The following is a 115343-nucleotide window of genomic DNA, read 5'->3' as shown; positions in this document are numbered from 1 at the left end:
GCGGGCCGACAGCGGCGAGGGGTGCGCGCTCTCGACGACCGGCACCGTGCCGAGCCAGGGCTTCAGGTTGCGCGCCTTCGCGCCCCACAGGATCGCCACGAGCGGACCGCCCCGGGCCACCAGCGCGCGGATCGCCGCCTCCGTGACCTCCTCCCAGCCCTTGCCCGCGTGCGAGTCGGACGAGCCGGGTCGGCAGGTGAGCGTCCTGTTGAGCAACATGACCCCCTGGTCGGCCCACGGCCGCAGGTCACCGTTCGACGGGAGCGGGGCACCGAGGTCGTCCTGCAGCTCCTTGTAGATGTTGGCCAGCGAGCGCGGGACGGGCCGCACGTCCGGCTGGACGGAGAAGGACAGGCCCATGGCGTGCCCCGGCGTCGGATAGGGGTCCTGGCCCACGATGAGCACGCGCACGTCCGCGAGCGGCCGCTTGAACGCGGCGAGCACGTTCTCCCCCGCGGGAACGTACGTGCGCCCCGCGGCGACCTCCGAACGCAGGAAGTCGCCCATGGCGTGGATGCGTGGCTCGACGTCCGCCAGCGCTTCGGCCCAGTCGGGTGCGACGACCTGCGACAACGGAGGCGGGCCCGAGGCGGCGGCAGCGTCGACAGGGGGCGTCGGGTTCACGGTGGTCTCCACGTCCAGGAGGTTACCGGCACCCTCCGACACTGCCAGTTTGTGCTGCCCGTCACACGTCCGAACCAGCGAGTCCCACCCAGCACGCGCGAGAATGAGCCCTGTGAGCGCCACGACGACCCCAGACCCGGAAGGCCACACCCCCGACCTCCCCGCAGCCGCCCCCGTCCGCTGGGAGCGGTACATCGCCATGGGCGACTCCTTCTCGGAGGGCCTGTGGGACCCGTACCCCGACGCCCCTGACATCCAGCGCGGCTGGGCCGACAACCTCGCGGCAGTGCTCTCGACCCGCCGCATCGCGGCCGGACAGCTGCCGCTCGAGTACGCGAACCTCGCGATCCGCGGCCGCAAGCTGCGCCCGATCATCGCCGAGCAGCTGGACGTCACCATCGAGGCCCAGCCGGACCTCGTCTCGCTGGTGGGGGGCGGCAACGACATCCTGCGCGCCTCGGCCGACATCGACGCGATCTCTGCCGCGCTGGAGGACGCCGTCGTCGCGCTCCGGGCCACCGGCGCCGACGTCCTGATGGGCACCGGGTTCAAGGCCGGCGCGGCCCTGAGCTGGACCAACGGCCGGGTGGGCGCCTTCAACGCGAACCTCTGGACCATCGCCAACCGGCACGGGGCACACGTCCTGGACCTGTGGGGCATGCGGTCGCTGGGCGACCTCCGCCTCTGGTCCGACGACCGCATCCATCTCACCCCCGAGGGGCACCAGCGGGTGGCGAACGCGGCACTGGTCGCACTCGGCCTCGAGCCGGACGACGCAGCCTACGACGCCCCGCTCGACGCCGCCCCGTCGGCGGCCTTCCGCGAGACGGCGCGAGCCAACGCGGCCTGGATGCGCCAGCACGTCGGGCCGTGGGTCAAGCGCCGCCTGACGGGTACCTCCAGCGGCGACGGAAGGACCGCGAAGTGGCCGACGCCGCAGCCCTGGCCGCGCGCGTGATCGCACGTCCGGCCGTAAACTTCGGCGGGTGAATCTCAGAGGCTCTCCGGTGCACGCACCGGAGAGCCTCCGCCGTTCCAGGTCGCCCCGCTCGGCAGGTAACTTAACATTCTAGATAGTACAGTTGCTGCCATGACGATGAGCCCGACCCTGGGTGCACGCACGACGCCGCTCAGCCCTCGCCGACGCTGGACGCTCCTGGTGACCGTCGGCACCGGCCTGCTGCTGATCACCCTGGACAACTCGATCCTGTACACGGCGCTGCCGACCCTCACCCGTGAGCTCGACGCGAGCTGGACCGAGAGCCTCTGGATCATCAACGCGTACCCGCTGGTGATGACCGGTCTCCTGCTGGGCACCGGGACCCTGGGTGACCGGTTCGGCCACCGGCTGATGTTCCTGAGCGGCCTGGTCGTGTTCGGGCTCGCCTCCTTGATGGCGGCCACGGCGCCGACGCCGGAGGTACTGATCGCCGCGCGCGGCCTGCTGGCCGTCGGCGCCGCGGCGATGATGCCGGCCACGCTGGCCCTGATCCGGGTGGCCTTCGTCAACGAGCGCGAGCGCAACATCGCGATCAGCGTGTGGGGCAGTCTCTCGGTGGTCGGCGGTGCGCTCGGACCGATCGTCGGCGGCGCGCTGCTGGAGCACTTCGCGTGGGGCTCGATCTTCCTGGTCAACGTGCCGGTGGTCCTCCTCGCCCTGATCGTCGGGGTCGCCGTCGCACCGGAGAACGAGCCGCACCCCGGCACCAGGTGGGACTTCGTCTCCTCGGTGCAAGCACTGATCACGCTGGTCGGGCTCGTGGTGCTGATCAAGGAGGTCGTCAAGATCGACCGCTCCGGAACCGTTCTGCTCAGCGCGGCCCTCGCGACCATCCTCGGGTGGTGGTTCTTCGTCCGGCGGCAGCGCCGTCTGCCGTTCCCGCTGCTGGACCTGTCGATCTTTCGCAACGCGGCCTTCGCCTCCGGCGTGCTGGCCGCGGCGTTCGCCATGTTCGCGATGGGCGGCCTGCAGCTGGCGACCACCCAGCGGTTCCAGCTCGTGGTGGGCTTCACCCCTCTCGAGTCGGGGCTGCTGGTGGCCGCCGTCGCGATCGGTTCCCTGCCGTCGTCGATCCTGGGCGGCGCCTTCCTGCACGTCGTGGGCCTGCGGGTCCTGATCGGCGGCGGCCTTGGTGTGGGCGCCGTCGGCGTGGCCTGGACCCTCGTCGGCGTCCAGCACGGGATGGGCTGGCTCCTCGGCGGCCTGTTCGTCACGGGCCTGGGGCTGGGAGCGGCGATGTCCGTGGCCTCGACCGCGATCATCGGGAACGTACCCGCCCGCCGGGCGGGCATGGCCTCGTCCGTGGAGGAGGTCTCGTACGAGTTCGGCAGCCTCGCGGCGGTGGCGCTGCTCGGTTCGCTGCTGACCACGGTCTACACGCTGACCGTCCGCCTGCCCGACGGCGCCCCCGCCGAGGCGAGCCGGTCCCTGACCGACGCCCTGACCGCACCCGGGAGCGGGCCCGAGGTCCTCGACGCCGCGTTCACCGCGTTCGGCAACAGCTACTCGGCCGTCATGGTGGTGTGTGCCGGGGTCCTCGCGGTCGGCGCTATCGTCACGACCGTGCTGCTCCGTGCCTACGGTCCCGGGTCAGCGTCCTCCGCCTACGGCTCCGGCCACTGACACCACCCCGATCGAGACACGCCCCCACGGAGGCCCCGTGCGACCGAGCAACCGCGACCGCATCCTCGACGCCGCCGTCCGCGTCATCCAGCGCGAGGGTGTCACCGCCGTCACCTTCGACTCCGTGGCAGCCGAGGCGGAGCTGACGCGCGGCGGGATCATGTACCACTTCCGGTCGCGCGAAGAGCTGCTGGCGGCCATCCACCAGCATCTCGCCGACCGGTGGGAGGCCTCCCTCCTGGCCGACGCCGGCAAGCCCCTCGACGAGCTCACCGCCGACGAGCGGCTGTCCGCCTACATCCGCGTGAACGCCCGGTCCGCGACCCGCGCCGAGCTGCAGCTCATGCTCGAGGCCGCCACGCACCCCGCGTGGGCCGCGCCGTGGAGCGGTGTCCTGGAGCGCTGGGCGCCCGTCCCAGCCGACGACGGGACCGACGCCGCGTCCATGGCCCGGCTCGTCACCAGGCTCGCCGCCGACGGGCTGTGGATGTTCGAGGCGCTGGCCTACCGGGACCTGCCCGAGGCGCAACGCCGCGCGGTCGCGGAGCACCTGGTGCGGGCGATTGCCGGTCCTGGCGCCTGACACCGGCCCAGCGTGCTCATGGTAGAGCAGATACCGTGCTATCGGTAGAGTAGAACTCGTGCTAACGGTAGACTGGAATGATGGTGGACTACCAGCGTCGCATCATCGATGCCGTTCTCGACGAACTTCAGCCGCACCTCAGGGCGCTGTCGATCCACGGCCCGAAAGGCGTCGGCAAGACAGCAACCGCCTTGCAGCGTGCAGCATCGGTCGTCGATCTCAGTCTCCCGCAGCAGCGCGAGCTCATCACCGCTGATTCGACCCTCTTGACGAGCCTCCCCGGTCCGGTACTCGTCGACGAGTGGCAACGGCTGCCTGAGGTCTGGGACGACGTTCGACGGGCGGTTGACGCGGGATCCGGCCCTGGCCACTTCATCCTCGCCGGCAGCTCAGCTCCGCGAGGGTCCACGATCCACTCCGGCGCAGGACGGATCGTGCCGATGCGCATGCGTCCCCTGAGCCTCGCTGAACGGGACATCGAGACCCAGACCATCAGCCTCGCCGCACTGCTCGGCGGGAACCAGGACGTCGCAGGAACAACGACCTTCCGGCTGGGCGGATACGTCGAAGAGATAGTCGCCTCGGGATTCCCTGCGATCCGCTCCCTGGAAGGACGAGTACGCCGGGTCGAGCTGGACGCCTACCTCCAGAACGTCGTCCAGCGCGAGTTCCCGGAGCAGGGCTACCCCGTGCGGAAGCCGGAGGTCCTCCGCGCCTGGCTTGCCGCCTATGCCGCAGCCACATCGTCGACGACCACCTACTCGAAGATCCTGGATGCGGCGACGGCCGGCCTGTCGAACAAGCCGGCGAAGGAAACCACCATCGCCTACCGCGATGCCCTCTCGTCACTGTGGCTGCTCGACGCCGTTCCGCCATGGATCCCGAGTCACAACCACCTTGACCGCCTGGCACAGCTGCCAAAGCACCAGCTTGCCGATCCCGCACTGGCAGCACGGCTCCTGGGGCTCGACGCCCCCGCACTACTACGTGCGGAACAGGGCAGTACCCGGCTCACAGAAGGCACGATCCTCGGCGCACTGTTCGAGCACCTGGCCGCACTCAGCATCCATACCTACGCCGAGGCCGCGGAGGCCCGCCTCCACCATCTGCGCACACGGAACGGCAATCATGAGGTGGACCTGGTGGTCGTGCGGCCCGACGGTCGAGTGCTGGCCATCGAGGTCAAGCTGGCAGACCGGGTCGAGGACGTCGACGTCAAGCACATCCACTGGCTTCGTGACCGGATCGGAGACGACCTGATCGACGCGCTCGTCGTCTACGCCGGCGAGTACGCCTACCGCCGCCGGGACGGCGTCGCCGTCGTCCCTCTCGCGCTCCTGGGGCCATGACCAGAGCAGATCGGCGGGTTTCCGCCGGGTCAACACCGGACGAGAAGGCGGGGAGGCCCGGAATCCTTGGGATTCCGGGCCTTCTGGAGCCGCCTGTCGGGTTCGAACCGACGACCTTCCGCTTACAAGGCGGGAGCTCTACCAGCTGAGCTAAGGCGGCGGGCGGGGACCAGCCTAACCGCTCCGGGCACCGAAATCCGAGTCAGCGGAGAAGGTCATTCCGAGGTAGGCACCTCGCCGGTGATCGCCGCGGCCAGCGCACCCGGATCGACCCAGCCACCGAACCGTTCGCCGTCGATCAGGACGGTGGGCGTGCTGAGCTGGCCGTCCGTGGTGAGCGACTCGTCGGTGCCCGCCGCTTCCGTCGCCGCCCCGACCCATTCCCCGAAGGTCTCGACCGCCTCACCGTCGGTGATGCCTGCCGCCACGTCCGCCGGTACACCTGCCTGCTCGGCGACCTCAGCGATCTGGTCGTCGGACAGACCAGGGGTGTTCGTCTCCGGCTGGCTCGCGAACATCGCCTCGTGGAAATCCGCGAACTGGCCGGGCGCCCGGTCCGCGACCCAGGCAGCCGCCGAAGCCGCGCGCGTCGAGTACTCGGTGCCCTGGGACGCCCGGTTCAGGATCGATACGGGGTGCACCACCAGCGTGACATCTCCGGCCTCGCGCAGCTCCGCGATGTCGGCACCGTTCAGTGCCTCGAACTCGCCGCAGTGGGAGCACATGTAGTCCACGTAGACGTCCAGTGTCGGGGCGCCGTCGTTGGTGGTACCCGCAGCGCCGTCGGACCCGACCGGGATCCCCGTGTCCTCGACCACACCGGCGGGGAAGTTCTCGACCTTCTCCATGGGCGTCCTCTGCCCTCCGGAGATGATCAGCACGACCGCGATCACCAGGCCGACGACGGCGAGCCCGAGCACCCCGAGCACGATCATGCGACTGCGCTTCTCACCGGCCTGCTGCTTCTTCTGGAGCGCCAGCGCCTCGGCGCGCGCGGCGTCACGACGCTGCGCCTTGGTCGTGTTCGTCGACATGAAGGACCCTCCGGGATGCGGGAAGAGCAGAAGCAGAGCGTCGGACGGCGGCTGCACGGCGGGGCCCCGGGCCGTAGCCCGGGACCCCGCCGTCCACAACCTGTGGACTACTGAGCTGCCGAATTACTCGGACGGCTCCGCAGAGGGCTCCGCGGACGGCTCCTCCGAAGCAGGCGCCTCACCGGTGATCGCCTCGGTCAGCGCGCCGGGGTTCTGCCAGGTCTCGAACCGCTCACCGTCGATCACCACGGTCGGCGTCCCGAAGCCGCCCTGAGCGTTCCGGAGGTCCGGGTCGTCGCCCGCGACCTCCGAGGAGGCCGAGACCCACTCCTCGTAGGTCTCGTGCGCCGTACCGTCGGAGATGCCCGCGGCCACGTCGGCCGGCACGCCGGCCTGCTCGGCGACCTGGGCGATCTGCTCGTCGGAGAGACCCGGGGTCTGCTCCTCCGGCTGGCTCGCGAACATCGCGTCGTGGAACGCGGAGAACTGCTCCGGCGCCCGGTCGGCGACCCATGCCGCGGCCGCCGCGGCACGTGTCGAGTACTCGGTGCCCTGCGACGCGCGGTCCAGGATCGAGACCGGGTGCACCACGAGCGTGAGGTCACCGGCCTCGCGCATCTCGGCGATGCTCGCGCCGTTCAGCGCCTCGAACTGACCGCAGACAGGGCACATGTAGTCCACGTACACGTCGAGCGTCTTCGCGCCCTCGTTCGTGGTGCCCGCGGTGCCTTCGGCACCCACCGGGATCCCGGTGTCCTGGACCACTCCGGCCGGGATGTTGTCGACCTTCTCCATGGGCGTCTTCTGCCCCTCGAGGAAGATCAGCACCACGGCCACGACCAGGACGGCGAGTCCGAGTCCGAGCGCGCTCAGCACGATCAGGCGGCTGCGCTTCTCGCGCGCCTGCTGCTTCTTCTGGAGTGCAAGGGCCTCGGCACGGGCGGCGTCTCGACGCTGCGCCTTGGTCTGGTTCGTCGACATCGGGGTCCTTCGAGATGCGGGCCAATGGGGCGAGGCGCCGCTGGCGCCCAGTCAAGACTACTAGCGCTCACTGGGAGACGGCTGGACGTTTCGTTACGATCCAGACACCCAACCTGTGGATCACCACACGACGTCGGGGCGGTCTCCCAAGGGCCACCACAGCACGTCCGCCACGCCGTCGAACAACGGCTGCGCGGCGAGCACCCCGAGCGCCAGCACGACCAGGACGAGGACGAGCTTCGCGACCCAGCCGGGAGCGATCCGGCGCAGCACCGGCCCGGCCCCGACCCGTGTCCCGTACGACGCCGGCCCGAACCACGCGACGACCACCGTCACGAGCATCGCCACGCCGAGCACGAGGCTGTCGACGATGGGCTCGTTCATGCCACCCACCGACCGCGCCTCGACGGTCGGGACGGGCGCGATGATCACGTTGCCCGGCGCGAACACGATGAGCCCGAGCAGTGCCACGACGACCCCGGCGCAGAGGGCGACCGCGGCGGCGGGCAGCACGCCGAACACGGCGCGCACGAGGTGCCAGGGCGACAGGAGGGTCGCCACGAGCGCGTCGGCCCGGCTGGGGCCGCGCCGCGCACGGCGGTTGCGGAACTCGTCGACGGCGATACCCGCCAGCCGCGAGACGATCATGAGGGCCACGAGCACGACGACGGCGATCCCCGGCCGGGTGGTGGCGAGCGCCACGAGCGCCAGGGCCGCGGCCAGGAACAGCCCCCGGTAGCCGGCGACGTGCGCGGGGTTCGGCCGGTCCAGGGCGAAGGCCGGATCGACGGACTGCGGAGCGGGGTGTACCGCGCCGACCGCCCGACCGGTGACCGATCGGCCTCGGGGCGCGACGGGCGAGACGGCCAGGTCTGTCACGCCACCGAGGAGGCCGGGGCGCGACGCCTCCGCGACGGCGGCGGCTCCCGCCGCGGCGCCGACGCCGGCTCCGCCCGCCGCCTCGGACACCGGGTGCGGCAGGAGGCCCTGTGGCATGACCCGCGTCGAGCCGAGGTCGGCCGGCATCGAGGCGGTCGGGGCGTCGGATGCGTCGGCGGAGGCGAGCTCCGCCGTCGTCGACCCGGCGACGCCGTCGGTGCCCGTCGTCGCGGCGATGAACGCCTCCGACTCGGCCTTGAGCGCCCGCGCGACCTCGTCCGGCCCCCATCTCTCGACGGGCACGGCCCGTAGCGCGGCGCCTAGTGCCCGGGCCGTGCGCTTCGGCAGACCGTCGAGGTCGGCCTGGCCCTGCCGCGAGCGCCGCAGCACCAGCTCGGTGGGCCGGACGCCGAACGGCGCGCGGCCGGTGCCGGAGAACGCGAGCACGGCGGCCCAGGACCACCAGTCGGTGTCCGGGCCGGGCTCGGCGCCGTCGAGCAGCTCGGGGGCGAGGTAGCCGGGGGTGCCCATGACGAACCCGGTGCGGGTGGCGCGCGCGTCGCCCGGACCCTGGGCGAGGCCGAAGTCGATCAGCACCGGCCCGGTCCTGGCGATGAGCACGTTCGACGGCGTGAGGTCCCGGTGCACGACGCCGGTGCCGTGCACCGCCTCGAGCGCGTCGGCGAGCTGGTCGGCCAGCTCGAAGAGGTCACGGGGGTCCAGGGGACCGCGCTCGTCGATCTCCTCCTCGAGCGTCGGCCCCTCGACGAGCTCGGTGACGATGAACGCCTCGGGCCCTTCGAGCTCGGCGTCGAGCACCCGGGCCACCGCGGGGTGCCGCAGGCCCTGCAGCGCTGCCGCCTCGCGGCGCAGCCGCTCGCGGGCGGACGGGTCGTCGAGGTGGCGGTGCAGCATCTTGAGCGCGACGGGGTGCCCACCGTCGTCCTCCGCGCGGTAGACGGCGCCCATGGCGCCGGCACCGATCTCGCGCACGACCGTGTACCCGCCGAGCTTCGAGCCGGCAGCAGGGCCGGCATCGTTCGAGGGCGCTGTCGAGGCTTCCACCTCCTTCATGAGGCACACGGTAGCCGTCGCGCGCTGGCGACGCCCGCCTATCTCCCGCGCGCGACCGGCGAGTGAACTGCCTGGTCGTTACCCTGAGCAGGCAAGAGGCGCCGCTACTCTTGGCACTGGACAGCGAGACTCTTCTACAACCAAGGAGCAGTACATTGCCGGGTAAAGACGGGTACGATCTGGTCGTCGTCGCGAACCGGCTGCCGGTTGACTTCTCGGTCGGCCCCGAGGGCGATCTCACCTGGCAGAGGTCCCCTGGCGGCCTGGTCACGGCACTGGAGCCGGTGATGCAGGAGGCCGACGGCGCCTGGGTGGGCTGGTCGGGCGCTCCCGACCTGGCCCACGAGCCGTTCGAGGCGGACGGCATGCTGCTGGTGCCGGTCACGCTCAATGCGATCGAGATCGAGCGCTACTACGAGGGCTTCTCGAACGCGACCCTCTGGCCGCTCTACCACGACGTCATCGCGCCGCCCGACTACCACCGCCAGTGGTGGGACGCGTACCGCCGGGTCAACCAGCGCTTCGCCGACGCCGCTGCCGAGCAGGCCGCCGAGGGTGGCGTCGTCTGGGTGCACGACTACCAGCTCCAGCTCGTCCCGCGCATGCTGCGCGACCTGCGCCCCGACCTCCGCATCGGGTTCTTCGACCACATCCCGTTCCCGCCCGTCGAGCTGTTCGCGCAGCTCCCGTGGCGCCGGCAGATCATCGACGGCCTGCTCGGGGCGGACCTCGTCGGCTTCCAGCGCAACGGTGACGCCGCGAACTTCGTCCGGTCCGCGCGCCGCCTGACGGGCTACACCACACGCGGCCCGGTCATCACGATCCCCGACGCCGACGGGCGCCCCGGCCGGCACGTCCGCGCTTCGTCGTTCCCCATCTCCATCGACTCCCACCGGTTCGACACCCTCGCCCGCACGCCCGAGGTGCAGGCCCGGGCCAAGGAGATCAAGGCGGACCTGGGCAACCCGGAGACCCTGATGCTGGGGGTCGACCGGCTCGACTACACCAAGGGCATCCGGCACCGCATCAAGGCGTACGGCGAGCTGCTCGACGACGGCCGGCTCGACGTCGAGCACGCCACCCTCGTGCAGGTGGCGAGCCCGAGCCGTGAGAACGTCGGTGCGTACCAGGAGCTCCGTGAGCACGTCGAGGTACTCGTCGGTCGGATCAACGGCGAGTACGGCGAGCTGGGCCACTCCGCCATCCACTACCTGCACCACTCGTACCCCCCGGAGGAGATGGCAGCCCTCTACCTGGCGGCCGACGTGCTGCTGGTGACCTCGCTGCGGGACGGCATGAACCTGGTGGCCAAGGAGTACATCGCCGCACGCTCCGACGAGCGCGGCGCGCTGGTGCTGAGCGAGTTCACCGGCGCAGCCGACGAGCTCTCCCCCGGACCCCTGCTGGTCAACCCGCACGACATCGACGGCATGAAGGACATCATCGTCGCCGCCGCGACCATGGACCCCAAGGAGCAGCGCCGCCGCATGCGGCGCCTGCGCCGCAAGGTCCTGGCCGACGACGTCGCCAAGTGGTCGGAGACCTTCCTCGGGGTGCTCACAGCCGTGCCCTCCCGGCCGCTCACCGTGGACCCGCGCGCCGCGGAACCCCGCCACCACAATCTCCGTGACGCACTGACGGCGTTCACCACGGTGCCGGACGGGGTGCCCGCACGCGGCCGGCTCGCCCGCATGGGCAACGGGAACGGACGGCGCAAGAAGCCGACCACCGGCTGGCTGCTCGCGTGCGACTTCGACGGGACGCTCGCGCCCCTGGTCGACGACCCGAAGTCGTCCACCATGACGCGCGCCGCACGCGCTGCCGTCGAGCAGCTGCACGCGCTCGCACAGGAGGCGCCGGTGCGCCTCGCGTTCATCTCCGGGCGGGACCTGTCCGACCTCGCGGAGCGGACCGTCGCCCCCGACGGCACGTTCCTCGTCGGCAGCCACGGCGCGGAGGCCGGGCGAGCCACCACCACGGGCGTCGAGCAGGTGCCGTTTCACCTGACCACCGTCCAGTCCGGCCAGCTCGACGCGCTCGTCGCGGGGTTCGAGTCGGCGGTCTCGGGCCGCGAGGGGGCATGGGTGCAGGTCAAGCCCGCCGCCGCCGTCGTGCACACCCGCCTGGCGAGTGTGGACGACGCCGCCGCCATCACGGTGGCCGCCGACGAGGTGGCCGCCAACCTGGGGCTGCCGGCCATGCACGGCAAGGACGTCGTCGAGGTGTCGGTGGTGCCGACCAGCAAGGGTGAGGCGCTGCGCCGGCTGCGGGGCACCGTCGCGGCCGAGCTGGGCGTGGAGAAGGTACGCGTCCTGTACGCCGGCGACGACACGACGGACGAGCACGCCTTCGGCGCTCTCGAGTCCGGCGACCTGTCGATCAAGGTGGGCACGGGCGACACCCTCGCCTCCCACCGCGTGCCCGACCCGGACGCGCTGGCCGCGGTCCTCGCCGGGCTCGCCCGCACCCTGCGGAGCAACGACTGAGCCGGAAGCGAACCGCAGGCTCAGGCGTCAGGCAGGCGAGGGCTGACCCGATCGTGACCTGGTCGATACCGCGGCCTTGACGAACCGGGGTACGATCGCGCTGCAACAGTGTCACCGCCGACACGTGAGTGGAAGCAACGGCACCCGACCACAACGGATCGTCCGGCACGTACCTGCCGGTGGAGGGATGTACTAGTCATGGCTACGGTCACTTTCGATCACGCGACTCGCGTCTACCCGGGCACTGAGCGCCCGGCCGTCGACCAGCTGAACCTGGAGATCGAGGACGGCGAGTTCCTCGTCCTCGTCGGCCCGTCCGGCTGCGGTAAGTCCACGTCGCTGCGCATGCTCGCCGGCCTCGAGGACGTCAACGGTGGGCACATCTTCATCGGTGACCGCGACGTCACCGACGTGCAGCCCAAGGACCGCGACATCGCGATGGTCTTCCAGAACTATGCCCTGTACCCCCACATGTCGGTGGCGGACAACATGGGCTTCGCCCTGAAGATCGCGGGCACGCCCAAGGCGGAGATCCGCCAGCGCGTCGAGGAAGCAGCGAAGATCCTCGACCTCACCGAGTACCTCGACCGCAAGCCGAAGGCCCTCTCGGGTGGTCAGCGTCAGCGTGTCGCCATGGGCCGTGCCATCGTGCGTCAGCCCCAGGTGTTCCTCATGGACGAGCCGCTGTCGAACCTTGACGCCAAGCTCCGTGTCCAGACCCGTACGCAGATCGCGTCGCTGCAGCGTCGCCTGGGCGTCACCACGGTCTACGTGACCCACGACCAGACCGAGGCGCTCACCATGGGTGACCGCATCGCCGTGCTGAACCACGGTGTGCTCCAGCAGGTCGGCACGCCGCGCGAGATGTACGACCGGCCGAACAACGTGTTCGTCGCCGGCTTCATCGGCTCCCCCGCCATGAACATCGGCACGTTCGATGTCAAGGAGGGCGTCGTCAAGGTCGGTTCGGCCGACGTCCCGCTCGAGCGTTCCATCGCGAGCGGCATGACGGACGCCGACAGCGGCAAGGTGACCCTGGGCTTCCGGCCCGAGGCGCTCGACGTCGTCCCGGTCGGCACGCCCGGCTCGTTCGACGTCGAGGTCAACCTCGTCGAGGAGCTCGGCTCGGACGCGTTCGTCTACGGCACGCTCAAGGGCGACACGGACCTGAACCTCACCGCCGGTGAGACCAACCAGCTCATCGTGCGCATCGACCCGCGGTCCGTGCCGGACAAGGGCGACGTCATCGCCGTCTCCATCCAGGCCGGCCACTCGCACGTGTTCTCCGCGACCACGGGTGAGCGCCTCGGCTGATCCCTTCGACTGATCCCCCGGCTCGCCGGGAGAACGGTTACCTCCTCGGGGTGTGTTGCTGTGCGTGGACAATGTCCATGCACAGCAACACACCCCGCAGGCCTTTCATCACTCCGCCCCGCGGAGATCCTCGGCCGCTCCCCTGCCCTGCGCGGACGGGCGGCCGACACAGCGCAGAATGGTGCCCATGACCCAGCAGAAACTCCAGATCACCGCGGTCGCACCTGACCCGGCCCTGCTGGACCTCCCGTGGGACGTACCGCTGGCCGAGTGGCCCGACGAGGTCCTGGCCGCGCTGCCCCAGGGCATCTCGCGGCACGTGGTCCGCTTCGTCAACCACGGTGGCCGCGTGATCGCGATCAAGGAGATCGGCGAGACCGTCGCCTACCGCGAGTACGAGCTCCTGCGCCAGCTGCACCGCATCGAGGTGCCCTCGGTGGTCCCGGTAGGAGTCATCACCGGCCGTCGGGCGCCCGACGGCGAGCGGCTCGAAGCCGTGCTCGTCACCGAGCACCTGCAGTTCTCCCTGCCGTACCGCGCGCTGTTCAGCCAGGACCTGCGTCCCGACACCGCGACCCGCCTCATCGACGCCCTCGCCGTGCTCCTGGTGCGCCTTCACCTCGTGGGCTTCTACTGGGGCGACGTCTCGCTGTCCAACACCCTGTTCCGGCGTGACGCCGAGACGTTCGCGGCCTACCTCGTCGACGCCGAGACCGGTGATATCCATCGCACACTGACCAACGGCCAGCGCAACTACGACGTCGACCTGGCGCGCACCAACATCATCGGCGAGCTCATGGACCTCTCGGCGGGCGAGCTGCTCGACGAGGACGTCGACGAGGTGGCCATCGGTGACGCCCTCGTGGAGCGCTACAACGAGCTGTGGGACGCCCTCACCGGCTCCGAGGCGTTCGACTCCGACGACCGCTGGCGGGTCGCCGCCCGGATCGAGCGGCTCAACGACCTCGGCTTCGACGTGGGCGAGCTGGAGATCACGACCGACATCGACGGCACCAGGGTGCGCATCCAACCCAAGGTGGTCGACGCCGGGCACCACTCCCGTCGGCTGCTGCGGCTCACCGGTCTGGACGTGCAGGAGAACCAGGCCCGTCGCATGCTCAACGACCTCGACAGCTACCGCGCGGCGATGGACCGGCAGAACGACCAGGAACAGATCGTCGCGCACGCCTGGGTACGCCAGGTGTTCCGTCCCACGATCGACGCCGTGCCCCGCGAGCTACGCCGCAAGCTGGAGCCGGCGCAGCTGTTCCACGAGATCCTCGACCACCGCTGGTTCATCTCGCAGCAGGCGCAGCGGGACATCCCGATGCCGGAGGCCGCCGCGTCCTACGTGGAGAACGTGCTGCGGCACCGCCCCGACGAGGACGCCGTGCTCGGCCTCGCACCGGGCGAGGCCGAGCCGGAGTACTAGGCGGCCGGGGTCGAGCGCTGCTTGGCGACCTCGTACAGGGTGATCCCTGCCGCGACCGCCGCGTTCAGCGACTCGGTGGAGGTGGCGATCGGGATCGACACGATCGCGTCGCACGTCTCGCGCACCAGGCGGGACAGACCCTTGCCCTCCGAGCCGACGACCAGCACGAGCGGGTCGGTGGCGTACGCGAGCTCGCCCACCTGCATGTCGCCCCCGGCATCGAGCCCGACGACGAAGCAGCCGGTCTTCTTCAGCTCGGCGAGCTCGCGGGCCAGGTTCGTCGCACGCGCCACGGGGACACGGGCTGCCGCGCCCGCCGAGACCTTCCAGGCCGACGCCGTCACGCCCGCGGCGCGGCGCTCGGGCACCAGCACACCGTGCGCGCCGAACGCGCCGGCGGACCGGAGCACCGCGCCGAGGTTGCGCGGGTCGGTGATGTTGTCGAGCGCCACGATCAGCGGCGGCTCGCCGGCCTCGGCCGCGGCGTCGAGCAGGTCCTCGGCGTCCTTGTAGTCGTACGGCGGCACCTTCATGGCGACGCCCTGGTGCACCGCACCCTCGGTGATCTTGTCGAGGTCGAGCCGTGAGGCCTCGAACATCGGGAGGCTGCGCGTGTGCGCGATCTCCAGGATCTCCTGGGTGCGGTCGTCCGAATCCAGGTGCGTGGCAAGGTAGATGCCCTCGGCGGGCATCTCGGCGCGGAGCGCCTCCAGCACCGCGTTACGGCCGGTGACGACCTCAGTCGCCCCGGCGGTCTTACGGCTCGCGCCGCGACCACCCGGCCGCCGTCCGGCCGCCGCGCGCTTCTCCGCCGCCAGCTTGCGCTCATGCGCCGGATGGTAGGTCCGGTCCTCCGCCTTGGGCGTCGGGCCCTTGCCCTGCAGCGCCTTGCGGCTGTGTCCGCCGGTGCCTACCTGGGCGCCCTTCTTGGAGCCTGCCTTGCGTACCGCACCGGCGCGCTTCGAGTTTCCTGCCATGGTGTGTCTCGTCTCTCAGCCGGTGGTCGAGCTTGTCGCGACCACCGCGGGTTCGGTCGAGGTGGTCTCGACAAGCTCGACCACCAGGGAAAAGATCAGGAGAGCGCCCAGCGGGCGCCGTCGGCGGAGTCCTGGACCTCGATGCCGGCGGCCGCGAGGCGGTCCCGGATCGCGTCCGACGTGGCCCAGTCCTTCGCGGCACGCGCCTCGGCACGAGCCTTGAGCTCCGCCGTGACGAGCCCGTCGAGCGCCGCCGCGTACCGGTCGTCGGTCGACGTCGCCCACTGCGGGTCCGCCGGGTCGAGCCCCAGCACATCGAGCATCGCACGCAATGTCACCAGCTCGGTACGCACGGCGGCGTCATCCCCGGAGGCGAGGGCGGTGTTCCCCGCCCTCAGGTGCTCGTGCACGACGGCGAGCGCCTGCGGCACGTTGAGGTCGTCGTCCATGGCGTTCGCGAACGCCTCGGGGACCTCGGCCTTGGCGACCTCCTCCGCCGGGACGTCGCCGACCCGCTCCGACGCGCGCGCCACGAAGCCCGACAGGCGCTCCCAGGTGGTGCGTGCCTCGTCGAGGGTGTCGGGCGCCCACTCGAGCATCGACCGGTACTGCACGGCCGCCAGCGCGTAGCGCACCACGGGCGCGGGCGCCTCGTTCAGCAGCTCGCTGACGAGCAGACCGTTACCCAGGGACTTCGACATCTTCACGCCCGACTGCGTGACCCACGCGACATGCATCCAGCGCTGCGCGAACCCGTAGCCCGCGGCCCGCGACTGCGCCTGCTCGTTCTCGTGGTGCGGGAACCGCAGGTCGAGGCCGCCGCCGTGGATGTCGAACGTCTCACCGAGATAGCGGCGAGCCATCGCGGAGCACTCCAGGTGCCAGCCGGGCCGACCGCGCCCGTACGGCGTGTCCCACGCAGCCGACTCGGGCTCGCCCGGCTTGGGTGCCTTCCACAGCGCGAAGTCGTGCGGGTTCTTCTTGGCGTCGCTCGCCGAGCCGGTGGCCGCCTCCGTACCCTCCTCGGGGCTGAGGTCCTCGACCTTCTGCCGCGTGAGCTCCCCGTAGGCGGGCCACGAGTGGACGTCGAACCAGACGTTGCCCTCGCCGGTGCTGTAGGCGTGCCCCTTCTGGACCAGGCGCTCCATGAGCGCGACCATCTCGGGCACGCTGCCGGTGGCACGCGGCTCGTAGGTGGGCGGGAGGACTCCGAGCGCGTCGTACGCCTGGGTGAACACCCGCTCGTACAGGGCGGCGTGCGCCCACCACTCACGGCCGGCGGCGGCGGACTTCGCCAGCACCTTGTCGTCGATGTCGGTGACGTTCCGGATCAGCGTGACCTTCAGGCCCCGCCGGGTCAGCCAGCGCCGGAGCACGTCGAACGCGACGGCCGGGCGGAGGTGGCCCACGTGCGGAGGTGCCTGCACCGTGGCACCACACAGGTAGATGCCGACCTCGCCCGGTGTGATGGGGTCGAAGTCGCGCACCTCGCGCGTGGCGGTGTCAAACAGGCGAATGGTCACCTGTCAAGGGTACCGGCGCTTCCGGTTCCCGCTTCGACAATTGTCCTGGCTCGCTCGAGCGTCTGCCGCATCCCCCAACCGTTGGCCCGACTGCGGTGCCAGCCCGCCGGTGCCCAGTACACGCGGGCCATTCCGCGGTGCTCGAGCTCGAACGACTCGGTGACGTCCGTACCGCCGTCCGCGGGGACCAGCCGGTAGCGCCAGTTGTTCAGGCGCTTGCCGCCCAGGTACACCGTGAAGCCGAAGTCACGGCCGGGCTCGCAGTGGGTCACCTTGCACTGTCTCGGGGCTCAGCTCACCCACCCGGGTGACGTCGCTGACCAGGTCCCGGACCACGTCCGGAGGGGCGTACATGTGCACCGTCACCGCTGCTCGCACGGGGGCAGGCTACTGCCTCGGCGTCAGTAGCCCGTCGGCTCCCCGGTTCTACTCGGCGGTGGCCTCCCCCGCGCTCCGCTCGGACGGCTCCTGCGCGAGCAGGCGGGCGACGTGCCGGTGCCCGCGCACCTCGTAGCCGACCACGGAGACCGCCGGGGCGAGCATCACCAGGAGCAGCGCCCAGGCCATGCCGGCTCCTGCCGCCGCGGCGGCGACGGAAGCAACGAGGACCACCACGGTGACGACGACGACGAGCAGGTGCAACCGGTCGAACGACCGGGTCAGGAACCAGAACAGCAGGTAGTCCGCCAGGACGAACACGAGCACCGGCACCGCCACGGCCAGGACGGTGCCGACGGCGCCGACATGAGAGTGCCCCTCCAGGTAGTACGCCGCCACGTGCAGGCCAGCGCCCACCCCGGCGAGGGCCGCGAACACCACGATGCTCCCGTACCCCCAGACGAACGACCGCTCGCGATGCCTGTGCAGCATCTCGGCGTGCGGCGTGAGGTAGTACGTCCACCACAGCCCGAACGTCAGGGCGGTGCCCGCGAACGCGACGAGGGCGGCGTCGAGCGTCCAGCCTGAGTCGTGGACGACGGCGGACAGCGTCGCGACGGTACCGATCACACCCTCGCCGAGCGTGATGATGGCCAGCAGCCCGTACCGCTCGGCCATGTGGTGGGCGTGCCACGGGGTGCTCCGCTGGCCGGGCCCCTCGGTACGGAACCGTTCCGCGAGCCACGGGCCGAGCATCTCTGCGGACCCGAGCAGCGCCCCGGCCACGAAGAAGACGGGCACGCTTACCGGTGCGACCGCAAGGATCACCCAGCCGACCTGGGTGACGAGGAGCGTCCGGGCGTACGCCAGGCAGGTGGCCCGGTACTCCGGCGCCTGCCTGGCGGCACGGAGCCACTGCACGAGCATGGCCAGGCGCATCACGACGTACCCGGCGACCATGACCTCGTTGTCGACGCGCTCGCCCTCCACCACCGACCCGAACATCTCCGGCAGACCGAGCGCGAGCACCACCACGCCGATCATCTGGACCATCGTGGTGACGCGGTAGAACCAGTCGTCGGTGTCGAACGCCGAGGCGAACCACGAGAAGTTGATCCAGGCCCAGCAGATGGCGAACATCGAGAACGCGAAGCCGATCACGCCCGCGGCCGCGTGGCCCTCGGCGATCAGGTGGGCACCCTGCTCTCCCGCCACGCCGAACCCGACGACGAATGCCAGGTCGAACAGCAGCTCCAGCGGTGTCGCGGTGCGGACCGGCTCGTGCGGGTCGCGTCCCGTCATCGGGCGGGTGCGGTGGTGTGTGACGGGCATGGCCCAGTTCTACCCGAAGTTCTTGCGCTCGCCCCGGTACGTCGGCACCGTCTCGACGATCGTGTCGCCCCGCACGAGGTGCACCCGGTCGAACCGCTCCATCATCTCGCCCGCCTTGGCGTGCCGGAGCCAGACCCGGTCCCCGGTGCGCAGCCTGCCGTCCGGCGCCGGCCCGCGGGCCACCCGCAGCGGCGTCTGGACCTCCCCGGCACCCTCGGGGCCGCTCAGCGCATAGCCGGGCGTGAAGAGCCGGGGCAGCCGTGCGGCACCCGCCTTGCCCGACGCCGCGTACCCGCCCGCGAAGGCGGTCACCCAGCCGGGCGCGGGCTCGCGCACGACGTCGAGCCCGAAGAACGACGCCGGACGAGCCTGGAACGAGCGGTAGCCGTCGAACAGGCCGGGCGTGTACAGGCCGGAGCCCGCGGTGACCTCGGTGACGCCCGGTGCGCCACCGCTCACCTCGATCGACCCGGTGCCACCCGCGTTGACGAGCTCCACCTCCTGCCCGACGGCGGCCCGCACCGCGGCGAGGATCCGCACCCGGCGCTCGTTCACCTCGCGCATCGACAGCCGCTTGACCAGCCGGACGGCAGGGCTGGTGTCCGGCAGGCCCGCCACCTGGGCCTCGTAGAACATGAGGCCGCGCACCGCCAGGCCTCTCGCCTGGGCCACCGTCGCGAGGGCGGCGACATCACCGGGCTCGCGCAGCGGCGAGCGCCGCACCCCGAGGTGGGCGGTCAGCGCACCGGCGCCGACCCGCAGCGAGCAGTCGACGTCCAGGCAGACCCGGATCGGACCCGCCGCACCGTCGGGCGCAGGTCCGGCGGCGTCCGCGATCAGGCCGAGATGGACGACGTCGTCGACCATCAGGGTGATCTCCTCGCGGGCCGTCGCGTCGGCCGCCAGGCTGGCGAGGGCCGCCCTGTCCACCGTCGGATAGCCGACCAGCACATCCCGCACACCCTCGCTGACCAGCCACAACGCTTCGCGCAGCGAGTACGCCATGACGCCGGCGAACCCGTGCCCGACGGCGCGGGCGACGAGCGAGCGGACACGCACCGACTTCGACGCGACGCGCACCGGCACGCCGTCGGCGCGCTTGAGGAGGTCGCGCGCATTGGCGTCGAACACGTCAAGGTCCACGACGGCGAGGGGCGCGGGCAGGCCGGACGTGGCGGCGGACAGCCGCGCGACGGTGTCTGCTGCGGAGCTCATGACCGCACGCTACTCCTCCGGCCCTCTGCGTGGCTCGGCCCGTGCCGACCGTCCGGGTCCTCGATCCAGCACCCGGGCAGGCGCCGGACCAGGCCCTGGTTCGCCGCGCGGGGCCGTGGGATAGTGCTCCGGTGATCTGGACGAACTGGGCACGCAACGTCAGCGTGACGCCCGTGCGGCAGGAACAGCCGGCCTCGGCGGACGAGCTGTCCGACGCCGTGCGCCGCGCCGTCAAGGAGGGCCACACCGTCCGCGTGGTCGGCGGCGGGCACTCGTTCATGCCGGCGGCCGCCACCGAGGGCGTGCAGCTCAGCCTGGATCGCCTGAACGCCCTGCACCGGGTGGAGCGCGACCCCGACACCGGGCACGCGCTGGTGACGGTGGGCGCCGGCATGCGCCTGCACCAGCTCAACCAGATCCTCGCCGAGCGCGGGCTCGCCATGCAGAACCTCGGCGACATCGACCGGCAGTCGATCGCCGGCGCGATCTCCACGGGCACGCACGGCACCGGCGCCCGGTTCGGCGGCCTCGCCACCCGCGTGCGCGCGCTGACCGTGGTGGGTCCTGACGGCGACGTCACGCACGCGACGCCGACCGAGCACCACGACCTGTTCGAGGCGTCCCGGCTCGGCCTGGGCGCCACGGGGGTGCTGAGCACCGTGACGATCGAGGCGGTGCCCGCCTTCGACCTGCATGCCGTCGAGGAGCCCTGGGCGCTGGACCGCGTGCTGGAAGGACTCCACGACCTGGTCGCGGACCACGACCACTTCGAGTTCTACTGGTTCCCCACCACGCGCCGGGCGCTCACACTGCGCAACACGCGCGTCGACGCCGGGACGAGCGCCGGTTCCGGTCTCGTGCACCGCGCCCGCAAGGCCGCCGGGGCCGCACGCTCCTTCCTCGACGAGGAGGTGCTGTCCAACGGCCTCTTCGAGGCGGTGAACCGGGTGGCGACGGTGCTGCCCGCGGCGACCCCGACCCTCAACGCCGTGGCGGCCCGCGCACTGAGCGCCCGCCGGTACACGGCGCCGTCGCACGAGGTGTTCTGCACCAACCGCCGGGTGCGGTTCCGGGAGATGGAGTACGCGGTGCCCCGCGACGCCGTCGTCGGTGTGCTGGGCGAGCTCGACGCGTGGCAGCGGTCCACCGGTGAGAACGTCCCGTTCCCTGTCGAGGTGCGCTTCGCCCCCGCCGACGACGTCTGGCTGTCCACCGCGTACGGCCGCGAGACCGCGTACGTCGCGGTGCACCAGTACTGGCGCCTGCCGTACGCGCGGTACTTCGACGCCGCCGAGCGGATCTTCACCGCGGTGGGCGGGCGGCCCCACTGGGGCAAGCTGCACACCCGCGACGCCGAGTACCTCGCCGGCCAGTACCAGCGGCTCGGGGACTTCCGCCGGGCGCGCGCGGCCGCGGACCCGGAGGGCGTGTTCGCGAACCCCTACACGCGGCGGGTCTTCGGCTGACCGTGCGGCCGGCCCGGCTCGACCGGCGCCGTCACGACTCCATCTGGTCGAACACGGCTTGTGCGAGATCCGCGAAGCCCGCCCGCGCGGCCTCGTCGTCCTGGTCCACCATCCAGGCGAGCTCGATGCCGTCGATGCGGAGTGCCGTCATGCGGGCCAGCAGGCCGATCTCGGTGCGGTACTTGACCCCCGCGACATCCGCCAGTCGCTGAAGGTACTCCCGCGTCATGGCGATGCTCTGCTTGAGGTGCGCCTGCGCGACCTCGCGCAGCACGGGCGTGCGCGCACCCGAGACCGCGAACTCGAAGGTCAGCAGCCGCATGTGCTGGTGCTGCTTGAGCCCGCCCAGCATCGCCTCGATGGCGGCCTCCGCCAGGTCCCCCCGCTCCGGCCCGGCGTCGAGCGCCGCCAGCACCTGCTCCGACGCGCGCATCGCGATGGCGCGGCCCATGGCGCGCAGCATCGCGTCCTTGTCGTCGAAGCAGTAGTGCACGGTGCCCAGCGAGATGCCGGCCTCCTGCGCCACGCGACGCACGGTCACCGCCTCGACGCCCTCACGCATGGCCACGCTCAGGCCTGCCTCGACGATCTCCGCGCGCCGTTCGTCGAGCGGTTTGCGCTTGTTCATGCCGTGCTCCCGACGTCGGGCACGACGAGCGCCGTAGCGATCGCCGCGACGCCCTCACCGCGTCCCGTGAGACCGAGCGCATCAGTGGTGGTCGCGGTGAGGGACACGGGCGCGCCGGCGGCGGCGGACAGAACCGCCTGAGCCTCGTCGCGCCGGGTGCCGACCCGCGGATGGTTACCGATCACCTGAACTGCCACATTACCGATCATGTACCCGGCAGCCCGGACGCGCCTCGCGGCTTCCGCGAGCAGGGTGGTCCCAGAGGCCCCTGCCCACTCGGGACGGCCGGTGCCGAAGTGCGATCCGAGGTCACCCAGGGTCGCCGCCGAGAACAGCGCGTCCGCCGCGGCGTGCGCCGCGACATCGGCGTCGGAGTGGCCCGCGAGGCCCCGCTCCCCCGGCCAGTGCAGGCCGCCGAGCCACATCTCGCGGTCCGAGCCGTCCGGCGCGAACGCGTGCACGTCGACCCCGATGCCGGTGCGCGGCAGGGGGTACGCGACCGGAGCCGGTCGTACGGTCTCCGGTGTGCTGGACGGATCGGTCATGCGTGGGTCTCCTGCAGCACGAGGGACGCGAGCCACAGGTCGCGTTCGGTGGTGATCTTGAAGGCAGCCGCGTCCCCGGCGACGATGTGAACCGGTTCGCCGAGGGCTTCGACAAGACCTGCGTCGTCGGTGGCCGCCAGGTGCTCCGCGGCGGCCCGCTCAGCACCCGTGCGGTGTGCGCGCACGAGCAGCTCACGGGCGAAGCCCTGCGGCGTCTGGACGGCTCGGAGCATCGAGCGGTCGGGTGTGCCGGTGACCAGCTCGGCGTCGCCGTCGGGGCGCACCTGCTTCACCGTGTCGGTGACGGGCAGCCCGGGCACAACGGCGCCGTGGCCGCTGCGGACAGCGCCCACGACCCGCTGGACGAGCTCGGGCGGGACCAGGGGTCGTGCGGCATCGTGCACCAGCACGACGTCGTCCCGTGGATCCGCGAGAGCGAGACCGGCCGCGACCGACGCCTGCCTGGTGGGCCCGCCGTCGGTCACCCGGACGGGGATCGGCACGTGCGGGTCCTCGGCCAGGAGGTCGGCCATGATGCCGACCAGGCCGTCAGGCGCGGTCACGACGAGTGAGTCCACGACGCCCGACGCCGCGAGGCGTCGTGCGGCGTGCAGCACGAGTGGAAAACCGTCCAGCTCCACCAGAGCCTTCGGCAGGTCGCGCCCTAGTCGGGATCCCGAACCGGCGGCCGTCAGGATTGCAAGGGTCGTCATCTCGTCCGGGTCCCCACAGGATCGTGATTGAAGCGAAGGATCCCTGTGGGGCGCGAGCACCGGGTACTGACTGGTACGTCAGACGGATCCTGTGGGTAAGTCAGGAAGCGAGGACCTCGTCGAGGATCGCTTCCGCCTTCTCTTCTTCCGTGTGCTCGGCCAGCGCAAGCTCGGACACGAGGATCTGGCGAGCCTTGGCGAGCATTCTCTTCTCGCCCGCGGAGAGACCGCGGTCGGCGTCCCGGCGGGACAGGTCGCGAACGACCTCGGCCACCTTGATGACATCGCCGGACGCAAGCTTCTCGAGGTTCGCCTTGTACCGGCGCGACCAGTTGGTGGGCTCTTCGGTGTACGGCGCACGCAGCACCTCGAACACGCGGTCGAGACCCTCCTGGCCAACGACGTCGCGCACACCGACCAGGTCGACGTTCTCCGCCGGGACCTCGATGGTGAGGTCGCCCTGGGCGACCTTGAGCTTGAGGTACATCTTTTCTTCGCCGCGAATCTTGCGGACCTTGATCTCTTCGATCAGCGCCGCGCCATGGTGCGGGTAGACAACCGTCTCGCCTACTGTGAACGTCATCTGCAGATGTCCCCTTTCCCTGAAACCAGGTTACCACGGCGTGATCTGCAGAACTTGCGCCCTTGGGGTTGCCGGTGTATCACTCGGAACGACGTTTGTGCAGGTCAAAGCGTTGCTGGAGGGGTAGTTCGAGGCGGTCACCACCCAATGCTCCGCTATCGGATCGTTCCGGAGCCGTGACCCTTACCACGCCCTGACCGGGCATTTCGCCTCTGGTCGCGATGCGCGGGCATACCCCGAGGACCACTAGGATATTGCGGGGATCCGCCCCCGCCCGAACCAGACGAACATCAGGGAGTTCACCGTGTCCCGTCGCGCCACCGCCGTCCGAGGCGCCCGCACCATCGCCCTCGCCGCGGTCTCAGCTACGGGGGCTCTCCTCCTGGCCGCCTGCTCGCCGACCACCACGACGCTGAACTACGACCCGTCCGACGGTGTCGGCGTCTCGGTGCTGGGTGAGGAGAACAGGAACCTGCGCGGCATCAACCTCATGGTCGTGTCGGCCGCTGAGGGCGAGGCCGGGAACCTGCTGGGCGCGCTCGCCAACGAGACCGCCGAGGACGCGTCGTTCACGCTGGAGGCGCCCGGCGCCTCCCCTGTCACCGTTGACGTCCCCGCCGGTGGCACCGTCTACCTGGGCACGGAGTCCGGCGAGGCCGTCGAGCTCGACGCCGTGGGCGCCGCACCCGGCAACTACGTCGCCGCGACGCTCACCGTCGGCAGCGACTCCAAGGAGTTCCAGCTGCCGGTGTTCGACGGCACGCTGCCGGAGTACGCCGATTACGTGCCGGCCGGCGAGACGTCGCCCTCCGCCTCGCCGTCGGCCTCCGCGACGGAGTGAGCTGAGCGGTCCCCGCGGCGGTGACGCCCCGGGGCAACGCCTCGCAGCAACGACGAAGCCGGTGGGTCCGGCGTGGTTCCCCACGCCGGACCCACCGGCTTCTGCCGTCCGGTCAGCCGACCGTCGTCAGCCGACCATCACCCGAAGCGGCCCGAGACGTAGTCCTCGGTGGCCTTCACGGCGGGCGAGGAGAAGATCGTCGCGGTGTCGTTCATCTCGATCAGGCGGCCCGGCTTGCCGGTACCCGCGATGTTGAAGAACGCCGTCCTGTCGCTCACCCGAGCGGCCTGCTGCATGTTGTGCGTGACGATGACGATCGTGAAGTCCTTCTTCAGCTCCTGGATGAGGTCCTCGATCGCCAGGGTGGAGATCGGGTCCAGGGCCGAGCAGGGCTCGTCCATGAGGACCACCTGCGGCTTGACCGCGATGGTGCGGGCAATGCACAGGCGCTGCTGCTGACCTCCCGAGAGACCAGAACCCGGCTTCTCCAAGCGGTCCTTGACCTCGTTCCAGAGGTTGGCACCACGCAGAGAGCTCTCGACAAGGTCGTCCTGGTCAGGCTTCGACATCTTGCGGTTGTTCAGCTTGACGCCCGCCAGCACGTTGTCCCTGATGGACATCGTGGGGAACGGGTTGGGCCGCTGAAAGACCATGCCGATGTTCCGGCGCACCGCCACCGGGTCGATGTCGTCCCCGTACAGGTCGACGCCCTCGAGCTCGACAGATCCCTCTACGCGCGCGCCCGGCGTGACCTCGTGCATGCGGTTCAAGGTCCGCAGGAACGTCGTCTTACCGCAGCCGGACGGACCGATGAAGGCAGTTACGGACTTGGGGTCGATCGTCATCGAGACACCCTCCACGGCGAGGAAGTCGCCGTAGTAGATGTTCATGTCGTTCACGTCGATGCGTTGTGCCATCGGTCTACTTCTTCCTTCGTGGTGAGCTGCGGCTGATGCGGGGGTCTGCGCGTCAGCGCAGCTTGGGGGCGAACCATCGGTTCACGAGGCGCCCGGTGATGTTGAGGAGCATGACGATCACGATCAGCACCAGCGCCGCACCCCAGGCATTCTGGTATGAGATGTCCGCGACACACTGCAGATCGCCCTCCTGGCAGGAGGCCAGGCCCTGGCTGTACTGCCGGTAGATGAAGACCGGCAACGTCATCATGCGCCCGTCGAAGGCGTTGAAGTTGATCGACTCGGTCACACCGACGGCGACCAGGAGCGGCGCGGTCTCGCCGATGACACGTGCGATGGCCAGCAGGATGCCCGTCGTGATGCCGGCCACCGAGGTGCGCAGCACCACCTTGACGATCGTCAGCCACTTCGGCACGCCGAGCGCGTAGGACGCCTCCCGCAGCTCGTTCGGGACGAGCTTGAGCATCTCCTCGCAGGACCGGACGACCACCGGGATCATCAGCACCGAGAGCGCGATGGAACCCATGATGCCCAGGCGTGTCCCGGGATCCAGGAAGATGGTCATGAACGCGACCACGAACAGACCCGCGACGATCGACGGGATCCCGGTCATGACGTCGACGAAGAAGGTCACCGACCGTGCGAGCGGCCCCCGCCCGTACTCGACGAGGTAGATCGCGGTCAGCAGCCCGATGGGCACCGAGATCAGCGTGGCCCAGCCGGTGATGATCAGTGTGCCCAGGATGGCGTGGTAAATGCCGCCGGACGGGTCCCCACCGTAGATCCCGCGCATCGAGTACGACAGGAACTCGGGGCTCAGCCGTCCGACACCGTTGACCAGCACCGTCCACAGCAGCGAGACGAGCGGGATCATCGCCAGGGCAAAGGCACCCCAGATCAGGACGGACATCGTTCGGTCCGTCGTCTTGCGACGCGGGTCGGCCGTGGTGAGGAGAGCACGGGTGTGCGCGGTCGCGTCGGTTGTCTCGACACTCATCAGTTGGCCCCCGAGAAGTCCTTGCGGCGCGCGACGATCGCGCGGGCGGTCATGTTCACGGCCATCGTGATCAGGAACAGGGCAAGGCCTGTGGCGATCAGCGCGTTGACGCCCAGACCGCTCGCCTCGGCGAAGTCCAGCGCGATGAATGCGGCGATCGTGTTGTGCCGGGCGGCGGCCAAGATCTCCAGCGAGTACACGAGGAATCCAGGACTGATGATCATGAGCACTGCCATCGTCTCGCCGAGCGCGCGGCCGAGGCCGAGCATCGCGGCCGACATCACGCCGGATCGGCCGAACGGCAGCACGGCGACGCGGATCACTTCCCAGCGGGTGGCGCCCAGGGCGAGGGCAGCCTCCTCGTGGAGCTTCGGCGTCTGCAGGAAGACCTCCCTCGACACGGCCGTGATGATCGGCAGGATCATCACCGCGAGCACCACCGACACGGTGGCGAGCACCTTGCCGGTCGCCGAGACCTGACCGGCGAACAGGGGGAACCAGCCGAGGTTCTCACCCAGCCAGAACCAGAACGGCTTGAGCACCGGTGCGAGGACCAGGAACCCCCACAGGCCGTAGACGACCGACGGGATGGCCGCCAGCAGGTCCACCAGATAACCGAGCACCTGGGCCAGGCGGGGCGGCGCGTAGTGCGAGATGAACAGCCCGATGCCCATCGCGACGGGCATCGCCAGCGCCAGCGCCAGCAGGGCCGCGAGCAGGGTGCCGAAGATCAGCGGCCCGACGAACTCCAGCAGTGAGGTGCCCTCGGGAATGCGCCCGACCGCATCGGACAGCTCGTCCTCGGATGCGGTCAGCGCGGGCCAGGCACGGATCAGCAGGAAGAGCGCCACTGCGGCAAGGGTTGCCAGGATGAAAGCACCGGCGCCGGTCGCGATCCACCGGAAGACCCGGTTGAATCCGCGTTCGGTCGTGCCCCGCCGCCGGCGGCGTGCGGGTGCCCGCTCAGCATGGTCCCCGGGCCGGGCCGGTCGCTGCGGGCTGTCGGTCGTCGTCACGCGATGTCCTCGCTGCTCGTTGTCACGTGTCACATCTTCGTTCATTCACGACCGCGCCGGTGGACGCCGGTCCGCCCCTGAGGGGCGGACCGAGCGCCCACCGGCATCGGTGCATGCTCAGACGTTCGGCCTGACTCAGCCGGCCGCCGAGATCGACTCGACAGCGGTCATGTACTCGGTGCGGAGCTCCTCGGCCACGGGGGCGGAGCCGGCGGACTCGGTGCCCTGCGCCTGGCCCTCGTCGCTCAGGATGTAGCTGTACAGGCCCTTGACGAGGTCGGCCGTCTCCTGGTCCTCGTAGGTGGCGCAGGCGATGTGGTACGAGACCAGGACGATCGGGTAGGTGCCCGGGATGTCGCGAGCGAGCTCGTACGCCCACACCGAGTCGGCGGTGCCCTCGACACGCGGCGACTCCGACACGACGGCGGCGGCAGCCTCGGGGCTGTACTCGACGAACTCGTCGCCGACGCCCACGGCCACCGTGCCCAGCTCACCGATCTGCGACGCGTCCGCGTAGCCGATCGTGCCCTCGCCGGCGGTCACGGTGCTGACCACGCCGGACGTGCCCTGCGCCGACTCCTGGCCATCGATCGGCCAGACGTCCTCGACCTCGAAGTCCCAGACGTCCGGGACCACCGTGCTCATGTACTCGACGAAGTTCTCCGTGGTGCCCGACGGGTCGGACCGGTGCACGACCGTGATGTCCAGGTCGGGCAGGTCGACACCCTCGTTGTGGGCGGCGATCGCCTCGTCGTTCCACTTGGTGATGTCGCCCTTGAAGACCCCTGCGATGGTCTCCGGGTCCATGTTGACCGAGTCGATGCCCTCGAGGTTGAAGGCCACGGCGACCGGGCTGATGTAGCCCGGGTACTCGATGACGTCGCTGCCACACTGCTCCTCGGCGGCGGCCATCTCCTCGTCGTCGAGCGCTGCGTCCGAACCGATGAACGGGAACGCGCCACTGATGAAGTTCTCGCGGCCCGTGCCGGACCCGGTCGGGTCGTAGTTCACGGTGACGTCGGGGTTCTGGCTCTGGAAGCCGGCGCGCCAGGCCTCCATCGCGGACTCCTGCGACGACGCGCCGCCGCCGCTGAGCTCGCCGGAAAGGCCCGTACCGGACTCAGAACCTTCGCCGCTGGGGTCGGCGCCGGGGTCGGACCCGCAGGCTGCGAGGCTCAGCGCGAGCGCGCCCACCATGACAGCGGAGCCAACGCGGGGGAATCGGCTGATCTTCACGTGTGTCGTTCCATCCTGTTCAAGTCGTACGCGCGGCGATCGCCGGCGCGTCAGTTGGGACGCTAGGCAGGTGGAGTGACCTGCTCACCAGGTCCAGGTAAACGGAGGGTGAACAAGCCCGCGTGGAGCGGGTGATCCGTAACACGCTCACCATGGCACGGCCTGGCATCATTCACCCGTCAGGCCCCGTCCCGGGGCTCTCCGGCGGCCTGGTCCTCCGGCCGTTCCCTGGTCAGATAGATGGCCTCTGCGGCCTCGGAGATCCACTCCTGGAGGTCGCTCGAGATGACCGCGCTGCCCGCCGCACCGGCCGCGCGCTCCTGGCCCTCGGTGGACGCGACGTACTCGACGAACTCCTTGACGAACCTGCCCTTGGTCTTGTCCTCGTACCGCGAGCACACGACCAGGTAGGAGACGAGCACCATCGGATAGGCGAACGGCTTGTCGATCTTCCGGTCGAGCACGAACGCGAGGTCGTGCTCGTAACGGTTCTCGATCCGTGGCGAGACGTCGACGACGGAGGCGGCGGCCTCGGCGCTGTACGGGACGTACTCCTCGCCGACCTTGATGGCGACGCGCCCGAGGTCGGACGTCGCCGAGGCGTCCGCGTAGGTGATGCTGCCCGGCGTGGACCGGACCGTCTGGGTCACGCCGCTCGTCCCGTCCGCGGCGAACCCGCCGGGCAGCGGCCACATGCCGTCCGGTTCGTGCGGCCACGCCTGCGGGGCGGTCTCGTGGAGGTAGTCGGCGAAGTTCTCGGTGGTGCCCGAGTCGTCGGCACGGTGCACCGGCGTGATCGTCAGGGGCGGCAGCTTCGCCTTGGGGTTGGCCGCGGCGATCGCCGGGTCGTCCCACCGGGTGATCCGCCCCGAGAAGATCCCCGCGATCACGTCGGAGGACATGTTCAGCCGGTTGATGCCCTTGAGGTTGAAGGCCACGGCGATGGGACTGATGTAGATCGGCAGGTCGATGGCGTTGCCGCCGTCGCAGGCCGGGCCGGAGGCAGCCATCTCCTCGTCGCTGAGCACGACGTCGGTGGCGCCGAAAGCGGTGCCGCCCGCGAGGAAGGCCTCCCGTCCGTCACCCGAGCCCATCGGGTCGTAGCTGATCACAGCGCCCGGGTGCTGCTCCTGGAAGCCGCTGATCCAGGCCTCCATCGCCGCTTCCTGAGAGGAGGCGCCTGCCCCGTGGAACTCGCCCACGAGCGCGGGCTCAGGCGTGGGGCCGGCTTCGTCGTCCGCACCGAGCCCCGGCAGCCCGACGACGCCGCAGCCCGCGAGCGGCACGACGAGGGCGCTTGCGGTGGCGGCAGCAAGGAGCCGGGTGTAATGGGAGGTGCTCACGGATCGCGAAACTACTCACGGGCGCGGTCTCGCGAGCAAACATCAGGTGAACGGAAGGTGACCAGGCGCGCGGGTCACCCGTGACGTGCGACACGCGGGTGCCGCACGCCGCCGGGCTCACCCCTCGTCGTCGGCCAGCTTGTAGCCCAGGCCACGCACGGTGAGGAGGTACTTGGGCGTGCCCGGGTCGGGCTCGATCTTCGAGCGGATGCGCTTCACGTGGACGTCGAGCGTCTTGGTGTCGCCCACGTAGTCGGCGCCCCAGACCCGGTCGATCAGCTGGCCACGGGTGAGCACGCGACCCGCGTTCCGCATCAGCAGCTCGAGCAGGTCGAACTCCTTGAGGGGCAGGGCCACGCTCTCGCCGGACACGGCGACGGTGTGCCGCTCCACGTCCATCCGGACCGGCCCGACCTCGAGCACACCGTCCTCGTCCTGGTCGGTCGAGTCGTTGGGCTGCCGGCGGCGCAGCACCGCCCGCACGCGGGCCAGCAGCTCCCGGTAGGAGTACGGCTTGGTCACGTAGTCGTCGGCGCCGAGCTCCAGGCCGACCACCTTGTCGATCTCCGAGTCCTTCGCCGTCAGCATGATGACCGGAACGTCGCCACGAGCGCGCAGCTCCCGGCACACCTCCGTGCCGGACAGGCCAGGGAGCATCAGGTCGAGCAGCACCAGGTCAGCACCCTCCGCGTCGTACGCAGCGAGCGCCGAGTTGCCGTCGGCGGCCTCGATCACCTCGAAACCCTCGCGGGTCAGCTGGTACGTCAGCGGATCCCGGTACGACTCCTCGTCCTCGACAACCAGGATGCGCGTCACGCACCTACCTCCTCGTTCTTCGTGGCCCCATGTGCTGCGGCCTTGTGCTGGTCGTGCTGGTCGTGCTCCTCCTGCTCTCCCGCTTCCTCGTCAGAGGTGCCGCGAGACCCGGCGTCGGGCCGGTCCGCGGACGGGATGCGCAGGGTGAAGGTCGAGCCCCGACCCGGCTCCGACCACATGGTGACGTCGCCACCGTGGTCGGCCGCGACGTGCTTGACGATGCTCAGGCCCAGCCCGGTACCCCCAGTGTCGCGCGAGCGCGCGGGATCCACGCGGTAGAAACGCTCGAAGACGCGGTCCTGTGCGTCCTCGGCGATCCCGACGCCCTGGTCCACCACGGCGATCTCGACCAGGCCGGCCCGCTCGTTCACCCCCACGCCCACGCGACTGGCGGGGCCGGAGTAGGCGACGGCGTTGTCGACCAGGTTGCGGACGGCGGTGACCAGGAGGTTGTGGTCGCCGTAGACCTCGGTGTCCAGATCACCGCCCATGGTGATCGCGATGTTCTTGGACTGCGCGGTGGTGCGTGCGCGGTCGACCGCCTCCTCCACGACCTCGCGGATCGGGACGGGGGTCAGCTTCGGCACGGCGCCGGCACCCTGCAGGCGCGACAGCTCGATGATCTCCTGCACCAGTGCGGACAGCCGGACGGCCTCGCGCTGCATGCGCTCGGTGAAGCGCCGGACGGCGACCGGGTCGTCCGCTGCGTCGGCCACGGTCTCCGCAAGCAGCGCCAGCGCGCCCACCGGCGTCTTCAGCTCGTGGGACACGTTGACCACGAAGTCACGGCGGATCGCCTCGACGCGGCGCGCCTCCGTCCGGTCCTCGGCGAGCATCAGCACCCGTTCGAGGCCCAGGGGGGCCACCCGCACCTGCAGCAGCACCGTGCCCTGGCCGACCGGGCCGCGGGGCAGCTCCAGCTCCTGCTCGCGGATCACGCCGTCGCGCCGCACCAGGGCCACCAGGTCGGTGATCGCAGGGTGCACCAGGGCGTCGTTGCGCACCACGCCCAGCGCGTAGGCCGGCGGGGACGCCCGGATGACCTCGTCCTCGCCGTCGAGCACGACGGCGGCGGAGCGGAGGACCGAGAGCACGCGGACGAGACCCGCGTCGAGCTCGTCGGGTTCGGCCTGAGGAAGGGCGTGCTGCTGCCGCTCGGAGACGCGGAAGGCCACGGTGGCGACCACGCCGACGATCACGCCGAGAATTCCGGCGACCAGCACCGGTACCCCGGAGATGATTCCGTCCACGACTCCAGGGTAGGTCGACGTTTCAACCGCAGGACGACGTCGGCGGGCGCTCGGACGATCGTGTCGCCTACTGTTCATGTCAGGGGGGAAGAGCGTTAACCTCCCAGTACATCGCGACGCCGAACCTTGGCGGGTGCGGGCGGTAGCCGTGCCGTGCGCCGTTCGGGACTTGTCCGGACGGTCGGCCTGGTCGCGCGTCGGCCTGCCCGCCCTTCGGCGGCGCGACAGCGGACGCGAACCGTCCGCGCGCCCCGAGTGCGAGAGGAAACCGATGCGACAGATCTTCGAAGCTGAGCTCCAGCAGGTCGGAGAGGACCTGACCGAGATGAGCAGGCTCGTGGAGTCCGCCATCACCCGTGCCGGCACGGCGCTGCTGGAGGCCGACCTCCAGCTGGCCCAGGAGGTGATCGCCTCCGACAAGACCATCGACGCCATCGAGGACTCCCTCGACGCGCGCTGCGTGCACCTGCTCGCGCAGCAGGCACCGGTCGCCACCGACCTGCGGGTGGTCGTCAGCGCGCTGCGCATGAGCGCCTCCTTGGAGCGCATGGGCGACCTCGCCCGGCATGTGGCCCAGGTGGCGCGCGGCCGCTACCCCGCGCAGGCGATCGTGCCGGAGGCACGTGACACCTTCGCGAAGATGCACGACGCCGCCGTCCGCGTGTCACAGCGCACCACCAAGCTGCTCGCCACGCGCGACCTCACGGTGGCCGAGGCCCTCGAGCGGGACGACGACATCATCGACGCCCTGCACCAGGAGACGTTCAACCTGCTCCTGGCGCCCGAGTGGCAGGGCACCGTGCAGGAGGCGGTCGACGTGACCCTCGTCGGCCGCTACTACGAGCGGTTCGGTGACCACGGTGTGTCGGTCGCGCGCCGCGTGACCTTCCTCGTCACCGGAGACTTCCCGGACGAGTAGGTCGGACGACCAGGTCCGACGAGCAGATCGGACGAGCAGGGCTCTCGCCGCCGTCGAACACGTTGTTGCCGCTTCCGAGGTTTGGAGGCGGCAACAACTGTTCGCGCGCCGATGGCAGGATGGAACCATGACCTACACCCTCGTGCTGCTCCGCCACGGCGAGAGCGAGTGGAACGCGAAGAACCTGTTCACCGGCTGGGTGGATGTCGCCCTCTCCGAGAAGGGCGTGGAGGAGGCCAAGCGCGGTGGCGCGCTCCTCAAGGAGGCCGGCGTGAGCCCGGACATCCTGCACACCTCGCTGCTGCGCCGCGCGATCATGACGGCGAACCTGGCGCTCGACGTGGCCGACCTCCACTGGATCCCCGTCAAGCGCAGCTGGCGCCTCAACGAGCGCCACTACGGCGCGCTGCAGGGCAAGGACAAGAAGCAGACGCTCGAGGAGTTCGGTGAGGAGCAGTTCATGCTCTGGCGCCGCTCCTACGACGTGCCGCCGCCGGAGATCGAGCTGGGCTCCGAGTTCAGCCAGGACTCCGACCCGCGCTACGCGGACGCCCCCGTCATCCGCACGGAGGCCCTCAAGCTCGTGCTCGAGCGCGCCCTGCCCTACTGGGAGAGCGAGATCGTCCCCGACCTGAAGGCCGGCAAGACGGTGCTCGTCGCCGCCCACGGCAACTCGCTGCGGGCCCTGGTGAAGCACCTCGACGGCGTCTCGGACGAGGCCATCGCCGGGCTCAACATCCCGACCGGCATCCCGCTGGTCTACGAGCTCGACGAGGAGACCCTCGCCCCGGTGAAGCCGGGCGGCACCTACCTCGACCCCGAGGCGGCGAAGGACGCGATCGCCGCGGTGGCCAACCAGGGCCGCTGACCACCCGTTCGCACGCCACGAGGCAGAGCCGTCGCCACGGTTCTACCTCGTGGCGTGGTGTTTTCGCGCCTGCTCGTAGACGTCCAGGATCTCGTCGGCGGCGCGGTCCCAGCCGAACCTGGTCGCCGAGGCCCGAGCGCCCACGGCCAGGCGGGCGCGGAGCGTGTCGTCGTCCAGGAGGCTCTTGAGGACCAGCGCCCAGCTCGCGGGCTCGTGGTCGGGCACGAGCACCCCTGAGACGCCGTCCTCGACCACGGTGCACAGGCCGCCCACCGCGGCCGCCACGACCGGGGTACCGGTCGCCTGGGCCTCCGCCGCGACAAGGCCGAACGACTCGCTGTGCGAGGGCACCGCCACCAGGTCTGCGGCCCGGAAGTAGTCGGCGAGCACCTGCTGCGGCACCGGGGGCCGCACCCGCACGTGGGCGGCCACACCCTCCTGGTAGGCGAGCGCCTCGAGCTCGCGGACGGCGGTGGGCCGGCCCGACGCCCCGCCCAGCACGACGAGCAGTGGCGGCCCCCCGTCACCCTCCGACCAGACCCGCTCCCCCAGCGCCCGTACGAGCACGTCAGGTCCCTTGAGCAGCTGCACCCGTCCCGCGAACAGCACGATCTTGCGGTCCACCGGCAGCGCGAGGCGCTCCCGCAGCTCGGCTCGCAGCGCGGCCCGGTGCCGGTCGGCCTCCGCCGGGTCTGCCCCGGACGCGTCCGGAAGCGGGGAGAACACCCCGAGGTCCACGCCCGGCTGCACCACGCGCACCCGGGCGGGGTCGGCGTGGTAGTCACGGACCAGCTCGGCCGCCTCCTGCTCGGTGTTCGCGACCAGGGCGTCGGCCTCGGCGACCACCTGCTCCTCACCGATGATCCGGCCCTGCGGCTCGGGGGCGTCGCCCGGCGCGAGGGACGCGTTCTTCACACGCGCCATGGTGTGCATGGTGTGCACCAGCGGGACGTCCCAGCGCTCCGCGGCGAGCCAGCCCACCTGGCCGGACAACCAGTAGTGGGTGTGCAGCACGTCGTACCAGCCCTCCGGCCGGTGCGCCTCGGCCCGCAGGACGCCCGCCGCGAACGCGCACAGCTGGCCCGGCAGGTCGTTCTTGTCCAGCCCCTCGTACGGCCCCGCCGACACGTGGACCACCCGGATGCCGGGCTCGGCGTCGGTCACCTTGGGCTGGGCCGACGAGGTCGCCCGGGTGTAGATCTCCACCTGCGCCCCGCGCCGGGCGAGCGCCCGGGACAGCTCCAGCACGTACACGTTCATGCCGCCCGCGTCACCCGTCCCGGGCTGCTCCAGCGGCGACGTGTGCACGGAGACCATCGCGATCCGGAGCGGTCGCGCCGCGTCCGGTTCGACCAGCCGTGGAGGCAGGCTGTCCCGCATCACGCCTCCAGGACGCACGCGGGCACGGGCAGCTCCAGTCGGTCCGTGATCGCGCCGTTGCCGGACGTCCGGTCCAGCCGGACCGCGATCAGCTCGTCGGTGTTCTGCGCGGCCACGACCACGATGCCGCTGTCGGCCAGGACCGCGTGGTGGCGCGGCCAGGCACCCGCACCGAGATCGACGTCGGCGACGTTCTCAAGGACCAGGTGCGCCATCGCACCGGGGACGGCGTCGTCGACACCGTCCGCTGTGGCAGCGGCGTCGTGCACCCGGAGCACCGACAGCACGTCCGGGCCGCGCACCCCCACGTGCACCAGGTCGCCGTCGACGGTGATGTGCGAGGGGTACCCGGCGGAGCCGTCGGGCATCGTGCGCGCGGTGATCGCCACCGACCCCACGTGCTCGAGACGGCCGGGGCCCGCGGGGACCAGGACGTGCAGCCGGCAGTCCAGCTCACCCACGACCAGGATCGTGCCGTCGGCCAGCTCCACCAGGTGGCGCGGGCCCGTACCGGGCGGCAGGACGGCGGCGACCTCGCCGCTCGGCGTCTCGTCGGAGACGGTGGCCCCTGCGTCCAGGGGGTAGGTGCGCAGCTGGTCGGTCCCCAGGTCGGACACGAGGACCCGGTCGCCCCAGACGTGCACGAAGTGGGCGTGCGGGCCCTCCTGGCGGTCCTCGACCGGCCCCGTGCCGGCGTGCGGGAACGTCCGGGGCACGGCGAGCGCGCCCTCCGGGCTCAGCCCGAGGACGGCGGCCACACCGTCCTCGTAGTTCGCCACCCAGGCCGCGGTCCCGGTCGCGACGACGTGGCACGGGCTCGCACCGCCCGAGGGGGCGCTGCCCGCGGGCGTCAGCGTGCCGGCGTTGGACACCCGGAACGAGGTGACCGCGCCGGGCGCCGCCTCCGTGACCGCCAGGAGCGTGCGCCCCGAGGGGTCCAGCGCCAGGAACGACGGCGCGGCCACCTCGGTGACGAGCTCGCCGCCGGTGAACCGGCCGTTCTCGTCGATGCCGACGCGCCAGATGCCCTCACCGGCGCCTGGGGCGTCACCCGACGTCGGATAGGTGCCGATCCAGAGGGCAGCGGTAGGAATGCTCATGGCGTCAGCCTAATGACGTTTCGCCCGTGCTCCCCGCCGGAATGCACGACGCCCCGGCCGCCCCCTCGCAGGGGCGCCGGGGCGCTATATGCCGTCGTGTCGGCGACGCGTCAGCCGTTGGCCTTCGCGTAGGCCTCCTGGACCTCCGCCGCGATACGACCACGGTCGCTCACGGTGTAGCCGTTGGCCTTGGCCCATTCGCGGACCGCGGCCGTGTCACTGCCGGAACGCGACCGGCGAGCGGTGGCGGTGCGCGCAACAGGCGACTTCACCTTGCGTGCGTGGCCGACCCACGAAGCGAGTGCGTCACGCAGCTGAGCCGCGTGCTCGGCATTGAGGTCGATCTCGTAGGAGACGCCGTCAAGGCCGAAGTTCACGGTCTCGTCGGCGGCACCGCCATCGATGTCATCTTCAAGAACGAGCTGAACCTTCTGAACCATACGGGTACTTCCCTTCCGCGCCACAAATTCCGGGGTTAGTTCGTGAGCATGCCGCACTCAATATTGACATGTCAATAATGAGCATGTGACACCGATCACGAAAACTTCACCCGGCGGAGTTGTAGTGCGGGGAGAAGTGCGGGGATTTGATCCGGAAGGTCGGCAAGGATAACCTCGCCCGCACGGCTCAGCGCGAAGGGGAATTACCCGTGTTTTCTGCCGTCGCGACCATGGACTCGCGATCCATTCGGTCGAGCGCCTCGCGCTCGTGACGGTCCGCGCGCATGATCTTGCGCATCGCAAACCAGAACAACAGACCGACGCCCACCGAGGGCGTGAGTCCGGCGAGCACCGCAAGCGTCGTATCCATCACAAGATCCTCACAAACTCGTCTGCGTGGTTCAAATTCCTCAGGCCTGAGGCTTCACCAGCGGGAAAAGGATGGTCTCGCGGATGCCCTGGCCGGTCAGCGCCATCAGCAGACGGTCGATGCCCATACCCATTCCGCCCGAAGGGGGCATCGCGAATTCCATCGCGGTCAGGAAATCCTCGTCGAGCAGCATGGCCTCGTCGTCGCCCGCCGCGGCCATCCTGGCCTGCGCCTCGAAGCGCTGGCGCTGGACCACCGGGTCGACGAGCTCGGAATAGCCGGTGGCCAGCTCGAAGCCACGGATGTACAGGTCCCACTTCTCGACCTGTCCCTTTTCCGAGCGATGGTCCCGGGTGAGCGGCGACGTCTCCACGGGAAAGTCCCGAACGAACGTCGGCGCCGACAGGTGGTCGCCCACTCGGTGCTCCCACAGCGTCTCGACGAGCTTTCCGTGATTAAGGATCTTCTTGTTGCCGACCTCGACATCGAGCCGCCCGGCGATCTTCTCGAGCTCCTCGACCGACGTGTCGCTGGTGATCTCCTCGCCCAGGCTTTCGGAGAGCGAGTCGTACATGCGCAGGTTTGCCCATTCCCCGCCCAGCTCGTACTCGGAACCGTCGGGAAGCGTCACGAGCGTGGTACCGAGAACGTCCTGCGCCGCCGTCTGCACCAGATCCTTGGTGAGTGCGCCGATGGTGTTGTAATCGCCGTACGCCTCGTAGGCCTCGAGCATGGCGAACTCCGGCGAGTGCGACGAGTCGGCACCTTCGTTGCGGAAGTTCCGGTTGATCTCGAAGACCTTCTCGACACCGCCGACGACGGCCTTCTTGAGGAAGATCTCGGGCGCGATGCGCAGGAAGAGCTCCAGGTCGTACGCATTCATGTGCGTCGAGAAAGGCCGGGCCGACGCTCCCGAGGCAATGGTCTGCAGCATCGGCGTCTCGACCTCGAGAAAGCTGCGGCGGTGGAAGTTCTCGCGCAGCGAGCGCACCACGCCGGCGCGCAGGCGCACCATGTCGCGTGCCGCCGGACGCGCGATGAGGTCCACGTAGCGCTGCCGGACGCGCGCCTCCTCGGACAGGTCCTTGTGCAGCACCGGGAGCGGGCGCAGCGCCTTGGCGGCCATCCGCCACTCGTCGGCGAAGATGCTCAGCTCACCACGACGCGACGCGCCGACACGGCCGTGCAGGAAGAGGTGGTCGCCGAGGTCGACGTCGGTCTTGAAGGCCGCGAGCGCCTCCTCGCCGAGCGCGGCGAGGCTCAGCATGCCCTGGAGGCGGTTGCCCTCGCCGTCCTGCAGCGTGACGAAGCACAGCTTGCCGCCGATGCGGATGAAGACCACCCGTCCGGCGACGCCCACGACGTCGTCCGTCTCCTGGCCCGCCTCGAGGTGGCCGTACGTCGCGCGGACCTCGGTGATGGCGTGCGTGACCGGGACGCCGACGGGGTAGGCCTCCGTGCCCTGCGCCAGGAGTCGCTCACGCTTCTCGCGCCGGATCCGCAGCTGCTCGGGCAGGTCGTCGGTCGGCGGGGTCGCGGCGTTCTCGGCAGCGGAGTTCTCGGTCGTCACCCGAGTGATTCTATCCGTGCGGATCACCCGCCGAGTGCGGGCTCGGTGCCCGGTCGACCACACCCGGAGGGCGGGTGCCGGGCGCTCGGCGAGCGGGCAGGTCAGGCGCGGAGGTCCAGGGCCAGGTCGAGGATCGGAGCGCTGTGCGTCAGGGCGCCCACCGAGAGGAAGTCGACGCCCGTCGCGGCGACCTGGCGCGCCTTCTCGAGCGTGAGGTTGCCGGTCGCCTCGAGCTCGACGTGCGCGGCGACGCCGTCCTGCCCCTCCCGCTCGCGGACGGCGGCCACCGCCTCGGCGAGCCGGTCCGGCTCCATGTTGTCGAGGAGCAGGAAGTCCGCGCCGGAGGCCAGGGCCTCCAGCGCCTGGGCGGTGGTGTCGGCCTCGACCTGGACCGGCACGTCCGGGAACATCTCGCGCACGGCGCGGACCGCCGCGGCCACCGAACCGGCGGCGACCACGTGGTTGTCCTTGACCATGGCCACGTCGTACAGGCCCATGCGCTTGTTCGTGCCGCCACCGGCGCGTACCGCGTACTTCTGCAGCGCGCGCAGGCCGGGTGTCGTCTTGCGGGTGTCGAGCACCTGCGCACCGGTGCCCTCGAGCTCCCTCGCGAAGGCGCGGGTCGCCGTGGCGACGCCCGAGGCGCGGCTGGCCAGGTTGAGCATGGTCCGCTCGGCCACGAGCAGCACCTGGGTGCGTCCGTCCAGCGACGCGAGGACCTGGCCCGCGGTGACTGCGTCGCCGTCCTGCGCGTGGAAGGTGACGTCCGGTGCGGGCAGGCCCAGGCGGGTCGCCACCTGGTCCAGGACCTCGCGCACCACCACGAGGCCCGCGAGCACGCCGTCCTCGCGCGCCACGAGCTCGGCGACCCCGGTGCCCGACGGCGGGATGGTCGCCTGCGAGGTCACGTCACGACCGGGGGTGGGTCCGAGGTCCTCGTCGAGGGCGATCTCGACGGTCCGCGCGACCCAGGCGGCGTCGAGCCCCGGGGTGACCGTGGTGGGCGTGTCGAAGACGGGGAGAGTGCTCACGGGCTCACCGTATCCGCCGCGCCGGGCGTCGGATCCGCGGCATCCGCAGCACCGGGCGGCCCGGCTCGGTCCACCATGTCCTGGAGCATGCGCTCCGAGTCGGTGAGGTAGCGGTTCAGGTCGGCCGCCGCGCCGTCGGCGTCGCCGGCGAGGAACCGGCGCAGGAGGCCTGCGTTGCGGTCCACGAAGCCGTCGAAGAAGGCCCCGTTGTCGTCGCCCAGCAGCCCGAACGACAGGCGCAGCTCCGCGGAGAGGTTCGCGTGCACGCGGTCGAGGCGCGCACTGCCCGCGAGCGCGACGATGCCCGAGTGGAACCGCATGTTGGCGGCGGCGATGTCGCGCCAGTCGCCGCCGAGCCGGGCGGCGAGGGCGGCGTCGACGGCGTCACGCATGGTGCGGGCGCCGGGGTGCGCCGGGTCGCCCGCCGCGAGCACGGGGACCTCGATGAGACGCCGCACCCGGTAGATGTCGACGACGTCGGGGAGGGTGGGCCGCGCCACGGCGACGCCGGCGTTGGGCCGCCGCACCAGGAGCCCCTCGTGGACCAGGATCCGGAACGCCTCGCGCAGGGTGTTGCGGGACACGTCGAGCGACTCGCTCACCGACTGCTCCGAGAGCCGCTGACCGGGGGTGAGCCGGCCGGTGACGATGAGCTCGCGGATGGCGTCCGCGCTCCGCTCCGCCCGATCCGCTGTCACGACCACATCCTACGGACCCCGACAGCTCGTTGAGTGCTGGGTATTTGCGGGTCCGGAGGCCGAATTCCCGCAAATAGCCAGCACTCAACGATGGGGGTGGGTCAGTCGGTCGTGTCGATCACCGCGTGGACCAGGTTGCGGGTCTGGGCGGCGATCGAGGTGCGCCACGCGTCGAACGTCGCGTCACTCACGCCGAAGTCGGTCTCGAAGTGCTGCATGCCCGGGGTGTGGATGTGCCCGGCCGGGATGTCGAGCCCGGCACGGTCCCGCAGCAGCGTGTTGCGGTAGGCGCTCTCGTTCGAGAGGTAGTTGCCGCCGCCCCCGTTGTACGAGCAGGAGCCCTCGGCCGGCGGCACCGGCGGCGTGGCGGGCGGGTAGGTGACGGGCGGAGGGCTGTTGAACGTCTCACGCACCGGCGACGAGCAGTCGGGGAACTGCGTGTAGCTGGTGTTCCAGACGACGCCGAAGGCCACCGACGGGTCGGGCCAGGTGTCGCCCGGCGGGCGCGGCACGTCGGCCCCGGTGTCGGCGGCGATCATCTCGGCGATCGGCAGGCTCGCCGTGGTCCACTGCGGCGGGTCCGTGAGCCCGCCGCCGCCGCCCCAGCGGTCGACGACCTGGATGTTGCAGCCGGGGTTGTCGATCGCGAGCTGCGGCACGCCGCCCACCGCCCGGCACGGCGCACCGTTGTCGTTGCCCGGGAAGGTGCCGTGGTAGCGGGCGTTCCACTGCTCCAGGTTGAACTGGGACCCGCCGGCCTGGCTGACCGTGAGCGACGCGTCGACCTGCCGGGGCCCCGGCTCCATGAACGGGCCGACGGTGTCCTCGAGGTAGCCGCGCTCGAACTCCGGGTAGCTCACCGGGAGCGTGTACGCCTCCACGTGGGCGACCTTGCCGTCGTCGGTGCGATAGGTGGTGCCGTCGAGCGACAGCGCCGCCGCACCCGAGGGGTTGCCGTACCGGATGTTGTTGCCCACGGTGCCCGGCGCGGGGCCGGTGGTCCCGCCGTCGAGCGTGAAGACGTCGAACCCGCTGACGATCACGCGCAGGACGTCGTCGCCGGGCGGCAGATCGATGTCGAACATGCCCCGCGCCGCCCTGTCGAAGGTCTCGATCAGGCCGGCCCGCTCGGCGTCGGTGAGGCCACCTTCCGGTGCCCACTGGCGCAGCACCGACATGGCCTCGACACGGGTCCAGTACAGCGGGCGGTCATCGCTGGCGGGCAGGTCGCCGCGGACGGTCCCGTTGCTCTGGGCCCGGCGGACGGCGGCGTCCCACAGGGCCTCGCCCTTGCGCTCGGCCAGCGCCGTCGCGCGGTCGAGCGAGTTCGTGCGGCACAGGGCCGCCGTGAGGGCGGCCGTGTACCCGCCGAAGCCGCCGCCCTCGATGATCGTGCGGGCGTAGGTCCGGTCGGCGGGAACCGCCGGGTCGGCGGCATCGGGCAGGCGGGCGGTCAGGCGGCTCTCCTCGACCGACAGCGGGATGCTCGGGTCGAGACAGGCCGCCCCGGATCCCGGCTCGGCCTGGGCTGCGGCCGGAGCCGCCAGCCCGGTGGTGACACAGAGTGCGAGGGCGGCGGCGCCTGCTCGCACCCTGTGGGCGGTACGTGGTGTCGACATGATGGATCACTTCTCCCCTCAGAGGTGGGTCGTGACCGACCGTAGAGGTTCGTTGAACAATCCAACAGACCTGAATGCGTAAACAGCTCGTGACCCAGGCTGTCCTCCAGCACTGGAGCCGTGTCATGATCGACAATGTTCTGCAATGCGGCGGAAACATCCGACGAGCAACATCCTGACTGTTGAACAATCCGGCTCACCACAACCACCAGGAGGACGCTATGTCCGACACGAGCCACGAGCCCACCACCCCGTCGGCAGAGACGCCGGCAGCGACGTCGGCAGAGACGCCGGCAGGCCCGCCGGCCGTCAGGATCAAGCGGTTCGCGTCCACGCGCAGCCGCTCCCTGCTGGGGGCCCTGTTCCTCATGGCGACGTCCGCCATCGGACCGGGGTTCATCACGCAGACGGCCACGTTCACCCAGCAGCTGGGCGCCGCGTTCGCGTTCGGCATCCTGGTCTCGATCCTGCTGGACCTCGCGGTCCAGATGAACGTGTGGCGCATGATCACGCTGACCGGAAAGCGCGCGAGCGTGCTGGCCAACGACGCCCTGCCGGGCAGCGGCTACGTGCTCGCCGTGCTGATCGTCCTCGGCGGCCTCGTCTTCAACATCGGCAACACCGCGGGCGCGGGGCTGGGCATGAACGCCCTGTTCGGCCTCGACCCCCGCGTCGGCGGGGCGATCAGCGCCGCCATAGCCATCGCCATCTTCCTCGCCAAGCGCGCGGGAGCCGTCGTCGACCGGGTGGTGATCATCGCCGGCCTGGTGATGATCGTGCTCACCGTGATCGTCATGATCATGTCCGGCCCTCCGGTCGGCGAGGCCCTGAAGCAGACGGTCCTGCCCGACACCATCAACTTCGCCACGATCACCACCATCGTGGGCGGCACCGTCGGCGGCTACATCACCTACGCCGGCGCGCACAAGCTGCTCGACTCGGGCACCGCGGGCCCCGAGCACATCCGCGAGGTCAACCGGGCCGCCGTCAGCGGCATCATCGTCACCGGGATCATGCGGTACGTGCTGTTCCTGGCGATCCTCGGCGTCGTGGCCTCCGGTGTCGTGCTGGACGTCGCGGGCAACCCCGCCGCCGACGCGTTCGGCGCCGCGGCCGGGGAGACCGGGCTGCGCATCTTCGGCGCCGTGTTCTGGATCGCCGCGATCACCAGCGTCATCGGGGCCGCCTACACCTCGGTCTCGTTCCTGCCGGTGTTCTCCTCGAAGATCGTCGGCCGCACCGCCGACCTGTGGACGGTGGGCTTCATCGTCGTCTCGCTGGCGGTCTACCTGACGATCGGCACCGCGCCGGCCACCCTGCTCGTCTTCGTGGGCGGCGTGAACGGCCTCATCCTGCCCATCGGCCTGACCTTGTTCATGTACATCGGCTGGTTCCGCGGCTCGCTCCTCGGCAGCGTCCGGTACCCCCGGTGGCTCCTGGTGGTCGGCACCGTGGCCACCGTGGTCACCTGGTACATGGCGGTCAACGCGGTAGGCCCGATCTTCGACCTGCTGTCCGCCTGAGCCCCGGCCAGGCACCCCCGAAACACCGATCTCCACGCACGGTAAGGAAACACACCATGAGCGCCGTCGACCTGAACAGCGATCTCGGCGAGGGCTTCGGCCGCTGGACCCTCGGCGACGACGAGCAGATGCTCGGCATCGTCTCCAGCGCCAACGTCGCCTGCGGCTTCCACGCCGGGGACCCGGCGTCCATCCGCCGCACCGTGCGGTCCGCGGTGGCGCACGGCGTCACCATCGGCGCACACGTCGGCTACCGCGACCTGGCCGGGTTCGGCCGCCGCAACATGGACGTGCCCGACGACGAGCTCGAGGCCGATGTCGCCTACCAGATCGGTGCGCTCCGTGGCCTGACGGACGCGGAGGGGGCGACCGTCACCTACGTGAAGCCGCACGGCGCGCTGTACAACACCGCCGCGGTCGACGAGCGGGTGGCGACGGCGGTGGCCAGGGCCGTCGCCGCTATCGACCCCGGGCTCGTCATGCTGGGGCTGCCCGGCAGCGCGGCCCTCGCGGCGGCGTCCGCGGCGGGGCTCGCGACCGCCACGGAGGCGTTCGCCGACCGCGCCTACACGCCCGAGGGCCGCCTCGTCTCCCGGCGTGAGCCGGGATCCGTGCTGCACGACGCCGACGACGTCGCGCGCCGCATGCTCCGCCTCGTCACCGAAGGCGTGGTGACCGCCGTGGACGGGTCCGACGTCGCGGTGCGCGCCGACTCCGTGTGCGTGCACGGCGACTCCCCGGGCGCCGTGGCCATGGCCCGGCGGATCCGCGAGGTGTTCGACGCCGAGGGCATCACGCTCACGGCCTTCGCCCCGGCGTCGGGCAGCGGCTCCGCAGCGTGATCCGCTTCCTCACCGCGCGCGACGACGCCCTTCTGGTCGAGCTCGACGACCTGGACCAGGCGGTCGCGCTGTACGAGTCCCTCACCACCGACCCGGTACGCGGCGTCGGCGTGCCCGTGCCCGGCGCCCGGACCCTCCTGGTGCCGTTCCGGCCGTCGGCGATCACGGCGCGGGCCCTGGCGGCGGAGCTCCGGACGCGGCCGCTGGAGCGTCGCGCGACCTCCGCCGCGCGTACGGTCGAGATCCCTGTCCTCTACGACGGCGAAGATCTCGCCGAGGTGGCTGTCCTCCTCGGCTGGAGCACCGACGAGCTGGTCCGGCGGCACACCGCGGCGGAATGGACCGTCGGCTTCGTCGGGTTCGCCCCCGGGTTCGCCTACCTGACGAGCGACGACCCCCAGCTCGTGGTCCCCCGCCGAACCAGCCCGCGCACCCGTGTGCCGGCCGGGTCCGTGGCGCTCGCCGGGCCGTACAGCGGCGTCTACCCCCGGGAGAGCCCCGGTGGATGGCAGCTCGTCGGCCGCACCGACGCGCCCGTGTGGGACGTGACCCGCGACCGCCCGGCCCTCATGCTCCCGGGCGACAAGGTCCGCTTCATCCCGCTCCCCGCCGCTGCCGCACGATCGGTCCCGCCCGGCCCGTCCGACTCTGCCGACCCCGACGGCGGAGCGGCTCGCGACGGCGGGGCGGCCGGCAGCGGGGTCGAGGTGGTTCGGGTCGGGGTGCAGGCGCTGGTCCAAGACCTCGGGCGGCCCGGTTCCGAGGGGGCGGGTGTGTCGGCGTCCGGCGCACTGGACCGGCCCAGCCTGCGGGCTGCCAACCGCGCAGTCGGCAATCCGTCGGACGCCGCCGCCATCGAGTCGGTGGGCGGCCTGCGTCTGCGCGCCCGCGGCCCGCAGGTGCTCGCGGTGACGGGGGCGGCGTGCGACGTCGTCGTACGGCCAGGTCCGGGCGGGCCGGACGAGGCCGGAGCCAGTCGGCCTGACCGCCGTCCGCGGTCGGGTGAGCCCTTCGCCCTGGACGACGGTGACGAGGTGCGCCTCGCGCCGCCCACGCGGGGTGTGCGTGTCTATGTGGCGGTGCGGGGTGGGATCGACGTGCCGCCGGTACTGGGCAGCCGGTCCACCGACGTGCTGGCCGGACTCGGGCCGGAACCGCTCGGGCCGGGCGACGTACTGCCGGTCGGCGTGCCGGATCGCGGCCTCCCCGCTGCCGGACCACCGTCGGTCGACGCGGCCGGGAGCGTCCCCGTCGACGACCGGACCGGCGCGGGCGGGGCACCGCCGTCGGACGCCCTCCCCGCCGTCGGCGAGGTCACCGAGCTGTCGATCGTCCTGGGGCCGCGCGACGACTGGTTCGACGCCGCCGCGCTCGCTCGGCTGACCGGCCAGGACTGGCTCGTCACGCCGCGCTCCAACCGCGTGGGCCTGCGCCTGGACGGGGAACCCGTCGCCCGGGTCCGGGACAAGGAGGGGGCGGAGCTGCCGAGCGAGGGCTGCGTCACCGGTGCCATCCAGATGCCGCCCGACGGCCTGCCGGTCCTCTTCCTGGCCGACCACCCCCTGACCGGCGGGTACCCCGTGATCGGCGCGGTCGTGGCCGGTCACGTGCCGCTGGCTGGCCAGCTGCCGGCCGGTGCGCGCGTCCGCCTCACGATCCAGAACCACCCAGGAGGTACCCCATGATCCGTAGCGTGCTCATCGCCAACCGGGGCGAGATCGCGGTCCGCGTGGCCCGCGCCTGCGCCGATCTGGGGATCCGCTCCGTCGCGGTGTACGCCGACGGGGACGCGGACGCCCCGCACGTCCGCCTCGCCGACGAGGCCTGGGCCCTCGACGGACGCACGGCCGCCGAGACCTACCTGTCGGTCGAGAAGCTGCTCGACGTCGCCCGTCGGTCCGGGGCGGACGCCGTCCACCCCGGCTACGGCTTCCTGTCCGAGAGCGCCGCCACGGCGCGCGCCGTCGAGGACGCGGGGCTGGTGTGGGTGGGGCCGACGTCGGCCACCATCGAGCTGCTCGGCGACAAGATCGCCGCCCGTGACCTGGCGCGGACGGTCGGCGCGCCCCTCGTACCCGGTTCCGACGGCCCGGTGCCCGACGCCGCCGCCGCGCTCGCCTTCGCCGAGGAGCACGGGCTGCCGCTCGCCATCAAGGCGGCGCACGGCGGCGGCGGACGTGGCATGCGCGTGGCCAGGACCCTCGACGAGGTGCCCGAGCTCTTCGAGGCCGCCCGGCGCGAGGCCGAGGCTGCGTTCGGGCGGGGCGAGTGCTTCGTCGAACGGTTCCTCGACCGGCCCCGGCACGTGGAGGCGCAGATCATCGCCGACGACCACGGTCACGTGGTCGTCGCGGGCACGAGGGACTGCTCCCTCCAGCGGCGCAACCAGAAGCTGGTCGAGGAGGCCCCCGCACCGTTCCTCGACCCGGCGGTGCGCGCGCGGATCCACGAGTCCGCGCGCGATCTCTGCGCCGCCGCCGGCTACCGCGGTGCCGGAACCGTCGAGTTCCTGCTCGGCACGGACGGCACCCTGTCCTTCCTCGAGGTCAACACGCGACTCCAGGTGGAGCACCCCGTCACCGAGGAGACCACCGGGCTGGACCTCGTGGCGGAACAGCTCCGCGTCGCGAGCGGTCTGCCCCTGTCCGTCACCGAGGACCCCGAGCCCCGCGGGCACGCGATCGAGCTGCGGCTCAACGCCGAGGACCCGGCACGCGGCTTCCTGCCCGGCCCCGGGCGCGTCGAGCGGTTCGTCGCTCCGGCAGGCCCCGGCGTGCGGGTCGACGCGGGTGTGGAGTCAGGGTCGGTGATCCCCGGCGAGTTCGACTCGCTCTTCGCCAAGATCGTCGTGTGGGGGCCGACCCGGGAGCTCGCGCTCGCACGAGCCCGGCGAGCGGCGGCCGAGACCGTCGTCGAGGGCGTACCCACGGTGCTGCCGTTCCACCGCGCGGTGCTGGCCGACCCGGCGTTCACGGGGACCACCGAAGGGTCCGGCTTCGCCGTCCACACCCAGTGGATAGAGACCGAGATGCTCCCGTCGATCGACCCGCAGTCGCTCGCCGCGCCGGTGGTCGAGCCAGGGGTCGTCGCGACGTGGGTCGAGATCGACGGTCGGCGGCACCGGGTGCGGACGCCGGGCGGGTTCGGGGTCGGCGGGATCGGGTTCGGGTTGGGGGCCGGCGGGATCGGGGCCGGCAGGGCTGGGTTCGGAGGTGCCGAGGCCGGGTTCGGCGCGGTCGGCGGCGGGGTCGGCACAGTCGGGACCGGATTCGGCGGGGCCCGTCCGGCGGCAGGTCCCGGGACGACCGCCGGCTCCGGGGCGGCGCCGGCGTCGGGCGGTGGAATCGACGACGGGCGGGTACCGCTGCTCGCCGCGATGCCCGGCACCCTGGTGCGCTGGCTGGTGCCCGACGGCGAGACCGTGTCCGACGGCCAGCCCGTCGCCGTCGTCGAGGCGATGAAGATGGAGACCCAGCTCATGGCGGAGGCCGCGGGCGCGCTGGAGCACGCCGCCGACGAAGGGGCGCCGGTCAACACGGGCGACCCGATCGGCTACATCACGCACTAGCCGACCCCAGATTCGTGGCTGAGTTCGGTCAGTTGCTGGCGTCCGCCCACGACTTCGGTCCCTTGCCCTGAGATCGGTCAATCAACCGACCGATCTCAAGGCAAGGGACCGAAGTCAGTGCGGGGCCACGTGCAAGGGACCGAACTCGGCGCAAAGCCTCACGCAAAGGACCGAACTCAGCACGAGGCCTCACGCAAACGACCGAAACTCAGCACAACGCCTCACGCAAACGACCGAAGTGGCCGCCACATCCGGACCCGCAGCAGACTCAGCGCGCCTGGAGCACGCCGTCGTCGTCGAGCCAGACCCGGACCCGGCGCTTCCACGCCTCGACAGGCTTCGGGAAGTCCGTGCGGTAGTGCCCGCCCCGGGTCTCCTCGCGCAGCGCGGCCGCGCGGGTCAGGGCACGGGCTACCTGGTGGACGTTGGTGGTCTCCCACTCGGCGGCCTGGGGCTCGGCCATGACCTCGTCCGCGAGATGCGCGTCGGCGCGGACGGCGGCCAGCCGCTCGTCGACCTCGGCCAGCGACCGCGCCGACCGGATCACGCCGGAACCCGCGGAGGTCACCTTCTGGATGCGCGAGCGGGCGGCGGCCGCGACCAGCCCGGAACCGCCGGGGCGCTCGGCGGGCACGCCCGGCTTCAGCTCTCCGGCGTCGAACCGGGCGGCGATGTCGCGTGCCGCCCGGTAGGCGAACACGATGCCCTCCAGCAGCGAGTTCGACGCGAGCCGGTTCGCCCCGTGCACGCCCGTGCAGGCGACCTCGCCGACCGCGTACAGGCCGTCCACCGAGGACCGTCCGTCCAGGTCGGTCACCACGCCGCCCGAGTGGTAGTGCTGGGCGGGTGCCACGGGCACCGGCTCCTCGGACCAGTCGATCTGCGCCTCCAGGAGCCGCCGGTTGATCGTCGGGAACCGCGTGCGCAGGAACTCCCGGCCGAGGTGGCGGGCGTCGAGCAGCACGTTGTCGGCACCGGTGGCGGCCATCTGCCGCTGGATCGCGTGCGCGACGACGTCCCGCGGGGCCAGCTCCGCCAGCTCGTGCACCGCCGGCATGAACCGGTGCCCGTCGACGTCGAGCAGCAGCGCGCCCTCGCCGCGTACCGCCTCCGAGATCAGGGGCACCTGGCCCTTGGCGCCCGTACCGAGCCACAGGACCGTCGGGTGGAACTGCACGAACTCCAGGTCGCCCAGCGTCGCACCCGCCCGGAGCGCCGCGGCGATGCCGTCGCCGGTCGCGCCTGCCGGGTTGGTCGAGGACCGGAACACCTGCCCGATCCCGCCCGTCGCCAGCACGACGGCGGGGGCCAGGACGGCACCGACGCCGTCCCGCGAACCCGTCCCCCGCACGTGCAGGGTCACGCCGCAGGCCCGCACGCTGCTCTCCTTCGACCCACCCCGACCACCCATGGGCGTGGTGGTGAGGACGTCCAGCACCAGGGCGTTCTCCACGACCTCGATGCCGGGGTCGTGCCGGACCGCCTCGATCTGCGCGACGAGTGCCCGCGAGATCTCCGCGCCCGTGGCGTCACCGCCGGCGTGCGCGATCCGGTCGGCGCGGTGACCGCCCTCCCGGGTGAGCGCGATGTCGCCGTCGGCCGCCTTGTCGAAGACGGCGCCGCGGGCCACCAGCTCGCGCACACGCTCCGGACCCTCGGTGACCAGCACCTGCACGGCCTCCGGGTCGGACAGGCCGCCGCCGGCGGCGAGCGTGTCCGCGAGGTGCGCCCCCGGTGAGTCCGACGGGTCGAGCGCCGCGGCGATTCCGCCCTGCGCCCACACCGTCGATCCCGACAGGAGCCGCCCCTTCGTCACGAGCAGCACCCGCGGCACGTGCGTCCGCAGCTCGAGCGCCGCCGTCAGCCCGGCGATGCCGGAGCCGACGACTATCGCGTCGGCCTCCGCGGTCCAGCCGGGCGCAGGGGCCGCGAGGGAACGTGCGAGACGAGGTCCGGGACCGGCACTCACGCTCGGCCCGACGCCGTGCGCACCAGGCCGGCCTGCTGGAACGGCTCGATCGGCAGGCCGCTCTCCTCCAGGCCGTACCCGTCGGGCACGTGGCCGGGCTCGTCGTTGATCTCGACGATCCGGTTCTTCTCGTCGACGAACACGACGTTCGGCAGGAAGGTCCGCGCGTCGTGGTCCGAGAGCATGCCGTAGGCGATCAGGATGACGATGTCGCCGGGGCTGACCAGGTGGGCCGCCGCGCCGTTGATGCAGATCTGGCCCGACCCGGGCTCGCCCGGGATCACGTAGGTGGTCAGCCGGGCACCGTTGGTCACGTCGACGACGTCGACCTGCTGGCCTGGGACGAGGTCCGCGGCGTCGAGCAGGTCGGCGTCCACCGTGATGGACCCGACGTAGTGCAGGTCCGCCTGCGTCACGGTGGCGCGATGGATCTTGGCGATCATCATCGGCCGCTGCAGCGACGCGGGGCGGCCGACGGGCGGGCGGTGCGGGGTGGAGCTCATGGTGCTACCTCTGGACCTCGGGCGAGACCTCGATGGCCTGGTTGTCGATCAGGCGGGTAGTACCCACCCGTGCGGCCACGAGCAGCAGCGCATGGCCGGAGTAGTCGTCGGTGACCGCGTCCACGGTCACCGGATCGACGAGCGCGAGGTAGTCGACCACGACGCCGTCGGCCTCGTCCAGCACTTGGCGCGCGGCGTTGATCACACTGTCGGCGCCGCTCCCTGCGGCCGCCTCGCCCGCACGGAGCGCGCGGGACAGGGCGAGCGCCCGCTCCCGCTCGTCCGCGGACAGGTACGCGTTGCGGGACGACAGGGCGAGCCCGTCGGCCTCCCGGACCGTCGGTACGCCCACGACCTCGACCGAGACCTCCAGGTCGCGCACCATGCGGCGCACCGCCAGCAGCTGCTGGGCGTCCTTCTCGCCGAACAGCGCGACGTCGGGACGCACCAGGTGCATGAGCTTGAGCACCACGGTGAGCACGCCGTCCAGGTGCCCGGGACGGTGCTCGCCCTCCAGCACGTCGCCGATGTGCCCGGCGGCCACCCGGACCACCGGGTCGCCGTCGGGGTAGACGATCTCGGGAGTGGGCGCGAAGACGACGTCGGCACCGGCGCCGGCCAGCTTGGCCACGTCGCCGTCCAGGTCCCGGGGGTAGGTGTCGAGGTCCTCGCCCGCGCCGAACTGCAACGGGTTCACGAAGATCGTGACGACCACCTGGCCGTTCGGCCCGGCCTCCTCGCGCGCCCGGCGCACGAGCTCCAGGTGCCCGTCGTGCAGCGCGCCCATCGTCATGACGACCGCCCGCTTGCCGGGGCCCGCGTCGGGTCCGGCGACATCCAGGGGTCCCGCGATCGCCCAGCGCATCTGCGCGTCGCGCAGCTCGGACCGGGTGCGCACCACGAGCGGGGTCCGCTGCACGGAGCCCGCTTCGGGTGCGGTCTGGGCCTCGGTGGTCACTGTGTCTTCCTTCCTGCGTGCGACTCCCCGGTGGCGCCGTCCAGCGCGTCGAGCAGCTTCTGCGCGGCGGAGTCGTCGATACGGTGGCTCGCGAGCGCACGTCGGGTGGCCCCGCGGGCGAGCTCGGTGTAGCTGTCGGGCACGTCGGTGGCGCCGCTGGCCGCGGCGAGGGCGCTGAGTTCGGTCAGGTGATGGCGCACGGTGCCGACGTCGCCCCGCGAGACAGGACCGGTGAGCGCGGAGATCGCCCCCGGCCCGACGCCGTCGCGCGCGTCCGCCGACCGCGTGGCCGACTCGAGCGCCGCCGAGAGCAGCGGTGCGAGCACCCGGCCGGGCGCCTCGATCCCCGCCGCCTCCAGGGCCTGCGCTGCCTGCGCGACGAGCACCACCAGGTGGTTCGCCCCGTGGGCGAGAGCAGCGTGGTACAGGCCGCGGAGCTGCTCGTCGACGATCACGGGCTCGCCGCCGATCTCGACAACCAGCGCCTGCCCGATCGGCTGCACGGGCGCCGGGGCGGTCACGGCGAACGTGCAGCCCTCCAGCCGGGCCAGGTCGAGTGACGTGCCGGAGAACGTCATGGCGGGATGCACCGCGAGCGGGATCGCACCGCCCAGCCGGGCAGGCTCCAGGACGGCGGTGCCGTAGCGACCCGACGTGTGGATCGCGAGCTGGCCCGGCTGCCAGGCTCCGGTGTCGGCGAGGCCGGCGACCAGAGGACCCAGGGCGTCGTCGGGCACGGCGAGGAGCACGAGCTCCGCCCGCTCGACGACGTCGGGCACCTGGAGGTTGGGGACGCCCGGCAGGAGCGTCTCGATGCGCTCCCGGGAGTCCTCCGAGATCCCGCTCGCGCCGACGACGGCATGACCGGCGGCGCGCAGGGCGTTGCCGAGCACGGCGCCCACCCGTCCCGCGCCGACCACGCCGACGCCCAGCCGGCCGGGCCGACGGGCCGGCTCTTCGGAGCTACTCACCGGGTATCACCGGTCACTCACCCTGTCTTTCCATCCATCGTTCGGGACCGGCGGCGGCACGTGCGCTCCGGGCTCGCATGGCCTGCTCCGCCATGAGCCGCGCGGCGTCGGCGGCGTCGAGGTGCGGCGCCTCCGGATGCACCGGGCCCTCCGTGGAGTGCACCTGGAACGACGCGACACCCAGCCGGCGCTGCCACGGGCCCTGGCTCAGGCCCAGCGACTGCGTCCGCTCGTGCGGCACCACGTCCAGGATCTTCACCATGCGGCCCCGACGCAGTAGCAGCGCGCGACCGGTCACGGCGAACCCGTTGCGACGCCATGCCACCGGATCCAGTATGCGCGTCCGCCGTGGTGCCGTGACGTACACGCTCTCGGTCCGGGAGTTGCCGTCCAGCCCCGCGTCGAGGACGCGGCGCGGCTCGTCGACGCCGAGGTCCGGCAGCACGAGCGACAGCACCGTCAGTGCCTCGTCGCGGGTGCCGACGGGCAGGAGCACGCTGTTCTTCTCCTCGCTCTCGCCGCCGTAGCCGGCGACGTTCACCTGGACCCGCCACCAGTCGCGGCCGCGCCACAGCACGCTCTGCACGAGGCGGACCGCCTGCACACGGCCGGGCGGGATGGTCTGGGACCGTGTCTCCAGCATCCCGTGGCGCAGCCGGACGCCGTCGGGCGAGATGGCCACCCGGAAGTCGAACTCCCCGGTGAGCCGGCCGAACAGGTACCCGCCGGCGCCCAGCACCGCGGGCAGCGACGCAGATATGACGGCGAACTCGCCGGTGACGATCATGACCACCACCACGACCAGGGCCCACACCACCAGCGTGATCATCGCCCCGGAACGCACGACCGACGCGATCAGCCGGCCCAGCGGGACGCTGAGCACGGGTATCTGGGGCGCCTCGAGGGTGGGCGGGCCCGTGGGGCCGCCGAGCGGACCGTCCGGCCCGCCTGCGTGCGGGAACCCGGCCTGCGGCCCGGCGTCCTGCGGCTGCCCCTCCGGCCCGGTCCCGACGGGCACAGGACCGACGGGCACAGGACCGACGGGCACGGAGCCGGCGTGGCCGGGGCCGGCCGGCGCGGCCACCGTGCCTGACGGCGGCTGCCTGCGGCCACTGCCCGCGGGACCCGTCCTCGCCACCTTCAGGCCTGCCGCGCGGGCGAGGAGCTCGGCGCGCAGCTCGTCGGCGTCGGACCCCTTCAGGAACCCGATGGCGACGCCCGAGTCGGTACCACCGGCGGTCTCCAGGGTGAGCTCGCAGAGGCCGAAGAACCGGGCCACGAGCGGCTGCCGGATGTCCACCGACTGCAGCCGGTCCAGGCGGGCGTGGCGCTGCTGGCGGAACAGGATGCCGCGCCGCAGGTGCACCGTCTCCTCGCCGATGGCGTAGGTGGTCATGCGCCAGGCCAGCACCGAGTAGCCCCAGCCCACGGCGGCGACCGCCGCCAGCGCCGCGAACAGGGTCCACCAGTACTCGCTGGAGACGAGGGCGATGAGGCCGCCCCGCGGTCCCCCGTCCAGGCTCTGCTGGCCGAGGATCACGACCGCGGCGCCCACCACCGCCCAGCCCCGGACCAGCGGCGTGACCGGGTGCACGCGGCGCCAGTCCAGGTCCTCTGCCGGGGGCTGCGCCCGCTGGGCGGCGGAGCCGGCTCCGCTCGTGTCGAGCTCGTGCTCCGGCGTGCTCACAGCCCCGCCAGACGTGCCTCACCGCGGGACGCCAGGCGGTCGCGCAGGCGCGCCGCCTCGTCCGGCGGTAGACCGGGGATCTGCGCGTCGGTGCCGACCGACGCCGTGTGGAGCTGGACCTTCGCCAGGCCCAGCTTGCGGTCCAGCGGCCCTGCCTCCACGTCCACGTACTGCATCCGGCCGTACGGGACCACGACCATCGACCGGAACATGACTCCCTTGCGGATCAGGAGGTCATCGTCACGCTCGGCGTAGCCGATGGCCCTGACCTGGCGCGGGATCAGCAGGATCGACCACAGCAGGAAGACGGCGGGCACACCGGCGAGGAGCCAGAACCACGGGCTGATCGTCACGGCGAGCACGACGCCGGCGACCATCGGTATGCCGAGGCTGATGGTGGCCGGCACCAACATGGCCGTCACGAGACGCGGGGACACGCGGCTCCAGGTCACATCGTGCGGTTCGAAGGGGCTGGTCATGATGGCCATTGTTCCGCAGAGGGCAAGCCATGGACAGCGAAGCCTCAGGCCGGGGCCGGAGACTCGCCCTCGTCGGAGCTCGTACGATCCTTGTCGGACGGCGGCAGCTCGCAGAACTTCTCCACGACCAGGCCGACCACGGCGAGCACCACCGAGCACAGCACAGCTATCCCCGCGGCGACCGCGCGGTCGCGCCGGGACTCGATGGCGAGGTCACCCAGCACCACCAGGACCTGTGCGAGGTACCAGCCACCGAGCAGCGCGCCCGTCAGTGCCGCCGCCTTGGCCAGGACCAGGGTGCGCGCGGCCCGGAGCCCGTCGAGCGAGGGCCGCTTGCCCTTCTGGTACGACCGCACGGTCCAGCCCGACCAGAACACCGCGCCGGCCAGCGCGAGGATCGCCACGTCTACCAGCCAGGGCACGACCGGGAGGTACACGCTGCGCGCCTCCAGGGCGCGCAGCACGAACCAGCCGACGACCGCGACGGCCACGAGAACTGCGATCAGGGACCCGATCGGCGTTCTGCGCATGTCAGGTGTCGCGCCCCCGCTCGTCCCGTACCGGAACCCACGAGGGCACCGAGTCGATCGGGCCGTCCGACGGCGCGGTGGCGCGCTGGTCGGCGACGAAGCCTGGCACCCGGATCACCGTGTGGTCGTTGTCGTAGGCATCCGGCTGGCCGTTCGACTGGCCGTTCGGCTGCCCGTTGACGTGCCCGTTCGGCTGCCCGTTCTGGACCTGGTCCGGCACGCCGTTCGGCGGAGAGGTGACCGGGGCGAACACCGGGGTGGCCGGCTCCTGTGGCGCGGCGCCGTTCGTGGGCGGGAACACCCCGCTCTGCTGACGCGACGGGTTCACCGGCGCGAACACCGGCTTCGCCTGGGAGGGCGCCGACGACAGCGGCTCGTGCGCCGGATCCTCGTGCGCGGTGTCGCGTACCGCCCGCGGCGCGATGGGTGCCTGCGGCGCGGGGACGAGCGCCTCCTCCGGGGGCGGGACCGCCGAACCGTTGCCGACCGGCACCGCACCGCGCGGACCCGTGGGCATCGCCTGCGTGGCCTGCTGCGGGATCGGCACCGAGCCGCCCGCGCCGGGTACCGGCCCGCTGGAGTACCCCTGCGGGTGCGACCCACCCGGGTACGCCTCCTGCTGGAGTCCGTTCTGGGCCTGGCGATCGAGCTCGACGGGGCCGCTGTGCTGCCCCTGCGGGTGCCCACCGCCCGGAACCTCGACCACGGGTCCTGCGGGCAGGACCGGCGGGCGGCCGCTCGGCGGGAGCGAGGGCGGCAGTGCCGGCGGCATCTCGCCGGGGTGCGCGTCCTGATGGGCGCTGCCGCCGTCGTCGGGCACCGCGGAATGGTTCGAGCCGGTGGTGCCGCCGCTCGGCTCGGGCTCCGGGTCGGTCAGCCAGTCGAGCGCGAGCCAGCGGATGCCGGCCCGGTCGGGCGCCGTGGCCGCGAGCTGGGCGACGGGGCCGCCACCCAGGCCGGGCAGCACCGCGTCCGGTGCGATCTGGGACCACGGCTCGAGGACGAACGCCCGCTCGTGCGCGCGGGGGTGCGGCACCTCGAGGTCCTCGGCCGAGTCGGTCAGGTTGCCGTAGGTGATCACGTCGACGTCCAGCGTGCGCGGACCCCAGTGCTCCTCACGGGTGCGGCCGTGCAGGTTCTCGACCTCCTGGCAGAGGTGCAACAGCCCGCGGGCCGAGAGCGTGGTGCGGGCCAGCAGCACCGCGTTGAGGTAGTCGGGCTGCTCCTCGGGACCGCCGACGGCGGCCGTGCGGGCCAGCGGGGACACGTCGGTGATCTGCAGGCCCGGCATGCGGTCCAGCTCGGCCACCGCGGACCGCATGGTCGCCTGCGGGTCACCCAGGTTGGCGCCGATCGCGATGACCACGTCCACGTACCCGGCGGGAACCTCGTCGAACCGGTCGCGCGGCTCAGCCTGATACTGCTCGGCCTGGTACTGCTCCGCCGAGGGCTGCTCGGGCTGGTACCCGGCCGCATACTGCTCCGGCTGGTCGACGGCGGAGTCGGGAACCGCCGCGGACACGCGGGTGGTCTCCGGCTCGCCCCGGTCGTACTGCTGCTCGAAGAGCTGGTCGTACTGGTTCTGCTGGGGGTCGAGCTGCTGCGGCTGCTGCTCGAAGCCGGGCTGCTCGTAGCCGGTCTGCTCGAACTGCTGGGGCTGCTCGAACCGCTGGCCCGGCTGCTCGGCCTGTTCCGGCTGCTGCGCGAACTGGTCGTACTGCTGCTCGAAGGCGTTCGGCTGGTCGCGCCTCTGGTCGAGGCCCTGCACCGACTCGTACTGCTGGACCGGCTCGAAGGCCTGCTCGGACAGGAACTGCTCGTCCGGCCGGAACGTCGGCTCCTGACCGAGCTGGTCCCGCTGCTCGGTCTGTGCCGGGGCGTCGGGCTGCAGGTCCCAGGCGGCGGGAACCACCTGGAGCGGCGCGGGCGCGATGAGCTCGGGCGCCGGGAGCGGCTCCGGCGTCTCGACGGCCGGCTGCGCGGCGGGCGCCGCGGCGCCGGGAACCCGCTCCACCAGCGGATCGGGCTCGAACGCCTCGGCGCGGAGCTGGGCCGTCTCGGCGGGCTCGGGCTGGTAGGGCTGGTACGGCTCCGGCTCGAACTGCGCCGGCCCGTCCTGCGCCGGGCGGGTGATCGGTTCGAGGTCCTGCGGCTCGGGCTCGCTGGTGTACGACGCGCCGTCGGACCCGCTGCGCGCGTGCTCCGGCGCATCGTTCCACGATTCGGTGGGCGGGCTCGCGGGGAACGCGTCCCTCGACCCGGCCTCGTACCCCAGGGGATCGGCCGGCTCGGTCGCCGAAGCCGGACCGGCGAGGGGCGACGCGTCCGCGGAGTCGGCGGACGACGCCGGCGCGGCCACGACGGGCATGCGGCTGCGGTCCCGCCGGATCGCCACCTCGACGTCGGCGAAGGGCACCGGGATGGGAGCCTGCGGCTTGTGCACGCGAACGTGAACCGCCTCGACCTGCGGCCGGGCCAGCACCACTGCGGCGATGCGCTCGGCCACGGTCTCGACGAGGTCGACGGGCTCTCCCGCGAGGACGTCGTGGACGTCCTGCGCCACGTCCGCGTAGCTCACCGTCTGTGCCAGGTCGTCACCGGCGGCCGCGGGGCGTGTGTCGAGGTACAGCACGACGTCGGCCCGGAACTCCTGGCCGGTCTGTCGTTCCGACGGCAGCACACCGTGGTACCCCCGCGCGCTCACGCCTGTCAGCTGGACCTGGTCCAGCGACCGGCCGTCCGGGCCTGTAACGCCCGTTCCGAACGCTGTGGTCACCGTGGTCTCCCCCCGTCGTCTGTGCGTGCACCGGAATCCTGCCAGGTCGGCATGCCCTGTTCCCCGGCCGTCCACGATTCTGTGGTCAAGGCCACGGTGGAAGTCAATGCTTCCGGTGCGGAATGGGGAGAGGTACCCGGTGACCCTACCCGGGACCCGTCGCCCGCCGCTGCCCACGCGGCCGCGACCTTGACGGCGTCGGCGCTGGCCCGGACGGTGTGCACCCGGACACACCAGGCGCCCGCGGCAGCCGACAGGGCGGAGATCGCGGCGGTCGCGTCGTCCCGGGCCCGCGGCACCGCGGGATGCCCTGCCGAGTCCGCGAGCAGGTGGCCGAGGAACCGCTTGCGCGACGCGCCCACGAGCACCGGGCGGCCCAGCTGGTGCAGGGCGTCGAGGTGGGCCAGGAGCGGCCAGTTCAGCACGCCGGCCTTGGCGAACCCGAGACCGGGGTCGAGGATCAGCTGTTCGGGCCGCACGCCGTCGTCGTGCAGGGCGGCCATGCGGGCGGCGAGCTCGTCGCGAACGTCGGCGACGACGTCGCCGTACTCCTGCCGGTCGTCCATGACGTCCGCGTGGCCTCGCCAGTGCATCGCCACGTACGCGGCACCGCACTCGGCGACGGCGCGGCCCATCTCCGGGTCGGCCAGGCCGCCGGAGACGTCGTTCACCATGCGCGCCCCTGCGGCGACCGCCCGCTCGGCGACGGCCGCACGGGTGGTGTCCACGCTCACGACCGCACCGCGCGCGGCGAGCTGCTCGATCACGGGGAGCACCCGGGCCAGCTCCTGCTCCTGCGGTACCCGCACCGATCCTGGCCGGGTGGACTCCCCGCCCACGTCCAGGATGTCCGCGCCCTCCCCGAGCAGCTCCAGCCCGTGTGCGACGGCGGCCGACGGCTCGAACCACTCCCCGCCGTCCGAGAAGGAGTCGGGAGTGACGTTGACGACACCCATCACCAGGGTGCGGCCGACGCCGGAGAGCTCCGGCAGGCCGAGCACCCGGGCGTCCCGGGTGGGATGGCGCACGGTGGGGAGCACCGTCACTTCCCGAGGATGAGGCTCATCGCCTCGGCTCGCGTGGCGCCGTCGCGCATGACGCCGCGCACCGCGGAGGTGATGGTCCGCGAGCCGGGCTTGCGCACACCACGCATCGACATGCACAGGTGCTCGCACTGGACCACCACGAGCACGCCGCGGGGCTCGAGGATCTCCACGAGGGAGTCCGCGATCTGCGTGGTCATCCGCTCCTGCACCTGCGGTCGGCGCGCGAAGACCTCGACCAGGCGGGCCAGCTTGCTCAGCCCCGTGATGCGGCCGTCCACGTTGGGGATGTACCCCACGTGCGCCACACCGTGGAACGGCACGAGGTGGTGCTCGCAGGTCGAGTACACCTCGATGTCCTTGACCAGCACCATCTCCTCGTGGCCGAGGTCGAAGGTAGTGGTCAGGACGTCCTCGGGCTCCTGCCGCAGGCCGGCGAAGATCTCCCGGTACGCCCGGGCGACGCGGGCCGGCGTCTCCCGCAGGCCCTCGCGCTCGGGGTCCTCGCCGACGGCGAGGAGGAGTTCCCGTACTGCCGCCTCGGCCCGTGCGGCGTCGTACGGCGGGATGTCCGCCGCACGACGCACGGGCGCCGACAGGGGATGGGGTGACCCGTCGGTCATCGTGGTGCTCCGGTCTTCGTCGCTGCCCGGTCGTTCGTCATTGCTAGTTCGGCGGATCCGTGGGCGTCACCGACGGCGGAGCCGTGTCCAGCACCGCCTCGTCCTGCGGCACGGTGGAGTGCCCGTTCTGGGCCGCCAGCTCCTTGGGGGTGAGGACAGGGCCCCGCGTGTGCACGGTGCGCTGTTCGCTGGAGAGCCAGACGTCGCGCGCCGCGCGCTTCTCGACCGGTGCGAAGACCTCGGCCAGCTCGTGCTGGTTGAGCGTCTCCTTGTCGAGCAGGCGCAGCACCAGCTCGTCGAGCACGTCGCGGTGCTGGGTCAGCACCTCCCACGCCTCGTCGTGCGCCGCCTCGACGAGCTTGCGCACCTCGGCGTCGATGGTGCTCGCGACCGACTCGGAGTAGTCCCGCTCGTGCCCGTAGTCGCGGCCCAGGAACGGCTCGCCGGCGCTCGTACCGAGCTTGATGGCACCGACGGCGTCGCTCATGCCGTACTCGGTGACCATCTTGCGGGCGATGGCCGAAGCCTTCTCGATGTCGTTCGAGGCGCCGGTCGTCGGATCGTGGAACACGATCTCCTCGGCCACGCGGCCGCCCATCGCGTAGGCGAGCTGGTCCAGCAGCTCGTTGCGCGTGGTCGAGTACTTGTCCTCGAGCGGCATCACCATGGTGTAGCCCAGCGCGCGACCGCGCGGCAGGATCGTCACCTTGGTCACGGGGTCCGTGTAGCGCATCGCCGCGGCGACGAGGGCGTGCCCGCCCTCGTGGTACGCCGTGATCTTCTGCTCCTTGACGTTCATGACGCGCGTGCGCTTCTGGGGGCCGGCCACGACACGGTCGATGGCCTCGTCCAGGGCACGGTCGTCGATGAGTTGTGCGCCGCTGCGCGCGGTGAGCAGCGCGGCCTCGTTGAGCACGTTCGCCAGGTCCGCACCGGTGAAACCGGGCGTGCGGCGGGCGACCGCCTCGAGGTCGACTTCCGGCACCATCGGCTTGCCCTGCGCGTGCACGTTGAGGATCGCCTCGCGGCCCTTGAGGTCGGGGGCCTCCACGGCGACCTGGCGGTCGAAGCGCCCCGGGCGCAGCAGCGCCGGGTCGAGGATGTCGGGACGGTTGGTCGCGGCGATCAGGATGACGTTCGTCTTGACGTCGAAGCCGTCCATCTCGACGAGCATCTGGTTCAGCGTCTGCTCGCGCTCGTCGTGCCCGCCACCCATACCCGCACCGCGGTGCCGGCCGACGGCGTCGATCTCGTCCACGAAGATGATCGCCGGCGAGTTCTGCTTGGCCTGCTCGAACAGGTCGCGCACCCGGCTGGCGCCCACGCCGACGAACATCTCGACGAAGTCGGAGCCGGAGATGGAGTAGAACGGCACGCCGGCCTCACCCGCGACGGCGCGCGCGATCAGCGTCTTACCCGTGCCGGGAGGGCCGTACAGCAGCACGCCCTTGGGGATCTTGGCGCCGACGGCCTGGAACTTGGCCGGCTCGGCGAGGAACTCCTTGATCTCCTGGAGCTCCTCCACCGCCTCGTCCGCGCCCGCGACGTCGGCGAAGGTCACCTGCGGGGTGTCCTTGCTGGCCAGCTTGGCCTTGGACTTGCCGAAGCCCATGACCCGGTTGCCGCCGCCCTGGGCCCGCGAGAGCAGGAACCAGAACACGACACCGATCAGCAGGAACGGGATCAGCACGGACAGCATGGAGGACCAGAAGCTGGGCTGCGGGACCTCCGAGTTGAAGCCATCGGCCGGGTCGGCCTTCACGATGGCGTCCTCGACCCGCTCGCCCTGGGGCAGCGTGTAGAAGAACTCGACGGTCGTGCCCTTGTCGACCTCCTCGGCGTCCGCACCCTCGCCCTCGGTCACGGAGTACGCCTCGGAGAGCTCCAGCTCGACCCGCTGCTCGCCGTCGACCATCAGGGCGTGCTCGACCGTGCTGCCCTCGAGCAGCTCGATGCCCTGCGACGTCTCGATTCGCGAGACATTGGGCTGGTTCAGCGCCGAGATGGCCAGCGTCACCACGATCAGGGCCACCAGGATCCAGATGAATGGCCCACTCAGAAGCTTTTTGATGTTCTTCATCGGCGACGGGGACCGAGCCCCGTTTCCCTCCGCTCGCGCAGTATGTTTCCGTCGAAACTACATGGTCTCCCTGACAGGAGCCCCGAGTGTTCGCCCAGAGCATGTGATGCCTGGGCCACACCTCGCCCAGACGTGACGAACCGCCCGGGACGGGCTTGCCGCGGCGTCGAGCGGTGCTGAGGAGATCAGCCGCCGTAGACGTGCGGTGCCAGGGTGGCAACGAACGGCAGGTTCCGATAGTTCTCGGCGTAGTCGAGGCCGTAGCCCACGACGAACTCGTTGGGGATGTCGTACCCCAGGTACTTCACGTCGACGTCGGCCTGCGCGGCGTCCGGCTTGCGCAGCATCGCGGCGATCTCGACGGACTCGGGGCCACGCGAGCGCAGGTTCGACACCAGCCAGGACAGGGTCAGGCCCGAGTCGATGATGTCCTCGACGATGATCACGTTGCGGCCCGTCAGGTCCGCGTCGAGGTCCTTGAGGATGCGCACGACGCCGGAGGACTTGGTCCCCGAGCCGTATGACGACACCGCCATCCAGTCCATCTGGACCTGGTGGTGGAGCCGGCGCGACAGGTCGGCCATGACCATGACCGCGCCCTTGAGCACGCCGACCAGGAGGAGGTCCTTGCCCGCGTAGTCCGCGTCGATCTGGGCTGCCAGCTCGTCGAGCTTCTTGGTGAGCTGCTCCTCGGAGAGCAGGATCTCTGCGAGGTCGGGTCCGACGTCGGACTGGTCCACGAGTTACTCCTGAGTTGTGCTGGGGGGCTGGACGCCGGTCCCACCGTCCGAGATACCGGTCGGCGCGGCGCGCAGGAAAAGACTGCCACACGCGCGACGGGCCCGTGCGCCGCCCGGGAGGTGGACGGGGCCCTGACCGCTCCATGACACGACGAGAGCGTCCAGCGCGTCGACGTGCCGCGTGGTGGTGTCCGTGGGCCTGCAGCCCACGGCGAGGGCGGCGAGCCGGAGTGCCCGACGCCGGAGCGCGGGGTGGGCCTGCTCCAGCACGCCGACGTCCAGCACGCCGACGTCGAGGGCGTGCTCGGCGTCGGCGGGCACCCGGGCGCGCTCCAGGAGCTCACGGGCGAGTGCGTCGAGCAGGTCGGCGTCGTCCCGGAGCTGGTCGGCGCTGCGTCCGAGGGCCTCGACGACGCCCGGGCCCAGCGTCTCCTCCAGCACGGGCAGCACCCGCCCCCGTACCTGGGAGCGCAGCGGCGTGAACGGCTCCCCGGGTCGCTGCGTCGCCGCACCCTGACCGGACCGGGGCGGCACGTCGCCGTCGGGCAGCAGGTTCGTCGGGTCCGTCCAGAACTCCAGGCCCGACGCCGCACACACCGCCTCCGTCTGCGCCCGCCGCAGCCCGAGGAACGGCCGGTGGAAGATCCCCCGCGCGCGAGGCATCCCGGCGAGCGACCGGGCACCGGCGCCGCGAGCCAGCCCGAGCAGCACCTGTTCCGCCTGATCGTCGAGGGTGTGCCCCAGCAGCACGAGCGCGGCCCCGGTCTCCTCCGCCACGGCCACCAGCTGGGCGTAGCGGGCATCCCGGGCGGCCGCCTCAGGTCCGCCTCCGCCGAACGTAGGCCGAGTCGCTTCATGAGCGCCCATAGCGCGATCAGGCCTACGTTCGGCGGCACCATCTACGTCGGCCGCGGGCGTCAGCCACTCCGCGCGCCGGACCACTACCGGGGCGAGGCCCAGAGCACGGCACTGCGCCGCGGCCTGCGCGGCGACGTCGGCGGACCCGTCCTGGAGGCCGTGGTCCACCACGACCGCCCCCGCCCGCACGGTGTACCCGCGAGACCGTACCGAGCGCCCGACCCGCCGGGCCTCGAACGCGACGGCGGCGGCGAGCGCGAGGCTGTCGGCGCCACCGGAGCAGGCGACCAGCACGAGATCATCCGGTGCCAGCGGGGCGAGCACCGGCCGCACCGCGTTCCGTGCCGCCGCGACGGCGGGATCGACACGGGCCACGGTCAGGCGCTCCCGGTGCCCGACGGCGGGAGCCGTACGGCGCCGGACCTCATCCGTGCACCCGGCGCACCCAGGCGCGCGGGTCGGCGATCTCCCGAGCGGTCGGCAGGTTCTCGGGGGCGGCCCACACGGCGTTGAGCCCGTCGCGTCCTACCGCCCGCTCCACCGCACGCACGAACACGGCACCGTCGCGGTATTGGGCGAGCTTCGCGTCCATGCCCAGCAGCTTCTGCACCACGACGTCGAAGGTGGTGCGCCCCTCGCCGTCACGACGGCGCTCGAACCGCGCGCGGATGCGCCGCACCGACGGGACCACCCGCGGCCCGACGGCGTCCATCATCACGTCCGCGTGCCCCTCCAGGAGCGCCATGACCGCGGTGATGTCGGCCAGCTCGTCCTTCTGCTCGTGCGTGAGCATGCCGTCGATGATGGTGCCGTTCTCGCCGCGCAGCGTGGCGAGAACGTTCCGGCCGATGGTGATGATCTTCTTGTCGAACCGGGCCTTGGCGAGCTCCGCCGACGTGCGGGCCATCCCGGTGACCAGGCCCTGCGTGCGGCCGCTGAGGTGCCCCGCGAGCCATGGCGCCGCGGCGAACTGTAGAGCGTGCGTCTGCTCGTGCAGGCAGACCCACAACCGGAAGTCGCGCGCCGGGACACGCAGCGCCGCCTCGGCCTGCAGCACGTTGGGCGCCACGAGGAGGAGCCGGCCCGGGCCCGAGTACGGGTCGAACTGGCCCAGCACCCGGCCGCTGAGGAGGGCGAGGACCGCCCCGATCTCGGCGGCGCCCGCCATCTGGGCGCCGGGCGAGGTGGCCCCCTTGGAGATCTCGGCGACGACCGCCCCGATGCCGTCGGTCATCGCCGCCATGGACTGCGTGTTCGCGCGCGCCCAGGACGCCCGGTCCACGACGACGACCGGGCTCAGCCCCAGGCCGCCGTCGGCCGGCAGCATGCGCGTCGTCTCGAGCACGTGTCCGACGGCGTCTCCTGCCGCGCTGCGCAGGCCGCTCACCAGGGAGTCGAGCTCGTCCCGTGGTGCCTGCGGCCCGGGCGCCGCGAGGCGCCCGGCGATCTGTGCTGCCGCCGACCAGTCGACGACCTGCGGGGCGGTGGAGGCCTGGGTCACCGGACCACGGTAACCGTCCCGGCGTGCGGCACGTCAGCCCTGGACCGAGTACGCCGCCAGGTCACCCACGAAGCTGTCGTAGATCCATGTCGCGCCGACGGTCTTGTTGGCGGGGATCGAGTCGGCGAGGACCGAGAAGACGAGCAGCCGGTCGTCAGCGGTGACCACCGTGCCGGCGAGCGCCCGCACCTTGGGGAGGCTGCCGGTCTTGGCCCGCGCCAGGCCCCGGGCCGCGTTGGTCCCGGTGAACCGGCCGTGGCTGCTGTCGAGCGTGCCCGACAGGCCCGCGATCGGCATGCCCACCGCCTCGCTGCGCAGCTGCGGTTGCCCGGGGTCGACCATGACCGCGAGCAGGTCCACGAGCTGCTGCGAGCTCAGGTACGAGCCGTCGGCGAGCCCCGAGCAGTCGCGCAGGCGGGCACCGCTCATGTCGACGCCGAGCTTCTTCGCGCTCGCGATCACCGCCTGCGTGGCGCCGTCGTTCGAGCCGGGCAGGCCTGCGTCCACCGCGACGAGCCGCCCGAGCACCTCGGTGATCGTGTTGTCGGAGTACTGCATGGCGAACCCGACCACGTCCGCGAGCGGTGCGGAGCTGACCTGGCCGAGCACGCGGGCGTCGTCCGGCGCGCTCTCGTCGATCACCGCGCCGGCGGTCTCGAGGCCCTCGGCCTCCAGCGCCGCGGAGAAGACCTCCGCGGCGTACTTGCCAGGGTCGGACGCGCGGGGTCCGTTGTCGGTGTACCCGTCGGACAGCAGGCCGACGTTGATGCCGACGGACGAGACGGGCGCCACGTAACCGGCCGCGATGTCCGGGCTCGCCACGGTGGGGGCGATGTCCTCACCGGTGAAGAGCGTGTCGTCGAGCGCCACCCGTACCTCGGTGGTGCCCGTCAGCTTCACCTTGGAGGCGACCTGCTGCGCGAGGTCGGCGAGGCCGGCCCGTCCGTTCACCGCGTCCGGGTCGCCCTCGCCCGCCGAGAGCATCATGTCGCCACCGCCGACCAGGACCACCGTGTTGTCGTCGACGAGGACCGCCTTGGTGTCCAGCGTGGAGCTCGCGATGGACGAGGAGAGCGCCGCGACGCCCGTGAAGAGCTTCTGCGTGGAGGCCGGGGTCATGAGCTTGTCCGGGCTCGACGAGCCGAGCACGTCACCGGTCCGGCCGTCGGACACCACGACGCCGACGCGGGAGCCCAGCCGCTTGTCCTTGGCCAGGCCGGTCACCAGGCGCTGCATCTCGACGCTGTCCGGGACCGGCGCGTCCTCGGGGAGGCTCTCCAGGAGCGCGGCCGGCGCGGGTCCGTCGACGGCGCCGGGCGCGGACGGGAAGGGGCTGGGCTCGGGCCACGGCTCGGCCGTGGTGAGCATGCCGGGAACGACGTCGTACGCGTCGGCGACAAGGTACCCACCGAACAGTGCGACGACCGCGGCGACGGTAGCGCCGGAGCGCAACCCCCACTCCATGGGCATCCTCTCGATCGTCACGTAAAAGCCATAGCCAACTCTAGTGGCGGCAAACCATCCGACGAGTACGGCAACGCTGATTCACGAGAAATTTCACCCGATCGCCATGCCGGTTCACGCGCGTGACGCACACGTTGCGAATTATGCCCAACGAGGAGAGTGGTGCTGACCACAGGTAACGGTCGGGACACAGGACACATGGCACACTGGACAGGCGCAAGGCCGCCGCCGCGGTAAGAACTTCGGCGACCATCTTCGAGAACTGGAGCACATCGGCGTGGAGTTCGACGTCACGATCGAGATCCCCAAGGGTCAGCGGAACAAGTACGAGGTGGATCACGAGACCGGACGCATCCGCCTCGACCGCATGCTCTTCACCTCGACGCGCTACCCGGACGACTACGGCTTCATCGAGGGCACCCTCGGCGAGGACGGCGACCCCCTGGACGCACTGGTCCTGCTGGAGGAGCCCACGTTCCCGGGCTGCCTGATCAAGTGCCGCGCACTGGGCATGTTCCGCATGCGCGACGAGGCAGGCGGCGACGACAAGGTGCTGTGCGTGCCCACGGGCGACCAGCGCGCGGCGTGGCGCCAGGACATCGACGATGTCTCGGACTTCCACCGCCTGGAGATCCAGCACTTCTTCGAGGTCTACAAGGACCTCGAGCCGGGCAAGTCCGTCGAGGGGGCCCACTGGGTGGGCCGCTCCGACGCCGAGGCCGAGATCGTTCGCTCGATCCAGCGCGCCAAGGACACCGGCTACTACGACAAGCACTGACGCCTGTCACACCAGAACATCTCGGACGCCCAGGTCACTTCGGTGACCTGGGCGTCTGACCTGTAGCGGGTCGCGCGGCGGGTCCGCGTCGCAGGTCAGGGACGACCCGCGAAGGGCATGGCGCCCGAGAGCCGCAGCGGGTTCTCCGACAACGGGTGCCCCGGCAGCGTCGCCTCGATCATCATGCCGCCACCCGTGTACATCGCCACGTGGTAGATCGACGACGGCTCGTTCGGGTCAGAGCCGTAGAAGATGAGGTCGCCCGGCCGGAGCGAGCCGTAGCCCACCTTGCCGACGGCGAGGTACTGGGACCGCGACGTGCGGGTGATGTCCACACCCTGGCTCGCCCACGACATCATCGTCAGGCCCGAGCAGTCGTAGGCGGACGGTCCGGCGGCACCGAGCAGGTACGGCGCACCGATCTTGGTCCGCGCCCAGGCCACCGCACCGATCCCGAGCCCTTCCGACCCCACTGCGACCCCCGAGGTCGGCGGGCCGACGGGCGCGGGCCGCGGGGCCGGCGCAGGGGCAGGGGCAGGCGCAGGGGCGGAGCCGCCAGAGCTGCCAGAGCCGCCGTCGTCCGCGGCCGTCTCGTCCGGCCGCTCCGCGCGGGCCCCGCCCGGGGCCACCGCGTCGATCTGGGCCTCCTGCTGCCGCTCGAGCTCCGCCCTCGCCTCCGTCTCACGGGCGGCCTCCGCCGCGGCCGCCCGCGCCGCCTCCCGCTCGCGCTCGATGGTGACGCTGGTCTGCCGCAGCTGCGCGAGGCGCTCGACCAGCGCCTGACGCTCCGCCTCGGCGGCCCGGGTGCGCACCTCGAGGTCGTCCGCCGCGGTCCGGGCGGCGTCGAACGCCGCCTTCGCCTGGTCGGCGGCGGCGTCCCGCTGCTTCTTCGCGGCGTTCCACCGGGCGTCGGCGGACTCGGACGACGCGCGCGCCTCCTGGTACTCGACCATCGCCCCGCCGAGCTTGCGCTGCACCGCCCGCTCAGCGGCGCTGCGGCCGACCATGTCGGGAACCGACTCGGCCTCGAAGGCGATACCCAGCGAGCCCAGGCCTGAATCGCGCGCCGACGCCCGGTACACCTCCGCCAGGCCGGCCCGCGCCGTCACCTCGCCCGCGTGCGCCTTCTTCGCGGCGGCGCGCGCGGAGGCCACCTCCTGCTCGGCCTCCTCGACGGCTTGCTGCGCCTCCGCGTAGTCGGCAGCGGCCACCTGGACGCGGACCTGGGCCGCCTCGAGCTCCGACCGGAGCGAGACGAGCGCGGCCTCCGCCTGCTGGACGTCCAGCGTGCCCGCGGCGACCGCGTCACGAGCGGCGCTGACCTCCGCGGCGGACGGCGGATCCACGGGCGGGTCCGCCTCGGCGGCCGGGCCCCACGGGATCACCAGACCGAGCGCGAGCACCGTGGCGCCCAGCGCGCGGAACGCCAGCAACCCGCCATGGCCGTGCCTCGACTCGTCCAGATCTCGGATCCGTCCCATGATCCCCTTCCCGATCAGCGCTGCCTACGGCGTGTCGCCTTGCGCAGATCCTGTGAATCACTTCCGTGTCACGGTCCAATGTGACCCAGCGTGCCGTTTCGCGCGACCGGAGCGCCCGCGGTCCGGCAGGAGCAGGCACCGTGCACCCGGACAGCCGCGTCTCATTTCCGCATCTCACGATCTAAGACACGGGTATCGTCGCGCCCGGTCCGCGTCTACGGTCTCAACCATGACTCGTCGAATGTGTAGTTGCTGAACAAGCGCACGTTCGCCTGCTCTCGGCCTCTTCCGGCCGACTCCCGCGTGCGCGCCACCCCGCCGCGGACCCACCTCCTGATGCGCAGGCCCCATGGGGCACGCCGCGGCACGTCTCGGTCAGTCCGCCAGAAGCACGTCCCCCGCAACGAGGAAGCAGGAGAGCCATGACTCAGCCCCAGTGGTCGTTCGAGACCCGCCAGATCCACGCCGGCCAGGAGCCGGACCCCACCACGGGCGCACGCGCCCTGCCGATCTACCAGACGACGTCGTTCGTGTTCCCCGACGCCGGCGTGGCAGCCGATCGGTTCGCGCTCAAGGACCTCGGCCCGATCTACACGCGCATCGGCAATCCCACGCAGCAGGTCGTGGAGGACCGGCTCGCGAGCCTCGAGGGCGGCGTCGGCGCGCTCCTCGTGGCCTCCGGCCAGGCCGCGGAGTCTCTCGCGATCCTCAACCTCGCCGAGGCGGGCGACCACATCGTCGCCTCCGCGAGCCTCTACGGCGGCACGTACAACCTGCTCCACCACACGCTGCCGAAGTTCGGGATCGAGACCACGTTCGTGGACGACCCGCACGACCTCGACGCGTGGCGCGCCGCCGTCCGGCCGAACACGAAGGCGTTCTTCGGGGAGACGATCCCCAACCCGCGCTCCGACGTGCTCGACATCGAGGGCGTCGCGGCGGCAGCACACGCGGCCGGCGTCCCGCTGATCGTGGACAACACCGTCGCCACGCCGTACCTGATCCGCCCGTTCGAACACGGTGCCGACATCGTCGTCCACTCGGCGACCAAGTACCTGGGCGGTCACGGCAGCGCGATCGGCGGCGTGATCGTCGACGCCGGCACGTTCGACTTCGCCGCCGACCCGGAGCGCTTCCCCGGCTTCAACACGCCGGATCCCAGCTACAACGGCCTGGTGTTCGCGCGGGACCTCGGCGTCGGCTCGGCGCTCGGGGCGAACCTCGCGTTCGTGCTCAAGGCGCGGGTCCAGCTCCTGCGGGACCTCGGGGCGGCGATCTCGCCGTTCAACGCCTTCCTCCTCGCCCAGGGCATCGAGACGCTGTCGCTGCGGATCGAGCGGCACGTCGCCAACGCGCAGCACGTGGCGCAATGGCTGGAGGCTCGGGACGACGTCCGCGCGGTCCACTACGCGGGACTGCCGAGCTCGCCCTGGCACGCGAACGCGCAGAAGTACGCGCCGAAGGGTGCCGGAGCGGTGCTCGCCTTCGAGCTCGACGGCGGAGCCGAGGCCGGGCAGGCCTTCGTCTCGGCCCTGCAGCTGCACTCCAACGTGGCGAACATCGGCGACGTCCGATCGCTCGTGATCCACCCTGCCTCCACCACGCACTCGCAGCTCACCCAGGACGAGCAGGCGCTGTCCGGGGTCACGCCGGGCCTGGTCCGGCTCGCCGTCGGCCTGGAGAACGTGGAGGACGTGCTGGCCGACCTCGAGCTGGGCTTCACCGCGGCCAAGGGGCTGCTGAGCGAGGAGTCGAAGTAGCAGCGATGTGACGTCGCCGTCCGCGCCGGGGCCCGACCGCCCCGGGCTCACTACCCCGAGCCGCAGGAGACACCATGGCCATCACCACCCCGAGGGCCCCGCACGACGCCCCGGACCAACCGGTCCGCTCGGTGCTCGTGCCCTTCCCTGCGCCGGACGGCGCGCACGGCCGGGACGGCGGCGCGCCGCCGAGCCCTGCCGACCCCATGCAGACCTCACGCTCCCGCAGCAAGCCGCCGGTGCCCGCGAGCGGCGCCTGGCGCGAGGGTGACGACCCGGGCCATCGCCTGTTCGCCGACGTCGGTGCGTTCGACCTGGAGGCCGGCGGACGCCTGCCCGCCGTGCGCGTGGCCTACGAGACCTGGGGCACCCTGAACGCCGACGGGTCCAACGCCGTGCTGGTGCTGCACGCCCTCACGGGCGACTCGCACGTCACGGGCGAGGCAGGTCCGGGGCACGTCACCGACGGCTGGTGGGCGGACACCGTCGGCCCGGGCAAGCCCATCGACACCGACCGGTTCTTCGTGGTGGCCCCCAACGCGCTCGGTGGCTGTCAGGGCACCACCGGGCCGTCGTCCATCGCGCACGACGGGCGCCCGTGGGGCGGGCGGTTCCCGTACATCACGACGCGCGACCAGGTAGCCGTGGAGATCGCGCTGACCCGGGAGCTCGGGATCCGCTCGTGGGAGCTGGTCGTCGGCGCGTCCATGGGCGGCCTGCGCGTGCTCGAGTGGGCCCTGCTCGGGCCCGAGGCGGGCATCGAGGTGCGGAACGTCGCCGCCATCGCCACCACCGCCCAGACCGGCGGCGACCAGATCGCCTGGTCCCACCCGCAGCTCACCGCGATCCGCTTGGACCCCCGTTTCCGCGACGGCGACTACTACGACGCGGCGGACGACGACGGACCGCACGCCGGCCTGGGCGTCGCACGCCAGATCGCGCACACGACCTACCGGACGAGCTACGAGCTGGACCGTCGCTTCGGCCGCCTGCCGCAGGGCGGCGAGGACCCGTTCGCGGGCGGCCGGTTCGCCGTGCAGTCGTACCTGGAGCACCACGGTGACAAGCTGGCCCGCCGGTTCGACGCCAACTCCTACGTGGTGCTCACCGAGTCGATGCTCTCGCACGATCTCGGCCGCGACCGCGGTGGCGTCGAGGCGGCACTCAGCCAGATCACCGCCCGGACCCTCGTGGTGGCGGTCGACAGCGACCGCCTGTTCCCACCCGCCCAGTCGGCGCGGCTGGCACGCTGGATCCCCAGGGCTGAGCCGCTGCGGATCGTGACGAGCGACGTGGGGCACGACGGGTTCCTGGTCGAGGCCGACCAGATCGGCCCGATCGTCAGTGAGTTCCTCGGGTAACCATCGAGCAGGCCGCAGACCCCAGGTCTAGCGTGGCCGTATGGCAAAGCTCAATCCGTACCTCAGCTTCCGATCCGAGGCCAAGGCTGCCCTGGACTTCTACCAGTCCGTGCTCGGCGGTGAGCTCGACGTCAGCACGTTCGGTGGGACCCCGATGGAGGGGATGCCCACTCCCGACGAGGACAAGGACCTCGTGATGCACGGGCAGCTCGACACCCCGGGCGGCCTCACGATCATGGCGTCGGACACGCCGTCGTTCATGGAGTACGTGGCGCCCTCCGCGGGCATCACCGTCGCCCTGACCGGCGGGCCCGAGGACCACGACTACATCAAGGACGCCTACGAGAAGCTGTCCGACGGCGCGACGCCGGGGGAGCCGTTCGCGCTCGCACCGTGGGGCGACTACTACGGGCAGCTCACCGACAAGTTCGGCATCTCCTGGATGTTCGACGTCGCCGCCGGGTGACCACCGGGTGATCTTTCGTTACTGAACTCACCTCCAGTAACCTTCGTCGAGCTGGTCATCGCCGATCAGCTCGACGAAGAGGAGCGTCCAGTGACACATCGCCGTGCTCTCTCCATCCGTGCTCTCTCGATCCTGGCCTCGCTGGGCCTCGTGACGTCCGGTGCCGTCGCCGTCGCCGGACCGTCGCAGGCCGACCCGCCCCCGCAAGACGTCCTGTTCGTCGCCAACAACTGGGACGGCACGGCCTCGGTGCTGTCCTCGGGCCCCGACCTCACCCCGGTCGGCGAGATCGACGTGGTCCCCGACCGTGAGGAGCGGATGCGCGAGATCTACCGCGACCCGATCCGGCTGGCCGCCTTCCTGGTCATCCGTCAGACCGTGGGCGAGGGCCACGACCAGTTCGCCGACGACATGTACACCACGCCCGACGGCTCGTCGCTGGTGGTGTCCCGGCCGAGCTTCGCCGACGTCGTCTCCATCAGTCTCGCCACCGGCGAGGTCGAGTGGCGGTTCCCGGTGTCCGGCCTGCGCGCCGACCACATGGCCGTGTCGCCCGACGGGACCCAGGTGGCGGTCTCGGCGTCGACGGGCAAACGGGTGCACGTGCTGGACATCGAGACCGGCGCGGAGGCCGGATCGTTCCCGACCGGCGACAAGCCGCACGAGAACGTCTACACGTCGGACGGCCTGATCTGGAACATGTCGATCGGTGAGGTCAACAACAGCCTCGACGACCCGGCGCTCGACTTCCTCAAGGGCGACCGGGTCATCACGGTGGCCGACGCCGAGACGTTCGAGGTGGTGCGGGAGATCGACATGCGCGACCGGCTCGACGACGCCGGCCTGGACCACCTGTCCGACGCCGTCCGCCCGGCCACGTTCAGCCCGGACGAGTCGAAGCTCTACTTCCAGGTGTCGTACTTCGGCGGGTTCCTGGAGTACGACGTGGCGACCGACCGCATCACGCGGGTCAAGACGCTGCCGCGGGTGTTCGACGGGCGACGCACCGAGATGGTCAACGACTCACGGCACCACGGCCTGACCATGCAGCCGACGGGCGAGCACCTGTGCGTCGCCGGGACGATGGACGACTACGCCGTGGTGGTGGACCGGACGACGCTCGAGGAGGGCCCGTCGGTCGCCGTCGACAAGCCGTACTGGTCCACCGTGACCGGTGACGGCGAGGCGTGCGTGGTCTCGGAGTCGGGTGCCGACCAGGTGACCTCCATCGACTTCGGGACCGGGCAGAAGATCACGTCGGTGCCGGTGGGCGACCACCCGCAGCGGGTGCGGCTGGGTACCGTCCCTGCCGGCTGGTCCGGCGTCGGCTAGGGTCGCCAGATGCTTGCTGCCTCTGTGACCAGCTTCTCTCCGGACAGCCCGCTCGACGGCCTGGAGGTGGGTGACCGCCCTGAACCGGAAGCCACCGAGCACTGGACCACGGTGGACGTCCGGGCCGCGAGCCTGAACCACCACGACCTCTGGTCGCTGCGCGGTGTGGGCCTCAAGGAACAGCAGCTGCCGATGATCCTCGGCACCGACGCCGCGGGGGTGACGCCGGACGGCACGGAGGTGATCGTGCACGGCGTCATCGGGGCCGACGGCCACGGCGTCGGGCCGAAGGAACCGCGGTCGCTCCTCTCGGAGCGCTACCCCGGCACCCTCGCCGAGCGGGTGGCCGTACCGACGGCGAACCTCGTGCCCAAGCCGGCCGAGCTGTCGTTCGAGGAGGCCGCGTGCCTGCCGACCGCCTGGCTCACCGCCTACTCCATGCTCTTCACGGCAGGCGGGCTCGCACCGGGTGACCGCGTGCTGGTGCAGGGTGCCGGTGGCGGCCTCGCGACCGCCGCGATCATGCTCGGTACGGCGGCCGGCCTGGAGGTCTGGGTGACATCGCGCTCCGCGGAGAAGCGGGAGCGGGCCGTCGCGCTGGGCGCGGCCGGCGCCGTCGAGACCGGTGCGCGGCTGCCCGCGCGGGTCGACGCCGTGCTGGAGTCGGTGGGTCAGGCGACGTGGGCGCACTCGATCCGCTCGGTGCGCCCGGGCGGCTCGGTGCTGGTCTGCGGCGCGACGTCCGGCGACGCCCCTCCGGCGGAGCTGACGCGGATCTTCTTCCAGGAGATCCGCGTCCAGGGCGTCACCATGGGCTCGCGGGAGGACCTCGGGGCGCTCGCCCGGTTCTGCGCCCGTACCGGCGTCCGCCCGGTGATCGACGCCGAGGTGCCGCTCGCGCAGGCGGCCGACGGGCTGGCGCGGCTGAACCAGGGCGACCAGTTCGGCAAGGTCGTCGTGCGCCCCTAACCACGCCGCCAATGCCGTGCCGGACGCTCAGGTCACTGCGGTGACCTGAGCGTCCGGCCTTTACTGACAGATCTGTCAGTGAGTTCGGGGCAAACCCTTGACCTTCGGCGGGCGGGTCCGCGACAGTGTCTGAGAGAGCGCTCTCTCGCTCTTCCCCGTGCACGTCCGACGTTCGAAGGAGCACGTCAAATGCGCAAACATCTCCGCTGTCTCGTGGCCGCGGCCTCCGCCGCGTCCCTCCTCGCCCTGGGTGCGCTCACCCAGCTCCCGGTGGCGACGGCCGCCGCCGAGCCGCTCTCCCAGGGCCGTCCCGTCACCACGTCCAGCACCGAGTTCACCTGGAGCGGCGGAGCCAACGCCGTCGACGGCGACCCCGGCACCCGCTGGTCCAGCACCGCCGCCGACAACCAGTGGATCCGTGTGGACCTGGGCTCCGTCCAGGCCATCGACCGGGTGGTGCTCGACTGGGAGGCGGCGTACGCGTCCGGCTTCCGGATCGAGGTCTCGAACGACGCCAGCACCTGGTCCACCCTCTACTCGACCACCACCGGCACGGGCGGGGACCAGAACCTCGACGTCGACGGGAGCGGACGCTACCTGCGCCTGTGGGTGACGCAGCGCGCCACGCAGTGGGGCGTCTCCCTGTGGGAGCTGCAGGTGCTCGGCGCCGGTGGCACCGGGCAGCCCGGCGACACGACGCTGCTCTCGTACGGCAAGGCGGGCAGCGCCTCCAGCTCGCAGAACGACGGCACGTGCTGGCTCTGCGGCCCCGACAAGGCGTTCGACCTCGACCCGGCCAGCCGCTGGGCCGTCAACCCCGACACCGGCTGGGTGGACGAGGGCTGGATCGCCGTCGACCTCGGTGCCGCCGCGCACATCAGCAGCGTCGTGCTGCAGTGGGACCCGGCGTTCGCCACAGCCTTCGACATCGAGGTCTCCGACAACGGGACGACCTGGCGCACCGTGCACACCACCACCGGCGGCACGGGCTTCAAGCAGACCATCCCGCTCGACGCCGACGGCCGGCACGTCCGCGTGCACATGCGCGACCGGAGCGGCCCGTACGGCTACTCGCTGTGGGAGTTCCAGGTCTACGGCACCGGTGGCGCGCCCACCGCTCCCCCGGCAGAGCCCGCCGACCCGGACTTCGAGAACCTCGACCTGGTGTGGAGCGACGAGTTCGACGGCGCGGCGGGCACCCCCGCCAACGCCTCGAGGTGGACCATCGACCCCGGCCTGCCGCAGAACAACGAGCAGCAGGTCTACACCCCCAGCGGCAACGGGTTCCACGACGGCCAGGGCAACTTCGTGCTCGAGGCGCGGCGCGAGGACCGCGACGGGCGGCAGTACACGTCGCACCGCATGAACACGTCGGGCACGTTCAACACCCAGTACGGCCGGTTCGAGGCCCGGGTGAAGGTTCCCGAGGGCCGCGGCCTGTGGCCGGCGTTCTGGATGATGGGCTCCGACTTCCTCGACGGCCGCCCGTGGCCGTACAACGGCGAGATCGACATCATGGAGTTCATCGGCCAGGACCCGACACGGGCCCACTCGACGCTGCACGCCCCCGCGTACAACGGTGGCGGTGGGTACGGCGGCGGGTACACGCTGCCCGACGGCTCGAAGATCTCGGACGGTTTCCACACCTGGGCGGCCGAGTGGGACAGCAAGGGCATCCAGTTCTCCCTCGACGGTCGCGACGTCTTCTACGCCGACCGGGACACCGTCGAGTCCACGCGCGGGCCGTGGGTCTACGACCACGACTTCTACATGATCCTCAACCTCGCGGTCGGCGGTGACTGGCCCGGACCGCCGGACGCCACCACCCCATTCCCGTCGAGGATGCTCGTGGACTACGTCCGCGTCTACCAGTAACCACCGCCCTCGTTGAGTGCTGGGTATTTGTGGGTCTCGAGTCCGCAGAACCACAAATACCCAGCACTCAACGAAGGGGTATAACTGGGCGAGTGCAGAATCCTGGGTCCGGGCGGCCTACTCTCGAGGCGGTCGCCTCCGTCGCGGGAGTGTCACGCGCGACCGTTTCACGGGTGATCAACGAGGTGCCCACCGTCGACCCGGAGATCGTCGAGGTGGTGCGCCGGGCGATCGAGGAGACCGGCTACGTGCCGAACCTCGCCGCCCGGTCGCTCGTGACGCGGCGCACCGGATCAGTGGCCCTCGTGGTCTCCGAACCCCCCGAGCAGCGCTCGCCGCTGCCGTTCCTCGAACGGCTCTTCACCGACCCCTACGTGGGGCGGGTGACCGCCGGCGCACAGACGGTGCTGCGCCCCCGCGACATCCACCTCGCGATCATCCCCGCCGACCCGCCCGCGCACGACCAGGTCGTGCGATACGTGCGGCAGGGGCACGTCGACGGGGTGCTGCTCATCACGTCCAGCTCCGCGGACCCGTTGCCCGCGCGCCTCGCCGCGCTCTCCGTACCGCTGGTGCTGTCGACCCGCACCGCTCTCCCAGGGGTCGCCTGGGTCGACCTGGATCAGGCCGCCGGCGGCCGGCTCGCCGCGGCGCACCTCGCCTCGTCCGGGCGCACGCGGCTCGCCGTGGTCGCCGGGCCGTCCGACGCACCGTTCGGGCACGCCCGGCTGCAGGGGTTCCTGGACGGGGTGCGGGCCGCCGGGCTGCCAGAGCCCGAGGTCGTCACCGCCGACTTCACCCGGCCGGGCGGCGAGGCCGCGGTCCGGGCGCTGCTGGCCGCCAGGCCGGACGTCGACGGCGTCTTCGCCGCGAACGACCTCATGGCCGACGGCGTCTCGACGGCGCTCCGCACCGCGGGCCGGGAGGTACCGCGGGACGTCGCGGTCGTCGGCTTCGACGACTCGAGCGTCGCCGCGCAGGCCCATCCACCGCTGACGACGGTGCGTCAGCCCGTCGAGGACATGGCGGAGGCCATGGCGCGGCTCCTGCTGGCCGCCCTCCGGCAGGCCCAGGAGCCCGCCGGCGAGCCGGCGGGCGGCTCGGAGACGTTCATGCCCGAGCTCGTGGTGCGCGCGTCGGGCTGAGCACAGGCTCTACGGGTGTCGCCTGAGCCTGCGGTTCCGCTCCAGGCGTGTGCCTCGTTCCTGGGCCCGCACCCTGCGCTGCGCCTTCGGCTCAGGCTCTACGGGTATCCCCTGAGCCTGCGGTTCCGCTCCAGGCGCGTGCCTCGTTCCTCGGCCCGCACCCTGCGCTGCACCTTCGGCTCAGGCGAACCGGCGGGAGAACTCCTCGACGAGCGTGGGGCCGGTGTCGCCGATGCGCCACACGCTCCAGCCGTCGGCCGTGTACGAGCCCGAGGCCGCCGTGGCAGCCGAGTCCGGGTGGCGGTACCGAGCGCCGTTAGCGAGCTCGATGGCACCGTCCGGCAGGAGCATCGCCTCGAAGTGCTGGTTGCGGCGCGGACGCGACCACACGATGCGTGTGGGCGTGCCGATGCTGCGGGCCAGCGCCTCCAGGTCGGGGTCGTCCTCCTCCTCGAACAGCATCGGGGTGCTGGCCCGGATGCTCTCGCTCGGCGGCACCGGGCGCGCCGGTGCCTCGGGGGCGCTCGACGGGTACGGGTCCGCGGCGAACGCCGTCTGCCCGTAGCCGTCGTCGGGACCGGCCATGTAGCCGCCGGACTCCCAGGGGTTCGGCTCCGTGACCACCGGGGCCACGTTGTCCGCGTAGGGCGTGTACCCGGCCTGCTCGCCGTAGCCGTAGCCGTTCTGGTCGCCGTACCCGGCCGCCGGCTCAGGGGTGTAGCCGTACGGCTGCGGGGCGGGCGCGAAGCCGGACTCCGCGCGGTAGGCGGGCTCCTGGGTGTAGCGGGGCCGGGTGATGTCGAGGTCCTCGGGCTGGTTCGAGTCCGCACCGGGGTAGGCGGGCGCGTCGTCGTACGACGGCGGCTGCCACAGGTTCTCCTCCGCCGGCTGCGGCTGCTGCGGCTGCGGCACGGGCGGCGGCGGGTAGGCCGACCCCGCGGACGGCGTCGGGCCCGACGCCGGGTAGGCCGTCGGCCCGTCAGGCTGGGCCGACGCCGCGAACCGGTCGGTGCGCGAGCGTCGACGCACGGACGGCGGCGGCTCGGCGGCGGCCTCGGCCGGTGCGGCGACGTCGCCGAGCGAGGAACGGCTGGGCGCGAGCCGCGGCGGGGTGCTCGGCGTCGGGCGGGACTCCGCGCCGGGACGCACCGAGGACACCGGGGCGCTCGGCGTGCTGCCGCCGCCGGGACCGTTCGTGGGTGCCTGCGTGGCGTCGGGGGAGGTGGCGGCGGCCTGGGCGCGGCGCGCGGCGCGCGTGCCCGCCACCCGCTCGGACTTGTTGCCGGCCGTGGAACGCTCGGACGTGCTGCCGCGGGCAGCGCCACCTCGGAGGCTCGACCGCAGACCTGTCGCCGCGTTGGTCGGGCCGGAGACCGGGTTGTCGGCGAGCGGCGTCGGGTTTTCGGCGCGGACGGGCGCCTGCCGCGCGGCACGCTCGGCGCGGGACTGCGGGGCCTGCGGAGCGCGGGACTGCGGCGCCTGCGCGACGACCGGCATCTTGCCGGTGAGCGCGTAACCGACCTTGACGCCCTCCTCGAAGGCGTCCTTGGGCGCCCCGGAACCACCGGCGACCCCGCCGGTGACGCCCGTGTCCATCGAGCCGCTGACGGAACCCTCCATGGAGGCCGTGATGGTCCCGCCGATCGGCGCCGACTTGGGTGCGGGCAGGCCCGGCGGGAGGTGCACGACGAGCGGCGAGACGTCGAGGAACTTGCGGCCGTCGCTCGAGTTCACGACGCCCATCTTCAGCACCTCGACGGGCATCGTGGGCTGCCGCAGGAAGTCGACGGCGTTGAGGATCTCATCGGGCGCGTTCTGGCAGATGATGATGAGCCGAGCGCCGCTGCCGCCGTTCTTCCCCTGGGTTCGCGTGATCGGCACGCTGTCGTAGAAGGCGGCGACGTCGTGCTGGAACGAGCTCGCGCCGCCGCTGTAACGCGCGGCGAGGTCCGCCCGCGTCAGCCGGCCGGCGGCTCCGGCGTGGTCGAGTGCCTTGGCGAGGTTCTCGCGGTCGAGGTCCGCTACCAGCTCCACCACGACCGGCGAGCCTGACGCGTCGAGCGCCAGCAGGTGCGGCTCGTCCGGGCCGGAACCCTGGGCGATCGGGAACACCTCTTCACCGAGGAGCCCGTCGATGTGGGAGTCGACCACCTGGTTCGCGGTGGTCTTCAGTCCTGGTTCCGACGAACCGTTCGCGCCGTTCGTGGACGTCACGAGGAGGGGCCGCTGGGTGTCGACCTCGAACAGTGGCATCTCGTGATCTCCCGGGGTCCTGCGGCATTGGTCCGCCTTAGCCTAAAGGCCGGGGGCCGGAGACCGGAAACACGGGGGTGAAGGTGTCGTGACAGTTGTCACGAGCACGGCGATCAGGAGTGACCGGTCTCCGACTCCTCGGCGGCGAGCCGTTCCTCGACCCGGGTGATCTTGCTGGTGATCTGACCGTCAGGCGCACCCGGGCGGATATCGGCCTTGATCACCAGCGACACCCGGTGCCCGCCGCGCGACACGGCATCGGTGGCGCGCTGGATCACGGGCATCACCTGGTCCCAGGTCCCTTCGATCTCGGTGAACATCGAGGTCGTCCGGTTCGGGAGTCCTGACTCCCGGACGATGCGGACAGCCTCGGCAACGTGGTCGGCGACGGACTCGCCTGCGGTCATGGGGGCGACGGAGAACGCGAAGACAGCCATGTACCCAGTCTGCCCCCACACGTAGGCTCGACGCGTGAACGTCACCCTTCTCGCGGGCGGGGTCGGCGGTGCGCGGCTCGCGCACGGCCTGGATCTCGCCCTCGGCGCACCCTCCCTCACCGTCGTCGTGAACGTCGGCGACGACACCCAGCTCCACGGTCTCGCCATCTCCCCCGACATCGACACGGTCGTCTACACCCTCGCGGGCCTGAACGACGAGGAACGGGGCTGGGGCCTGCGCGGCGAGTCCTACGCGACCCTGTCCGCCCTGCGGGACCTCGGCGAGGACACCTGGTTCACGCTCGGCGACCGCGACCTCGCCACCCACATCGTCCGCACCCAGCGGCTGCACCGCGGCGAGCCCCTGTCGGCCGTGACGGCGCACCTCGCCCGCGCGATGGGCGTCGGGCCACGGGTCCTGCCCGCCACCGACGACCACCTCGCCACCCTCGTCGACACCCCGTCGGGCCGGCTCGGGTTCCAGGAGTACTTCGTGGGACGGCAGCACGCGGACGCCGTCCTCGGCCTGCACTTCGAGGGGGCCGACGCCGCCCGCCCCGCGCCCGGTGTGCTCGACGCGCTGGCCGCCGAGCTGGTGGTGCTCGCGCCGTCGAACCCGTTCCTGTCGATCGAGCCGCTGCTCGCGGTGCGCGGCGTCCGCGAGGCGCTCGCCACGGCGCCCGGCCGCCGCGTTGCGGTGAGCCCCATCGTGGGCGGACAGGCGATCAAGGGCCCGGCCGCCCAGATCCTGGAGACGCTGGGGCACGAGGTGTCGGCGCTCGGGGTGGCCCGGATCTACGCGGATCTCGTGGACGTCATGGTGATCGACGAGCAGGACGCGCATCTCGCCGGCCCCGTGGCCGACCTGGGCCTGACCGTGCACGTCACCGACACCGTCATGGGCGGCCCGCCCGGCCGCGAGCGCCTGGCCCGCGAGCTGCTGGCGCTGGCGTGACCGGCGTCCGGCCGCTGGGCCGGGGCACGACGACGGCGGTGGTACCGCTCCGGGACGGCGTGTCGGGCAAGTCCCGGTTGGCCGCGGTGCTCGACGGCGCCTCGCGACGCCGGCTCGTCCGGGTGCTGGCGCGGCACGTGGTGGCGACGCTGCTCGCCGCCGACGGGGTCGGGCGGGTGGTGGTGGTGACGGCGGACCCGGTCTTCACGCGCGAGGCGCTGGCAGGGCTGGAGGTCGAGGTCCTGGAGCAGCCCGCTGTCCGGCCAGGGCTGAACGGTGCGCTGGAGCACGCGCGTGAGGTGCTCACGGCGCGCGGCCCCGGGCCGCTCCTGGTGGCGCACGCCGACCTGCCGGCGCTCTTGCCGGAGGATGTCGTGGCGCTGCTCGCGACGGAGGCGCCGGTGGTGGTCGCGACCGACCGTTACCGGTCGGGCACCAACCTGCTGCTGCTTCGTGCCGGGGACGCGGCACACGGCACCTTCCGGTTCCGGTTCGGGATCGGCTCGCTGGCGGCGCACCTCGCGGAGGCGGAGTCACTCGGCCTGGAGTCGGCGGTCGTGCATCGCCCCGGGACGGCCGTCGACCTGGACACGGCCGACGACTGGTCACAGCTCCCGGATGAAGTTCGGGCCGCCGTCGGCCACCAGGTGCCCGGTCTGCTGTAATTTGCGCGGTATCGGCAAGTTCGAGTTCGCTCGTGAAACCGCCCCGGACCAGGGAGTCACCGTGAGTGCTGTGCAGAACGTGGGAGTCGTGGGCGCCGGAGCCGCAGGGCTGGCGACCGCCATCCTGTTGGCGGAGGCCGGCGCGGACGTCGTCGTCTACGAGGCGAAGCCGACCCTGGGCGCCCTCGGGTCCGGCATCACGCTGCAGGGCAACGCGCTGCGGGCGCTCGACCGGCTCGGGATCTGGGAGCAGGTGCGGGCGAGGTCGTTCTCGTTCGAGGTGCTCGGCATCCGCGCCCCCGGACCGGAGGCGCCCCTGGTCGCCGAGATGCCGGACAACAAGATGGGTGGCGCCGACTACCCGGCGACCGCCGGAATGTTCCGCCCCGACCTGGCCGAGATCATGCTCGCGCGGGCGCAGGCGCTCGGTGCGAGCGTCCGCTTCGGCGCCCGGGTCACCGCGGTCACCCATGCCGACGACGGCGTCACGCTCACCATCGCGACCGACGCCGGGGGCGAGCAGGTGACGCACGAGCTCGTCGTCGGGGCGGACGGGCTCAACTCCGCCGTCCGCGAGCAGATCGGGATCACCACCAGGCCCGAGCCGAACGGGATGGGCATCTTCCGCGCCTTCGTCGAGCGCCCGCCGGAGGCCGACCACACGGAGCTCGTGTTCGGCGGCCCGTCCTACATCGCGGGGTTCTGCCCCACCGGCGAGGACACGATGTACGCGTACCTGGTCGAGGACAAGCAGGACCGCCAGGGCATGACGCCCGCCGAGGGCTCGAAGATCATGGCGGAGCTGGCGCGCCCCTACGGCGCCCACTGGAACGCCATCCGCGCCCAGCTCGAGCAGGGCGTCGAGCACGTCCACTACACGTGGTTCACCAGCCACGTCGTCGCCGCGCCGTGGAACCGCGGCCGGGTGGTCGTCATCGGCGACGCCGCACACTCGTGCCCGCCCACCGTCGCCCAGGGCGCCGCACAGGCGCTGGAGGACGCCCTGGTACTGGGGGACGTCGTGACCAGGTACGAGGCGCTGTCCGACGAGCTGTGGGCCGAGTTCCACGAGCGCCGGGTGCCCCGGGCGACCACGGTGGTCGAGGCGTCGAACCAGATCGCGGCCTGGCTGCTGGCCCGCGAGCGCGGCGACGTGCAGGGCGTGCACCGGACCGTCTCGGACCTGGTCTCGCAGGAGCCGTGACCTGGCGGAGGCGGTGACCTGGCGGAGGCGGTGACCGGTCAGCCCACGGCCGCCTCGACGGCCGCGCGCAGGCTCCGGACCGCCTCCGCGAGACGCGCGTCGGCCAGGTTGCCGTAACCGACCACGAGCACTGTCGACCTGGCCGACGGCGCGGCCTGGTACCGGCGGAGGTCGACCAGCGCGACGTCCCGGGCGGCCCCCTCCCGGACGACGGCGGCGGCGTCGGGCCAGATGGGGCCGGACTGGTCGAGGCCGGGCAGGGCGAGGCCGGGCAGGGCGAGGCCGGCAAGGTCCACCGTCACGTGCATCCCGGCCGCGATCCCGCCGACCCGCGCACCGGGCAGCTCGCTGTCGAGTGCGGCCAGCAGCGCGGCCCGGCGTCGGGCATAGCGGTCGCGGGCCGCCCGCAGGTGCCGCGCGAAGGCGCCGTCCGCGACGAACCGGGCAAGGGTGAGCTGGTCCAGCGTGGCCGGACCGGGCGTGGGGCCGCGCCGCACCGAGACCTCCAGCACCGCGGCGCGCCACCGCTCCGGCACCACCATCCAGCCGATCCCGAACGCCGGCGCGAGGGTCTTGCTCGTCGCGCCGAGCAGCAGCACCCGGTCCGGGTCCAGGCCCTGCAGGGCGGGCACCGGCCGGCGGTCGTAGCGGAACTCGGCGTCGTAGTCGTCCTCGATCACCAGTCCGTCCACCTCGCGCGCCCAGTCGAGCACCGCCGCACGCCGGGGATCCGACAGCGCTGCGCCCAGCGGGAACTGGTGCGCGGGGGTGAGCAGCACCGCCCGGGCACCCGTGCGGGCGGCCTCGCTGCGCAGCCGGTCCGTGGAGATCCCGTCGTCGTCCACGGGGACGGGGACCGGGAGGAGGCCGGCGGCCGCGGCGACGTCGCGCAGCGGGGCCCAGCTCGGGTCCTCGACGAGCAGGTGGGTGTGCCCTGCCGCGGCCAGCGCGGCGGCGATCCGCGACATGCCGTCCGAGGCGCCCCGGGTGAGCACCACCGCACGGTCCGGCCCGGACGTCATGCGCGCACGCCGCAGATGGGTCGCCACCGCTTCGCGCGCCGCGGGATGCCCGGCGGCCGGCTGCCCGCCCAGGTCGTCGTTGGTCGCCGCGGCCAGCGCGTCACGTGCGGCTCGCAACCAGGCCTCCCGAGGGACGTGCCGCAGGTCGGGCACTCCGGGCGCGAGGTCGTGCGTCGCGCGGTGCGGCGCACGTTCCAGGGCCCCGCCCGCCGGCTGAGCCACCTCCGACGGTCGGGCTGCGTCCGTCCGTCGGGCTGCGTCCGTCCGTCGGGCTCGTCGAGTCCCGGCGTCGGCCCCGCCGCCGTCCGCCACGAGCGGGGCGACCCGGGTCGCCGAACCCGTCCGCGCGTCGAGGATCCCCTTGCTCACCAGGTGGCCGTACGTCTCGGTGACCACCCAGCGCGAGATCCCGAGGGTGTCGGCGAGCGCCCGGCTGGGCGGCAGCGCGGTGCCCGGCGGGAGGCGGCCCGAGGCGACGCCCTCGAGGATCGCCTGCTCCAGCCGGTGCCGCAGCGCTCCGGGCCCGGGTGCGAGCGCGATCAGCACCTCGTCGGCGGAATTGGTCCGGTCCGTCGCCATGACATTGGACCGTAGCACCAGACCGATTGCTGCCTAGCGTGGTCAGCACCGGGCGGGAGCGCCCGGGGACGACGCAGGCCGAAGGAGCAGAGCATGCAGTACCGCACGCTGGACAACGGGCACACCTCGTTCGAGGTGTCGACGCTGTGCCTGGGCACGATGTTCATGGGCACCCGGACCGACGAGGAGACGTCGTTCGCGATCCTTGACCGGTTCGTCGAGGCCGGGGGCACGTTCCTCGACACGGCGAACAACTACAACGCGTGGGTCGGCGGGCACGGCCGCGACTCCGAGGACGTGCTCGGCCGCTGGCTCGCCGCGCGGGGCAACCGCGACAGCCTGCGGATCGCGACCAAGCTGGGCGCGGCGAAGAAGGACCCCGACCTGCCGCTGTCGACCACGCCGCCCACCAACTACCAGGGCCTGGCCGCCTCGACGATCGACCGTGAGGCGCGCGAGAGCCTGCGTCACCTGGGCACGGACCACGTCGACGTGCTCTACGGGCACGTCGACGACCTCGAGACGCCGCTCGACGAGACGGTGGGCGCGTTCGGCAAGCTGGTGGACGAGGGACTCGTCGGCATCCCGGGCATCTCGAACGTCGCGCTGTGGCGGGTCGTCGAGGCGCGGGAGACCGCCGCGCGGCTGGGCGTCGCGCCCTACGGGGCCGTCCAGCAGTGCTACAGCTACGTGTACCCGCGGCCGCAGCCGATCCGGACCAACTGGGCGACGTCCGAGCTGCTCGACTACGCCCGCTCCACCGGCACGCCCGACCGCCCCGGTCTCGCCGTCATGGCGTACTCGCCGCTGCACCAGGGCGTGTTCACGCGGGACGACAAGTCGCTCTTCAACGGCGCCGACCACGCGGGCTCCCGGGAGCGGATCAGGACGCTGCGCGCCGTCGCCGCCGAGACCGGCGCGACGCCGAACCAGGTGGCGCTCGCCTGGCTGCTGGGCGGCGAGGTGCCGGTGGTCCCGGTGTTCGGCGCGAGCAGCGTGGCGCAGCTCGACGAGGCGCTCGGCGCGATGGACCTGGTCCTGGACGACGACGTGCGGGCACGCCTCGACGCCGCCTGACCTTCGTGTGGTGGGCGTGATCGTTACGGCACGGCCCGTCTCAGGCTCGATCACGCCCACCACAAGGCAGGGTCACCAGCCGCCCCGGTGGATCACCTCCGACTCGGGCTTGCGCTTGCGGCGGGTGGGCGAGCCCTTCGCCCCGCCGTCGGCCGGGTGCCCGACCGCGACGACGCCGGTGATCTCGAACTCGCCAGGGATGCCGAACTCGTCCCGGACCGCCCCGACGTGCTCCGGCGGGACGCCGAAGAAGCACGCGCCCAGCCCTTCGTCGACGGCGGTCTGCAGCATGAGCAGCGACGCCATGCCGACGTCGACGTGCCAGAACGGGACCGGCCAGCGGGACTCGTCGAGGTCCTCCCAGCCCTTGTCCCGCTCCGCGTACCGCCGCAGGTAGGCCGCCTTGGACGCGAGCGCCAGGACGATCACGGGGGCGGTCCGCATCCCCGCGAGCCAGGCCGACATGTCACGCTCCGAGGTGTCCGGCGTCGACGTCGCCCAGAACCGGTCCCGGTCCGCCGCGGTCTCCAGCACCACGAACGCCCAGCCCTGGCTGAACCCCGCGCTCGGGGCGCGGACGGCGTTGCGGGTGATCCGGTCGACGGCCTCGGCCGGCACCGGCTCGTCGGTGAACTTGCGGTGCATCCGGCGCTTGCGGACGACGTCCTGGAATTCCATGGGGCTCATTCTCGACCTTCGGCGGAACACGAACCCCGTTGCCCGACGGCGGCGCGCCCGCCAGCCTGGATACATGACTCTCCAGGCGATCGAGCAGGCGACGCTGCCGCACAACAACTTCGAGGGGTACCTCCACGGATCAGAGGTGTCCGTGATCTTCGAGCGGGTCACGCAGGACGGCTTCGGGCCGCGCCTGCACCGGCACCCCTACTCCGAGACGTTCGTGATCCGGTCCGGCCGGGTTCTGTTCACCGTGGCCGGCGAGGAGATCCAGGCTGTCGGCGGCCAGGTCCTCGTGGTCGAGGCGATGGTGCCGCACAAGTTCAAGACCCTGGGTGCGGACCTCTACGAGGCCGTCCACATCCACGCGAACGACCGGTTCGAGACGGAGTGGCTGGAGTGAGTGCGGCAGCCAGGTCAGCAGGTGGCCCGCATCATGCCCACCAGCAGCTCGTTGAGGTCGTACAGCGGCTCTTCCGTGAGCACCGGGTAGGCGACGTCCCGCCCGGTGACTCCGAGGGACACCTGGCGCTCACCGTCGGGCGAGGTCAGGTTGACCGACAGGGTGCCGAACGAGGCGCCGTCGTGCCCGTAGAGCCAGCCACCGGGCACGCACGGGTCCGGGAGCCGGTAGACGCCGAGCCCGTAGTCCGGGAACACCTCGTGGCCGGCCGTGCGCGGCTCGAGCATGTCGGCGGTGGTCTCCGCGTCGACCAGCCGGCCGGTGACCAGGGCCTCGGTGAAGTCGGCGAGGTCCTCGGTGGTGCTGGTGACGGCGCCCGCCGCGTCGAACAGGCTCGGGTCGAAGTGGTCGAGGTCGTACCAGCCCTGGCCCACGGGGCCGGGGTACGTCGACTCCTGCAGGAACGGTCCGCGCACGCCCGGGTCGTCGGGGTACGCGCTCTGCCACATCCGGGCCGGCGCGAACACGCGGTACCGCAGCAGGTTCTCGACGCTGCGTCCGGTGACCTCCTCCAGCATCATGCCGAGCACCACGTAGCCCGCGTTCGAGTAGGAGAAGTCCTCCCCCGGCTCGTTCATCCACGACGCGGACTGCAGCGCCTGGATGTGGTCCGCCGGCGTGACCTCCTGGCCCATCACCGCGAAGTACTCGTCCCACGAGTTCAGGTCGGTCATCCGCGAGGCGAGGATCCAGTCCGTCGCCGTCGGAGCGCCCGAACGGTGGCTCAGCAGCTGCTCGATCGTCACCCCGGCCGGCATGACGCCGGGCAGCACGTCCTCGACGGGCGTGTCGAGGGTCCAGGTGCCCTTCTCGACCTCCTGCATGACCAGCGCGGCGATCATCGGCTTGGTGTTGCTCGCCACGCGGAACCGGTCGCGCGGCTTGGCGGGCGCGTGACCGTCGCGCTCGCGGGTCCCGGCGGCACCGCTCCAGGTCTTCGACCCCTTCTCGACGCGAGCCGTCACCGCGACCGCGCCGTCCGCCACGAGGGCGTCCACGGCGGCGTCGAGCTGCGTGCCGGTCGGCACCTTCGGGCCCTGCGCCAGGGTCCGGTTCGCGGCGACGTCGGCCCGGGCCTCGCGGGCGGCGTCGGCCACCATGGCGGACACCGTGTCGGGGACGTCGGGGACCGTGACGGTGGGGGACGGCCGGTCGGCGGTGCTCACGGCGTGCGCGGAACCTGCGACGGCCAGCGGTGCCGCGAGCGCGAGCGTCGCGCTCAGGGCCAGCGCCGCCCGGCGAGTGGTGCGATCCATAGGAGTCTCCTTCGTCTGGGCTGTGCTCCCATCCTGGCGACGGACTCCTCCGGGCGGATCACCCCGGGGGCGGAGATCGCTCCGACCTGCGGCGGAGTCCCGCCCGGGGCCACTACAGCCGGTCCGCGATCACCTCGAGCAGGGACTTGCCCTCGACGCCCGCCAGGTCCAGCGCCTGGGTGCGGCAGGAGAAGCCGTCGGCCAGGTAGGTGGTCCCGGGAGCGGCGTCGCGCAGCGCGGGCAGGAGCGCGTTCTCCGCGACCGCCACCGACGTCTCGTAGTGCCCCTTCTGCATACCGAAGTTACCGGCCAGGCCGCAGCAGCCCGCGAGGACCTCGATCTTGGCCCCGCCCTTCTCGAGCAGGTTCTGGTCGGCCTCGTACCCCATCACCGAGTGCTGGTGGCAGTGCGGCTGCACGACGGCGGTGACGTCGGCGAGCGACGGCATCTCCCACTCGTCAGGGGTGTCCGACGAGGTGAGCAGCTCAGCGGCGGTCCGCGTCATGCGGGCGACGGCGTGCGCGCGCGGGTCGTCCGGGAACAGGTCGAGCAGGTCGGAGCGCAGCACCGCGGTGCAGGACGGCTCCAGCCCCATGATCGGGATCCCGTTCACCGCGTACGGGCCGAGCACCTCGAGCAGCTTCAGCAGGCGGCGCCGGGCGCCGTCGAGCTGGCCCGTCGAGATCCAGGTGAGGCCGCAGCAGGCCTGCTCCGACGGCACGATGACGTCGTACCCGGCGGTGGTCAGCACCTTCAGGGCGGCCTGGGGCACGGACGGCGACAGCGTGTCGCTGAACGAGTCGGTCCAGAGCACGACCTTGGGCTTGGTCGCGAGCCGCGCCGCGGTCTCGGCCTCGCGCCCGGGCACGCCCAGCCCTTCCTCGGCCGTGACGCGCAGACCCGGGACGCCGTGGGTCGCGCCGCCGCGCGCCCACCACTGCCGGAACGGGACCTCGGCGAACTTCGGCATCGACCGGCGGGTGTCCATGCCGCCCGCCCACAGGACCGCCTTGCCGATCCACTTCACGCCGAGCAGGCCGTTGACCAGCTCGGGGACGGCGCCCGCGAGGCGGGCCCAGCGCGGCAGCCAGCCGAGGGCGTAGTGGTCGACGGGGCGCAGCTTGCCGCGGTAGGTCCGGTACAGGACCTCCGACTTGTACTGCGCCATGTCGACGCCCGCCGGGCAGTCGCTGGAGCACGCCTTGCACGACAGGCACAGGTCGAGCGACTCCCGCACCTCCGGCGCCTCGAGGCCGCCGACGAGGGTCCCGTTGACCGCCTCCTGCAGCACGCGGGCCCGCCCGCGCGTGACGTCCTTCTCGTCCTTCGTCGCCTGGTAGCTCGGGCACATGAAGCCGCCCGACGCCGAGGTGTCCGCCCGGCACTTGCCCACGCCCACGCAGCGGTGCACCGCCGTCGACAGGTCGTTGTGGTCGTGCGCGAACGAGAAGCCCTCGTACCCGGACTTGCGCCGGACACCATGGCCCGACCCCTTGCCGACCAGCGGCAGCTTGGTGCGCACCGGCGCCGCCTGGGGGCGGCGCAGGTCGGCGTCCACGGCCCGCGGCCGCACGACGACGCCCGGGTTGAGCAGGTCGTTCGGGTCGAAGAGCGCCTTGAACTGCTCCATCAGCGCTATCGCCTCGGGCGAGTAGATGAGCGGCAGCAGCTCGGACCGGGCCCGGCCGTCCCCGTGCTCGCCGGACAGCGACCCGCCGTAGCTGGCGACGAGCTCGGCCGCCTCGATCATGAAGGTGCGCAGCACCGAGCCCGACGTCTCCAGCGGGATGTCGATCCGGAGGTGCACGCAGCCGTCGCCGAAGTGCCCGTAGGGCAGGCCGTCCACGCCATAGCGGTCCATGAGCGCCTGCAGGTCCCGCAGGTAGGGGCCCAGCTTCTCGGGCGGCACCGCGGAGTCCTCCCAGCCGGGCCACGCCTGCTCACCGGCGGGCGTGCGGCCCGCGAGCCCGGCGCCGTCGGCCCGGATCTGCCACATCTTCGTGGCGTCCGGACCTGCGGGCAGCACGAGGAAGTCCAGCGCCGTCGACGACGCGACGATGGCGTCCGCACGACCCAGCGCCTCGGCCTGCGACGAGCCACCGACCTCGATCATCAGCCAGCCGGAGACGCCGCTGACCGTGGCGCCGGGCAGCGGCGGAACCGAGCTGTCCCCCTTGGCGCGCCGCACGACGTCGACCAGCCGGGCGTCGAGCCCCTCGATCGCGAGCGGCTTGTGGTCGAGGAGGCGCGGGACGTCGTCGGCGGCGGTGGCCATGTCGGGGTAGCCGAGCACGACGAGCGTGGGTGCGCCCGGCGTCTCCACCAGGTTGAGCTCCGCCTCCAGGACCGTGACGAGCGTGCCCTCCGTGCCCACGAGGGCGCGGGCCAGGTTCGAGCCGTTCTCGGGCAGCAGGTGCTCCAGCGAGTAGCCCGACACCTGCCGGCCGAACCGGCCGAACTCGGTGCGGATCAGCGCGAGGTTGTCCCGGACGAGCTCCTTGAGACCGGGGACGACGGCGAACTCGGGGTCACCGGAACCGGCGGTGAACCGGCGCCCGGTGCCGTCGATCACGTCGAGCGAGACCACGTTGTCGGCGGTACGCCCGTACGCGACCGCGTGCGGGCCGCACGCGTTGTTGCCGATCATGCCGCCGAGCGTCGCGCGGTTCTGGGTGCTCGGGTCCGGCCCGAAGCGCAGGCCGTGCCCCTTGGCCTCGGCCTGGAGGGTCGACATGATCGTGCCCGGCTGCACCCGTGCCGTGCGGCGCTCCGGGTCGATGCTCAGCACCCGGTCGAGGTTCCGCCCGAGGTCGAGCACGACGCCGGGACCCACCGAGTTGCCCGCGACCGACGTGCCGGCGCCGCGCGCCGTGATCGGGACCTTGAGCTCACGCAGCACCTGGAGCGCCGCGACGACGTCGTCCGTGCTCTCCGGGAAGAGCACACCCTCGGGCACCACGCGGTAGTTGGACGCGTCGGTGGAGTACTCGGCGCGACGACGGGTGCTGGTGTCGACGGCGCCGTCCATGGCGATCCGCAGCGCGTCGGCGACGGCCTCGCGCGCGGCCTCCGCAGCGTGGTCCGCCTCGCGGCGCGCGGCCTTGCGCCGCTCCTCGCTCTCGGCGCGGCGGCGCTCCGCCTCCTCGGCGGCACGGGCCTCGGCCTTCTCGCGCGCGGCGCGGGCTGCCTCGGCGTCGTCAGCGGTGTGGGCCTTCGAGCCGTGCGCAACGCGGTCGTCGTCGTTCATACCGTTCCGGGACGGGGCGTCGGGGGTCTGCGATGGCACCTCGCGATTCTCGCACCACAAAGCGGCGAGCCGCACACCTGTCCGACCAGCCGTTGAGTGCTGGGTATTTGTGGGCTTCTGACTGCGAGATCAACAAATACCCAGCACTCAACGGGGAGGGGTCAGCCTTCGAAGGTGACGTCCACCGTGATCGCGTCGACGCCGGTCAGCGCCTTCGAGATCGGGCAGCCGGTCTTGGCGGCCTCGGCGGCGGCCTTGAAGCCTGCCTCGTCGATGCCCGTCGCGAACCCGCGCACCGTCAGGGCGCTCTTGGTGATGCGGACGCCGCCGGCCGGGTCCGGCCCGAGCGTCACGTCGGCCGTGACCTCGATCTGCTCCGGCGTCGCACCGGCGGAGCCGAGCTCGTTCGTGAACGCCATCGTGAAGCACGACGAGTGCGATGCCGCGAGGAGCTCCTCGGGGCTGGTGACGCCGCCGGCCTGGTCGGCGGTACGCGCCGGCCAGGAGACGTCGTACGTCCCCACGCCCGACGACGACAGCTCGACCTGCCCCGACCCCTCCGTGAAGGTGCCGTTCCAAGCGGTGCGGGCGGTACGTGTTGCCATGGTTGCACTCCTTGTGAAGTTCAGGATGTGAAGTTCGGGATCCCTGCGTGCTCGACCCTACGACGCCCGCAGGGCAGTCGCGTCACGGCCCGAATTCGAGCAGCTCGTCGTCCACGGCCATGACGGTCCAGGTGCGGCCCGCGTCGTCCGTGAGGTCGTAGGCGGGGACGAGCAGCATCGTGCCGTCCGGCAGCGTGTAGTGCGCCTCCGTGAGATCCGCCGAGCGGATGGTGACGTCCTCGACGGGCAAGGCGACCGGTCCGCCCGGCACCGGCGGCGTCGACTGCCCGGTCTCCTCCTGCGGCGGGGCCTGCGGGGGCCGACCCAGCACCGCGCCGAGGAACCGCGGGTCGCCGAGCCGCTCGACGGCCTCCGCCTCGCTGACCACCGGGTAGGAGCCGAGGCTCTCGCCGTGCGTCCCGGCGACGCGCACCTCCGCCGTCCGGGGCACCTCCGAGAGCCCGGCACCGGCGTGGAACACGAACCCGGTCGCCGCCGGCAGGTCGCCGTCGGCGGCGAGCGGCCCCAGTCCGTCGGTCGTGGCTTCGCTCTCGCCGCCACCATCGTCCCGCTCCGACATGACCGACGGCGCCTGGTCGGCGCTCTCGGCCATGTCGGACGCGGGCGAGGCGCCAGACCCGAACCCCGACTCCCCGGCCACGTAGCCGCCTCCGCCCGCCGCGACGATGCCGGCCACGGCGGCCGCGACCAGCCAGGGCGTCCGACGCCGGTGCCGCCGCAGCGCGAGCTCGTCCGCCTGCTCGTGCCCGGCGGGCTCGTGCCCGGCGGGCTCACGCCGCGCGGTGCCGTGCTCCGCTCCACCGGCCGGCCGCTGCTCGGCCTGCTCGGCGATCAGCGCGTCCACCTTCGCGCGGAGCACGCCCTGCGCCGGGTCGGGCGCACGCCGCGCGGGGTCCGCCGCCACCAGGCGCGCGAACGCCGGGTCCTCCAGCCGCTCGTGCTCGTTCATCGCCGTCCCTCCGTGCCGTGCTCGGCTGCGCACCGCGCACACCCTCTACATGTGCTCATGCGTCCACCGCTTGCTCGTGTGCGTCCCAGGCGTCGCGGAGCCGCGCCCTCGCGCGGGACAGCGCCGCGTCGGCCCCGCCCCGGGAGACGCCGAGCACCTGGGCGAGGTCGTCGCCGGAGAGCCCGTCCCAGGCGACGAGCAACAGGATGCGCCGGTCGCGCGGGGACAGCTGGGACAGCACCTGGCGGACGGCGTCGTCCACGGCGGCGAAGGTCGCTGGGTCCACGTCGTCCGGCTCGTCGGGGACGATCGCGACGGGCAGCGCCCGCATCTTGCGCCGGTGGTTCGCCAGCACGTAGCCGGCCGTCCGGTACATCCACGGCAGCTCGGCGCCGTCGGGCACGTCGTCGCGCCGTCGCCACGCGGTGGCGAGCACCTCTGCGGCGAGGTCCTCGGCGTCGGAGGCGCGGCCGCCGTCGGGCAGCCGACGGACGAAGTACGAGTAGAGCGCACGTGAGTGCGCGTCGAAGAGCGCGCTGAACCAGGCGTCGTCGTGCGGGAGCCTGCCGTGCGGCGGCTCACCAGAACTGTCGTCCACGCCCCCACTCTGTCGCGAGCTGGTGCTTCCTTGCACGCAAAGATGCGCGTGATCGACAAAACGTCAGGTGATCGGTAGTTCGGATTACCGATCACCTGACGTTCTGCCGATCACGCGCTCGGCCTGTCAGGCCTTAGCAGGCGCCCAGGTCCTGCCAGACGCCCCATTCCGACGGCTTGGGGGTCTCGCCCTGCGTCCACCACTTGGCACGCCACTCGTGCCCGGCGTGCGACACGGTGTTCCCACCCACGTAGACCGCCGACGCGCTCCAGGCCGCCGAGGCGCAGGCGTCACCCGGCGGGTCGGTCGGCGGGTCGGTCGGCGGGTCCGTGGGCGGGTCGGTCGGCGGGTCAGTCGGGCCCCCGCCGCCCTCGACCGGCCCGGGCGTCCCGGATCCGAGCACGCCCTGCAGCGCACCGGTCAGCGTGCCGGAGCGGTCGCCCGACAGGTCCCACCACATGGCCCCGCCCAGGCCCTCGGCCCGGATGTAGTCGGCCTTCGCCCGGACGGACTGCTCGTTGTCGTACGACCACCAGGTGTTGCCGTCGTGCCGCCAGGCAGCGCCCAGCTCGGCGTCGTAGTAGCCGGTACCCACGTTCTTGATGACGTCGTAGTCGTTGATGCCCGCCTCCCACTGGCCGGAGGCCGGGCCGGTCGCGGTACCCCACGCGTCGGACGACGGTGCACCGGTCCAGCCGCGCCCGTACATCGCGAGGCCGAGGCCGAGCTGCGCGGGGTCGATCCCGGCGTCCGTGTACGACTTGACGGCGAGGTCGACGCTGAACTGCCGCGCCGGCTCGCGCGGGTCCGCGGGGTCGTGGTGCAGGTTGCCCTGGTGCCCGGTGAGGTTCGCGTCCCAGGCGCCGTGCAGGTCGTAGCCCTGGACGTTACCGAAGTCGAGGTACTCGAAGATCTCCGGGTCGTTCCAGCCGCCCGCCTCGATGTCCGCCGGGTTGGCGGGCAGGAACGCGGAGAGCTCGTAGTCCTTGCCGGTCGTCGCGCCGAGCGCGTCGAGCTGCTCGCGGAACTCGGCGAGGAGGAGCTTGAAGTTGCGCTTGTCGTTCACTGGGTCGACGTGGTTGCCCTCGGCGCCGTTCGGCGAGCCCGGCCACTCCCAGTCGATGTCGAAGCCGTCGAAGACGCCGGCTGCGGCACCGGGTCCGCCGCGGCCGTCGATGACCGGCAGGTTGCCCTTGATGAACATGTTGATGCAGCTCGACACGAGCTTCTCGCGCGAGGCGTCGGTCTTGGCCGCCAGCGAGAAGTTCTTGGACCAGGTCCACCCGCCCATCGACATCATGACCTTGAGGTCCGGGTGCTTCGCCTTGAGCTGCTTGAGCTGGTTGAACGAGCCGGCCAGCGGCTGGTCCCAGGAGTCGGCGGTGCCCGACACGGAGTTGGCCGCCGTGTAGCCCATGCCGTAGTCGGCCCAGGCGTCGCCCGCCCCGTCGGAGCCGTTCGGCCCGGGGCTCTGGGCCTTGTTGGCCTCGAAGCACTCGAGGTTCTGGTGGTGGATGTTGGCGAAGGCGTAGTTGATGTGGGTCAGCTCGTCGGCCACGCCGGACGTGTCGATCTGCTTGACCTGGTACCCGCGCCCGTACACCCCCCACTGAGCGAAGTAGCCGACGCTGCGGAAGCCGTTGATGGCGGAGCCCCCGGCAGCGGCGGCGCTGGCCTCGGTCTCTGCCGCGTGCGCGTCGCGCAGGCCGACGCCGGCCACGGCGGCGGAGGCTGCCACGGCGAGCGCGGCCACCCCCGCGAGGATTCGTCGACCTGTCCTGCTGATGCCTGACGGCGGTTCGTACGTCGAGTCCATCGTCTTCCCTCTCTCATCCGGTCGTCCTTGATCCGGTGGGTCCCGCGGTTAACACTCCCCTAAAAGTAAGGAAACCTGCGTTAATCGGGAATAAGGGATCTCCACACGGTGGGACTACGTAGTGGTACCGACGAAACGCACGAAGTTGTTTCGGGGTGAATCCTTCGACTCCGAAACAACTTCGTGCGGTACCAGGTATCTCACCGTCGGAGCGCAGCAGGATCCCAGGTCCGACGGCGCGACGCAGCAAAAGTCGTGCCCTCAGGTTGATGCGGGTGAAACGCGAGGAGGCCATACTTGCGAGCACCGTGAACGAATCCGGGAGGCTCGACGATGACCGCGCTGCCGCTGCAAGTCGTTTTTCCGCTCTCCCTCGGTGACCGCACCGTGGCACCCCACGTCGCGTGCGAGCTCAGCCGACTGGTGGGTGACGAACCTGGATGTGTGGACCAGACAGCACGGATGCTCGACGACGAGCATCTCCTCGGGACGGCGCTGATGCCGGACCCGCTTCCCGCCGCGCGTGCGGTCCGAGAGGCCGTCGGCCCGCTCGGCCTCGACGACACCGCACGCCGTGTCCTGCTCGTCGCCGCCGTGGCCGTGGTGGACCGCACGGAGGTGCTCCTCGCCGCGTCGGGTACCGACATCGACACGCTCATGGCCGGGCCGGCCGGCCGCCACCTGCACCTGGTGGGCGGCCGGTTCCGGTTCCACCATCCGCGTATCCGCTCGGTGGTGCACGACGACGCCGACCTCGCCACCCGCACCGCCGCCCACGTCGCCCTGGCGGAGGTGCACCGCAGGGCCGACGAACCGCTCGTCGCCATGTGGCACACGGCGCTCAGCACGCTGGCCGGTGATCCCCTGCTCGCCGACGGGCTGGTCGAGCTGGCCGAGCAGCACCTCGCCCGCGGCGACGTCCACCGGGCGCACGAGGTCGCGCGCGAGGCCGCCAGCCACGGCACCGACCGCGTGCGGGCACGTGCGTTCGCGGTGGCCGGCCGGGCCGCCCTGTGGGCGGGGCACGTGCACGACGCCGTCGTGCACCTGCGCCGTGCCGCTCATGCCGCCGACAACGGCTCGAGCGCCGACGGCGCGCCCGACGCCGCCCGTCCGCTCGGCATGGCGCTCGCCCTCCTGGACGGCCGGCCGGACGCCGTGGTCCCGGGCGATGCCTGTGGCGTCGACCGGGCGGCGATCGCCGCCGCACGCAAGACGATCCGCATGCTCGACGGGGCACCCGGCGAAGCCACGACACTCCTCTCCGAGGTCGCGGAGCTGGCTCCGGCACGGCCGCCCAGCTGGTGGTTCGACGGCCCCGACGAGGCGATGACACCGCTCGCGGAGGCGCACCTGCGCGTCGCGCAGTCCTACCTCGCACTGCGGCTCGGCGACATCACCGGGGCGGCGTCGGTGCTCGACGACGCCGTCGAGCGCCTGCCCGTCGCCCTCGCGTTCGGCGGGCTCGGGATCGCGCTCGCACGGCGGCTGGATCTGGTCCGGGAGGGGCACCTGAGCCGGCCCACCGCCGCGCTCGAGGCGTCGGTGCCCGGGCAGGTCGCGCCGGTCGTGCGGGCCGCGACGCTCGGCGACCGCGCCCAGACCGCGGTGTTCGACGGCCGCTGGGTCGAGGCCGCCACCCTGCTCGGGCTCGCTGCCGAGCGCGGCGGCGACGACCTGCGCCGCCTCTGGCTGCCCACGCCCGACCCGGTGGAGCTGCTCGTGCTCGCCGGCCAGGACCGGGCCGCCAGACGTTCGCACGAGCGACTGCGGCTCCGCGTCCTGCCGACGGTCGGCCCGGAGTCGACGGGCGGCTTCTCCGGCGGGCCGGTGCGGCGGCGTCGGCTCGACCTGGCACGTGCCGAGCTCGCTCTCGCGGACGCCTCCGGCGTCAACCGTGCGCGCGAGCGGGCCGTCGAGGCCTCGCTGCGGGTGGGCTCCACGTTCGAGCGCGGGCTGACCGAGCTCGTCGCGGCCCGGGCGTTCGCGCGCCTCGGCCTGCCCGGGGACGCCGCCGCGCACCTGCTCGGAGCCCATGAGCTGTTCGAGGAGTCCGGGGCGAAGGCCTGGGAGCACATCGCCGAGCAGGCCCTGAAGGCGCCGGGGTTCGTACCTGCCGGTGCGGGCGAGACGGCGAGCCGGGCGCCGGACGAACCGTCCGGCGAGCCCGCCGCCGACGTCGCGCAGGAAGAGCTGTGCGGGCAGTGGAACGGCGTGCTCACCGAACGCGAGCTCGACGTGGCGCGCCTGGTGGTGCAGGGCCGGACGAACCGGCAGGTCGCCGCGAGCCTCTACGTGTCGGTCCGCACGGTGGAGGTGCACCTGGGGCGGGTCTTCCGCAAGCTGGGGGTGCGCTCCCGCACGGAGCTGGCGGTGCTGGCGCTCCGCGGCTGAGCCGGAGGTGCGGCGCAGGGTGGAGGCCGAGGAACGACAGCGGCTGAGCCCGCTCGCACCAGCGGGTCAGGCCTCGACGAGGATCGTCACCGGGCCGTCGTTGACCAGCTCCACCTGCATGTCGGCACCGAACCGCCCGGTCTCGACCGTCAGGCCCCGCTCCCGCAGGGCGGTGACGACGGCGTCCACGAGGGGCTCCGCCACCGGTCCGGGCGCCGCCTGGTTCCACGTGGGGCGGCGCCCCTTGCGGGCGTCGCCGTAGAGCGTGAACTGGCTGACGACGAGCACCGGCGCGCCGACGTCGGCCACCGACCTCTCGTCGTGCAGGATCCGCAGGTCGGCGATCTTGCGGGCGATCGTCTCGACCTGGGCGGGACCGTCGTCGTGCGTGACGCCGACCAGCGCCAGCACACCCGGCTTGTCGATGGCCCCCACCACCTCGCCGTCGACGGTGACCGAGGCGCGGGTGACCCGCTGCAGCACCGCCCTCATCGGCGGCCCTCGTACGCGTCGGCGAAGACTGCTCGGACCTCCCCGACGGGCCGTCCGCCGCCGAGCACGGGCACGCGCCCCAGCCCGTCGAGACCACCCGGGTACACGCCCGGCAGTCCGGCGGCCCCCGCCGCGCGCAGGGCGGCGGCGAGGATGGCCGGACGGGAGCGTGCGGAGCCGTCGAGCACCTTGAACGCGATGGCCGAGCCGTCGGGCAGGCCTGCGGCGTAGACGCCCTCGGCGCCGTCCTTGGCGACCAGGCCGGGCACCGCCTGCATGGCGAGCGTGGCGTCCCGCCCCGTGCCGCCCACCATGTCCGGGTGTGCGGAGATCGCGCGGCCGGCGCGGGCCTCGTGGGAGCGGACGTCGACGGTGGGCGCCGCGCCGAGGATCGAGAACGCGCGGGCCAGACCCAGCAGCGTCGTCGAGAACAGCGGTGCACCGCAGCCGTCGACGGTGGTGCGCATGACCACCTCGGCGTCGCCGGTCATCTCCAGGATCGTGGCGCGCACGGCACGCTGCAGCGGGTGCTCCGGCGACAGGTAGGTCTGGATGTCCCAGCCCTGGGCGAGGCAGGTCGCGAGCATCGCCGCGTGCTTCCCGGAGCAGTTCTGCGCGAGCGGCGCCGGACCCGGCCCGCCGTTGTGCGGCGCCATGTGCCACTCGAGCGCGGCCGGAGCATAGATCGGCAGGTCGGGCGTGTTCTGCAGCGCACCGGGGCCCAGGCCTACCGAGCCGAGGATCTGCAGCACGCCTTCCAGATGGAACAGCTCGCCGTTGTGGCTCGCGGCGGACAGCGCCAGCAGGCGGTCCGGCAGCTCCAGCCCGGCGCGCAGCATCGCGACCAGCTGCAAGGGCTTGAGCGACGACCGCGGCCAGATCGGCGTGGTCGGGTTGCCCACCTGGAGCACCGGACGACCGGACGGGTCGAGCACCACCAGGTGCCCCAGGTGCACCGACTCCACGAGATCGCCGCGGATCACCTCGGCGAGCGGCGCCGCGTCGTCGAGCACGCTGCCCGACGCCGGGCTGCCGGTGCGGGCCATCGGCGTCACCACCCGCTCTGCGGGCCGCGGGGCCGGTTGCCGGTCCCGTACGGCTGCAGACGGGGGCGCAGGCTCACCCAGTAGATGATCGCCGGCGCCACCGCGATGATGTTGAGGAAGGAGCCGAACATGAACCCGCCCTGGAGCCAGCCCTGCGGCAGCCCGAGGAAGCCGAGAGCGGCGGCGAAGCCCAGGATCGCCAGCCAGCCGGCCTTCGGTACGCGCCCTTCGGCGCGGTAGCCCTTGTCGGGCCTCCGCACGGCGTCGACGAACGCGACGACCTGCACGACGAAGACCACGAGCGCGAGCGCGGCCATGACGAACCACTGCAAGAATCCCACGGCGCGAGCCTACGGCACGGACCCGGGTCCCAGCCCAGGTCCGGCCGTCGCCGCTCAGTCGCGCTGGTGCTTGGCGCCGAACAGCATGGTGGCGAGCATCAGCATGAACACCGCCCAGCCGAGCAGCCCGGGCAGCCAGACCCAGGGCCAGCCGACGGTCAGACCGACGATCAGGACCGAGGCGCCGGTCAGCCCCCAGACCACTGCCGTGTAGATGCCGAACCGCGCGGCGGCCGCGGGGTCCCGTTCGAACCGGTTGCCGGTCTCCACGTGGCGGCGCGCCTCCGCCAGCGCCCACTGCTTCTTCCGGTTGGTCGTGGTCGCGGCCAGGTAGGACAGCAGCACCACGCCGCCCACGAGCGCCAGCCCGTCCACGACGAGCCACCCGTGCCTGGCACCGGAGAGATGCACGTACGCGAGCAGGCAGCCGACCAGGACCAGGCCCCACCCCATGCCGAACAGCGCCGAGCGCCCGGCGGGCATCGGGTGGTTCGTCATCGTCTCCTGGGCGAGCGACGCGCCGACGATCCAGCCGAGCGCGGCCCCGGCGACCAGCGCGATCCCGGTCGGCAGCGCGAGCCCGACGTCCTGGTGCGCCAGGGCGACCGCGGCGGCGAAGGTCCCGGCGACGGCGGCGGCCAGCACCATCGACATGAGCACGACGACCGCCACGTAGGCCGGGTTGCGCGGAACGCGGTTCCGAGCCGCCAGCTCAGCGGGCGACGGCACGGTGGCCGGGGCGCCGGCCGGCTGGGTGTACGCCGTCGGACCGGACGCCTCCTCGGCGAGCGCCCGCACGTCACCGAGCTCGTCGACCGCCCGCCGCGCGGCCTCGTCGGGGGCGACGCCACCCGCCGTCAGCTCCGCGACGCGGTCCAGGAGGTTCGCGCGGATCTCCTCCTTGAGGTCCTGCACGTCGGGGGTTGCCGGAAGCCCCGCGAAGGCTTCGTCCAGCAGGCGATGCACCGATGTGCTCGTCATCATCAGGAACCTTTCAGGTCGAGGAGGGAGTCGATGGTGCGCCGCGTGGCCACCCACGCGTCGACGTTGCGCCGGTACACGGCCCGGCCCGCGTCGGTGATGCGGTAGTACTTGCGCCGTCCGCCCTGGGACTCGTCGCCCCAGTAGGCCTCGACCAGCCCGTCCTTCACGAGGCGCCGGTAGGCCGCGTAGAGCGTGGCCTCCTTGATCTCGTAGTCGCCGCCGGTCGCGTCGCGGATCGCCTTGTAGATCTCGAACCCGTAGCGGTCCTCGCGGCGCAGCACACCGAGCACGATCGTGTCCGTGTGTCCGCGCAAGAGGTCGGCGGCGAAGGCATCCGCCCCGCCGTCCGACGTCGCACCGCTCTCTTTCTGCATCACAGCAAGTACTGTATCTGATCAACTACTGCACCACAACGATATCGGTGCCGGCTTGGACCGGCGGCCCGGCCAGGGGTGGGGCCAGACCTGAAGCTCAGAGCTCCGGGAGGGCGTCCCGGGCCTCGGCCGGGGTGGCTCCAGCGGCTTCCAGCGCGTCCACCACCGGCGAGCGCAGCAGCACCACCAGGGACTGCACCTGCCAGTCGCCCTCCCCCACCGTCCGCGGGTCCACCTGGGCGGCGACGGCGGTCAGCACGTCGCGCCCGCGAGCGCCGTCGGCCCCGGAGCCGACGTCGGACGCGAGCTGGCGCACCCCCGTGGCGAAACCCTCGACCAGACCGGCCACGGGCTCGACGTCGTGGTCCCCCTCGATCACCGGGAGCACGCGGCGGGCCAGGACCCGTACCGACCGCATGGTCCGGTCGACGAGCACCGCCTGGTCCTCCAGCCGGCCGAGCTCGGCGCGGTGCACACGTCCCACGGAGATCCGGGCCAGCTCACGCGCGCCGCGCGCGGCCTCCTGCCACTCGGCGAGCACGGGCTCGGACGCACGACCGCGCACGAGGGCGGCCCGGACGTCGTCCTGGTCGCGCGAGCGCAGACCGCGGGCGAGCGTCTCCAGGGTCTCGGCGAGCTCGGTCACCGCCTGCTCGGCCAGGGCGCGCGGACGCCGCCGGGTGTCGCCGGGCGTGAGCAGCGCGACGAGCAGGGCGATCGCGCCGCCCACCAGGGCGTCGGTCCACCGGCCGAGCGGCCCGCCGGAGACCGACGGCAGGCCGACCACGATGATCGCCTGCACCCCGGCCTGGGTGACGAGCAGCGCGCCCCGGTCGATGAACCGGGCGGCGACGGCGGAGATGAACAGCACCAGGGACAGCTGCCACCAGCCGGAGCCGATGAGGTGCACGATCAGGTCGCCCATTGCGACGCCGACGGCGACTCCGACCGCCATCTCGGACACCTTGCGGACGTCCCGCTGCGCGGTGAACCCGAGCAGGACCCACGCCGCCACGGGGGCGAAGAAGGGCTGCTCGTGCCCGAGGGCGTAGCGCGCCACGAGGTAGGCGGCGCCTGCGGCGAGCGAGGCCTGCGCGATCGGGATCAGGCCCGCCCGCGCCCGCGTCCAGCCCTGACGCAACCGGGTGCGCAGCATGAGCGTGCGCATGGCCTTGCGCCACATCTCGTCGGCAGAGCCGGGCAAGGAGGTCACGAAGGCATCCTCGCATCCGACCGGGCGCCGGACACGGGACGTCGCCCGTGGGTCAGATCAGGCTGCCCGGTCCGCGCAGACCACGCGTCAGCGGGCCGTGCGACTCAGGGCGGTCGACCGACACGCCGTCGCCGGGAACCACCACCTCCTGGGCCGCGGAGACCTCGAGAGCCTGGCCGGAGACCTCACCGACCACCATGAGCTCGACCTCCTCCGGCACGTTGCGCTTGAGCACGGCGAGGCCGATGGGGCCCAGCTCGTGGTGACGCGCCATCGAGGTGAGCGTGCCGACGACCTTGCCGGCCCCGCCGTCCGACGCCGGGAGGCGCACCTCCGCACCGGGCTCGGGGAGCAGGTGCTGGGAACCGTCGAGGTGCAGCATGACCATCCGACGCGGCGGCCGACCGAGGTTGTGCACCCGGGCGACCGTCTCCTGACCCCGGTAGCAGCCCTTGTTGATGTGGACGGCGGTCCGCAGCCAGTCGAGCTCGTGCGGGATGCTGCGGTCGTCGATCTCGCGGGCGTACCGCGGGCGCCATGCCTCGACCCGGAGCGCCTCGGTGGCCCACGTTCCGGCGAGCGGCCAGCCGGCCGCCTCGCGCGCGGCGACCTCGGCCTCGAGGTCCGCGCGGGGCACCAGCACGAGCCGCCACGGACGGCCGGCGCCGGGGTGCTCGGACTCGGGGGGGCCGTAGCGGGTGCCGCCGCCGGCCACCGTCGGCCAGGCGTCGTGCCAGGTCACGGGCTCGCCCTCGATGCCGTCGGCGGCGACGGGCTCCCCGATCGCCGCCCACTCGTCAGTCACGTCGGCGACCTCGACACGGCGCGTGAACTTCATCCGGTCGAGCCAGCCGGCCAGGCCGGGCGCCGACTCACGCTCGGTGATCAGCCACGTGGCCTCACCGTCGTCCACGACGCCGGCCGCGTGCTCGATGTGGCCCTGCGGCGACAGGACGAGCAGCTCCGTGCTGGTCCGGGGCGCCAGGCCCTCCAGCTGCTGCGAGGTGATGGAGTGCAGCCAGCTCAGCCGGTCCGGCCCGGCCACCCGCACGATCCCGAGGTGCGACTGGTCGACCACCGCTCCGCCGCGCGACAGTGCGCGCTGCTCGGCCGTCGGGTCACCGTAGTGCCAGGCGATCCCGGCATCGGGTCCGGCGGCGGCGACCGCGCCGTGGCGGCTCAACAGGGGGCTCTTGTAATCCATGCTCACCTCAGGTGCAGCGTTGTGGGCGGACGAGGCATTCCCCGCCCGCGTTGTCACTGCCGGTCCAGCTCCGCCGAGGCGTACGAGCGCAGCGGCTCACCGAACGCGGCGAGCTCCTCCACCCACAGCAGGCGGCCCTGCACCAGGCCGTACAGGCGCTTCGACGCACGCACCTCGGACGCCGTCGACGTCCGCGCGATGGCGTCCGACGCAAGGTCGATCCGGCCGTTGCCCGCGGCGCCGACGTAGACCGTGATCCGCCCGGAGGCGTCGGCCACGAGCACCTCGAGCGCGTGCTTGTCGTCCTCGAGGCCGTCGGGGCGGTCGGTCGACACGCGCCAGTAGCCCGTCTCGGTGGACCAGACGGTTCCCGCCGCCGCGACATCGGCGGCCTCGGCGGTCTCGGGCGCGTCAGCCTCGGACTCGGTCGGGTCCGGCACCGGGGCGGGCCACTCGCCGTCGTCGGGCAGCTTGTCCGGGACGGCGTCCTCCAGCACGCGCAGCGTGGACTCGAACCGCAGGTACGGGCCGCCGTCGTGGTCGAAGACCAGGTCCTGCACGAACGTCTTCTTGCCGATACCCGGGTACTCGATCACACCCTCACCGCGCCACCGGCCCACCAGCCAGGCGAGCGGGTACACCTCGGGCGAGAGGCCGTCCGGGAAGGTGAACGTCATCAGCGCTGGCCGGCGTACAGCTTGTAGACGACGTAGCCGGCGAACCAGGTGACCGCCACGGCGACGGCGACGATGAGGCCGGTGAAGATGAGCTCAAGGGCATGGATCGACATGGTGTCGATCCTAACGGTCCACCGCTTACAGTCAGCGGCATGCGTCAGCTCGTGATCAAGACCACTGCAGGCCTGGACCGGCCCGAGGCCACCAACCAGGCGTTCACCGTCGCGGCCGCCGCCGTCGCGGCCGGGGCCGAGGTGAGCCTGTGGCTCACCGGGGAGTCCGCGTGGTTCGCGCTGCCCGGCCGGGCGGCCGACCTCGCGCTCGAGCACGCGACGCCGCTGTCCGACCTGCTCGACGCCGTCCTGGCCGCCGGGACCGTCACGCTCTGCACCCAGTGCGCCGCGCGCCGGGACATCACCGAGCCGGACGTGCTGCCCGGCATCCGCATAGCGGGCTCAGCCCTCTTCACGGAGGAGATCCTGCGCGAGGGGGCCCAAGCGCTCGTCTACTGATCCGCAGGTCGGCTGATCCGCAGATCGGCAAAAGGTCAGGTGATCGGCAGTCCGAGCTGCCGATCACCTGACCTTGTGCCGATCAGCCGAACCGGGACCGTCAGGCGCGAACCAGGCCCGCCCGACGCATCAGCAAGTACATCTCGCACCCGAGGCACAGTCCGACGACGGCGTTGAGCGCCGCGGCGACGAAAGCCACGGCGGCTGCGATCGGCACGGCCGGGAGCACTCCGAAGAACCCGAGGAGCACGCCCACCGCGGTGACGAAGAGGCCGACACCCTGCGCGAAGCGCGGCGGACGCCGGTCCTCCATCTCCCCGGGCGGACCCAGCCGCGGCCGGACGAACTTCTTGAACAACATGCCCTGCCATGAGCCCTCGGCCCCGCGCAGCGTGCCGAGCAGGAAGCTCAGCATGATGAACGTCAGCAGCCACAGGCCGGCGGTGCTCGCGCCGAGCAGCACCACTGCTGCCAGCAGCACCGCCGTGATGCTTGCCCCCACACGCGGCCCGCGCGGGTCGATCCCCTTGCTCACACTCATGACTGCCCTTCCCCGTCCGCTTCGGCCCCCGCAGTGAGCGGGACCCGGTTCAGCGCCTGACGTGCCTGGGTGTCGGAGACCACACCGCTCATGCGGGCCACCTCGCGCCCACCGCCGTCGACCACGAGCACCGTCGGGGTGCGCAGCACGCCCAGCTTGCGCACGAGGTCGAGGTGGTCGTCCACGAGCAGCTCACGGTGACCGACGCCGGAGCTCGACCCGGTGAGGCCTCCGAGCACACGCGCGGTGGAGCGGCACGCGGCGCACACCTCGGCGGAGAACTGTACGAACGTCACCCGCTCCGCGAGCGTGATCCCGGCCGACGACCAGTCGATCCCCGCCGGTACCTCGCGGGGTGCACGCACAGCACCCTGACGTGCTGACCACCACACTCCGAGCGCTGCGGTGCCCAGCACGAGCACGACCAGCGCTATCACCTGTCCCAACATTTAACCCACGATGCCGTGTGTTGCTCGTCCAGACAAGTCCTCACCTGCAATGACGCCTGTCACAGTCGAGGCCCTCGCTCTTCTCGCAGAGTCGCGCGCGTGATTTCCTTGGCAGCGCACGTGGCCGCAGCAGTATTTCTCGTGCCGAAATGCCGACCAAGCCGATGCCGTCTCGGTGGTAACGTGCATGCATCCGCATATATTGGAGAATTTGCTAAGATGGAAGTTTTGCCAACACGCACCTGGAATGGAATTACCATCCCGGCGGCCGGGGTGTACAAGCTCGACCAGAACCACAAACGGCTCGGTTTTCTCGCCATGCACATGATGGTCAGCCCCGTGCGCGGCGAGTTCGCCGAGGGCGAGGCGACGGTCGTCGTCGGTGAGGACCCCCTCGCCTCCAAGGTCACGTGCACCATCCGGACGGCGTCGATCGACACACACGTGCCCGACCGTGACGCCCACCTGTCCAGCCCGGACTTCCTGGACGTCGAGAACCATCCCACCATCGAGTTCCGCAGCACCGGCTTCCGGATGCGGACGCAGGTGGACCCGATCTTCTCGTGGGCCCGGCTCAAGGCCGGCACCGCGGGCCGCGCCCCGCACGACCCGAACCAGCCGGACGGCTCGTTCACGAAGTTCGTCATGGACGGCCTGCTCACGGTCCGTGGCGTCACGCGCCCGGTCTCGCTCGAGTGCGAGTTCGGCGGCGTGGGCCACGACCCCTACGGCCAGGACATCTTCGGTTTCCACGGCAGCTGCGACATCGACCGCGAGGAGTGGGGTCTCCTCTGGAACGTCGCGCTCGAGGCCGGCGGCGTCCTGGTCGCCAAGAAGGTCCGCATCGAGATCGCCGGCGAGATGATCCGTCAGTCCTGAGCGCGTCGGTGCGGTCGCCGGCGGCCCGGTCACCTCAGAGGATGACCATCCGGCCCACGACGAACACGAAGATGCCGCACACCGCCACGGGCAGCGCGCTCGCCGCGAGCCCGGCCAGCCGCGCGCCCCGGGCGGGCAGCCGCTCCAGCAGCAGGTGCAGCGCACCCACGACGACGCCGGCGACAAGCCCGCACCAGAGGCCGCTCACCGTGTCGATGTTCGGCAGCAGCGTTCCGGCGGTGCCGCCCACCAGCACCGCCGCGACCGCGGAGACCCCCAGCGCGACCCAGCCGCGGACCGGCAGTGCCGACACGGCCGCCGCGACAGCCAGCGCGACAGCGCTCGTGACCACGAGCGCGGCGCCGGCGTCGGACCGCGCGGCGGCGATCCAGCCGGAGGCCGCGATGGCGGCGACGACTCCCGCCACGGTGCCCGACACCGACTCGGTCAGCTGCGGCCGGCCGTCACGCCGCAGCATCTGCGCGATGAACGCGAGCACCACCGCACCGGCCAGGACGATCGGCAGGTGCCGCAGCACCGGCTCCCCCTGCGTGAAGTAGATGGCGGCCGCTCCGCCGATACCGCAGAGCGCCACGACCACCCGCGTGCTGCCCGCCGCGGGCAGCCGGAGCAGCGACGGCCAGCCCAGCGCGACGAGGACCACCAGGACCACCACCGCCGCCACGAGAGGCAGCGGCCGGGGCTGGACGTAGGACGCGGCGGCGACGAGGGCCGCGAGCGCAGCGGTCGTCACGGCGCGGGTGGAGACGGACACGGGACCGAGTTTTCCAGAGTCTGCCCGAGTTCCTTCAATCGGAGGCCTCGAACCGCCTGATCAAAGGCCTGAGAGAGACGAGCGACACTCGCGTCATGTGAGCGTCACGGGTCCTGAGCGGCATGGTGGTGCCCAGGAAAAGGGCGTGTAACATGCACGCAACAAGCAACAGGGCAGACTTCAGCAGAGCCAGTTGGACGCGACGGGACGTCTCGCTACAGCGAGACCCGAGCCAGGGACGGTTGCAAGACGCCGGTTCCGAGAGGAGGTGCGTCAATGGCAGAGCTGTTGATCCTCACACCCGCCACCGGTGGGTCTGCCGAGGTACTGCCCGCACTAGGACTGCTTTCCCATCGGGTACGGGTGCTCCCGATGGAGCCTTCGGCGCTTGTTGACGCCCCGGACGCGGACGTCGTCCTGCTGGACGCCCGCCGCGACCTGGTCGCGGCCCGCACCACCTGCCGGCTGCTGCACGCCACGGGACTCACCGTGCCGCTCGTGCTGATCCTCACCGAGGGCGGCCTCACGGTCGTGACCCACGAGTGGGGGGCCGATGACCTGCTGCTGGAGTCCGCCTCGCCCGCCGAGGTCGAGGCCCGCCTGCGCCTGGTGGTCGAGCGCTCCGCGCGCGGCCCGGCCGAGGACTCCCAGCAGGAGATCTCCGCGGGCGAGCTCGCGATCGACGCCGGCGGGTACACGGCCCGGCTCCGCGGTCGCCCCATCGACCTGACCTACAAGGAGTTCGAGCTCCTCAAGTACCTCGTGCAGCATCCGGGCCGGGTGTTCACCCGGGCCCAGTTGTTGCAGGAGGTCTGGGGCTACGACTACTACGGGGGCACCCGGACCGTCGACGTCCACGTGCGACGGCTGCGGGCCAAGCTTGGTCCCGAGCACGAGCAGCTCATCGGCACGGTGCGCAACGTCGGCTACCGGTTCGACCCACCGAAGGAGCAGCGTCAGGTCGAGGAGGTGCCCGCCCCGGCGCCCCCGGCGGCAGCGGCTCCGCCCGTCCAGCCGGACGCCGCACCGCGCACGACCACGGACGACCCCGGCGCAGGACCGACCGGGAGATGGGTCGCGCAGACCGGTCACTGAGCCGGGCGCGCACGGCACCGAGCGCGTAGGTTCGTACCTGTGACCGCACTCTCGGCCAGACCGGCCGTCCGCACGGCAGCCACCAGCGACTACACGTGCGCCCTGGTCGAGGGTCCGTGGCAGCACGAGTTCGTCTCGTCGGGCGGGTCGCGCTTCCATGTGGCGGTCGCCGGGACGGAGAGCCGCTCGGCGCCCCTGGTCCTCCTGCTGCACGGATACCCCCAGTTCTGGTGGGCCTGGCGCGCGCAGATCCCCGCCCTGGCCGACGCCGGCTACCGCGTGGCGGCGATGGACGTCCGTGGAGTGGGCGGTTCGGACAAGCCGCCGTCGGGCTACGGGGTGCCGACACGGGCGGCGGACGTCGCGGGCGTCGTCCGATCGCTCGGCCGGGAGCGCGCGGTGGTGGTGGGGCACGGCACGGGCGGCACGCTCGCCTGGGCGATGGCAGCCCTGCACCCGGGCACGACGGCGGCCGTCGCCGCTCTGTCCAGCCCACACCCCGCCCGGGCGCGTCTGCGCAGCCGGGCCGCGTTCACGACGGCGGCCCTCCGGGAGCTCGCGTACCTCCAGCTCCCGACCCTGCCCGAGCGGTCGCTGGCCCAGGGTGACCTCGTGGAACGCACGCTCGCGCTGGGCGCGGCCGCCCCGCTGCCCGACGACGCGGTCGGCCTGTACAAGTCGGTGATGCGTATCCCGTTCGCCGCGCACTCCGCCGCGGAGGCCCTGCGCTGGGCCGTGCGGTCGACGCCCCGGATGGACGGACGCCGGTTCGGCACCGCGCTGCGTCGCCCGCTCGAGATACCGACGCTGCAGCTGCAAGGCGGCCGGGACGGCATCGTGCGGCCCGAGCGCGCCGACATCGATGCCGTCGCCCTCGCGCCAGACCTGCGGTACGAGCTCATCCCCGGTGCCGGCCACTTCCTCCCGGAGGAAGCTCCGGACGAGGTCAACCGCATCCTGCTGGAGTGGCTCGCCCGCACAAGCCCGGCGCCGCGGTAGCGCTACTTGAGGGGCAGGCCCGCCGACTCCGAACGCTCGGGCGCCGGACGCACAAGCTTCGCCGCCTTCTCGGGGTCCGTCTCGCCCTCCCCGTAGGAGGGGCACAGGTCGGAGATGCTGCAGGCGCCGCACGCCGGGTTGCGCGCCACGCACACCCGCCGCCCGTGCCAGACGAGGTGATGGCTGAGCTTGGTCCAGTCCTTCCGGGGGAACAGCTCCCCCACCTCTGTCTCGACCTTCACCGGGTCTTCCTCGGTGGTGAAGCCGAGCCGACGTGCCACCCGCCCGAAGTGGGTGTCCACGGTGATCCCCGGGACGCCGAACGCGTTGCCGAGCACCACGTTCGCGGTCTTGCGGCCGACACCCGGCAGCGTCACCAGGTCCTTCAGCCGGCCCGGGACCTCGCCGTCGAACCGCTCGACGAGGGCCTGGCCCAGGCCGATCACCGCGCGCGCCTTGGCGCGGAAGAAGCCGAGCGGCCGCAGGATCTCCTCGAGCTCGTCCGGGTTCGCCTCGGCGTACGCCTGGGCGTCCGGGTACATCACGAAGAGCTCCGGCGTGGTCTGGTTGACCCGCACGTCGGTGGTCTGGGCACTGAGCACCGTTGCGATCAGCAGCTCCAGCGGCGTCGTGAAGTCCAGCTCGGCCCGGGCGTCCGGATAGGTCTCCGCGAGCCGGCGATTGACACGCCGCGCCCTGCGCACGAGCGCCAGCCGGCTCTCTGCCGCGTTCTTCGCGGTCTTCTCGGGTTCGCGTTCCCTGACTGTGGTCACATCGGTCACACTAACGATCCCCACTGACATTTGACCCCTGAGCTCGCGGCCCGGTTCAGCACCGTGTACCTAGGACGCGGAGTATGAGAAGGTCGAGGACGCACACGCCGTCCACGAGCCGCGCGTTGCACCCGATGCCCCGCCCACGGTCCGGGCAGCACCCCGGGCCTCACGACGGTCCACGTGAATCGAGGAAGAATCACCATGCCGTACACGCACCACCTGCGCGTCTACCCGTCCGCCGAGCCGCTCGAGCGCACCGACCAGCTCGCCTGGAAGCTCGCGGAGCTCGCCACGGACACCGTCGAGCCCACCGCTGAGGTCACCGACATGGTGATCAACCGCGTGATCGACAACGCCGCCGTCGCGGCGGCCAGCCTCACCCGTGGCCCGGCGGTAGCCGCCCGGTCGCAGGCGCAGGCGCACCCGTACCGGCCCGGCTCCACGGTGTTCGGCCTCGCGCCCGAGGCGACGAGCAGCCCCGAGTGGGCGGCCTGGGCCAACGGCGTCGCAGTGCGTGAGCTGGACTTCCACGACACCTTCCTCGCCGCCGAGTACTCCCACCCCGGCGACAACATCCCGCCGATCCTCGCGGTGGCCCAGCACGCCGGCTGCACCGGCAAGGACCTGGTCCGCGGCATCGTGACCGGTTACGAGATCCAGGTGGACCTGGTCCGCACGATCAGCCTGCACAAGCACAAGATCGACCACGTGGCGCACCTCGGCCCGTCGGCCGCGGCGGGGATCGGCACGCTGCTCGGGCTCGACACCGAGACCGTGTTCCAGGCGATCGGTCAGGCCCTGCACACCACCACCGCCACGCGGCAGAGCCGCAAGGGCCAGATCTCCACGTGGAAGGCGCACGCCCCCGCGTTCGCGGGCAAGCTCGCGGTCGAGGCGGTGGACCGTGCCCTGCGCGGCCAGACCTCCCCCGAGCCCATCTACGAGGGCGAGGACGGCGTGGTCGCCTGGCTCCTGGACGGGCCGGACGCCGCGTACGACGTGGTGCTCCCCGAGGCCGGCGAGCCGCGCACGGGCATCCTCGACACGTACACCAAGGAGCACTCTGCGGAGTACCAGGCGCAGGCCATCATCGACATGGCCCGCGCGCTGGGCAACGAACGGCCGGAGCTGCGGGACCCCTCGAACGTCCAGGGCATCGTGCTCCACACGAGCCACCACACGCACCACGTGATCGGCTCGGGCGCGAACGACCCCCAGAAGTACGACCCGACGGCGTCCCGCGAGACGCTCGACCACTCGGTCCCGTACATCTTCACGGTCGCCCTGCAGGACGGCGGCTGGCACCACGTGGACTCCTACGCCCCGGACCGCGCCCAGCGACCCGACACGGTGGAGCTGTGGCGCAAGGTCACGACCGCCGAGGACCCGGAGTGGACGCGCCGCTACCACTCGACCGACCCCGCCGAGAAGGCGTTCGGCGGCCGCGTGGAGATCACGCTCACCTCGGGCGAGGTGGTGACGCGCGAGATCGCCGTCGCAGACGCCCACCCGCTGGGTGCGCGCCCCTTCGCCCGCGCCGACTACGTGCGCAAGTTCCGGACCCTGGCGGCCGGCATCCTGGAGGACACCGAGATCGAGCGCTTCCTCGCCCTCGCGGAGCGCCTGCCCGAGCTCACGCCCGCCGAGGTCCGCTCGCTGACGATCGTCGCCGCCCCTGGCGTGCTGGACTCCGTCAAGACCCCGACCGGCCTCTTCGAGCTGGGTGCGGAGAACCGCTGATGCTCTACTCCCACCTCACGCCGGCGGCCAAGCGCCGGGCCTTCCGCGAGGCCCTCGCCGGGCCGGACATCCTGCGCCTGCCCGGAGCGTTCAACCCGCTCAGCGCGAAGCTGATCCAGGACAAGGGGTTCGACGGCGTCTACGTCTCGGGCGCCGTCCTCTCCGCGGACCTCGGCCTGCCCGACATCGGCCTGACCACGCTCACCGAGGTGGCCGGCCGGGCCGGCCAGATCGCGCGGGTCACCGACCTGCCAGTGCTGGCCGACGCCGACACCGGGTTCGGCGAGCCCATGAACGTGGCCCGCACGGTCCAGACCATGGAGGACGCCGGCGTGGCCGGCATCCACATCGAGGACCAGGTCAACCCCAAGCGGTGCGGCCACCTGGACGGCAAGGAGGTCGTCGGACTCGGCGACGCCGTCCGGCGCATCCGGGCCGCCGTCCACGGCCGCCGCGACCCGGACTTCCTCATCATGGCGCGCACCGACGTCCGCGGCACCGAGCCCGGCGAGCGTGGCCTGCGCCTCGCGATCGACCGCGCGAAGGCCCTGGCCGACGCCGGGGCGGACGCGATCTTCCCCGAGGCGATGAAGGACCTCACGGAGTTCGAGGCCGTCGCCTCAGCCCTCGACGTCCCGGTCCTCGCCAACATGACGGAGTTCGGCAAGTCCGAGCTCTTCACCGCCGAGCAGCTGCAGGACGCCGGGGCGCGGCTCGTGATCTACCCCGTCACCCTGCTGCGCATCGCGATGGGCGCCGCCGAGCGCGCGCTGGACCACATCGCGGCGTCGGGCACCCAGGACGCGCTGGTACCCGAGATGCAGACCCGTGCACGGCTCTACGAGCTCACCGACTACGCGGCGTACAACCACTTCGATTCGAACGTCTTCACCTACAAGCCCTGAACTTGTCTCGACACGAAGGAGTGCTCATGACCGAGACCACGGAGATCCGCAAGGGTCTGGCCGGCGTCGTCGCCGACACGTCGGCCATCTCGAAGGTCAACCCGGAGACCAACTCCCTGCTGTACCGCGGCTACCCGGTACAGGAGCTGGCCGCGAAGAAGTCGTTCGAGGAGGTCGCCTACCTGCTGTGGCACGGCGAGCTGCCGACGCCCGCACAGCTGACCGAGCAGACGGCCACGGAGCGTGTGCACCGCGAGCTGCCGGACAACGTCCGCGACGCGATCCTCGAGCTGCCCACCGACTGCCACCCGATGGACGTGTGCCGCACGGCGGTCTCGATCCTGGGCGCCCACGACCCGGCGGCGGAGGACTCCTCCGTCGAGGCAGAGCTCGCCAAGTCGGTGCGCCTGTGGGCGGTCCTGCCCGCCGTCGTCGCGCTGGACCAGCGCCGCCGGCACGGCCAGGAGCTCGTGCACCCGCGCGAGGACCTCGGCTACTCCGCGAACTTCCTGTGGATGACGTTCGGCAAGGAGGCGGAGCCTGCCGTCGTGCAGGCCTTCGAGGCCTCGATGGTGCTCTACGCGGAGCACTCGTTCAACGCCTCCACGTTCACCGCGCGCGTCATCACCTCGACGCTCGCCGACCTGCACTCCGCCGTCACCGGCGCGATCGGGGCTCTGAAGGGCCCGCTGCACGGCGGCGCGAACGAGGCCGTGCAGGCCACGTTCGAGGAGATCGGCACCGCCGACAAGGCGGAGGCGTGGCTCGAGGACGCCCTGGCCAACAAGAAGAAGATCATGGGGTTCGGCCACCGGGTCTACAAGAACGGCGACTCACGCGTGCCGACCATGCGGGCGGTGCTCGGCGACCTGGCCGAGCACTACGGCCAGACCGACGTGCTCGACCTGTACGACACGCTCGAGAACGCCATGGGCGCGGCCAAGAACATCAAGCCGAACCTCGACTACCCGGCAGGCCCCGCGTACCACCTGATGGGGTTCGACACGAACATCTTCACGCCGCTGTTCGTGGCCTCCAGGATCACCGGCTGGACCGCGCACATCATGGAGCAGCGCGCCGCGAACGCGCTGATCCGGCCGGTGTGCGAGTACGTGGGACCGGAGCAGCGCGAGGTTCCCTGAGCGGTACCTGGGACGCCCGTTCCAAACTCCCAGGTGAGACCCCCTAGGATTTATGGACGGGCGTCCTACTTCGCACCGAGCAAAGCCGACATCCCGCACGAGGCGGACGATCACGTCGGTCTCCACGCCACGCGGACGCCACGAGAGAACCCGATGACCCGGCATTCTCGTGACATTGAGGCAGACTGAGAGGTGGAAAAGACTGATGGACGAAAGTCCCCGACACGTGAGGACACCACTGGTGGACGACGAAGTCGTACTCTCTGCCCCCCTCTTCGCGGACATGGAAGGCGAGGAGACGCGCGCGCTCTTCGAGTCCATGGTGCCCGTGGAGCTGGTCCGGGGTGACGTGCTCTTCCGCGAGGGCGAGCCGGGCGACCGGCTCTATGTCATCGCGCAGGGCAAGATCAAGCTGGGTCGCCGGTCGAGCGATGGCCGCGAGAACCTGCTGTCGATCCTGGGTCCGGGCGAGATGTTCGGGGAGCTCTCCCTGTTCGACCCGGGGCCCCGTACCGCGTCGGCCTCGTCCGTGTCGGACTCCGTGGTCTACGAGCTGCGTCACGAGTCGCTCGTGCGCTGGATCGCCGACCACCCCGGTGTTGCCACCCAGCTGCTCGGCGCGCTCGCGCGTCGCCTCCGGCGCACCAACGAGACGCTCGCGGACCTCGTGTTCTCCGACGTCCCGGGCCGCGTGGCCAAGGCCCTGCTGGACCTCTCGACCCGCTTCGGCGAGCCGAACGACGACGGTATCCGCGTCGCGCACGACCTCACGCAGGAGGAGCTGGCGCAGCTCGTCGGTGCCTCGCGCGAGACCGTGAACAAGGCCCTGGCCGACTTCGCGACCCGCGGCTGGGTCCGCCGCGAGGGCCGTGCCGTGGTGCTGCTGGACCTGGACCGGTTGGAGCGCAGGGCGCGCTGAGCCGCCCGAGGAGCAGTCGGCAAAAAGTCAGGTGATCGGCAGTTCGGAATGCCGATCACCTGACTTTTTGCCGATCACCCACGCACCGGGCTAGGTGTGATGTCCAGGGAGGTTGTTCCTGGATTCTGACGACACGCGGCCGGGTTACCAGCTGACGAAGGCCTCCGGTCGTGAAGTGGAGATGTCGAATAACCGCTCCACGCACCGGAGGCCTTCGTGACCCACGCTAACGCCCTGCTGACTCCGCGAGCACGCCTGCGCTTGGCGCGTCTGGTCGTCGAGTCCGGATGGACCATCACCAGCGCGGCGAAGATGTTCATGGTCTCGCCTCGCACCGCCAGCAAGTGGGCCCACCGTTACCGCACCGAAGGCACCGCGGGCATGACCGACCGGTCCTCCCGCCCGCACCACAGCCCTTCGCGGACCCCGCAGGGCACGGTCAAGCAGATCGTCGCTCTGCGGTGGCGGCACCGTCTGGGACCAGCTCAGATCGCCGGCCGGCTCAGCATGCCGGCCTCGACCGTGCACGCCGTGCTGGTCCGCGCCCGGATCAACCGCCTGTGGCGGATCGACCGGATCACCGGCGAACCTATCCGCCGCTACGAGCACGAGAGCCCGGGCTCGTTGAT

104 protein-coding genes and 1 tRNA gene (1 of these 105 running past the window's edge) are annotated in these 115343 nt (G+C 71.9%); 38 read left to right on the top strand and 67 right to left on the bottom strand.

Going from position 1 to position 115343, the window contains the following annotated elements:
- A protein-coding gene (locus LUU90_RS20345) for a uracil-DNA glycosylase (protein ID WP_275005826.1) crosses the window boundary here: on the bottom strand, positions 1 to 573 show its 5' portion. 90 nt of this gene lie to the left of the window's left edge; only the first 573 of its 663 coding nucleotides appear in the window; the start codon lies at positions 571 to 573; its stop codon lies off the left edge, out of view.
- Positions 574 to 727: 154 nt separating this feature from the next.
- Here LUU90_RS20345 and LUU90_RS20340 point away from each other — a divergent pair, with 154 nt between their 5' ends.
- From LUU90_RS20340 to LUU90_RS20325, 4 genes are all read left to right on the top strand, one after another.
- The gene (locus LUU90_RS20340; RefSeq protein WP_425596274.1) at positions 728 to 1582 is read left to right on the top strand and encodes an SGNH/GDSL hydrolase family protein; all 855 of its coding nucleotides are present in this window, start codon (positions 728 to 730) and stop codon (positions 1580 to 1582) included.
- A gap of 132 nt (positions 1583 to 1714) precedes the next feature.
- Positions 1715 to 3247: an MFS transporter gene (locus tag LUU90_RS20335; RefSeq protein ID WP_425596273.1), complete on the top strand. Its 1533-nt coding sequence runs from the start codon at positions 1715 to 1717 to the stop codon at positions 3245 to 3247.
- Between the two features lie 37 nt (positions 3248 to 3284).
- Entirely contained in the window at positions 3285 to 3830 is a 546-nt protein-coding gene (locus LUU90_RS20330) for a TetR/AcrR family transcriptional regulator (protein ID WP_275005700.1), read from the top strand.
- 77 nt (positions 3831 to 3907) lie between these two features.
- Positions 3908 to 5179, top strand: a complete 1272-nt coding sequence (locus LUU90_RS20325; protein ID WP_342470836.1) for an ATP-binding protein — start codon at positions 3908 to 3910, stop codon at positions 5177 to 5179.
- An 84-nt stretch (positions 5180 to 5263) separates the two neighbouring features.
- Here LUU90_RS20325 and LUU90_RS20320 read toward each other — a convergent pair.
- From LUU90_RS20320 to LUU90_RS20305, 4 genes are all read right to left on the bottom strand, one after another.
- Positions 5264 to 5339: transfer RNA gene (locus LUU90_RS20320), tRNA-Thr, on the bottom strand.
- A gap of 55 nt (positions 5340 to 5394) precedes the next feature.
- The gene (locus LUU90_RS20315) at positions 5395 to 6213 is read right to left on the bottom strand and encodes a DsbA family protein (RefSeq protein ID WP_275005699.1); all 819 of its coding nucleotides are present in this window, start codon (positions 6211 to 6213) and stop codon (positions 5395 to 5397) included.
- A gap of 123 nt (positions 6214 to 6336) precedes the next feature.
- Positions 6337 to 7194, bottom strand: a complete 858-nt coding sequence (locus LUU90_RS20310; protein ID WP_275005698.1) for a DsbA family protein — start codon at positions 7192 to 7194, stop codon at positions 6337 to 6339.
- Positions 7195 to 7314: 120 nt separating this feature from the next.
- On the bottom strand, positions 7315 to 9147 hold the full coding sequence (locus LUU90_RS20305; RefSeq protein WP_275005697.1) for a protein kinase domain-containing protein: 1833 nt from the start codon (positions 9145 to 9147) through the stop codon (positions 7315 to 7317).
- A 155-nt stretch (positions 9148 to 9302) separates the two neighbouring features.
- Between LUU90_RS20305 and otsB the strand changes: the two genes are divergently transcribed.
- The 3 genes from otsB (at position 9303) to LUU90_RS20290 (ending at position 14379) form a co-directional block, all read left to right on the top strand.
- Entirely contained in the window at positions 9303 to 11633 is a 2331-nt protein-coding gene (gene otsB / locus LUU90_RS20300; RefSeq protein WP_275005695.1) for a trehalose-phosphatase, read from the top strand.
- A gap of 198 nt (positions 11634 to 11831) precedes the next feature.
- On the top strand, positions 11832 to 12947 hold the full coding sequence (locus LUU90_RS20295) for an ABC transporter ATP-binding protein (protein WP_275005693.1): 1116 nt from the start codon (positions 11832 to 11834) through the stop codon (positions 12945 to 12947).
- A gap of 187 nt (positions 12948 to 13134) precedes the next feature.
- Entirely contained in the window at positions 13135 to 14379 is a 1245-nt protein-coding gene (locus tag LUU90_RS20290) for a DUF4032 domain-containing protein (RefSeq protein WP_275005692.1), read from the top strand.
- On the opposite strand, the gene rlmB is transcribed toward LUU90_RS20290, so the two are convergent.
- From rlmB to LUU90_RS20265, 5 genes are all read right to left on the bottom strand, one after another.
- Positions 14376 to 15356, bottom strand: coding sequence for a 23S rRNA (guanosine(2251)-2'-O)-methyltransferase RlmB (rlmB, locus tag LUU90_RS20285; RefSeq protein ID WP_275005690.1), 981 nt, complete (start codon positions 15354 to 15356; stop codon positions 14376 to 14378). The two genes, LUU90_RS20290 and rlmB, sit on opposite strands and share 4 nt — an antisense overlap.
- 95 nt (positions 15357 to 15451) lie before the next feature.
- Positions 15452 to 16879 carry a cysteine--tRNA ligase gene (gene cysS / locus LUU90_RS20280; protein ID WP_275005689.1) on the bottom strand — a complete coding sequence of 476 codons (1428 nt, stop codon included), beginning with the start codon at positions 16877 to 16879 and terminating at the stop codon, positions 15452 to 15454.
- Positions 16876 to 17151, bottom strand: coding sequence for a hypothetical protein (locus tag LUU90_RS20275; RefSeq protein ID WP_275005687.1), 276 nt, complete (start codon positions 17149 to 17151; stop codon positions 16876 to 16878). The genes cysS and LUU90_RS20275 overlap by 4 nt, the downstream gene beginning before the upstream one ends.
- A 154-nt stretch (positions 17152 to 17305) precedes the next feature.
- Positions 17306 to 18589: a low temperature requirement protein A gene (locus tag LUU90_RS20270; RefSeq protein ID WP_275005685.1), complete on the bottom strand. Its 1284-nt coding sequence runs from the start codon at positions 18587 to 18589 to the stop codon at positions 17306 to 17308.
- A 9-nt stretch (positions 18590 to 18598) separates the two neighbouring features.
- Positions 18599 to 19804, bottom strand: a complete 1206-nt coding sequence (locus tag LUU90_RS20265; protein ID WP_275005683.1) for an alanine racemase — start codon at positions 19802 to 19804, stop codon at positions 18599 to 18601.
- A gap of 131 nt (positions 19805 to 19935) precedes the next feature.
- Here LUU90_RS20265 and LUU90_RS20260 point away from each other — a divergent pair, with 131 nt between their 5' ends.
- Positions 19936 to 21270 carry a D-arabinono-1,4-lactone oxidase gene (locus LUU90_RS20260; RefSeq protein ID WP_275005681.1) on the top strand — a complete coding sequence of 445 codons (1335 nt, stop codon included), beginning with the start codon at positions 19936 to 19938 and terminating at the stop codon, positions 21268 to 21270.
- A gap of 31 nt (positions 21271 to 21301) precedes the next feature.
- Here LUU90_RS20260 and LUU90_RS20255 read toward each other — a convergent pair whose 3' ends face one another.
- The 4 genes from LUU90_RS20255 to LUU90_RS20240 form a co-directional block, all read right to left on the bottom strand.
- Entirely contained in the window at positions 21302 to 21898 is a 597-nt protein-coding gene (locus LUU90_RS20255) for a TetR/AcrR family transcriptional regulator (protein ID WP_275005679.1), read from the bottom strand.
- Positions 21895 to 22443, bottom strand: a complete 549-nt coding sequence (gene ispF / locus LUU90_RS20250) for a 2-C-methyl-D-erythritol 2,4-cyclodiphosphate synthase (RefSeq protein ID WP_275005678.1) — start codon at positions 22441 to 22443, stop codon at positions 21895 to 21897. The genes LUU90_RS20255 and ispF overlap by 4 nt, the downstream gene beginning before the upstream one ends.
- Positions 22440 to 23156 (bottom strand): 2-C-methyl-D-erythritol 4-phosphate cytidylyltransferase, encoded by a 717-nt coding sequence (gene ispD / locus LUU90_RS20245; RefSeq protein ID WP_275005677.1) that lies wholly within the window; start codon positions 23154 to 23156, stop codon positions 22440 to 22442. The genes ispF and ispD overlap by 4 nt, the downstream gene beginning before the upstream one ends.
- Positions 23157 to 23256: 100 nt before the next feature.
- Positions 23257 to 23739: a CarD family transcriptional regulator gene (locus LUU90_RS20240; protein ID WP_116677014.1), complete on the bottom strand. Its 483-nt coding sequence runs from the start codon at positions 23737 to 23739 to the stop codon at positions 23257 to 23259.
- A 304-nt stretch (positions 23740 to 24043) separates the two neighbouring features.
- Here LUU90_RS20240 and LUU90_RS20235 point away from each other — a divergent pair, with 304 nt between their 5' ends.
- On the top strand, positions 24044 to 24580 hold the full coding sequence (locus LUU90_RS20235; protein ID WP_275005676.1) for a hypothetical protein: 537 nt from the start codon (positions 24044 to 24046) through the stop codon (positions 24578 to 24580).
- Positions 24581 to 24717: 137 nt separating this feature from the next.
- Here the strand turns inward: LUU90_RS20235 and pstB are convergent, their stop codons facing one another.
- The 7 genes from pstB to LUU90_RS20200 all read right to left on the bottom strand — a co-directional run bounded on the left by pstB (position 24718) and on the right by LUU90_RS20200 (position 32155).
- The gene (gene pstB, locus LUU90_RS20230; protein ID WP_275005675.1) at positions 24718 to 25497 is read right to left on the bottom strand and encodes a phosphate ABC transporter ATP-binding protein PstB; all 780 of its coding nucleotides are present in this window, start codon (positions 25495 to 25497) and stop codon (positions 24718 to 24720) included.
- Between the two features lie 52 nt (positions 25498 to 25549).
- Positions 25550 to 26494: a phosphate ABC transporter permease PstA gene (gene pstA, locus LUU90_RS20225; RefSeq protein ID WP_275005674.1), complete on the bottom strand. Its 945-nt coding sequence runs from the start codon at positions 26492 to 26494 to the stop codon at positions 25550 to 25552.
- Positions 26494 to 27510, bottom strand: coding sequence for a phosphate ABC transporter permease subunit PstC (pstC, locus tag LUU90_RS20220; RefSeq protein ID WP_275005672.1), 1017 nt, complete (start codon positions 27508 to 27510; stop codon positions 26494 to 26496). The genes pstA and pstC overlap by 1 nt, the downstream gene beginning before the upstream one ends.
- A gap of 135 nt (positions 27511 to 27645) precedes the next feature.
- Positions 27646 to 28746, bottom strand: coding sequence for a phosphate ABC transporter substrate-binding protein PstS (locus tag LUU90_RS20215; protein ID WP_275005671.1), 1101 nt, complete (start codon positions 28744 to 28746; stop codon positions 27646 to 27648).
- Between the two features lie 179 nt (positions 28747 to 28925).
- Positions 28926 to 30089: a phosphate ABC transporter substrate-binding protein PstS gene (gene pstS, locus LUU90_RS20210; protein ID WP_275005670.1), complete on the bottom strand. Its 1164-nt coding sequence runs from the start codon at positions 30087 to 30089 to the stop codon at positions 28926 to 28928.
- Positions 30090 to 30206: 117 nt separating this feature from the next.
- The gene (locus LUU90_RS20205) at positions 30207 to 30905 is read right to left on the bottom strand and encodes a response regulator transcription factor (protein WP_274994982.1); all 699 of its coding nucleotides are present in this window, start codon (positions 30903 to 30905) and stop codon (positions 30207 to 30209) included.
- Positions 30902 to 32155, bottom strand: coding sequence for a sensor histidine kinase (locus LUU90_RS20200; protein WP_275005669.1), 1254 nt, complete (start codon positions 32153 to 32155; stop codon positions 30902 to 30904). Before LUU90_RS20200 ends, LUU90_RS20205 begins: the two co-directional genes overlap by 4 nt.
- Positions 32156 to 32426: 271 nt before the next feature.
- Here LUU90_RS20200 and phoU point away from each other — a divergent pair, with 271 nt between their 5' ends.
- Complete coding sequence (phoU, locus tag LUU90_RS20195) at positions 32427 to 33074, top strand: phosphate signaling complex protein PhoU (RefSeq protein ID WP_274994980.1); 648 nt, start codon at positions 32427 to 32429, stop codon at positions 33072 to 33074.
- A gap of 127 nt (positions 33075 to 33201) precedes the next feature.
- Positions 33202 to 33942: a phosphoglyceromutase gene (locus tag LUU90_RS20190; RefSeq protein ID WP_275005668.1), complete on the top strand. Its 741-nt coding sequence runs from the start codon at positions 33202 to 33204 to the stop codon at positions 33940 to 33942.
- 42 nt (positions 33943 to 33984) lie between these two features.
- Here LUU90_RS20190 and mshA read toward each other — a convergent pair whose 3' ends face one another.
- The 8 genes from mshA to LUU90_RS20150 form a co-directional block, all read right to left on the bottom strand.
- Positions 33985 to 35322, bottom strand: a complete 1338-nt coding sequence (mshA, locus tag LUU90_RS20185; RefSeq protein ID WP_275005667.1) for a D-inositol-3-phosphate glycosyltransferase — start codon at positions 35320 to 35322, stop codon at positions 33985 to 33987.
- Positions 35322 to 36422 (bottom strand): lactonase family protein, encoded by a 1101-nt coding sequence (locus LUU90_RS20180; RefSeq protein WP_275005665.1) that lies wholly within the window; start codon positions 36420 to 36422, stop codon positions 35322 to 35324. The genes mshA and LUU90_RS20180 overlap by 1 nt, the downstream gene beginning before the upstream one ends.
- Positions 36423 to 36532: 110 nt before the next feature.
- Positions 36533 to 36862, bottom strand: coding sequence for a histone-like nucleoid-structuring protein Lsr2 (locus LUU90_RS20175; protein WP_275005664.1), 330 nt, complete (start codon positions 36860 to 36862; stop codon positions 36533 to 36535).
- Positions 36863 to 37049: 187 nt separating this feature from the next.
- Positions 37050 to 37232: a hypothetical protein gene (locus LUU90_RS20170; RefSeq protein WP_275005662.1), complete on the bottom strand. Its 183-nt coding sequence runs from the start codon at positions 37230 to 37232 to the stop codon at positions 37050 to 37052.
- A gap of 40 nt (positions 37233 to 37272) precedes the next feature.
- A complete protein-coding gene (gene lysS / locus LUU90_RS20165; protein WP_275005660.1) occupies positions 37273 to 38802 on the bottom strand; it encodes a lysine--tRNA ligase in 1530 nt (509 codons plus the stop codon).
- Between the two features lie 101 nt (positions 38803 to 38903).
- Complete coding sequence (gene nadC / locus LUU90_RS20160) at positions 38904 to 39833, bottom strand: carboxylating nicotinate-nucleotide diphosphorylase (RefSeq protein ID WP_275005659.1); 930 nt, start codon at positions 39831 to 39833, stop codon at positions 38904 to 38906.
- On the bottom strand, positions 39830 to 40531 hold the full coding sequence (locus LUU90_RS20155; protein ID WP_275005658.1) for a GntR family transcriptional regulator: 702 nt from the start codon (positions 40529 to 40531) through the stop codon (positions 39830 to 39832). The genes nadC and LUU90_RS20155 overlap by 4 nt, the downstream gene beginning before the upstream one ends.
- 101 nt (positions 40532 to 40632) lie before the next feature.
- Complete coding sequence (locus LUU90_RS20150) at positions 40633 to 42150, bottom strand: hypothetical protein (protein WP_275005656.1); 1518 nt, start codon at positions 42148 to 42150, stop codon at positions 40633 to 40635.
- Positions 42151 to 42371: 221 nt separating this feature from the next.
- Between LUU90_RS20150 and LUU90_RS20145 the strand changes: the two genes are divergently transcribed.
- The 4 genes from LUU90_RS20145 to LUU90_RS20130 are packed head-to-tail and all read left to right on the top strand — an operon-like array spanning position 42372 to position 48083.
- On the top strand, positions 42372 to 43673 hold the full coding sequence (locus LUU90_RS20145) for an NRAMP family divalent metal transporter (RefSeq protein ID WP_275005655.1): 1302 nt from the start codon (positions 42372 to 42374) through the stop codon (positions 43671 to 43673).
- 56 nt (positions 43674 to 43729) lie between these two features.
- A complete protein-coding gene (locus tag LUU90_RS20140) occupies positions 43730 to 44515 on the top strand; it encodes a LamB/YcsF family protein (protein WP_275005653.1) in 786 nt (261 codons plus the stop codon).
- Complete coding sequence (locus LUU90_RS20135; protein ID WP_275005652.1) at positions 44512 to 46200, top strand: 5-oxoprolinase/urea amidolyase family protein; 1689 nt, start codon at positions 44512 to 44514, stop codon at positions 46198 to 46200. Before LUU90_RS20140 ends, LUU90_RS20135 begins: the two co-directional genes overlap by 4 nt.
- The gene (locus tag LUU90_RS20130; RefSeq protein ID WP_275005650.1) at positions 46197 to 48083 is read left to right on the top strand and encodes an acetyl/propionyl/methylcrotonyl-CoA carboxylase subunit alpha; all 1887 of its coding nucleotides are present in this window, start codon (positions 46197 to 46199) and stop codon (positions 48081 to 48083) included. Before LUU90_RS20135 ends, LUU90_RS20130 begins: the two co-directional genes overlap by 4 nt.
- A gap of 268 nt (positions 48084 to 48351) precedes the next feature.
- On the opposite strand, the gene LUU90_RS20125 is transcribed toward LUU90_RS20130, so the two are convergent.
- The 15 genes from LUU90_RS20125 to dacB all read right to left on the bottom strand — a co-directional run bounded on the left by LUU90_RS20125 (position 48352) and on the right by dacB (position 66286).
- Complete coding sequence (locus tag LUU90_RS20125) at positions 48352 to 50052, bottom strand: L-aspartate oxidase (RefSeq protein ID WP_275005648.1); 1701 nt, start codon at positions 50050 to 50052, stop codon at positions 48352 to 48354.
- A complete protein-coding gene (panD, locus tag LUU90_RS20120; protein WP_275005646.1) occupies positions 50049 to 50555 on the bottom strand; it encodes an aspartate 1-decarboxylase in 507 nt (168 codons plus the stop codon). The genes LUU90_RS20125 and panD overlap by 4 nt, the downstream gene beginning before the upstream one ends.
- 4 nt (positions 50556 to 50559) lie before the next feature.
- Positions 50560 to 51420, bottom strand: a complete 861-nt coding sequence (panC, locus tag LUU90_RS20115) for a pantoate--beta-alanine ligase (RefSeq protein ID WP_275005820.1) — start codon at positions 51418 to 51420, stop codon at positions 50560 to 50562.
- Positions 51421 to 51509: 89 nt separating this feature from the next.
- On the bottom strand, positions 51510 to 52484 hold the full coding sequence (locus tag LUU90_RS20110; protein ID WP_275005645.1) for a Rossmann-like and DUF2520 domain-containing protein: 975 nt from the start codon (positions 52482 to 52484) through the stop codon (positions 51510 to 51512).
- 13 nt (positions 52485 to 52497) lie between these two features.
- On the bottom strand, positions 52498 to 54171 hold the full coding sequence (locus LUU90_RS20105; RefSeq protein WP_275005644.1) for a PH domain-containing protein: 1674 nt from the start codon (positions 54169 to 54171) through the stop codon (positions 52498 to 52500).
- Positions 54168 to 54659, bottom strand: coding sequence for a PH domain-containing protein (locus LUU90_RS20100; protein WP_275005643.1), 492 nt, complete (start codon positions 54657 to 54659; stop codon positions 54168 to 54170). The genes LUU90_RS20105 and LUU90_RS20100 overlap by 4 nt, the downstream gene beginning before the upstream one ends.
- Positions 54660 to 54694: 35 nt before the next feature.
- Positions 54695 to 55180: a DUF3180 domain-containing protein gene (locus LUU90_RS20095; RefSeq protein WP_275005642.1), complete on the bottom strand. Its 486-nt coding sequence runs from the start codon at positions 55178 to 55180 to the stop codon at positions 54695 to 54697.
- A 1-nt stretch (position 55181) separates the two neighbouring features.
- On the bottom strand, positions 55182 to 57956 hold the full coding sequence (folK, locus tag LUU90_RS20090) for a 2-amino-4-hydroxy-6-hydroxymethyldihydropteridine diphosphokinase (RefSeq protein WP_275005641.1): 2775 nt from the start codon (positions 57954 to 57956) through the stop codon (positions 55182 to 55184).
- The gene (gene folP / locus LUU90_RS20085; RefSeq protein ID WP_275005818.1) at positions 57953 to 58912 is read right to left on the bottom strand and encodes a dihydropteroate synthase; all 960 of its coding nucleotides are present in this window, start codon (positions 58910 to 58912) and stop codon (positions 57953 to 57955) included. Before folP ends, folK begins: the two co-directional genes overlap by 4 nt.
- Before the next feature lie 86 nt (positions 58913 to 58998).
- Complete coding sequence (gene folE, locus LUU90_RS20080; RefSeq protein WP_275005640.1) at positions 58999 to 59622, bottom strand: GTP cyclohydrolase I FolE; 624 nt, start codon at positions 59620 to 59622, stop codon at positions 58999 to 59001.
- Positions 59623 to 59665: 43 nt separating this feature from the next.
- Complete coding sequence (gene ftsH / locus LUU90_RS20075; RefSeq protein WP_275005639.1) at positions 59666 to 61702, bottom strand: ATP-dependent zinc metalloprotease FtsH; 2037 nt, start codon at positions 61700 to 61702, stop codon at positions 59666 to 59668.
- A gap of 185 nt (positions 61703 to 61887) precedes the next feature.
- A complete protein-coding gene (gene hpt, locus LUU90_RS20070; protein WP_274994952.1) occupies positions 61888 to 62442 on the bottom strand; it encodes a hypoxanthine phosphoribosyltransferase in 555 nt (184 codons plus the stop codon).
- 3 nt (positions 62443 to 62445) lie between these two features.
- Positions 62446 to 63675 (bottom strand): tRNA lysidine(34) synthetase, encoded by a 1230-nt coding sequence (locus LUU90_RS20065; RefSeq protein ID WP_275005638.1) that lies wholly within the window; start codon positions 63673 to 63675, stop codon positions 62446 to 62448.
- 49 nt (positions 63676 to 63724) lie between these two features.
- Complete coding sequence (locus tag LUU90_RS20060) at positions 63725 to 64801, bottom strand: zinc-dependent metalloprotease (protein WP_275005637.1); 1077 nt, start codon at positions 64799 to 64801, stop codon at positions 63725 to 63727.
- A 33-nt stretch (positions 64802 to 64834) separates the two neighbouring features.
- Entirely contained in the window at positions 64835 to 66286 is a 1452-nt protein-coding gene (gene dacB / locus LUU90_RS20055) for a D-alanyl-D-alanine carboxypeptidase/D-alanyl-D-alanine endopeptidase (protein ID WP_275005636.1), read from the bottom strand.
- Positions 66287 to 66542: 256 nt separating this feature from the next.
- Between dacB and LUU90_RS20050 the strand changes: the two genes are divergently transcribed.
- Complete coding sequence (locus LUU90_RS20050; RefSeq protein ID WP_108493354.1) at positions 66543 to 67043, top strand: inorganic diphosphatase; 501 nt, start codon at positions 66543 to 66545, stop codon at positions 67041 to 67043.
- Between the two features lie 95 nt (positions 67044 to 67138).
- On the opposite strand, the gene LUU90_RS20045 is transcribed toward LUU90_RS20050, so the two are convergent.
- On the bottom strand, positions 67139 to 68524 hold the full coding sequence (locus LUU90_RS20045; protein WP_275005635.1) for an NlpC/P60 family protein: 1386 nt from the start codon (positions 68522 to 68524) through the stop codon (positions 67139 to 67141).
- 422 nt (positions 68525 to 68946) lie between these two features.
- Here LUU90_RS20045 and LUU90_RS20040 point away from each other — a divergent pair, with 422 nt between their 5' ends.
- The 7 genes from LUU90_RS20040 (at position 68947) to LUU90_RS20010 (ending at position 77432) form a co-directional block, all read left to right on the top strand.
- Complete coding sequence (locus LUU90_RS20040) at positions 68947 to 70284, top strand: bifunctional o-acetylhomoserine/o-acetylserine sulfhydrylase (RefSeq protein ID WP_275005634.1); 1338 nt, start codon at positions 68947 to 68949, stop codon at positions 70282 to 70284.
- Positions 70285 to 70358: 74 nt separating this feature from the next.
- Entirely contained in the window at positions 70359 to 71645 is a 1287-nt protein-coding gene (metX, locus tag LUU90_RS20035; protein WP_425596272.1) for a homoserine O-acetyltransferase MetX, read from the top strand.
- 40 nt (positions 71646 to 71685) lie between these two features.
- Entirely contained in the window at positions 71686 to 72111 is a 426-nt protein-coding gene (locus tag LUU90_RS20030) for a VOC family protein (protein ID WP_275005633.1), read from the top strand.
- 90 nt (positions 72112 to 72201) lie between these two features.
- On the top strand, positions 72202 to 73443 hold the full coding sequence (locus tag LUU90_RS20025) for a YncE family protein (protein WP_275005632.1): 1242 nt from the start codon (positions 72202 to 72204) through the stop codon (positions 73441 to 73443).
- Between the two features lie 9 nt (positions 73444 to 73452).
- Positions 73453 to 74412, top strand: a complete 960-nt coding sequence (locus LUU90_RS20020) for a zinc-binding dehydrogenase (RefSeq protein ID WP_275005631.1) — start codon at positions 73453 to 73455, stop codon at positions 74410 to 74412.
- A 189-nt stretch (positions 74413 to 74601) separates the two neighbouring features.
- Positions 74602 to 76287: a discoidin domain-containing protein gene (locus LUU90_RS20015; RefSeq protein ID WP_275005630.1), complete on the top strand. Its 1686-nt coding sequence runs from the start codon at positions 74602 to 74604 to the stop codon at positions 76285 to 76287.
- 29 nt (positions 76288 to 76316) lie between these two features.
- On the top strand, positions 76317 to 77432 hold the full coding sequence (locus LUU90_RS20010; protein WP_425596271.1) for a LacI family DNA-binding transcriptional regulator: 1116 nt from the start codon (positions 76317 to 76319) through the stop codon (positions 77430 to 77432).
- Positions 77433 to 77612: 180 nt separating this feature from the next.
- On the opposite strand, the gene LUU90_RS20005 is transcribed toward LUU90_RS20010, so the two are convergent.
- Both LUU90_RS20005 and LUU90_RS20000 read right to left on the bottom strand, forming a co-directional pair.
- Positions 77613 to 79685 carry a hypothetical protein gene (locus LUU90_RS20005; protein ID WP_275005628.1) on the bottom strand — a complete coding sequence of 691 codons (2073 nt, stop codon included), beginning with the start codon at positions 79683 to 79685 and terminating at the stop codon, positions 77613 to 77615.
- A gap of 113 nt (positions 79686 to 79798) precedes the next feature.
- On the bottom strand, positions 79799 to 80122 hold the full coding sequence (locus LUU90_RS20000) for a thiamine-binding protein (RefSeq protein ID WP_275005627.1): 324 nt from the start codon (positions 80120 to 80122) through the stop codon (positions 79799 to 79801).
- A 34-nt stretch (positions 80123 to 80156) separates the two neighbouring features.
- Here LUU90_RS20000 and cofD point away from each other — a divergent pair, with 34 nt between their 5' ends.
- The 3 genes from cofD to LUU90_RS19985 all read left to right on the top strand — a co-directional run bounded on the left by cofD (position 80157) and on the right by LUU90_RS19985 (position 82946).
- Positions 80157 to 81077, top strand: coding sequence for a 2-phospho-L-lactate transferase (gene cofD, locus LUU90_RS19995; protein WP_275005626.1), 921 nt, complete (start codon positions 80157 to 80159; stop codon positions 81075 to 81077).
- The gene (cofC, locus tag LUU90_RS19990) at positions 81074 to 81742 is read left to right on the top strand and encodes a 2-phospho-L-lactate guanylyltransferase (RefSeq protein ID WP_275005625.1); all 669 of its coding nucleotides are present in this window, start codon (positions 81074 to 81076) and stop codon (positions 81740 to 81742) included. Before cofD ends, cofC begins: the two co-directional genes overlap by 4 nt.
- A 61-nt stretch (positions 81743 to 81803) precedes the next feature.
- Positions 81804 to 82946, top strand: coding sequence for an FAD-dependent monooxygenase (locus LUU90_RS19985; RefSeq protein WP_275005624.1), 1143 nt, complete (start codon positions 81804 to 81806; stop codon positions 82944 to 82946).
- A 38-nt stretch (positions 82947 to 82984) separates the two neighbouring features.
- Here LUU90_RS19985 and LUU90_RS19980 read toward each other — a convergent pair whose 3' ends face one another.
- Complete coding sequence (locus LUU90_RS19980; protein ID WP_275005623.1) at positions 82985 to 84547, bottom strand: PLP-dependent aminotransferase family protein; 1563 nt, start codon at positions 84545 to 84547, stop codon at positions 82985 to 82987.
- 93 nt (positions 84548 to 84640) lie between these two features.
- Here LUU90_RS19980 and LUU90_RS19975 point away from each other — a divergent pair, with 93 nt between their 5' ends.
- Positions 84641 to 85624 (top strand): aldo/keto reductase, encoded by a 984-nt coding sequence (locus LUU90_RS19975; protein ID WP_275005622.1) that lies wholly within the window; start codon positions 84641 to 84643, stop codon positions 85622 to 85624.
- A 72-nt stretch (positions 85625 to 85696) separates the two neighbouring features.
- Here the strand turns inward: LUU90_RS19975 and LUU90_RS19970 are convergent, their stop codons facing one another.
- The gene (locus tag LUU90_RS19970; protein ID WP_275005620.1) at positions 85697 to 86302 is read right to left on the bottom strand and encodes a nitroreductase family protein; all 606 of its coding nucleotides are present in this window, start codon (positions 86300 to 86302) and stop codon (positions 85697 to 85699) included.
- A gap of 73 nt (positions 86303 to 86375) precedes the next feature.
- On the opposite strand from LUU90_RS19970, the gene LUU90_RS19965 reads away from it, so the two are divergent.
- Positions 86376 to 86705 (top strand): cupin domain-containing protein, encoded by a 330-nt coding sequence (locus LUU90_RS19965; protein ID WP_275005618.1) that lies wholly within the window; start codon positions 86376 to 86378, stop codon positions 86703 to 86705.
- A gap of 14 nt (positions 86706 to 86719) precedes the next feature.
- Here LUU90_RS19965 and LUU90_RS19960 read toward each other — a convergent pair whose 3' ends face one another.
- From LUU90_RS19960 to LUU90_RS19935, 6 genes are all read right to left on the bottom strand, one after another.
- Positions 86720 to 88021: a serine hydrolase domain-containing protein gene (locus LUU90_RS19960; RefSeq protein ID WP_275005617.1), complete on the bottom strand. Its 1302-nt coding sequence runs from the start codon at positions 88019 to 88021 to the stop codon at positions 86720 to 86722.
- A gap of 112 nt (positions 88022 to 88133) precedes the next feature.
- Complete coding sequence (locus LUU90_RS19955; RefSeq protein WP_275005815.1) at positions 88134 to 91049, bottom strand: FAD-binding and (Fe-S)-binding domain-containing protein; 2916 nt, start codon at positions 91047 to 91049, stop codon at positions 88134 to 88136.
- Positions 91050 to 91429: 380 nt separating this feature from the next.
- On the bottom strand, positions 91430 to 91873 hold the full coding sequence (locus LUU90_RS19950) for an OsmC family peroxiredoxin (protein WP_275005615.1): 444 nt from the start codon (positions 91871 to 91873) through the stop codon (positions 91430 to 91432).
- Between the two features lie 82 nt (positions 91874 to 91955).
- The gene (locus LUU90_RS19945; RefSeq protein ID WP_275005613.1) at positions 91956 to 92843 is read right to left on the bottom strand and encodes a hypothetical protein; all 888 of its coding nucleotides are present in this window, start codon (positions 92841 to 92843) and stop codon (positions 91956 to 91958) included.
- A gap of 55 nt (positions 92844 to 92898) precedes the next feature.
- On the bottom strand, positions 92899 to 93441 hold the full coding sequence (locus tag LUU90_RS19940; RefSeq protein WP_275005611.1) for an RNA polymerase sigma factor: 543 nt from the start codon (positions 93439 to 93441) through the stop codon (positions 92899 to 92901).
- A 133-nt stretch (positions 93442 to 93574) separates the two neighbouring features.
- Positions 93575 to 95194 carry a glycosyl hydrolase family 18 protein gene (locus LUU90_RS19935; protein ID WP_275005609.1) on the bottom strand — a complete coding sequence of 540 codons (1620 nt, stop codon included), beginning with the start codon at positions 95192 to 95194 and terminating at the stop codon, positions 93575 to 93577.
- Between the two features lie 507 nt (positions 95195 to 95701).
- Here LUU90_RS19935 and LUU90_RS19930 point away from each other — a divergent pair.
- Positions 95702 to 97651, top strand: coding sequence for a helix-turn-helix transcriptional regulator (locus tag LUU90_RS19930; RefSeq protein ID WP_275005607.1), 1950 nt, complete (start codon positions 95702 to 95704; stop codon positions 97649 to 97651).
- Between the two features lie 66 nt (positions 97652 to 97717).
- Here LUU90_RS19930 and dtd read toward each other — a convergent pair whose 3' ends face one another.
- The 8 genes from dtd to LUU90_RS19890 form a co-directional block, all read right to left on the bottom strand.
- On the bottom strand, positions 97718 to 98143 hold the full coding sequence (gene dtd / locus LUU90_RS19925) for a D-aminoacyl-tRNA deacylase (protein ID WP_275005606.1): 426 nt from the start codon (positions 98141 to 98143) through the stop codon (positions 97718 to 97720).
- The gene (locus LUU90_RS19920; protein WP_275005604.1) at positions 98140 to 99189 is read right to left on the bottom strand and encodes an asparaginase; all 1050 of its coding nucleotides are present in this window, start codon (positions 99187 to 99189) and stop codon (positions 98140 to 98142) included. Before LUU90_RS19920 ends, dtd begins: the two co-directional genes overlap by 4 nt.
- 5 nt (positions 99190 to 99194) lie before the next feature.
- Positions 99195 to 99530, bottom strand: coding sequence for a DUF2516 family protein (locus tag LUU90_RS19915; protein ID WP_275005603.1), 336 nt, complete (start codon positions 99528 to 99530; stop codon positions 99195 to 99197).
- Between the two features lie 54 nt (positions 99531 to 99584).
- Positions 99585 to 100511 (bottom strand): permease prefix domain 1-containing protein, encoded by a 927-nt coding sequence (locus LUU90_RS19910; protein WP_275005601.1) that lies wholly within the window; start codon positions 100509 to 100511, stop codon positions 99585 to 99587.
- A gap of 2 nt (positions 100512 to 100513) precedes the next feature.
- Complete coding sequence (locus LUU90_RS19905) at positions 100514 to 100888, bottom strand: PadR family transcriptional regulator (protein ID WP_275005813.1); 375 nt, start codon at positions 100886 to 100888, stop codon at positions 100514 to 100516.
- Between the two features lie 97 nt (positions 100889 to 100985).
- Positions 100986 to 102101, bottom strand: coding sequence for an FUSC family protein (locus LUU90_RS19900; RefSeq protein ID WP_342470794.1), 1116 nt, complete (start codon positions 102099 to 102101; stop codon positions 100986 to 100988).
- 52 nt (positions 102102 to 102153) lie between these two features.
- On the bottom strand, positions 102154 to 103305 hold the full coding sequence (locus LUU90_RS19895) for a YgfZ/GcvT domain-containing protein (RefSeq protein ID WP_275005600.1): 1152 nt from the start codon (positions 103303 to 103305) through the stop codon (positions 102154 to 102156).
- A gap of 53 nt (positions 103306 to 103358) precedes the next feature.
- Positions 103359 to 103982 (bottom strand): FABP family protein, encoded by a 624-nt coding sequence (locus LUU90_RS19890; RefSeq protein WP_275005598.1) that lies wholly within the window; start codon positions 103980 to 103982, stop codon positions 103359 to 103361.
- Between the two features lie 152 nt (positions 103983 to 104134).
- Here LUU90_RS19890 and LUU90_RS19885 point away from each other — a divergent pair, with 152 nt between their 5' ends.
- Entirely contained in the window at positions 104135 to 104494 is a 360-nt protein-coding gene (locus LUU90_RS19885; RefSeq protein WP_275005596.1) for a DsrE family protein, read from the top strand.
- Between the two features lie 100 nt (positions 104495 to 104594).
- On the opposite strand, the gene LUU90_RS19880 is transcribed toward LUU90_RS19885, so the two are convergent.
- Both LUU90_RS19880 and LUU90_RS19875 read right to left on the bottom strand, forming a co-directional pair.
- On the bottom strand, positions 104595 to 105035 hold the full coding sequence (locus tag LUU90_RS19880; protein WP_275005595.1) for a DUF4395 domain-containing protein: 441 nt from the start codon (positions 105033 to 105035) through the stop codon (positions 104595 to 104597).
- On the bottom strand, positions 105032 to 105484 hold the full coding sequence (locus LUU90_RS19875) for a thioredoxin family protein (RefSeq protein ID WP_275005593.1): 453 nt from the start codon (positions 105482 to 105484) through the stop codon (positions 105032 to 105034). Before LUU90_RS19875 ends, LUU90_RS19880 begins: the two co-directional genes overlap by 4 nt.
- 273 nt (positions 105485 to 105757) lie before the next feature.
- On the opposite strand from LUU90_RS19875, the gene LUU90_RS19870 reads away from it, so the two are divergent.
- Complete coding sequence (locus LUU90_RS19870) at positions 105758 to 106363, top strand: YceI family protein (protein WP_275005591.1); 606 nt, start codon at positions 105758 to 105760, stop codon at positions 106361 to 106363.
- Between the two features lie 34 nt (positions 106364 to 106397).
- Here the strand turns inward: LUU90_RS19870 and LUU90_RS19865 are convergent, their stop codons facing one another.
- A complete protein-coding gene (locus tag LUU90_RS19865) occupies positions 106398 to 107138 on the bottom strand; it encodes a hypothetical protein (RefSeq protein WP_275005590.1) in 741 nt (246 codons plus the stop codon).
- Positions 107139 to 107414: 276 nt separating this feature from the next.
- Here LUU90_RS19865 and LUU90_RS19860 point away from each other — a divergent pair, with 276 nt between their 5' ends.
- The gene (locus LUU90_RS19860; RefSeq protein WP_275005587.1) at positions 107415 to 108233 is read left to right on the top strand and encodes a winged helix-turn-helix transcriptional regulator; all 819 of its coding nucleotides are present in this window, start codon (positions 107415 to 107417) and stop codon (positions 108231 to 108233) included.
- Between the two features lie 39 nt (positions 108234 to 108272).
- Complete coding sequence (locus tag LUU90_RS19855; RefSeq protein WP_275005586.1) at positions 108273 to 109232, top strand: alpha/beta fold hydrolase; 960 nt, start codon at positions 108273 to 108275, stop codon at positions 109230 to 109232.
- Between the two features lie 2 nt (positions 109233 to 109234).
- Here LUU90_RS19855 and nth read toward each other — a convergent pair whose 3' ends face one another.
- On the bottom strand, positions 109235 to 110035 hold the full coding sequence (gene nth / locus LUU90_RS19850) for an endonuclease III (RefSeq protein ID WP_425596270.1): 801 nt from the start codon (positions 110033 to 110035) through the stop codon (positions 109235 to 109237).
- A gap of 174 nt (positions 110036 to 110209) precedes the next feature.
- Between nth and LUU90_RS19845 the strand changes: the two genes are divergently transcribed.
- The 5 genes from LUU90_RS19845 to LUU90_RS19825 all read left to right on the top strand — a co-directional run.
- Complete coding sequence (locus tag LUU90_RS19845) at positions 110210 to 111748, top strand: MmgE/PrpD family protein (protein WP_275005582.1); 1539 nt, start codon at positions 110210 to 110212, stop codon at positions 111746 to 111748.
- Positions 111748 to 112653: a methylisocitrate lyase gene (gene prpB / locus LUU90_RS19840; protein WP_275005580.1), complete on the top strand. Its 906-nt coding sequence runs from the start codon at positions 111748 to 111750 to the stop codon at positions 112651 to 112653. Before LUU90_RS19845 ends, prpB begins: the two co-directional genes overlap by 1 nt.
- A gap of 26 nt (positions 112654 to 112679) precedes the next feature.
- Entirely contained in the window at positions 112680 to 113795 is a 1116-nt protein-coding gene (locus tag LUU90_RS19835) for a bifunctional 2-methylcitrate synthase/citrate synthase (protein WP_275005579.1), read from the top strand.
- Between the two features lie 241 nt (positions 113796 to 114036).
- On the top strand, positions 114037 to 114714 hold the full coding sequence (locus LUU90_RS19830) for a Crp/Fnr family transcriptional regulator (RefSeq protein ID WP_116677089.1): 678 nt from the start codon (positions 114037 to 114039) through the stop codon (positions 114712 to 114714).
- Between the two features lie 216 nt (positions 114715 to 114930).
- Positions 114931 to 115343: leucine zipper domain-containing protein (locus tag LUU90_RS19825; RefSeq protein WP_275005578.1), on the top strand; the 413-nt coding region annotated here is incomplete at its 3' end.

The sequence above is a fragment of the Promicromonospora iranensis genome, from assembly GCF_028994775.1.
GTDB lineage: Bacteria > Actinomycetota > Actinomycetes > Actinomycetales > Cellulomonadaceae > Promicromonospora > Promicromonospora iranensis_A.
This window is presented reverse-complemented; position numbering and strand designations above follow the sequence as displayed.

Excerpts from the sequence above, each read along its gene's own strand:
- LUU90_RS19905 (WP_275005813.1), bottom strand. The coding sequence starts at position 100,888 with ATGCAGAAAGAGAGCGGTGCGACGTCGGACGGCGGGGCGGATGCCTTC.
- LUU90_RS20270 (WP_275005685.1), bottom strand. The coding sequence starts at position 18,589 with ATGCCCGTCACACACCACCGCACCCGCCCGATGACGGGACGCGACCCG.
- LUU90_RS20295 (WP_275005693.1), top strand. The coding sequence starts at position 11,832 with ATGGCTACGGTCACTTTCGATCACGCGACTCGCGTCTACCCGGGCACT.
- LUU90_RS19845 (WP_275005582.1), top strand. The coding sequence starts at position 110,210 with ATGCCGTACACGCACCACCTGCGCGTCTACCCGTCCGCCGAGCCGCTC.
- LUU90_RS20015 (WP_275005630.1), top strand. The coding sequence starts at position 74,602 with ATGCGCAAACATCTCCGCTGTCTCGTGGCCGCGGCCTCCGCCGCGTCC.
- rlmB (WP_275005690.1), bottom strand. The coding sequence starts at position 15,356 with ATGGCAGGAAACTCGAAGCGCGCCGGTGCGGTACGCAAGGCAGGCTCC.
- LUU90_RS20145 (WP_275005655.1), top strand. The coding sequence starts at position 42,372 with ATGTCCGACACGAGCCACGAGCCCACCACCCCGTCGGCAGAGACGCCG.
- ftsH (WP_275005639.1), bottom strand. The coding sequence starts at position 61,702 with ATGAAGAACATCAAAAAGCTTCTGAGTGGGCCATTCATCTGGATCCTG.
- LUU90_RS20005 (WP_275005628.1), bottom strand. The coding sequence starts at position 79,685 with ATGCCACTGTTCGAGGTCGACACCCAGCGGCCCCTCCTCGTGACGTCC.
- LUU90_RS19885 (WP_275005596.1), top strand. The coding sequence starts at position 104,135 with ATGCGTCAGCTCGTGATCAAGACCACTGCAGGCCTGGACCGGCCCGAG.
- LUU90_RS20315 (WP_275005699.1), bottom strand. The coding sequence starts at position 6,213 with ATGTCGACGAACACGACCAAGGCGCAGCGTCGTGACGCCGCGCGCGCC.
- LUU90_RS19890 (WP_275005598.1), bottom strand. The coding sequence starts at position 103,982 with ATGACGTTCACCTTCCCGGACGGCCTCTCGCCCGAGGTGTACCCGCTC.
- LUU90_RS20190 (WP_275005668.1), top strand. The coding sequence starts at position 33,202 with ATGACCTACACCCTCGTGCTGCTCCGCCACGGCGAGAGCGAGTGGAAC.
- panC (WP_275005820.1), bottom strand. The coding sequence starts at position 51,420 with ATGCGCTGGGCGATCGCGGGACCCCTGGATGTCGCCGGACCCGACGCG.
- LUU90_RS19960 (WP_275005617.1), bottom strand. The coding sequence starts at position 88,021 with ATGGATCGCACCACTCGCCGGGCGGCGCTGGCCCTGAGCGCGACGCTC.
- LUU90_RS19860 (WP_275005587.1), top strand. The coding sequence starts at position 107,415 with ATGGCAGAGCTGTTGATCCTCACACCCGCCACCGGTGGGTCTGCCGAG.
- LUU90_RS20340 (WP_425596274.1), top strand. The coding sequence starts at position 728 with ATGAGCCCTGTGAGCGCCACGACGACCCCAGACCCGGAAGGCCACACC.
- LUU90_RS20095 (WP_275005642.1), bottom strand. The coding sequence starts at position 55,180 with ATGCGCAGAACGCCGATCGGGTCCCTGATCGCAGTTCTCGTGGCCGTC.
- LUU90_RS20310 (WP_275005698.1), bottom strand. The coding sequence starts at position 7,194 with ATGTCGACGAACCAGACCAAGGCGCAGCGTCGAGACGCCGCCCGTGCC.
- ispD (WP_275005677.1), bottom strand. The coding sequence starts at position 23,156 with ATGACGACCCTTGCAATCCTGACGGCCGCCGGTTCGGGATCCCGACTA.
- LUU90_RS20335 (WP_425596273.1), top strand. The coding sequence starts at position 1,715 with ATGACGATGAGCCCGACCCTGGGTGCACGCACGACGCCGCTCAGCCCT.
- LUU90_RS20175 (WP_275005664.1), bottom strand. The coding sequence starts at position 36,862 with ATGGTTCAGAAGGTTCAGCTCGTTCTTGAAGATGACATCGATGGCGGT.
- ispF (WP_275005678.1), bottom strand. The coding sequence starts at position 22,443 with ATGACCGATCCGTCCAGCACACCGGAGACCGTACGACCGGCTCCGGTC.
- LUU90_RS20000 (WP_275005627.1), bottom strand. The coding sequence starts at position 80,122 with ATGGCTGTCTTCGCGTTCTCCGTCGCCCCCATGACCGCAGGCGAGTCC.
- nth (WP_425596270.1), bottom strand. The coding sequence starts at position 110,035 with ATGTCAGTGGGGATCGTTAGTGTGACCGATGTGACCACAGTCAGGGAA.
- LUU90_RS20325 (WP_342470836.1), top strand. The coding sequence starts at position 3,908 with ATGATGGTGGACTACCAGCGTCGCATCATCGATGCCGTTCTCGACGAA.
- pstA (WP_275005674.1), bottom strand. The coding sequence starts at position 26,494 with ATGAGTGTCGAGACAACCGACGCGACCGCGCACACCCGTGCTCTCCTC.
- LUU90_RS20130 (WP_275005650.1), top strand. The coding sequence starts at position 46,197 with ATGATCCGTAGCGTGCTCATCGCCAACCGGGGCGAGATCGCGGTCCGC.
- LUU90_RS19910 (WP_275005601.1), bottom strand. The coding sequence starts at position 100,511 with ATGACGAGCACATCGGTGCATCGCCTGCTGGACGAAGCCTTCGCGGGG.
- LUU90_RS20240 (WP_116677014.1), bottom strand. The coding sequence starts at position 23,739 with ATGACGTTCACAGTAGGCGAGACGGTTGTCTACCCGCACCATGGCGCG.
- LUU90_RS20045 (WP_275005635.1), bottom strand. The coding sequence starts at position 68,524 with ATGGGACGGATCCGAGATCTGGACGAGTCGAGGCACGGCCATGGCGGG.
- mshA (WP_275005667.1), bottom strand. The coding sequence starts at position 35,322 with ATGCGGGACAGCCTGCCTCCACGGCTGGTCGAACCGGACGCGGCGCGA.
- LUU90_RS19920 (WP_275005604.1), bottom strand. The coding sequence starts at position 99,189 with ATGGCCCGCACCGGCAGCCCGGCGTCGGGCAGCGTGCTCGACGACGCG.
- LUU90_RS19880 (WP_275005595.1), bottom strand. The coding sequence starts at position 105,035 with ATGAGTGTGAGCAAGGGGATCGACCCGCGCGGGCCGCGTGTGGGGGCA.
- LUU90_RS19970 (WP_275005620.1), bottom strand. The coding sequence starts at position 86,302 with ATGGAATTCCAGGACGTCGTCCGCAAGCGCCGGATGCACCGCAAGTTC.
- LUU90_RS20290 (WP_275005692.1), top strand. The coding sequence starts at position 13,135 with ATGACCCAGCAGAAACTCCAGATCACCGCGGTCGCACCTGACCCGGCC.
- panD (WP_275005646.1), bottom strand. The coding sequence starts at position 50,555 with ATGAGCTCCACCCCGCACCGCCCGCCCGTCGGCCGCCCCGCGTCGCTG.
- LUU90_RS19895 (WP_275005600.1), bottom strand. The coding sequence starts at position 103,305 with ATGGATTACAAGAGCCCCCTGTTGAGCCGCCACGGCGCGGTCGCCGCC.
- LUU90_RS19980 (WP_275005623.1), bottom strand. The coding sequence starts at position 84,547 with ATGGCGACGGACCGGACCAATTCCGCCGACGAGGTGCTGATCGCGCTC.
- phoU (WP_274994980.1), top strand. The coding sequence starts at position 32,427 with ATGCGACAGATCTTCGAAGCTGAGCTCCAGCAGGTCGGAGAGGACCTG.
- LUU90_RS19835 (WP_275005579.1), top strand. The coding sequence starts at position 112,680 with ATGACCGAGACCACGGAGATCCGCAAGGGTCTGGCCGGCGTCGTCGCC.
- LUU90_RS19950 (WP_275005615.1), bottom strand. The coding sequence starts at position 91,873 with ATGGCAACACGTACCGCCCGCACCGCTTGGAACGGCACCTTCACGGAG.
- LUU90_RS19965 (WP_275005618.1), top strand. The coding sequence starts at position 86,376 with ATGACTCTCCAGGCGATCGAGCAGGCGACGCTGCCGCACAACAACTTC.
- folP (WP_275005818.1), bottom strand. The coding sequence starts at position 58,912 with ATGGGTGTCGTCAACGTCACTCCCGACTCCTTCTCGGACGGCGGGGAG.
- LUU90_RS20030 (WP_275005633.1), top strand. The coding sequence starts at position 71,686 with ATGGCAAAGCTCAATCCGTACCTCAGCTTCCGATCCGAGGCCAAGGCT.
- LUU90_RS20150 (WP_275005656.1), bottom strand. The coding sequence starts at position 42,150 with ATGTCGACACCACGTACCGCCCACAGGGTGCGAGCAGGCGCCGCCGCC.
- LUU90_RS19945 (WP_275005613.1), bottom strand. The coding sequence starts at position 92,843 with ATGAACGAGCACGAGCGGCTGGAGGACCCGGCGTTCGCGCGCCTGGTG.
- dtd (WP_275005606.1), bottom strand. The coding sequence starts at position 98,143 with ATGAGGGCGGTGCTGCAGCGGGTCACCCGCGCCTCGGTCACCGTCGAC.
- LUU90_RS20100 (WP_275005643.1), bottom strand. The coding sequence starts at position 54,659 with ATGGCCATCATGACCAGCCCCTTCGAACCGCACGATGTGACCTGGAGC.
- folE (WP_275005640.1), bottom strand. The coding sequence starts at position 59,622 with ATGACCGACGGGTCACCCCATCCCCTGTCGGCGCCCGTGCGTCGTGCG.
- LUU90_RS19875 (WP_275005593.1), bottom strand. The coding sequence starts at position 105,484 with ATGTTGGGACAGGTGATAGCGCTGGTCGTGCTCGTGCTGGGCACCGCA.
- LUU90_RS20305 (WP_275005697.1), bottom strand. The coding sequence starts at position 9,147 with ATGAAGGAGGTGGAAGCCTCGACAGCGCCCTCGAACGATGCCGGCCCT.
- pstB (WP_275005675.1), bottom strand. The coding sequence starts at position 25,497 with ATGGCACAACGCATCGACGTGAACGACATGAACATCTACTACGGCGAC.
- metX (WP_425596272.1), top strand. The coding sequence starts at position 70,359 with ATGGCCATCACCACCCCGAGGGCCCCGCACGACGCCCCGGACCAACCG.
- prpB (WP_275005580.1), top strand. The coding sequence starts at position 111,748 with ATGCTCTACTCCCACCTCACGCCGGCGGCCAAGCGCCGGGCCTTCCGC.
- LUU90_RS20170 (WP_275005662.1), bottom strand. The coding sequence starts at position 37,232 with ATGGATACGACGCTTGCGGTGCTCGCCGGACTCACGCCCTCGGTGGGC.
- LUU90_RS19975 (WP_275005622.1), top strand. The coding sequence starts at position 84,641 with ATGCAGTACCGCACGCTGGACAACGGGCACACCTCGTTCGAGGTGTCG.
- LUU90_RS20265 (WP_275005683.1), bottom strand. The coding sequence starts at position 19,804 with ATGAGCTCCGCAGCAGACACCGTCGCGCGGCTGTCCGCCGCCACGTCC.
- LUU90_RS20255 (WP_275005679.1), bottom strand. The coding sequence starts at position 21,898 with ATGAACAAGCGCAAACCGCTCGACGAACGGCGCGCGGAGATCGTCGAG.
- LUU90_RS20020 (WP_275005631.1), top strand. The coding sequence starts at position 73,453 with ATGCTTGCTGCCTCTGTGACCAGCTTCTCTCCGGACAGCCCGCTCGAC.
- LUU90_RS20040 (WP_275005634.1), top strand. The coding sequence starts at position 68,947 with ATGACTCAGCCCCAGTGGTCGTTCGAGACCCGCCAGATCCACGCCGGC.
- LUU90_RS19955 (WP_275005815.1), bottom strand. The coding sequence starts at position 91,049 with ATGGACGGCGCCGTCGACACCAGCACCCGTCGTCGCGCCGAGTACTCC.
- LUU90_RS20180 (WP_275005665.1), bottom strand. The coding sequence starts at position 36,422 with ATGAGCATTCCTACCGCTGCCCTCTGGATCGGCACCTATCCGACGTCG.
- LUU90_RS20140 (WP_275005653.1), top strand. The coding sequence starts at position 43,730 with ATGAGCGCCGTCGACCTGAACAGCGATCTCGGCGAGGGCTTCGGCCGC.